89 protein-coding genes and 1 CRISPR repeat array (1 of these 90 running past the window's edge) are annotated in these 115,343 nt (G+C 37.4%); of the genes, 35 read left to right on the plus strand and 54 right to left on the minus strand.

The window, feature by feature from the left end:
• Nucleotides 1-171: 171 nt before the first annotated feature.
• The 4 genes from IM793_RS04775 to IM793_RS04790 all read left to right on the plus strand — a co-directional run bounded on the left by IM793_RS04775 (nucleotide 172) and on the right by IM793_RS04790 (nucleotide 4,141).
• Nucleotides 172-375, plus strand: coding sequence for a hypothetical protein (locus tag IM793_RS04775; protein WP_025143865.1), 204 nt, complete (start codon nucleotides 172-174; stop codon nucleotides 373-375).
• Between the two features lie 74 nt (nucleotides 376-449).
• A complete protein-coding gene (locus IM793_RS04780; RefSeq protein WP_193419977.1) occupies nucleotides 450-1,349 on the plus strand; it encodes an MBL fold metallo-hydrolase in 900 nt (299 codons plus the stop codon).
• Nucleotides 1,350-1,708: 359 nt separating this feature from the next.
• Complete coding sequence (locus tag IM793_RS04785; RefSeq protein WP_193419978.1) at nucleotides 1,709-3,034, plus strand: cytochrome ubiquinol oxidase subunit I; 1,326 nt, start codon at nucleotides 1,709-1,711, stop codon at nucleotides 3,032-3,034.
• A 102-nt stretch (nucleotides 3,035-3,136) separates the two neighbouring features.
• The gene (locus IM793_RS04790; RefSeq protein ID WP_193419979.1) at nucleotides 3,137-4,141 is read left to right on the plus strand and encodes a cytochrome d ubiquinol oxidase subunit II; all 1,005 of its coding nucleotides are present in this window, start codon (nucleotides 3,137-3,139) and stop codon (nucleotides 4,139-4,141) included.
• 149 nt (nucleotides 4,142-4,290) lie between these two features.
• Here IM793_RS04790 and IM793_RS04795 read toward each other — a convergent pair whose 3' ends face one another.
• A complete protein-coding gene (locus IM793_RS04795; RefSeq protein WP_193419980.1) occupies nucleotides 4,291-5,838 on the minus strand; it encodes a M20/M25/M40 family metallo-hydrolase in 1,548 nt (515 codons plus the stop codon).
• A 398-nt stretch (nucleotides 5,839-6,236) separates the two neighbouring features.
• Nucleotides 6,237-7,082 (minus strand): acetyl-CoA carboxylase, carboxyltransferase subunit beta, encoded by an 846-nt coding sequence (accD, locus tag IM793_RS04800; protein WP_121286775.1) that lies wholly within the window; start codon nucleotides 7,080-7,082, stop codon nucleotides 6,237-6,239.
• A gap of 310 nt (nucleotides 7,083-7,392) precedes the next feature.
• Here accD and fbaA point away from each other — a divergent pair, with 310 nt between their 5' ends.
• The 3 genes from fbaA to IM793_RS04815 all read left to right on the plus strand — a co-directional run bounded on the left by fbaA (nucleotide 7,393) and on the right by IM793_RS04815 (nucleotide 9,518).
• On the plus strand, nucleotides 7,393-8,472 hold the full coding sequence (gene fbaA, locus IM793_RS04805; RefSeq protein WP_132403889.1) for a class II fructose-bisphosphate aldolase: 1,080 nt from the start codon (nucleotides 7,393-7,395) through the stop codon (nucleotides 8,470-8,472).
• Nucleotides 8,473-8,614: 142 nt separating this feature from the next.
• Nucleotides 8,615-9,121, plus strand: a complete 507-nt coding sequence (locus IM793_RS04810) for a low affinity iron permease family protein (protein WP_193419981.1) — start codon at nucleotides 8,615-8,617, stop codon at nucleotides 9,119-9,121.
• Nucleotides 9,096-9,518, plus strand: a complete 423-nt coding sequence (locus IM793_RS04815; protein WP_193419982.1) for a GNAT family N-acetyltransferase — start codon at nucleotides 9,096-9,098, stop codon at nucleotides 9,516-9,518. The genes IM793_RS04810 and IM793_RS04815 overlap by 26 nt, the downstream gene beginning before the upstream one ends.
• 164 nt (nucleotides 9,519-9,682) lie before the next feature.
• Here the strand turns inward: IM793_RS04815 and IM793_RS04820 are convergent, their stop codons facing one another.
• From IM793_RS04820 to IM793_RS04850, 7 genes are all read right to left on the minus strand, one after another.
• Nucleotides 9,683-10,543: a hydroxymethylglutaryl-CoA lyase gene (locus IM793_RS04820; protein ID WP_193419983.1), complete on the minus strand. Its 861-nt coding sequence runs from the start codon at nucleotides 10,541-10,543 to the stop codon at nucleotides 9,683-9,685.
• 121 nt (nucleotides 10,544-10,664) lie between these two features.
• Nucleotides 10,665-11,999: an NAD(P)/FAD-dependent oxidoreductase gene (locus IM793_RS04825; protein WP_193419984.1), complete on the minus strand. Its 1,335-nt coding sequence runs from the start codon at nucleotides 11,997-11,999 to the stop codon at nucleotides 10,665-10,667.
• A gap of 373 nt (nucleotides 12,000-12,372) precedes the next feature.
• On the minus strand, nucleotides 12,373-15,354 hold the full coding sequence (gene secDF / locus IM793_RS04830; protein ID WP_193419985.1) for a protein translocase subunit SecDF: 2,982 nt from the start codon (nucleotides 15,352-15,354) through the stop codon (nucleotides 12,373-12,375).
• A gap of 597 nt (nucleotides 15,355-15,951) precedes the next feature.
• Nucleotides 15,952-16,443, minus strand: a complete 492-nt coding sequence (locus IM793_RS04835) for a dihydrofolate reductase (RefSeq protein WP_193419986.1) — start codon at nucleotides 16,441-16,443, stop codon at nucleotides 15,952-15,954.
• A gap of 25 nt (nucleotides 16,444-16,468) precedes the next feature.
• The gene (locus tag IM793_RS04840) at nucleotides 16,469-16,741 is read right to left on the minus strand and encodes a type II toxin-antitoxin system YafQ family toxin (protein WP_193419987.1); all 273 of its coding nucleotides are present in this window, start codon (nucleotides 16,739-16,741) and stop codon (nucleotides 16,469-16,471) included.
• Between the two features lie 5 nt (nucleotides 16,742-16,746).
• Nucleotides 16,747-16,950, minus strand: a complete 204-nt coding sequence (locus tag IM793_RS04845) for a hypothetical protein (protein WP_132403862.1) — start codon at nucleotides 16,948-16,950, stop codon at nucleotides 16,747-16,749.
• 20 nt (nucleotides 16,951-16,970) lie between these two features.
• Complete coding sequence (locus IM793_RS04850; RefSeq protein ID WP_193419988.1) at nucleotides 16,971-17,765, minus strand: thymidylate synthase; 795 nt, start codon at nucleotides 17,763-17,765, stop codon at nucleotides 16,971-16,973.
• Between the two features lie 210 nt (nucleotides 17,766-17,975).
• On the opposite strand from IM793_RS04850, the gene ispE reads away from it, so the two are divergent.
• The 7 genes from ispE (at nucleotide 17,976) to IM793_RS04885 (ending at nucleotide 23,468) form a co-directional block, all read left to right on the plus strand.
• Nucleotides 17,976-18,779, plus strand: a complete 804-nt coding sequence (gene ispE / locus IM793_RS04855) for a 4-(cytidine 5'-diphospho)-2-C-methyl-D-erythritol kinase (RefSeq protein WP_193419989.1) — start codon at nucleotides 17,976-17,978, stop codon at nucleotides 18,777-18,779.
• Between the two features lie 154 nt (nucleotides 18,780-18,933).
• A complete protein-coding gene (locus IM793_RS04860) occupies nucleotides 18,934-19,350 on the plus strand; it encodes an OsmC family protein (RefSeq protein WP_193419990.1) in 417 nt (138 codons plus the stop codon).
• 165 nt (nucleotides 19,351-19,515) lie between these two features.
• A complete protein-coding gene (locus IM793_RS04865) occupies nucleotides 19,516-20,682 on the plus strand; it encodes a PLP-dependent aspartate aminotransferase family protein (RefSeq protein ID WP_193419991.1) in 1,167 nt (388 codons plus the stop codon).
• Nucleotides 20,683-20,761: 79 nt separating this feature from the next.
• A complete protein-coding gene (locus IM793_RS04870) occupies nucleotides 20,762-21,523 on the plus strand; it encodes a hypothetical protein (RefSeq protein WP_193419992.1) in 762 nt (253 codons plus the stop codon).
• Between the two features lie 345 nt (nucleotides 21,524-21,868).
• Complete coding sequence (locus IM793_RS04875; RefSeq protein WP_370629763.1) at nucleotides 21,869-22,264, plus strand: DNA alkylation repair protein; 396 nt, start codon at nucleotides 21,869-21,871, stop codon at nucleotides 22,262-22,264.
• 118 nt (nucleotides 22,265-22,382) lie between these two features.
• On the plus strand, nucleotides 22,383-23,105 hold the full coding sequence (locus IM793_RS04880) for a pirin family protein (RefSeq protein WP_193419993.1): 723 nt from the start codon (nucleotides 22,383-22,385) through the stop codon (nucleotides 23,103-23,105).
• 66 nt (nucleotides 23,106-23,171) lie between these two features.
• Entirely contained in the window at nucleotides 23,172-23,468 is a 297-nt protein-coding gene (locus IM793_RS04885) for a hypothetical protein (protein WP_193419994.1), read from the plus strand.
• Between the two features lie 82 nt (nucleotides 23,469-23,550).
• Here the strand turns inward: IM793_RS04885 and IM793_RS04890 are convergent, their stop codons facing one another.
• The 6 genes from IM793_RS04890 to tgt form a co-directional block, all read right to left on the minus strand.
• A complete protein-coding gene (locus IM793_RS04890) occupies nucleotides 23,551-23,943 on the minus strand; it encodes a GxxExxY protein (RefSeq protein WP_193419995.1) in 393 nt (130 codons plus the stop codon).
• 154 nt (nucleotides 23,944-24,097) lie between these two features.
• Nucleotides 24,098-24,379: a lipopolysaccharide assembly protein LapA domain-containing protein gene (locus IM793_RS04895; RefSeq protein ID WP_193419996.1), complete on the minus strand. Its 282-nt coding sequence runs from the start codon at nucleotides 24,377-24,379 to the stop codon at nucleotides 24,098-24,100.
• A gap of 4 nt (nucleotides 24,380-24,383) precedes the next feature.
• Nucleotides 24,384-27,188 (minus strand): hypothetical protein, encoded by a 2,805-nt coding sequence (locus tag IM793_RS04900; protein ID WP_193419997.1) that lies wholly within the window; start codon nucleotides 27,186-27,188, stop codon nucleotides 24,384-24,386.
• Nucleotides 27,189-29,354: 2,166 nt separating this feature from the next.
• Nucleotides 29,355-30,233, minus strand: coding sequence for a DMT family transporter (locus tag IM793_RS04905; protein WP_193419998.1), 879 nt, complete (start codon nucleotides 30,231-30,233; stop codon nucleotides 29,355-29,357).
• 2 nt (nucleotides 30,234-30,235) lie between these two features.
• Nucleotides 30,236-31,339: an LptF/LptG family permease gene (locus IM793_RS04910; protein WP_121286730.1), complete on the minus strand. Its 1,104-nt coding sequence runs from the start codon at nucleotides 31,337-31,339 to the stop codon at nucleotides 30,236-30,238.
• Between the two features lies 1 nt (nucleotide 31,340).
• Nucleotides 31,341-32,471, minus strand: a complete 1,131-nt coding sequence (tgt, locus tag IM793_RS04915; protein ID WP_193419999.1) for a tRNA guanosine(34) transglycosylase Tgt — start codon at nucleotides 32,469-32,471, stop codon at nucleotides 31,341-31,343.
• Nucleotides 32,472-32,611: 140 nt separating this feature from the next.
• Here tgt and IM793_RS04920 point away from each other — a divergent pair, with 140 nt between their 5' ends.
• Nucleotides 32,612-33,829 carry a glycosyltransferase gene (locus tag IM793_RS04920; RefSeq protein ID WP_370629760.1) on the plus strand — a complete coding sequence of 406 codons (1,218 nt, stop codon included), beginning with the start codon at nucleotides 32,612-32,614 and terminating at the stop codon, nucleotides 33,827-33,829.
• A gap of 26 nt (nucleotides 33,830-33,855) precedes the next feature.
• Nucleotides 33,856-34,491, plus strand: coding sequence for a 16S rRNA (guanine(527)-N(7))-methyltransferase RsmG (gene rsmG / locus IM793_RS04925; protein WP_193420000.1), 636 nt, complete (start codon nucleotides 33,856-33,858; stop codon nucleotides 34,489-34,491).
• Between the two features lie 29 nt (nucleotides 34,492-34,520).
• On the opposite strand, the gene IM793_RS04930 is transcribed toward rsmG, so the two are convergent.
• The 6 genes from IM793_RS04930 to IM793_RS04955 form a co-directional block, all read right to left on the minus strand.
• Complete coding sequence (locus IM793_RS04930) at nucleotides 34,521-35,726, minus strand: M56 family metallopeptidase (protein WP_193420001.1); 1,206 nt, start codon at nucleotides 35,724-35,726, stop codon at nucleotides 34,521-34,523.
• Entirely contained in the window at nucleotides 35,723-36,094 is a 372-nt protein-coding gene (locus IM793_RS04935; protein ID WP_193420002.1) for a BlaI/MecI/CopY family transcriptional regulator, read from the minus strand. The genes IM793_RS04930 and IM793_RS04935 overlap by 4 nt, the downstream gene beginning before the upstream one ends.
• Before the next feature lie 178 nt (nucleotides 36,095-36,272).
• A complete protein-coding gene (locus IM793_RS04940; RefSeq protein WP_193420003.1) occupies nucleotides 36,273-37,250 on the minus strand; it encodes a M28 family peptidase in 978 nt (325 codons plus the stop codon).
• Nucleotides 37,251-37,401: 151 nt separating this feature from the next.
• Nucleotides 37,402-37,587: a hypothetical protein gene (locus IM793_RS04945; RefSeq protein ID WP_193420004.1), complete on the minus strand. Its 186-nt coding sequence runs from the start codon at nucleotides 37,585-37,587 to the stop codon at nucleotides 37,402-37,404.
• A 281-nt stretch (nucleotides 37,588-37,868) separates the two neighbouring features.
• Entirely contained in the window at nucleotides 37,869-41,408 is a 3,540-nt protein-coding gene (gene smc / locus IM793_RS04950; RefSeq protein WP_193420005.1) for a chromosome segregation protein SMC, read from the minus strand.
• A gap of 263 nt (nucleotides 41,409-41,671) precedes the next feature.
• Nucleotides 41,672-43,975, minus strand: coding sequence for an ATP-dependent helicase (locus tag IM793_RS04955; RefSeq protein WP_193420339.1), 2,304 nt, complete (start codon nucleotides 43,973-43,975; stop codon nucleotides 41,672-41,674).
• 1,202 nt (nucleotides 43,976-45,177) lie between these two features.
• Here IM793_RS04955 and IM793_RS04960 point away from each other — a divergent pair.
• Nucleotides 45,178-45,501, plus strand: coding sequence for a DUF493 family protein (locus IM793_RS04960; RefSeq protein ID WP_193420006.1), 324 nt, complete (start codon nucleotides 45,178-45,180; stop codon nucleotides 45,499-45,501).
• A gap of 342 nt (nucleotides 45,502-45,843) precedes the next feature.
• On the opposite strand, the gene IM793_RS04965 is transcribed toward IM793_RS04960, so the two are convergent.
• Entirely contained in the window at nucleotides 45,844-46,197 is a 354-nt protein-coding gene (locus tag IM793_RS04965; RefSeq protein ID WP_193420007.1) for a helix-turn-helix domain-containing protein, read from the minus strand.
• A gap of 81 nt (nucleotides 46,198-46,278) precedes the next feature.
• On the opposite strand from IM793_RS04965, the gene IM793_RS04970 reads away from it, so the two are divergent.
• On the plus strand, nucleotides 46,279-47,163 hold the full coding sequence (locus IM793_RS04970; protein WP_193420008.1) for an NmrA family NAD(P)-binding protein: 885 nt from the start codon (nucleotides 46,279-46,281) through the stop codon (nucleotides 47,161-47,163).
• A 46-nt stretch (nucleotides 47,164-47,209) separates the two neighbouring features.
• On the opposite strand, the gene IM793_RS04975 is transcribed toward IM793_RS04970, so the two are convergent.
• Genes IM793_RS04975 through IM793_RS04985 form a run of 3 tightly spaced genes read right to left on the minus strand, consistent with a single transcriptional unit; the run spans nucleotide 47,210 to nucleotide 50,299 of the window.
• A complete protein-coding gene (locus IM793_RS04975; RefSeq protein WP_193420009.1) occupies nucleotides 47,210-48,715 on the minus strand; it encodes a PH domain-containing protein in 1,506 nt (501 codons plus the stop codon).
• Nucleotides 48,715-49,263, minus strand: a complete 549-nt coding sequence (locus IM793_RS04980; RefSeq protein WP_193420010.1) for a PH domain-containing protein — start codon at nucleotides 49,261-49,263, stop codon at nucleotides 48,715-48,717. Before IM793_RS04980 ends, IM793_RS04975 begins: the two co-directional genes overlap by 1 nt.
• A 55-nt stretch (nucleotides 49,264-49,318) precedes the next feature.
• Complete coding sequence (locus IM793_RS04985; protein ID WP_193420011.1) at nucleotides 49,319-50,299, minus strand: SGNH/GDSL hydrolase family protein; 981 nt, start codon at nucleotides 50,297-50,299, stop codon at nucleotides 49,319-49,321.
• 289 nt (nucleotides 50,300-50,588) lie between these two features.
• Here IM793_RS04985 and IM793_RS04990 point away from each other — a divergent pair, with 289 nt between their 5' ends.
• Complete coding sequence (locus tag IM793_RS04990; protein ID WP_193420012.1) at nucleotides 50,589-51,959, plus strand: dipeptidase; 1,371 nt, start codon at nucleotides 50,589-50,591, stop codon at nucleotides 51,957-51,959.
• Between the two features lie 933 nt (nucleotides 51,960-52,892).
• On the plus strand, nucleotides 52,893-53,873 hold the full coding sequence (locus IM793_RS04995; protein ID WP_193420013.1) for a glycoside hydrolase family 43 protein: 981 nt from the start codon (nucleotides 52,893-52,895) through the stop codon (nucleotides 53,871-53,873).
• Between the two features lie 20 nt (nucleotides 53,874-53,893).
• Here the strand turns inward: IM793_RS04995 and IM793_RS05000 are convergent, their stop codons facing one another.
• Nucleotides 53,894-55,141: an MFS transporter gene (locus IM793_RS05000; protein WP_193420014.1), complete on the minus strand. Its 1,248-nt coding sequence runs from the start codon at nucleotides 55,139-55,141 to the stop codon at nucleotides 53,894-53,896.
• 1,451 nt (nucleotides 55,142-56,592) lie between these two features.
• Here IM793_RS05000 and IM793_RS05005 point away from each other — a divergent pair.
• Nucleotides 56,593-57,411 (plus strand): hypothetical protein, encoded by an 819-nt coding sequence (locus IM793_RS05005; protein WP_193420015.1) that lies wholly within the window; start codon nucleotides 56,593-56,595, stop codon nucleotides 57,409-57,411.
• Between the two features lie 4,345 nt (nucleotides 57,412-61,756).
• Nucleotides 61,757-63,244: a CRISPR direct-repeat array (repeat unit 46 nt; unit sequence GTTGTGATTTGCTTTCATTCTTTGAACTACTGATATTTACAACAAC).
• Between the two features lie 186 nt (nucleotides 63,245-63,430).
• Here IM793_RS05005 and cas2 read toward each other — a convergent pair.
• From cas2 to cas9, 4 genes are all read right to left on the minus strand, one after another.
• Nucleotides 63,431-63,760, minus strand: a complete 330-nt coding sequence (gene cas2 / locus IM793_RS05010) for a CRISPR-associated endonuclease Cas2 (RefSeq protein WP_193420016.1) — start codon at nucleotides 63,758-63,760, stop codon at nucleotides 63,431-63,433.
• A 3-nt stretch (nucleotides 63,761-63,763) separates the two neighbouring features.
• Nucleotides 63,764-64,792 carry a type II CRISPR-associated endonuclease Cas1 gene (gene cas1, locus IM793_RS05015; protein ID WP_193420017.1) on the minus strand — a complete coding sequence of 343 codons (1,029 nt, stop codon included), beginning with the start codon at nucleotides 64,790-64,792 and terminating at the stop codon, nucleotides 63,764-63,766.
• A 35-nt stretch (nucleotides 64,793-64,827) separates the two neighbouring features.
• Entirely contained in the window at nucleotides 64,828-65,343 is a 516-nt protein-coding gene (locus IM793_RS05020) for a DUF6155 family protein (RefSeq protein ID WP_193420018.1), read from the minus strand.
• A gap of 397 nt (nucleotides 65,344-65,740) precedes the next feature.
• Nucleotides 65,741-69,637 (minus strand): type II CRISPR RNA-guided endonuclease Cas9, encoded by a 3,897-nt coding sequence (cas9, locus tag IM793_RS05025; RefSeq protein WP_193420019.1) that lies wholly within the window; start codon nucleotides 69,635-69,637, stop codon nucleotides 65,741-65,743.
• A gap of 380 nt (nucleotides 69,638-70,017) precedes the next feature.
• On the opposite strand from cas9, the gene IM793_RS05030 reads away from it, so the two are divergent.
• Nucleotides 70,018-70,914: a glycoside hydrolase family 25 protein gene (locus IM793_RS05030; protein ID WP_193420020.1), complete on the plus strand. Its 897-nt coding sequence runs from the start codon at nucleotides 70,018-70,020 to the stop codon at nucleotides 70,912-70,914.
• Nucleotides 70,915-71,434: 520 nt separating this feature from the next.
• On the opposite strand, the gene IM793_RS05035 is transcribed toward IM793_RS05030, so the two are convergent.
• Both IM793_RS05035 and IM793_RS05040 read right to left on the minus strand, forming a co-directional pair.
• Nucleotides 71,435-72,532 carry a mandelate racemase/muconate lactonizing enzyme family protein gene (locus IM793_RS05035; RefSeq protein ID WP_193420021.1) on the minus strand — a complete coding sequence of 366 codons (1,098 nt, stop codon included), beginning with the start codon at nucleotides 72,530-72,532 and terminating at the stop codon, nucleotides 71,435-71,437.
• 46 nt (nucleotides 72,533-72,578) lie between these two features.
• Complete coding sequence (locus IM793_RS05040; RefSeq protein ID WP_193420022.1) at nucleotides 72,579-72,956, minus strand: DUF1016 N-terminal domain-containing protein; 378 nt, start codon at nucleotides 72,954-72,956, stop codon at nucleotides 72,579-72,581.
• 128 nt (nucleotides 72,957-73,084) lie between these two features.
• Between IM793_RS05040 and IM793_RS05045 the strand changes: the two genes are divergently transcribed.
• Nucleotides 73,085-75,094, plus strand: coding sequence for a thioredoxin domain-containing protein (locus IM793_RS05045; RefSeq protein WP_193420023.1), 2,010 nt, complete (start codon nucleotides 73,085-73,087; stop codon nucleotides 75,092-75,094).
• A 10-nt stretch (nucleotides 75,095-75,104) separates the two neighbouring features.
• Nucleotides 75,105-75,611: a peptidylprolyl isomerase gene (locus tag IM793_RS05050; RefSeq protein WP_055905862.1), complete on the plus strand. Its 507-nt coding sequence runs from the start codon at nucleotides 75,105-75,107 to the stop codon at nucleotides 75,609-75,611.
• Nucleotides 75,612-75,698: 87 nt separating this feature from the next.
• On the opposite strand, the gene IM793_RS05055 is transcribed toward IM793_RS05050, so the two are convergent.
• From IM793_RS05055 to IM793_RS05080, 6 genes are all read right to left on the minus strand, one after another.
• A complete protein-coding gene (locus tag IM793_RS05055; RefSeq protein ID WP_193420024.1) occupies nucleotides 75,699-76,319 on the minus strand; it encodes a Uma2 family endonuclease in 621 nt (206 codons plus the stop codon).
• Between the two features lie 11 nt (nucleotides 76,320-76,330).
• Nucleotides 76,331-76,960: a Uma2 family endonuclease gene (locus IM793_RS05060; RefSeq protein WP_193420025.1), complete on the minus strand. Its 630-nt coding sequence runs from the start codon at nucleotides 76,958-76,960 to the stop codon at nucleotides 76,331-76,333.
• A 40-nt stretch (nucleotides 76,961-77,000) separates the two neighbouring features.
• Nucleotides 77,001-78,215, minus strand: coding sequence for a hypothetical protein (locus IM793_RS05065; protein WP_193420026.1), 1,215 nt, complete (start codon nucleotides 78,213-78,215; stop codon nucleotides 77,001-77,003).
• Nucleotides 78,208-78,792 (minus strand): RNA polymerase sigma factor, encoded by a 585-nt coding sequence (locus tag IM793_RS05070; protein WP_193420027.1) that lies wholly within the window; start codon nucleotides 78,790-78,792, stop codon nucleotides 78,208-78,210. Before IM793_RS05070 ends, IM793_RS05065 begins: the two co-directional genes overlap by 8 nt.
• Before the next feature lie 120 nt (nucleotides 78,793-78,912).
• Complete coding sequence (locus IM793_RS05075; protein WP_193420028.1) at nucleotides 78,913-79,608, minus strand: DUF4397 domain-containing protein; 696 nt, start codon at nucleotides 79,606-79,608, stop codon at nucleotides 78,913-78,915.
• Nucleotides 79,609-79,774: 166 nt separating this feature from the next.
• Nucleotides 79,775-81,397, minus strand: a complete 1,623-nt coding sequence (locus IM793_RS05080; RefSeq protein WP_132401535.1) for an ABC-F family ATP-binding cassette domain-containing protein — start codon at nucleotides 81,395-81,397, stop codon at nucleotides 79,775-79,777.
• A gap of 937 nt (nucleotides 81,398-82,334) precedes the next feature.
• Here IM793_RS05080 and IM793_RS05085 point away from each other — a divergent pair.
• The 4 genes from IM793_RS05085 (at nucleotide 82,335) to IM793_RS05100 (ending at nucleotide 84,698) form a co-directional block, all read left to right on the plus strand.
• Nucleotides 82,335-82,895 (plus strand): hypothetical protein, encoded by a 561-nt coding sequence (locus tag IM793_RS05085; protein WP_193420029.1) that lies wholly within the window; start codon nucleotides 82,335-82,337, stop codon nucleotides 82,893-82,895.
• 211 nt (nucleotides 82,896-83,106) lie between these two features.
• A complete protein-coding gene (locus IM793_RS05090; protein WP_193420030.1) occupies nucleotides 83,107-83,682 on the plus strand; it encodes a nitroreductase in 576 nt (191 codons plus the stop codon).
• 179 nt (nucleotides 83,683-83,861) lie between these two features.
• On the plus strand, nucleotides 83,862-84,206 hold the full coding sequence (locus IM793_RS05095; protein WP_193420031.1) for a DUF1801 domain-containing protein: 345 nt from the start codon (nucleotides 83,862-83,864) through the stop codon (nucleotides 84,204-84,206).
• 39 nt (nucleotides 84,207-84,245) lie between these two features.
• A complete protein-coding gene (locus tag IM793_RS05100) occupies nucleotides 84,246-84,698 on the plus strand; it encodes a 3-oxoacyl-ACP synthase (RefSeq protein WP_193420032.1) in 453 nt (150 codons plus the stop codon).
• Between the two features lie 230 nt (nucleotides 84,699-84,928).
• On the opposite strand, the gene IM793_RS05105 is transcribed toward IM793_RS05100, so the two are convergent.
• From IM793_RS05105 to IM793_RS05115, 3 genes are all read right to left on the minus strand, one after another.
• Nucleotides 84,929-86,089: a DUF3298 and DUF4163 domain-containing protein gene (locus IM793_RS05105; RefSeq protein WP_193420033.1), complete on the minus strand. Its 1,161-nt coding sequence runs from the start codon at nucleotides 86,087-86,089 to the stop codon at nucleotides 84,929-84,931.
• Between the two features lie 91 nt (nucleotides 86,090-86,180).
• Nucleotides 86,181-87,044: a polysaccharide deacetylase family protein gene (locus IM793_RS05110; RefSeq protein WP_193420034.1), complete on the minus strand. Its 864-nt coding sequence runs from the start codon at nucleotides 87,042-87,044 to the stop codon at nucleotides 86,181-86,183.
• A 16-nt stretch (nucleotides 87,045-87,060) separates the two neighbouring features.
• Complete coding sequence (locus IM793_RS05115) at nucleotides 87,061-87,939, minus strand: polysaccharide deacetylase family protein (RefSeq protein WP_132401514.1); 879 nt, start codon at nucleotides 87,937-87,939, stop codon at nucleotides 87,061-87,063.
• A gap of 177 nt (nucleotides 87,940-88,116) precedes the next feature.
• Here IM793_RS05115 and IM793_RS05120 point away from each other — a divergent pair, with 177 nt between their 5' ends.
• Complete coding sequence (locus IM793_RS05120; protein WP_193420035.1) at nucleotides 88,117-90,624, plus strand: DPP IV N-terminal domain-containing protein; 2,508 nt, start codon at nucleotides 88,117-88,119, stop codon at nucleotides 90,622-90,624.
• A 608-nt stretch (nucleotides 90,625-91,232) separates the two neighbouring features.
• On the opposite strand, the gene IM793_RS05125 is transcribed toward IM793_RS05120, so the two are convergent.
• Nucleotides 91,233-92,069: a M57 family metalloprotease gene (locus tag IM793_RS05125; protein WP_193420036.1), complete on the minus strand. Its 837-nt coding sequence runs from the start codon at nucleotides 92,067-92,069 to the stop codon at nucleotides 91,233-91,235.
• 122 nt (nucleotides 92,070-92,191) lie between these two features.
• Here IM793_RS05125 and IM793_RS05130 point away from each other — a divergent pair, with 122 nt between their 5' ends.
• Both IM793_RS05130 and IM793_RS05135 read left to right on the plus strand, forming a co-directional pair.
• Nucleotides 92,192-95,017, plus strand: a complete 2,826-nt coding sequence (locus tag IM793_RS05130) for a S8 family peptidase (protein ID WP_193420037.1) — start codon at nucleotides 92,192-92,194, stop codon at nucleotides 95,015-95,017.
• A 235-nt stretch (nucleotides 95,018-95,252) separates the two neighbouring features.
• Entirely contained in the window at nucleotides 95,253-96,905 is a 1,653-nt protein-coding gene (locus tag IM793_RS05135) for a M28 family metallopeptidase (protein WP_193420038.1), read from the plus strand.
• Nucleotides 96,906-96,984: 79 nt separating this feature from the next.
• Here IM793_RS05135 and IM793_RS05140 read toward each other — a convergent pair whose 3' ends face one another.
• Complete coding sequence (locus IM793_RS05140) at nucleotides 96,985-97,587, minus strand: outer membrane beta-barrel protein (protein WP_193420039.1); 603 nt, start codon at nucleotides 97,585-97,587, stop codon at nucleotides 96,985-96,987.
• Between the two features lie 318 nt (nucleotides 97,588-97,905).
• Entirely contained in the window at nucleotides 97,906-98,463 is a 558-nt protein-coding gene (locus tag IM793_RS05145) for an NADPH-dependent FMN reductase (RefSeq protein ID WP_193420040.1), read from the minus strand.
• A 102-nt stretch (nucleotides 98,464-98,565) separates the two neighbouring features.
• Between IM793_RS05145 and IM793_RS05150 the strand changes: the two genes are divergently transcribed.
• Entirely contained in the window at nucleotides 98,566-99,768 is a 1,203-nt protein-coding gene (locus IM793_RS05150; RefSeq protein WP_193420041.1) for an MFS transporter, read from the plus strand.
• 205 nt (nucleotides 99,769-99,973) lie between these two features.
• Here the strand turns inward: IM793_RS05150 and IM793_RS05155 are convergent, their stop codons facing one another.
• From IM793_RS05155 to pyrE, 8 genes are all read right to left on the minus strand, one after another.
• The gene (locus IM793_RS05155; RefSeq protein WP_193420042.1) at nucleotides 99,974-100,624 is read right to left on the minus strand and encodes an outer membrane beta-barrel protein; all 651 of its coding nucleotides are present in this window, start codon (nucleotides 100,622-100,624) and stop codon (nucleotides 99,974-99,976) included.
• 164 nt (nucleotides 100,625-100,788) lie between these two features.
• A complete protein-coding gene (locus IM793_RS05160; protein WP_193420043.1) occupies nucleotides 100,789-101,418 on the minus strand; it encodes a hypothetical protein in 630 nt (209 codons plus the stop codon).
• An 11-nt stretch (nucleotides 101,419-101,429) separates the two neighbouring features.
• Nucleotides 101,430-102,083 carry an outer membrane beta-barrel protein gene (locus IM793_RS05165; RefSeq protein ID WP_193420044.1) on the minus strand — a complete coding sequence of 218 codons (654 nt, stop codon included), beginning with the start codon at nucleotides 102,081-102,083 and terminating at the stop codon, nucleotides 101,430-101,432.
• A 126-nt stretch (nucleotides 102,084-102,209) separates the two neighbouring features.
• Entirely contained in the window at nucleotides 102,210-104,504 is a 2,295-nt protein-coding gene (locus IM793_RS05170) for a M60 family metallopeptidase (protein ID WP_193420045.1), read from the minus strand.
• Nucleotides 104,505-104,671: 167 nt separating this feature from the next.
• Complete coding sequence (clpB, locus tag IM793_RS05175; protein ID WP_193420046.1) at nucleotides 104,672-107,272, minus strand: ATP-dependent chaperone ClpB; 2,601 nt, start codon at nucleotides 107,270-107,272, stop codon at nucleotides 104,672-104,674.
• A 643-nt stretch (nucleotides 107,273-107,915) separates the two neighbouring features.
• The gene (locus IM793_RS05180; protein ID WP_193420047.1) at nucleotides 107,916-110,591 is read right to left on the minus strand and encodes an alpha-L-rhamnosidase; all 2,676 of its coding nucleotides are present in this window, start codon (nucleotides 110,589-110,591) and stop codon (nucleotides 107,916-107,918) included.
• Nucleotides 110,592-110,733: 142 nt separating this feature from the next.
• Nucleotides 110,734-111,132 carry an SRPBCC family protein gene (locus tag IM793_RS05185; RefSeq protein WP_132401461.1) on the minus strand — a complete coding sequence of 133 codons (399 nt, stop codon included), beginning with the start codon at nucleotides 111,130-111,132 and terminating at the stop codon, nucleotides 110,734-110,736.
• A 34-nt stretch (nucleotides 111,133-111,166) separates the two neighbouring features.
• Nucleotides 111,167-111,832: an orotate phosphoribosyltransferase gene (pyrE, locus tag IM793_RS05190; RefSeq protein WP_121282983.1), complete on the minus strand. Its 666-nt coding sequence runs from the start codon at nucleotides 111,830-111,832 to the stop codon at nucleotides 111,167-111,169.
• 287 nt (nucleotides 111,833-112,119) lie between these two features.
• On the opposite strand from pyrE, the gene IM793_RS05195 reads away from it, so the two are divergent.
• Nucleotides 112,120-112,296 carry a hypothetical protein gene (locus IM793_RS05195; protein WP_162800095.1) on the plus strand — a complete coding sequence of 59 codons (177 nt, stop codon included), beginning with the start codon at nucleotides 112,120-112,122 and terminating at the stop codon, nucleotides 112,294-112,296.
• 8 nt (nucleotides 112,297-112,304) lie between these two features.
• Here IM793_RS05195 and IM793_RS05200 read toward each other — a convergent pair whose 3' ends face one another.
• Nucleotides 112,305-113,057 (minus strand): DeoR/GlpR family DNA-binding transcription regulator, encoded by a 753-nt coding sequence (locus tag IM793_RS05200; protein ID WP_193420048.1) that lies wholly within the window; start codon nucleotides 113,055-113,057, stop codon nucleotides 112,305-112,307.
• A gap of 54 nt (nucleotides 113,058-113,111) precedes the next feature.
• On the opposite strand from IM793_RS05200, the gene nudK reads away from it, so the two are divergent.
• Nucleotides 113,112-113,690 (plus strand): GDP-mannose pyrophosphatase NudK, encoded by a 579-nt coding sequence (nudK, locus tag IM793_RS05205; RefSeq protein WP_193420049.1) that lies wholly within the window; start codon nucleotides 113,112-113,114, stop codon nucleotides 113,688-113,690.
• Nucleotides 113,691-113,787: 97 nt separating this feature from the next.
• Nucleotides 113,788-114,831 carry an NAD(P)-dependent alcohol dehydrogenase gene (locus tag IM793_RS05210; protein ID WP_193420050.1) on the plus strand — a complete coding sequence of 348 codons (1,044 nt, stop codon included), beginning with the start codon at nucleotides 113,788-113,790 and terminating at the stop codon, nucleotides 114,829-114,831.
• An 89-nt stretch (nucleotides 114,832-114,920) separates the two neighbouring features.
• Here the strand turns inward: IM793_RS05210 and IM793_RS05215 are convergent, their stop codons facing one another.
• Nucleotides 114,921-115,343, minus strand: partial view of a hypothetical protein gene (locus tag IM793_RS05215; protein ID WP_193420051.1) — the final stretch only. The gene runs 444 nt beyond the window's last position; 423 of the gene's 867 nt are visible here — the last part of the coding sequence; its start codon lies off the right edge, out of view — the gene reads right to left on this strand; its stop codon occupies nucleotides 114,921-114,923.

Genomic DNA, 115,343 nt, shown 5'->3' on the forward strand with positions numbered 1-115,343 from the left:
TTTTTTTGCGTAGAGACAGGATTAATTGCGAGGCCTTAGCGAGACGCTAAGACTAGAAGTAGCCACAGAATATTGAAAGTAATCTGTGTGTATAAAACCCATTCCAAAGACAACTATTAAAAACAATCTTATTTTTAGGTTGTTCATATAGTATATCAATTTACAATTACTATGGAAACGAATAAAGAAAAAGGTAAAGTTGTTGAGAACGATTTACTGGATAAAACCGCAGAAGATATTAAAGAAGATAGAACTTTAGATGAAAATAAATCATCAAAAGTAACGACCAATCTGTTTAACAAAGATAAAGACCGTAAGAATAATTCCTTTGGTCCTGGGCACGAGCCAGGTACCACACCGGGTTCTGGTATATAATTTGTTATTTCAGAATCTAAATCATTAAATTTAAACCACAGCATTTGCTGTGGTTTTTTTAGCTTAATTGCAAAATGGAGAGAAGAAATTTTATCAAAAATTCGGCACTGGCAGTGGCCTTGCTATCAATTTATAAAACAGATGTTTTTGGGCAGCAAGAGTTGTTGCGTGCTTATAATTTTAAACCGCTCCGTAATGATGTAGGTATATTTACCGAACAGGGTGGAACTATTGGGTGGTTAAATTCGAGCAATGGTTTTGTAGTGGTAGATGCACAGTTCCCGACTACAGCACCTCATGTAATAGACGAATTAAAAAAACTGGGAGAAAAGCCTTTCAAATATTTGATCAACACGCATCACCATGGCGATCATACCGCTGGGAATATTTCTTTTAAAGGATTGGCTGAAAAAGTAGTCGCACACCAAAATTCATTGGTAAACCAAAAAAGAGGCGCAGAGAAAGCAAATAATTTAGATAAACAGCTTTTGCCTGATACCACTTTCGGTACAAAATGGAGCGCGAAAGTGGGCAACGAAAATATTAAAGCTTATTATTATGGTTCAGGGCATACCAATGGCGATGCTATTTACCATTTCGAAAATGCCAATATCGTGCATGTAGGTGATCTGGTTTTCAACCGTAAATTTCCATATATTGATAGAGAAAATGGCGCACACATTGGCAACTGGATCACTGCTTTAGATAAAATCCAGAACCAGTTTGATAATGATACCTTATTTATCTGGGGACATAGCCTTGATCCGGAAAAAGTAACCGGAAATAAAACTAATGTTAAAGCTTATCAAAATTACCTTCAAAACCTGTTAACTTTTGTGGGCGGCGAAATTAAAGCAGGTAAAAGCAAAGAAGATATTTTAAAAACGACTACGATCCCAAATGCACCCGAATGGAAGGGAGAAGGCATTGAAAGAAGTTTAACTGCTGCTTATGATGAGCTGAAAGGGGTGTAAATATTTATTCGTTAACCACCCCTGGCCCCTCCTAAATTAGGAGGGGAGCTGATATAACTTTAATAACAATTGCTTGGATTGATTGAAGGAGCTTAACCGCTGTTTATGATGAATTGAGGGGATTTAACTTCATATTTCATAAGAAAAGTTGTCATCTCGATCCGATAGCTATCGGAACCGCTCGACGATATCCGTCTGTGCTCATCTCTAAAAATTTATCGTTCCTTTAAGACAGCCCTCCAAATCTATTTTCAATTTATAAACGTTCTATATTTAAAATAATCCTTTCAACGTCATCGAATTACCATAGGCTTTAATCATTAACAACTATATTTGTTACAATTCAAAATCTACAGCCCATGGATGATTTTATAGCAGCCCGTTCCCAAATGGCCTTATCATTAGGCTTTCACATTATTTTTTCCTGTATCGGCATGGTGATGCCTTTCTTTATGGCCGTATCACATTACAAATGGCTTAAAACCAATGATGAGGTGTATAAAAACCTCACAAAAGCCTGGAGTAAAGGGGTTGCCATATTCTTCGCTACCGGTGCGGTATCAGGTACCATGTTATCGTTCGAATTGGGCTTGCTTTGGCCAAAATTCATGGATCATGCCGGACCCATCTTCGGAATGCCTTTTTCGTTGGAAGGAACAGCTTTTTTTATTGAAGCGATAGCCCTTGGCTTTTTTCTTTATGGCTGGAATAAATTAAATAAATGGTTCCATTGGTTTACAGGAATGGTAGTAGGGGTGAGTGGTTTGGCATCCGGAATACTCGTAGTGGCAGCCAATGCCTGGATGAATAGTCCGGCAGGTTTTGATTTTGTAAACGGACAATACCTCAACATCGATCCCATACAGGCCATGTTCAATAAAGCTTGGTTTAGTCAGGCTTTACACATGTGTTTGGCAGCATTTACCGCAACGGGTTTTGCTGTGGCAGGCGTACATGCTTTAATGATTCTAAGGAACAGAAATGCAGCGTTCCATTTAAAAGCTTTTAAAATAGCGGCAGTATTTGCCTGCATTGCTGCTTTATTACAGCCATTAAGCGGCGATATTTCTGCAAAAGACGTAGCCAAACGTCAGCCTGCAAAGCTAGCTGCAATGGAAGCATTGTATAAAACCGAAAAACCTGCTCCGCTTTTGATCGGTGGTATCGTAAACGAGAAAGATAAAACGGTAAAAGGGGCAATCAAAATTCCGGGCGCTTTAAGTTTTCTGGCACATGGCGATTTTAAAGCCGAAGTTAAGGGATTGGATCAGATCCCGGAAAATGAACATCCCCCAGTTGCTATAAGCCATTATGCTTTCCAGATTATGGTGGGGATAGGCACACTACTGCTTTTGATAGCCTTAACCTATTTTTTCATCCTTTTTAAAAAGAAACCTTTAACCGAAAAGCGTTGGCTGTTAAAACTGTTCGTCGTTGCTATTCCGCTTGGCTACCTCGCTTTAGAAGCCGGTTGGGTAGTTACTGAAGTTGGCAGGCAGCCCTGGATTATTTATGGCGTTATGCGTACTAAAGATGCGGTTACGCCCATGCCGGGTATTGCTTATTCATTTTATATCTTCTCGGCCATTTACATTTCTTTAAGCATTATTGTAACGTTTTTGCTTTACCGGCAGATTAAAATGGTACCTGTGCTGTATAATAAAACTGAAGAAAATAATCATTAACCACAGATGAAGAGGATAACCACAGATAAAGTTGTTTAATTGGATCTAAGCTTATCTAAAATTTGTATTTATCTGTGTAAATCTGTGGCAAAAAAATAAATGATGGAACAAATTGTAATTACATTTTTATGCATGGCCATTCTGCTCTACTTTTTATTGGGTGGGGCCGATTTTGGCGCGGGGATTATAGAACTCTTTACTTCAACAAAAAACAGGAGTAAAACCCGTAAAACCATGTACCAGGCTATTGGTCCGGTTTGGGAGGCCAACCACATGTGGCTGATCATTGCTATTGTGATCCTTTTTGTGGGTTTCCCACATATTTATACCACCATGTCGGTTTACCTGCATATCCCTTTGGCCATTATGCTCATTGGGATTATTGCCCGTGGTACTGCCTTTGTATTCCGCCATTATGATGCCGTAAAAGATGATATGCAGTGGTTCTACAACCGGATATTTCGGTATTCGAGTTTTGTAACGGCTTTGTTTCTGGGTATAATTGCCGGAAGCTTAATTTCGGGCCATATTGATACACAAGCGACTGATTTTTATACTGCCTATATATCAGGTTGGTTAAACTGGTTTTCAATTGCTGTAGGCTTCTTTACGGTGGCGCTTTGCGGTTTCCTGGCGGCTATTTATCTTATTGGTGAAACGGATGAATATCATGATAAACGCCGTTTTATAAAAAAGGCCGAATTTATGAATATCGCTGCGGTAGTTTTTGGGGCTATGGTATTTATTGCCGCACAGCGCGATAAAATTCCATTGATCGATTGGGTTTTTAAAAGTAATGTGGGTTTATCGGCCATTGTTCTGGCGAGTTTATCTCTTATTTTATTATGGTACCTGTTGATTAAAGGCAAAACCAAGATTTTACGCGTTTTAGCGGGCTTCCAGGTAACGATGATCCTTCTGGCGATTAGTTATGCCCACTTTCCAAATTTTATTCGTTTAAAAAGCGGAGATGCAATTTCGCTATTGGAAACAGCTGGACCAGAAAAAACCATTTACAGTTTAGGTTTAGCACTTTTATTGGGAAGTGTATTGATTTTACCTTTTTTAGGATATTTGTTTTATAAGTTTCAGAAGAAGGAAGAGTAATGCCACTTGTTGTCATGCTGAGGTACGAAGCATCTGCAACCAATGAAACAGATGCTTCGTACCTCAGCATGACAGCATATTTAGGGTTGCTGCAAGAAAAAAGAGCATCTGTTTCCAAATGCTCCTTTAAATTATATTCAATTCTTTATTTACAACCCACCTTTTCTGTTCGATTTAGTTTGTACCGGCCAGGTAGATGCTTTTCCGGTACGTTCGTTAACCGGTAAATCTGTTGCTTTTTCGGTTGAGGTTTTTTCAGGATCTTCTGAAGCCATATAAACCATGATGGCTGCTAAAATCACATTGCTTCTAATCTCGTCGAAAACCAACTTATCATAACTGTCGCGGTTGGTGTGCCAGGTGTATGTTCCATAATCCCAACTGGTAGAACTTAATGAATAACCCAACGCTCCGGCAGCTACAAATGAAGCAAAATCTGAACCTCCTGCGCCAGGTGTTCCTGGGAAACTGGTTTTGATCTGGTTTTTAATCGTATCAGGTACTGCGGCCAACCAACGGGTGATATAATCCTTTGATTTAGCAAATCCTTGTCCACCAATGTTAACCACGCGGCCTGTTCCGTTATCCTGGTTAAACAAGGCCTGTAGGTTGTTCACAATTTCCGGATGATCTTCTACAAAAGCTCTTGAACCATTTAAACCCTGCTCTTCACTTCCCCAATGGCCAACCAAAATGGTGCGTTTTGGGTTAGGATAAATTTTCTTTAGAATGCGCATGGCTTCCATCATTAAGATGGTGCCAGAACCATTATCGGTAGCGCCGCTTGCACCATCCCAGGAATCGAAGTGTGCTGAAAGCATCACATATTCATTTGGCTTTTGAGTACCTTTAATCTCAGCGATCGTATTAAAAGTGGGTACAGCTCCTAATTTTTTCGAATCTGCCTCGATTTTTAGCTTCGGTTTATCGCCATTTAAGGCCAAACGGTAAACTAAACCGTAATCTTCAACTGATAAATCCAGTGTTGGCACTTTTGTGGTATTTGCACCAAAAATTTTATCTACTCCAAAACCCTGCGACCAGTTATTGATTACCACGGCTACTGCACCTGCATTTTCTAAAGCTACGGGAAGAGTTTTGGCAGTTAGACCTGTTTTAGTGATGCTGGCTGTCCATGCTTTTACAGCCTCGGATTTTTCTTTTTTAAATTTTTCAAAAAGGTCTTTTGTGGCAAATTCTTCCCAGTTTTTTTCTGGTCGGCCAGAAAGTTGGTTCATGGAAATTAAAACAATTTTACCTTTTACATTGGGTAACCATTTCTGAAAAGATACCGAATCGGTTATTTCGGGTAAGATAATCGCTTCTGCATTAATCGCTTTACCATTGGTTGATGGGCTCCAGGCCAATTGTGTACCTTCTAAAGTGCGTACCCGTGGACTTACCAGATCGATATGGGTAATGCCTCTTTCCCAGCCTGCCCATTCGCCCCATTTTTCATTTTTGGCAGAGATGCCCCAGTCACTGTATTTTTTAATTGCCCAATCGTTGGCCTGTTTCATTTGTGGCGAACCAACCAAACGCGGACCAACAACATCAAGCAATTCGTGCGCGAGTTTCTCTAATTGAGAGTTTTCGTTTACTTCTTTAACAATATTGTCGATTACTTTCCTGTCTTGCGCAAAAACGCTTGCAGAGCCGCACAGTAATAGGGCAGAAAATAGTAGCTTTTTATTCATAATTAGTTAGGGTTGATTATTTGATGTACTAATTTATGAAATATGGAGTAAGGTTGGGAGATGTTAATGGAAATGTTGCAGGAGTTTGGTGTTAACACCCAGTATATTTTGACCACCTAAGGCACCTTAGTTCACCTAAGTAAGGAATAGCCTTTTCCTTTGTGTATTGGTGCCTTTGTGGTAAACTTACACTCGCTAGAAAAAACCCTCATAAGAACCACTGGCTATGCAAGTTAAACCTGATTGTCGCGGAAAGCCCGGAGTGTAGCGAGGACTTAAAGCAAAAAGCAGGACTGAATTCACCGATTTATTCAAGCCCTGCTTTTCTTATTATAAGTTTATTTGTTTACTGGGCAACTTGTACTCATGAACAAATGACCAATGAACTATTGAACCAACTAATTGTTCATCATTTTGATAAAAGCGCCCAATTTAGCTTTCATGGCTCTTCTATCTACAATAAAATCAAGGAAACCATGTTCCAGAACGAATTCTGAAGTTTGGAAACCTTTCGGTAAATCTTTTTTAATGGTTTCTTTAATTACTCTTGGACCGGCAAAACCGATCAAAGCGCCTGGTTCGGCAATGTTGATATCGCCGAGCATGGCATACGATGCCGTTACACCGCCCGTAGTTGGATCGGTTAATAAAGAGATATATGGAACTTTAGCCTGACCTAATAAAGCCAGTTTAGCTGAAGTTTTAGCCATTTGCATTAATGAAAATGCGGCTTCCATCATCCGTGCACCACCTGATTTTGAAATCATCAGGAATGGAACTTTATGTTTGATACTGTAATCAATTGAACGTGCAATTTTTTCGCCCACAACCGAACCCATTGAACCACCTATGAAAGCGAAATCCATACAGGCAATAACGAGATCCTGACCTTCGATTTTACCAACTCCTGCCCGGATAGCGTCTTTTAAGCCTGTTTTAGCCTGACTTTCCTTAATTCTATCGGTATAAGGTTTGTTATCGTTAAAGTTTAGAGGGTCGCCTGATGTTAAGTTAGGGAACAGCTCTTTAAATTCGTTATTATCAAATAAAACCTCGAAATATTCTTTTGAGCCCACTCTCAGATGGTAATTGCAGTAATGACAAACGTATTTGTTTTCCTGAAGTTCTGCCTGATGTAGCGGTTTCTTACAATTTGGACATTTATTCCACAAACCATCTGGTGCTTCTTTTTTCTCTTCTGTTGTGGTAATGATACCTTTATTCTCTCTTTTAAACCAAGCCATATAATTTTTTGAAGAATTGGATTGCAAAGAAACGAAAAATAAAATAAAGTCGGACCTTATTAGACTTAAAAATAGTCGATGGTTAATTGGTTGATGCTTAATAGCTAAGTAGCTGAAGTAATTGAAAACCTGTATTTGCCCATTGTGAACTTCGAATTGAAAACTGAAGTGTGTCTTTTTTACACTAAGGATAATGTGTTTTTTACACTAAATAGGCTTTATTTTGCTGTTAAGCAAATAATTCTGTTGTTACAAAAGCTTGGAATGTTATTTTTTTTTATAACTTCGGACTTAATAAAATTAACAAGAAATGAGTTTAAAAGGCTACAAAGGCGTAATTTACGGAGATGCCGTTCAAGAATTGTTTGAGCAGGCTAAAAAACATCAGTTTGCTTTACCAGCAGTAAACGTAACCGGTACCAATACGGTTAACGCGGTATTGGAAACTGCTAAGGCAGTAAATTCGCCTGTTATGATTCAATTGTCTAACGGAGGTGCACAGTTTTATGCTGGTAAATCATTAGATAATGAGAAATTACAAGCATGTATTTTAGGAGCTGTATCGGCTGCTAAACATGTACATTTATTGGCAGAGCATTATGGTGTTGCCGTGGTTTTACATACCGACCACGCCGCTAAAAAATTATTGCCTTGGATTGATGGACTTTTAGACCACGGTGAAAAATTCTTCGCTGAAACCGGAAAACCTTTGTTTTCATCTCACATGTTAGATTTATCGGAAGAATCTATTGAAGAAAACATGGAAATTTCTGCTAAATACTTAGCACGCATGGCTAAAATGAACATGACTATCGAAATCGAACTTGGTGTTACCGGTGGTGAAGAAGATGGTGTTGATAATAGCGATGTAGACAGCTCTAAATTATATACTCAGCCTAGTGAAGTGGCTTATGCTTACGAAGAATTAAGCAAAGTTTCTCCTCGTTTTACTGTTGCTGCTGCTTTTGGTAACGTACACGGTGTTTATAAACCAGGTAACGTAAAATTGCAACCGGTAATTTTGAAAAATTCTCAGGATTTCATCAAAGAAAAATTCAGCTTAACTGCAGAGAAACCGATCAATTTCGTATTCCACGGTGGTTCTGGTTCTACTCAGGAAGAAATCAGAGAAGCAATTTCTTATGGTGCAATTAAAATGAATATTGATACTGACATGCAATGGGCATTTTGGGAAGGTATTTTAGAATATTACAAAAAGAATGAAGCTTATCTTCAAGCCCAGATCGGTAACCCTGATGGCGATGATAAACCAAATAAAAAATACTATGATCCACGCGTATGGTTACGTAAAGGTGAAGAAACTTTTGTTAAGCGTTTAACTACTGCATTCGAAGATCTGAACTGTATCAACGTTAACGATAAGCTATAAGATTTGATTGGTTTTTGAAGATTGGATTACATTCAACGATTCAAAAAATCAATCATTCAATAATTAAACAAAAGCGCCATGGGTTTAAAAACTTATGGCGCTTTTGTTTGTTTTATGGTTATATTTAAGCAAACAAATTGTGATGGCAAAATCTAAAAACGAAACTAAAAAAAATAATTTTTTTGAGAAATTCGCTAATGCGGCAACCAAGTTTACCGGTAGTTCTGTTGCATTTATTGCGGCAACCGCTATTGTAATTATTTGGGCAGTAACCGGCCCTCTGTTTAATTATTCTGAAACCTGGCAGTTGGTGATTAATACAGGTACAACGATTATTACCTTTTTGATGGTTTTTTTGATCCAGAAAGCACAGAATAAAGATGGTAAAGCGATCCAGTTAAAATTAAATGAATTGATTGCTGCACAGCAGGGGGCAAGTAACCGGATGGTCGATATTGAAGACCTGAGTGAAAAAGAACTGGATCAGTTACATAAATTTTACGTTACGATTGCCACACTTGCGAAAAAAGAGGCCGATATTCATTGTTCACATTCGATAGATGTTGCAAAAGAATTAAATGAATTGAAATTAAAATCGAATAAACACTTTAAACACCACGATAATGAGTCTGCACGTTCAAAAAGTTAACCATCCCGAAGATTTAGATAAAGTATTTGCTATACGTAAAATTGTATTTGTAGATGAACAGAATTGTCCGCCGGAACTGGAGTGGGAGCATGAAGATGAGTCTATTCATTTTCTGGCCACAAATAACGGACAACCTTGCGGTGCCTGTAGATGGCGTAAAACCGACCTTGGGTATAAGCTTGAACGTTTTGCGGTTTTAAAAGATTTTAGAGGGCAGGGAGTTGGCCGGGCACTAATTGCTGAAGCATTATCTGATCTGCCGGAGGATGCACATTATATTTACCTGAATGCGCAATTAGATGCCATGAGTTTGTATGCTAAGTTTGGTTTTGTAGCTGAGGGTGAGCAATTTGAAGAAGCTGGTATTCAGCATTTTAAAATGGTGAAGAAGGTTTAAGGAATAGTTAGCCTAGAGACACCGGTTCCTAATATCGTCATTTCGACTGAAGCGCAGCGAAATGGAGAAATCTTTTGATATAGATTTAGCTTCGCTGAGCACTGCGTGGTTCTCGACTGCGTTTCACTCCGCTCGAAATGACGACCTCGGGAGTTAAAAGGAACCTACCCAAATATCTTCCCCGATAACGTCATTGCCTCATTCCATTTATCCATATCCAGATTTAAATTTTCTCCTTTAGTATGAAGAAAATTAATCACATCTTCAGTTGCGATGTTACCCGTAAGGTCATCAGCAGCCATTGGACAGCCACCAAAGCCCTTTAAAGCTGAATCTATACGCTTTATACCCGAATGATAAGCAGCTTGGATCTTTTCGAGCCGATCGGCAGGAGTGGAGTGCAAATGGATCCCAATTTCTGTATTGTTAAACCTTGAAATCAATTTAGGTAATATACTTTCAATTTTTTCTGGAGTGGAAACACCTACGGTATCGGCCAGCGATAAAATCTCTACCCCTTTATTCACGAGAACATCAGCCCATTTTTCTACAATTTCATAATTCCATTCATCACCATAAGGGTTTCCAAAACCCATCGAAAGATAAACCACCGCTTTTTTGTTGTTTTTAGCACAAAGGGAGAGCATTTCTTCGACCGTATCTAATGATTGTGATATGCTCGAATTGGTATTACGCTGCTGGAACGTCTCAGAGATCGAAAAAGGAAAGCCAAGGTAATTAACCGCTTTGTGTTTAACCGCATCTTCTACACCCCTTAAATTGGCTACAATTGCCAAAAGTCGGGTAGAGGTATTGTTTAAATCCAATTGTGCCAAAACTTCTGCTGTATCGGCCATTTGCGGAATGGCTTTAGGCGAAACAAAACTTCCAAAATCAAGGGTATCAAAACCCACCTGAAGCAAAAGATTTAAATATTCGGCTTTAAGCGCAGTAGGAACAAAATCATGAAGTCCCTGCATGGCATCGCGCGGGCATTCTACTAATTTGAATTTATTTTGACTCATGTTTTTGGTTTAACCGCAAAATGCGCAAAGTTTTTCGCAAAGAAAAGAAGAAAAAAGGAAACAATTTTTTTATTGTCAAAGTTGCCTTAAAGACTAAAGACTAAAGACTAAAGACTAAAGACTAAGACAGCTTGACTTCTTCTTTTACGGCTGGTACCTCGTCTCTATAATCCACACTTCGATCTTTCGCAAAGGTTCTGATAATTAAACGGGTTCCCCGATCGTAGCTGAAGTAACTCCAAACCCAGTTTACAAAAACAATAATTTTGTTTCTGAAGCCTACTAATGTCATTAAGTGAACAAACATCCAGGTAAACCATGCAAACACACCCTGGAAACGGATTTTGCCGATATCAACAACAGCTTTATTTCTGCCTACTGTGGCCATTGAGCCTTTGTCGAAATATTTAAATTTCTCCAGAGGTTTGTTTTCCTTGATGTTGATCAGGTTTTTGGCCAAGTGGTGTCCTTGCTGTATGGCTGCCGGTGCAACTCCCGGGTGACCATTAGGTGTTTCTTCGTCAATAATAGCAGCTACATCGCCAATGGCATAAATATTCTGATACCCTACTATTAAATTTTGGGTATCTGTTTTTAATCTGCCGCCTCTCACCACTTCAGCTTTATCTAAACCACCTAAAACCTCACCCTTAACGCCGGCACTCCAGATTACTGTTGAACTTAAAATTGGTGCTTTATCCTGCAAGGTGAGTATATGTCCGTCGTAACCCAGTACCCTGGTTTCATTCATAATCTGAACGCCCATATCGGAAAGGAAATCTTTGGCTTTTTTTTGTGCCTGTGGCGACATTACACCCAATAATTCAGGAGAATTTTCGATCAGGTAAATGTTAACCTTACTTAGATCCATTTCAGGATAATCGTTAGGAATTACATGTCTTTTAAGCTCTGCAATGGCACCGGAGGTTTCAACGCCTGTCGGACCACCGCCAACTACAACAAAGTTTAATAGGGCACTTTTTTTATCTGCATCTTTTTCGATCAGCGATTTTTCGAAATTCTGTAAAATCAAACTTCTTAAATCTAATGCTTCAGGAATTGATTTCATCGGCATCGAATTGGCTTCAATTTCTTTGTTGCCGAAAAAATTGCTGGTAGAACCTGTGGCGATAACCAGATAATCGTAATTGATTCTGCCTATGTCAGTTTGTAAACAGTTTTCGGCAGCATTTACTTCGGTAACTTTGGTCACGCGGAAAATCAGATTTTTTTGTCCTTTAAAAATCTTCCGTAAAGGAAAAGCAATCGAATCTGCTTCTAAACCTCCTGTAGCCACCTGATAAAGTAAGGGTTGGAAAGTATGGTAATTGTGCTTATCTAGCATCACTACCTGAAAAGGCTTGTTCTTTAAACGTTTAGCTAACTCAATCCCACCAAATCCGCCACCAACAATCACTACTCTAGGGTATTCGCTTTTTGGAAGTTGTAAATCCATTCTTTATCGGTTTATCTGTAGCAATGTAACAAAAAAATGGCCAAAAGGTTTAAAAGATCAGGTTTTGACAGTTATTCTGGCTTAAAAAAGAAGATATAACGCTGGTATGACGAAGCAGTATTTTGCAGGTTTAAAGTACTGACCCAGGTTAAATAAACCTGATGGCAGTGAGCATCCCGATCCTTCATCGGGATAAAACGGACAGCAGTATCGTCGAAACCGAAGAACCACAGGATTTGCTTTTCAAAATAAATGAAAAGCTTTGTGCATTTTGTCTTTTAAACCTCGCAGGTTTTTAAAACCTACGAGGTTTGGCACAAAAAAAAGCGCCCCGATAAATCGAAGCGCTTATATATTTTAAGATTTTAATCTCTTATTTTTTCTCAGCTGAGCTACCCAAATCGATTACGATAGGAGTAGAGATACATAATGATGAGTATGTACCAATGATACGGCCGATCAATAATGCGAAGATAAACCCACGGATGCTATCGCCACCGAAAATGAAGATTACCAATAACACGAAGAATACGGTTAATGAGGTTAAGATGGTACGACTTAATGTACTGTTCAACGCGAAGTTGATTAAGTTGTTACGCTCTTCACCGTGTAAATCTTCTTTACCAGATTCTTTTAATTTCTCACGGATACGGTCAAATACAACAACTGTCTCTGTCATGGTGTAACCCATTACAGTTAAAATTGCTGCGATGAAATCCTGACCAATTTCTAGTGAGAATGGCATAATACCATCTAAAATAGTGTAGAAAGATAATACCATTAAAACATCATGGAACAATGCAATTACAGCACCTAAACCATACTGCCATTTTTTGAATCGTACAACGATGTAGATAAACATGAATAAACATGAAATCAATACGGCATAGAAAGCACCGTTTACGATATCGCTTGCAATAATCGGCGTTACCTTTTGTGAGCTTACGATTTCATATTTGGATCCGGCTAAACCTTTATTTAACGCATCTTCTACAACTTTATCAGTTTTAATGTCCTGATCTTCGATGTGGAAAGTAGTGGTGATTTTTACCTGACTATCTTCGCCTGCAGTTTTAACCTCTGGAGTTTCGTTACCGAAAACCGGATTTAACTTAGCTTTTAAATCTTCAGTATTAACTGCTTTATCGAAGTGAACCAAATAAGTTCTACCCCCTTTAAAATCTACACCTAAGTTTAAACCGCCATTTTTGAAGTACATACCAATACCAGCAATAATAATGATGGTAGAGATAACGTAATAGATTTTACGACGGCCAACAAAGTTGAAGGCTAAGTTTTTAAATGCGTTACGGGTTAAGCTATTATCGAAACTTACATCGATTTTGCGGCTTAATAATGATTCGAAAACTACTCTCGAAATGGCTACAGCTGCAAATAATGATGAAAGGATACCGATACATAAGGTAGTTGCGAAACCTTGAACTGGCCCGCTACCAAAAACGTAAAGGATAGCACCTAAAATGAATAAGGTAACGTTTGAATCGATAATTGAAGGCATTGCATGTTTAAAACCTTCCTTAATTGCCGTAGCGGTGTTCTTGCCATGCGCAAGCTCTTCACGTACACGCTCAAAGATAAGGATGTTTGCATCTACCGATAAACCAATGGTTAATACGATACCAGCAATACCAGGTAATGTTAATACTGCGCCAAGTGATACCAGGATACCAATGATGAAGAATAAGTTGATTAACAACGCAAAGTTTGCAACCCAGCCTGCACGGTGATAATACAACGCCATGAAGATTAAGATTACGATAAAGGCAATTACGAAAGAGATTAAACCATCGTGAATAGCTTGTGCACCTAAAGTTGGACCAACTACGTAGCTACCTGCAATACGTGCAGGAGCAGGCAATTTACCAGCTTTTAAGATGTTTGATAAATCCTTAGTATCTGCCTGGGTAAAGTTACCCGTGATTGAGGAAACACCACCAGCAATTTCATTCTGAACAGTAGGAGCAGAATAAACCTGGTTATCCAATACAATGGCAATAGATTTTTTGTTGTTTGGATCAGCAGCCGCTTCAGCAGTAATTTTTTTCCATTTAGCAGAACCTTCGCTGGTCATGTACATGGTTACCTCTGGTTTACCTTTTTGGTCAAAATCTGCACGCGAATCGCTGATTGCCTCACCACCTAAATCTGGTTTACCATCGGCACTAACCACTTTGATTGCATATAATTCGAAAATTTTCGAACCTTCTCTAGGTTTAACACTCCACATAAATTTCATCGTAGATGGAATAGATGCAGCAACTTCAGGAAGTTTTAAATAAGCATTAACTTTAGCCGTATCTTTTTGTAACGACATACCAACAACTGCACCAGGCATTAATTGTTGTTGTCCGTTTTCGCCCTGGTAAATCGGTAAGTTAAGAACAGCATACAATGGGTTAGATTTCATCAATTCGGCTTTAACTGCGCTCGAATCTTTTTTACCTAAGCCAGCAAGCTTGCCACCTTTAGCTGTAGTGTCTTTAGCTGCAGCTTTTTCTAAACCAGCTAATTTACCACCAGCAGCCGGAGCAGCCGTTGTATCTTTAGCAGCTGGTGCATCAGTTTTTAATGTTGCCGCTAAAATTTTATTAATGTTTTCTAATAATGGTGCAACTTCTTGTACCTGGTAAACTTGCCAGAATTGTAATTCGGCAGAACCCTGTAAAAGTTTAGCAATACGCTCTTTATCTTGTACACCTGGCATTTCGATTAAGATACGGTTGCTACCTTCTTGTTTTTGCATGTTCGGACTAACTACTCCGAAACCATCAATACGTGAACGTAAAACTGTAAATGAACGATCAATAGCACTGGTTGCTTCTTTTTCTAAGAAAGATTCAACGTCGCTATTGCTTGCACTAGGTTTTAACTGAGATGCGTTATCCTGATTAGAGAAATAATCTGCAAGTTTTACTCCCGGGCTTAATTTTTCGAATTCATCAACAAAAATTTTGATGTAATCTTTACCACCGGCATTTAATTGAATCTGTGCATTCTGAACTGCTTTGTTGAAGTTCGCATCAGTAGGGTTACCTGCTAATGATTTTACCAACTCCGCCAACGATATTTCCATCGTTACGTTCATTCCGCCTTTTAAATCCAGACCCAAATTAATCTCTTTCGCTTTTACCTCTTGATAAGTAAATCCAACTAATGGATAAACTTTTACGGTACTCATCGAATCTAAGTAAGCCTTTTCTTTGGCTAAATCACCCTTCGCAGCGTTTTTTGCGTCTTTTTCTACCTTGGATGCTACCAAAGTAAAAGAAAGTGCGTACGCACAAACGATAGCCAATACTATCGCTATAAACTTAATAAAACCTTTTCCTTGCATTGTTTGTTTAAAATAATTTGTCTTTCGCTGTTTTTTAACAAGTCGGCAAATCTAATTAAATTTTTAAATTATAGAACCCCTTAATTGATAATTTATTAACATTAATTTTTATGGGGCAATAATCATTGGAGATTCATCAGGCAGAATTCATTTCGGAGGACTAAATTTAGAATGAAATAGATTTGGAAAGCAATTACAGCAGCTTTTGGGCTTTGTTTCATCCCACTACTGTTTCAATCTTTTTTCTGCTGTCATGCTGGGGCACGAAGCATCTTTTCATATATGTGTTCTTGGAAACAAAGACACATGATAGATCTTCTATTGAAAAGCAATACCTGTGTTTCTTTGGCTCTGATAGTCCCGCTGTCCGTTTTATTTCGCTGCGCTTCATGCTCACTGCCATCGGGTTTAGCTGACAGGGGTAGAAGCACTATTCAAGTAGAAATAGTAGTCGCCCCAGTTCAATTCACTACATGATTAATATTTGGCTTTATTCCTAACGAGATCGTCATGCTGAATTTATTTCAGAATCTTTCTTATAAGATAGACCCTGAAATGAATTCAGGGAGACGACCCTAAAAGAAGATATTTTAGTCGCTAAACCCTTTCTAAAACCTCAAAAGTATAATCGTACTTGTTTTTTTCGTCCGCCTTGTGGGGTTCGCTGCTAATCACTTTCCATTCTTTCCGGTCTACTTCCGGGAAAAAAGTATCCGCGTCAAAATTATGATGAATAGTGGTTAAATAAAGCGTCTGCGTTTTAGGTAATGCCTGTCTGTAAATCTCCGCTCCGCCAACAATGAATACTGGTTTTTCTTCTGTTTTGGTGATTGCTAAAGCTTCATCTAAGCTATTTACCACTTCAACGCCTTCAATTTTTAATTCAGTATCTCTTGTAATTACAATATTCCTGCGGTTCGGTAATGGTCTGCCTACAGAATCGAACGTTTTACGGCCCATTATAACCGTATGGCCAGAAGTCGTTTGTTTAAAAAACTTTAAATCGGCTGGCATGTGCCATAAAAGCTGGTTGTTTTTGCCAATTGCGAAGTTTTCGCCAATGGCTACGGCGATAGAAATATTATTCATTAGTAACGGTGAATTATGGAGTAGTTTAAAATAGATCAGAATGAGTTCCCAACCTATCCAGGTAGATTTCTCTTTTAGTATCGTCCTGAAGCCAGGTCATCAACCAATCCCCTTTTATATGGCACTCCCAAAAGCCATCATAATCCCAACTTAAAATATGTGGTTTGTATTTTGGAGGTAGTTTCCCATTTTCTCTTAAGGTTTTAAGAACTACCTCTAAAAGAGAAATATCGTAATTGCGTTTTATGCAACGTTTATAATCTTTTTTAAATTGATTTGAAAAAGATATATCGTACATAAATATTATGAGTTAAGCTTTTGCATCAAATCCAAATGACTAGATGATTTTGTCAATTCTTCACCTTTGCTTGTTTTTTTCATTGACGCAATTGTAGTTTTATTCGGTTTTTTCTCCGTATCAGTATTAATGATAACCCCCAACTCTTGTAAGAGCTGTTTAACTAAACTGCTTTTTTTTTCTGGTACACTGATTGAAAAAGTTTCCATATACAAATATACTAATTCTGTTAAACAGCAACAACACCTTTAATATGCGGATGCGCTTCGTAGTTCTCCAATGTAAAATCCTCAAATTTAAAATCAAAAATGCTTTTTACCTCTGGATTGATTTTCATGGTTGGAAGTGGTTTCGGTTCGCGACTTAATTGAAGATTGGCCTGTTCGATATGGTTATTGTATAAATGGGCATCGCCAAGGGTGTGGATAAAATCTCCGGCTTGTAAACCGCAAACCTGTGCCACCATCATAGTTAGTAATGCGTAAGATGCAATGTTGAAAGGAACACCCAAGAAAATATCGGCGCTTCGTTGATATAATTGGCAACTTAACTTCCCATCGGCCACGTAGAATTGAAAAAAGGCATGACAAGGGGGCAAGGCCATATTTTCGATTTCGGCAACATTCCACGCTGAAACAATAATTCTGCGCGAATCGGGATTGTTTTTGATCGTGTTGATCATATTGGTAATCTGATCAATATGCTGCCCGTCTGGTGTTGGCCAGCTTCTCCATTGCGAACCGTAAACCGGTCCGAGGTTGCCGTTTTCATCTGCCCATTCGTCCCAGATACGTACACCATTATCTTTCAGGTATTTGATATTTGTATCGCCGGTTAAAAACCAGATCAGCTCGTGAATAATAGATTTTAAGTGCAGCTTTTTTGTTGTAACCATTGGAAAACCTTCCTCAAGGTTAAAACGCATCTGATAACCAAAAACACTTATTGTTCCAGTACCGGTACGGTCGTGCTTTTGAGCGCCATGATTCAGCACATGCTGCATTAAATCTAAATATTGTTTCATACTGTTCTGATAATTTACAAATATCTAAAATTTATCAGGTGTTGTAAATCATTTTATTGTTTAATTGTTAACATCGGTTGGGTGTAATTCCGTTGTGTAGTTCCGGCGTGAAGCCGGGACCTACATAAAATTTGTATGTTTGCAACATGAGACGGTTGCTGGTTTCGGCACCATGGACTCAGGACTTAAGACTCACGACTAAGAACTAAAATGCTATCTTTTCCCAACGCAAAAATAAACTTAGGTTTAAATATCACCGAAAAACGATCTGATGGTTACCACAACCTTGAAACCGTTTTTTACCCGATCAATATTAAAGATGCGGTCGAAATTACTGATGCGGAGGCAACCTCTTGCAAAATTCACGGCATCGATATTCCCGGCGATCCTAACGATAACCTCTGTTTTAAAGCCTACCAATTGGTAAAAAAAGATTTTGATATCCCTGCACAGCAGATCAATTTGCTGAAAAATATTCCTGTGGGAGCGGGCTTGGGCGGTGGGTCAGCAGATTGTGCTTTTCTGATCAGACTGCTAAATGATAAATTCAGTTTGGAAATGTCTGTTGATAAAATGGAAGGTTATGCTCGTCAATTAGGTGCCGACTGTGCTTTCTTTATCGAAAACAGACCTGTTTACGCCTTTAATAAAGGAGACGAATTTGAAAAGTGCGAAGTAGATTTGTCAGCCTGGTTTAAAGTTTTGGTAAAACCGCCTGTACATGTAAGTACGGCCGATGCTTATGCGCATGTAAAACCGCAAAAACCTTTGCAATCGTTAAAAGAAATTATACATTTGTGTCCAACAACATGGAAAAATAAGGTTATCAACGATTTCGAACCATCGGTCTTCGCAAAGTATCCCCAAATTCGTCAAATAAAAACCAGTTTATACGATGCAGGCGCAACATTCGCTTTAATGAGTGGTAGCGGTTCGTCGGTTTTTGCAATTTTTAACCATCCGGTTAAATTGCCCGAACTGGAAAAAAATAACTTAGTATTTTATGGTATTTAAGCTGAGCGCATGGCGCATGGTGTTCGAAAAGCAAAATGTTAGGGTATTAAATAATAAATTTAAATTAAGGTAGAAGGTTGGAAGATAGAAGGTTTAAGGCGTTTGAAATGTCTCATATCTAATATCTCAAATCTGACATCTCGATACGATTAATATGAACATAAATCTGATCCGCAAGAGCGGTAAATTTAATTTTGAAGCAGAAAACGAGAGCGGTTTTACTGTAGAGTTGGATGCAAAAGCTGCCATTGGGGGTGAAGGAAAAGGTTTCAGACCGATGGAGATGTTACTGATTGGATTAGGCGGCTGCAGTGGTATTGATATGGTAAATGTATTAACCAAGCAGAAGGAACCACTAGGTGATATTAAAATCGCTATAAATGCTACCAGAAAAGAGGAAGAAATGCCACCGATTTTTGATGTAATCGATATTCACTTTGATTTATTTGGTGATTTAAGCACTCAAAAGGTAGAACGTGCACTACAAATGACCTTCGATAAATATTGCTCGGTATCGAATATTTTGGGCCGTTCAGCAACAATTAATTTTACTTACAAAATAAATAAATAACAAGGCTGGGAGGATAAAATAGAGAAGTATAAAGTAACAAGTAGCAAGTATCGAGAAGCAAATCTTAAAATTTATGATGACGACTTTATTCTCACACTACATCTTGATACTTGATACTCAAATCTTGATACCCATCCCTTGATACCCAAATCTTGATACTTAAAAATGAAATCCGAAAATTTTGAAACCATAGCTATACGCACGCAAACCGAACGCAGTTTACACAAAGAGCATTCATCACCAATTTACCTTACTTCGAGTTATAAGTTTGAAGATGCAGAAGAAATGCGTGCTTTGTTTGCGAATGAAAAGGAGGGAAATGTATACAGTCGTTATTCAAATCCAAATACATCCGAGTTCATCGAGAAAATGTGCCTTTTAGAAGGTGCCGAAGATGGTTTTGCTACTGCAACAGGTATGGCTGCGATTTTCACCACATTTGGTGCATTTTTGAAAAATGGCGACCACCTGGTATCAAGCCGTTCGGTTTTTGGTTCTACGCACCAATTATTAACTAATGTTTTTTCTAACTGGGGTGTAACTTTCGATTATGCCGATTTAGATAAACCGCAGGATTGGGAGGCTTTGATTAAGCCGAACACTAAAATGATTTTTGTAGAAACTCCATCTAATCCTGGTATTGATATTATTGATCTTGAATTTTTGGGCAATTTGGCTAAAAAACATAATATATTACTTGTTGTAGATAATTGCTTTGCTACACCATATCTGCAACAGCCGATTAAATATGGTGCGCATATTTCAATCCATTCAGCTACTAAATATATTGATGGGCAAGGGCGTGTTTTGGGTGGTGTAATTTTAGGGCCCAAAGATTTAATTGCAGATGTAATTGGTTTTGCCCGTCATAGTGGCCCGGCCTTATCGCCTTTTAACGCATGGATTTTATCTAAGAGTCTAGAAACCTTGGCCATCCGTATGGATCGTCATTGCGAAAATGCTTTAAAGGTTGCCGAATATTTAGAAAAACATCCGAAAATTAAACTGGTGAAATATCCGTTTTTACCATCACACCCTCAATACGATATTGCCAAAAAGCAAATGAAACAAGGTGGTGGCATTGTAACCATTGTGGTTGAAGGTGGTATAGATGCGGCACGTAAATTTATGGATGGTCTGCAAATGTTCTCTATTTCCGCAAATTTGGCTGATACGCGTTCTATTGCAACACACCCGGCTACGAGTACACACAGCAAACTTACCGAAGAGCAACGTAATGAAGTTGGGATTGAACAAGGTTCAATTCGTTTATCAATAGGTTTGGAGCATATCAACGATATTTTAGCTGATATTGAGCAGGCATTAGCTTAAAGTTTTTTTGATGGGGAAAATCATAAATATTTGTTCATGGTTTGTGTATCAACTGGATATTTTAATTTGAAATAACTTTATGAAAAGCTTTCTTCTACTATTATTGAGTACAGTTTTATTTTCTTGCAATCAAAATGATAAAAATGCTTCAGCCCTTAAGGAAAAAGAAGGGTTGAATCTGGAAAAAATTGATTTCAAAGAAAAACCAATTGAATTTTTAAAATCCAAAATAGACTCAAATGTGAATAATGATCCGGATTACCTTAAAAAAGGCTATTCAATGCCTTTCGACTATCCGGTTGCTTATAAGTTAGATGCCTGGAATGGCAAAGATTCATTTTATGGTAAAGCGTATTATAGTAAGATTATTGATAGTATTGCCTATTATCAGAACATATACTTTAATAGGATCGCTTTTTTAACACACAATAATAAAACTGTAGCGATTTTAGCCGATGCAGAAATTAAATCTGATACGGTTTACAACGAGTTTGTTAAGCAGTTAGAGAAACAATTTGGTAAGCCAACTTTTAGGCCACAAACTACTGAAGACGTTTTTTACGAGTGGTCTGCCAAAGACAGGCGTATACAAATCGATTATTCTAAAGGAGTTTCAATGGAAGCGATGTCTGGCAAGAAAACGGAGGTTAAGCAAACATTTAACATGCAAATGCTTGTTTTTAGTAGGGCTGAGGGGGCAAAAATTGATAGCATTCAGCAGAAAAATTATGCTAAAACAAAGGAATATAAAGTGATGCAGGGCGATTTCAAATTGTACAAAAATGATCCTCAAAAGAATATCGTTTTAATGGATAGCATCCTTAATGAAAAATTTAAGTAATAATTCTTTTTAATTTCATTGGTACTTTACCGATGATCGGGATTGGCGAATTGAAGATCAAACATGAATGACGTTTCTTTTATTCTTTCTGAACTAGAATCAATCAGCGAACCTGAATATTTAAAAAAGATGGCCGATTTAGGAATCGATATTTCAAAGGCTTTTGGTATCCGAGTGCCCAATATTCGTAAGCTGGGTAAACAGATCGGTAAAATCAGGAGCTGTCTTTACTGCTCTGGGAAACCGGATTTCACGAAGCCCGTCTTTTAGCTGCATTCATCGGCGATTATAAACAAGTAAAAGAGATGTAAATAAACGCCTGGGTGAAAGATTTCAGTTCATGGGATATGTGATCAGGCTTGTGAAAATCTTTTCGTTAAAACGCCTTATTTTAAGTCGAAGGTTTTTGAGTTTGCAGCGGCCGAAGCAGAATTTGGAAAACGTACCGGTTTTGTGTTAATGGCCGAGGCTGCCGTTCATCTTAAAAAAGAAGCGAACGAAACTTTTCTTGCTTTTCTTCCGATTATTGAAAGAGAAGCTTATGACAACCGGAATTTTGTTAAAAATTTCATTAACTGGGCGTTAAGGCAAATTGGCAAGCGTAATGCATTCCTGCATGGGCAGGCCATCCAAACTGCAAACAATATTCTGGCACAGAACAATAAAAAAGCAAATTGGGTAGCTTTAGATGCGCTGAGGAAATTAAACAGCAATGCTGTATTGGCGAAAGTTAATCCTTAGCCTTATCAAACGCTTGGCGCTCTCCGCCAATCGCTCCCCGCCCTCACTTCTTACCCTACATCAATGCACAGCAAGCAATACTGTATTAACTTTGTATCATAAATAAGAAAGGAAATTTATGTCACAGTTCATTTTGCACAAAGAAAACACCCGCGGTCATGCTAATCATGGCTGGTTAAATGCACATCACTCATTCAGTTTTGCAAACTACTACAATCCTGAAAGGATGCACTTCGGAGTTTTAAGGGTTTTAAATGATGACTTGATTGATGGTGGAATGGGCTTTGGCGCTCACCCACATGATAACATGGAAATTATTACCATTCCATTGGCTGGTGCAATTGCACACAAGGATAGTATGGGTAATTCGGCCACAATTAAAAATGGAGAAATCCAGGTAATGAGTGCCGGAACTGGTGTGAGCCATAGCGAGTTTAATGCAAATGCAGACGAGCAATTAAATTTATTGCAGATATGGTTGTTCCCTAACAAGAAAAACGTTACACCACGTTACGATCAGCAAACATTGGATGTTGCGGCGAGGCATAATAATTTTCAACAGATTTTATCGCCAAATGCGGATGATGCCGGTGTCTGGATTCACCAGGATGCCTGGTTCTCATTAGGTAAATTCGATGCCGGATTTGAAACTGAATACAAAATCAAAAAAGCAGGGAATGGTGTGTATGCTTTCATCATCAATGGAGAAGTAACCATAAACGGACAAGTGCTGAGCAAAAGAGATGGATTAGGTATCTGGGATACCGATAGCATTAGTTTTAAAGCCAATAATGCAGATGCAGAGGTTTTATTGATGGATGTTCCGATGGAATTAAACTAAACTAAAATAATTTAACCAAACCTCGCAGGGTACAAAAACCTGCGAGGTTTATTTATGTAAAGAACTATGCAAACTGCCATACTTTATATCGGAAGAGATACTGAAATTACGACGGTAATGAACCGCCTGTTGAATGCCAGGCCAGAGTGGAAAGGTATCTGTGTATGCACGGATGATGAAGCTATCGAGATTTGCCAAACACATGAAATAGATTTGGTGCTGCTGGGAAACGGTATTGATGCAATATGTGAAAAAGCATTGAGAGAAAAACTAACTGAGCTTAAACCAGAATTAAAAATTATCCAGCACTATGGCGGGGGAAGTGGGTTATTGTATGGGGAAATCATGACAGCGATGAGCTAGGATTTTTAAGATGATAGGATTTCAAGATCAGGGCTCATAGAATTTACTTCTTATCAGCACATAAATCTTTCCTTAAATCACATTAATCCTGGCTCTTGTTATCCGGATGCTTAGTATTATAAACTCTTTTAAAAGTTAGGCTCCTGCTTCCAAAATTGATCAATAATCCTACGGGAAGTTTATATGCTTCAAGATAGTTAATCGCTTGCGCAAGATGTGCATCATTTAATTCTGATACAGCTTTCAATTCTAACATAATCGTATTTTCAACAAAAAAATCTACCCTTCTATACCCAATTTTAATATCACGATAAAAAATATTCATCGTCATTTCTTCATTGTAGGATAATTTTTCTATCCGCATTTCGATACCCAAGGCTTTTTGATAAATCTTTTCTTGAAAACCTGAGCCTAGAAACGAATGAACTTTCATTGCACAGCCAATAATGCGGCCTGTTAAATCACCATATTTCATCATAATAAATAAAATTTTATGTAAGAAATAAGGATTCTCTTGTGAACTAAGATAAACTATATAATCCTAAAATACAATAACACTGAAACACTATGGTACTGAAATTCTGAAGCGCCATGATCCTGGAATCGAATAATCCTATTTAATCCTGGCTCTAACTAATGTAATCTCTGTCCTCGTCGCTTAAGGTATTTTTCTTTTCAATCGAAGGTTGATTTCTCTCAATCTCATCATCGTAACTGCTTACTGTTTTCCGCGGACGACCCACTACAAAGCCAATAATAAAACCAATGATAATGCAAACACCGATAACCAAAAGTTTAGATACCGGAACCGTGATAACCAAAAAATTGAAATCTACGGGTTCGGTATTTACCATCAAAAATATGGTCAGCAATGCGGTCAAAATAATAATCGAAATTGTTTTTGCGCTCATGGTTTTAAAAGCTATAATTAAATGAAAACTCTAATATCGGATTTTGATTGTAAATCTGGTTGACAAAAACCAATCTCGCTCCTAAATCTACAACAGGTTGATAGCGTAAAATGTTTACGCTCGTGTTCAATTCTACCCCATAAGTTTTCGGATCGTTAAATGTGGTGCCCTTGCCGATGTTCTCATAGTGGCAAAATAAACCTGCCCTGAAATTCCTTATGTAAGCCAGCGGACCCAACTCCCAATCGGGAAAGGCAAATGGAAAGCGGTAGTTGAAAAGTAAGCTGTTCTGCAGTTTGCTTTTTGCTAAGATGTTGTTATATCCATACACGGTTGCAATCTCTGTTGCATACTGGTTTACACCACTTGCTTTTTGATAATTGAAGCTAGCCAGGAAGGAATGATTTTTTGCAAAGCCTGGAAAGTAAAGGAAGCTTTCGAGCGCTAAAATTTCTCCCCCTAAATTTTTATCGAAAGGTTGGTGGTTGTAAGTTACCCTGAACACTTGCGCCCACTTGGGTGCAATATCTCTTTCAGTAGTGCGCACACTATGGTTGAAAGTAAAGTTGTATTCCATCGGAAATTTAAGCTCCTGTATAAAACCGGTTGGCATGTTTTCCGGCATGTACCTTTGCGTAAAACTCGTTGCCGCGTTTAGTGTAAAAGCATAGTTCTCATTACGCATATTAAACGATAGCGGAACCGATGCGTTAAGCTTGATATAGTTCTCTCTCCAATCGCCTTGTTGTATCGCATTTTTAGCTCTGTAGAACGTTCTTTTCGGGCGGTTGCGGTATAATACACTGAACACCGGATAGAGCGCTTTATAGCTAATGTCAGCTGTGTATTCGAAACGTTTTAAATCGCGGTGGTATTTTGCACCCGAATAAAAGTCCATAGTGTTAAGCAGGTTGTTCGATTGCAGTTCTAAACCAAAAATGTATTCGTTATCAATTACCGGAATAATGCTGTGGATGCTGAAAAGATTTAAAGCTTGGTGGTAACGTTTAGATTGGTAAATGCTATCCGGTATTTTGTCGAAAACATTCCCGACATTTTCCTGCTTTTCTGCAGCGGCCGAAAAATCTACAAAGTTATTTTCACCTACAGGTTTTTCGGTAATGCTGGTTTCAGCAATTTCATAACCGTTGATTTTGTAATCGTTAAAAATGATTTTTCCATCACTGGTTTCGGTAGGGTTAAAGGTGCCGTACTTAGATGCGCTGAGTGTCGTGATTTTTTTAGAAACAGGATCAATCCAATAAATATTATCGATGCCATTGAAGTGCGCATTGAAAGCAATTTTACCGTTAATAAAAACCGGGCGACTGAGCTGTTGTCTGCTGTTAGAAATCAATGCTGATTTTTTCTCTCCATCTATCAGCCACAAGCTTTTTCCTTTTTCAGTTACGCTGATATAAGCAATCTTATTTCCGGTTTTATCGAAAGCTGGTGTCTGCAGTATTTCATTGTCTGGATTTGGATAAGTCTTTAATGTTTTTCCTGAAGCGGCATCGATCTCTACCAAATTGAATTGGTTATTGAGTTCAACTTTGGCTGCAATAATTTTCTCTCCGTTTTCAGAAAGGCTAGGGGAGAAGAGCCTGCTTTTGCTGCTTAGCTTATTGAATTTTTTCGTCTTTAAATTATATGAACAGATTACGCTATAACTGCGCTGTTTGTATCTCGGATCGTAACGGATTTCATCCCAAACCAGTAAGTCATTTTTTAAGCTGAACCAGGGCTGTTCCTGGTAACCTATTCCGAATAATTTTTGCTCCGTTTTATCTTCGTTTATCAGGACAAAATAACGGGCATCTGCCTTGCTTTCTTTAAGTGCTAAAATCTGGTTTTTGTTGATCCTAACTGGTAAGAAATAATTCGTGGCCAACGATGTTTTTTTATTTAAACTTTCATAGTTTTCTGAAGCTGATTTTTCTTCCTGTATTTTCCATTTTCCAGCAAGCTTATTTTGGGTAGCTAGAAAATATTGTCGTGTATTTTCCCCGGTATATTTTTTTAAGCTTTTTGAAAAGGGGTAAGGCCTCATCGGTCTTTTTCTAATGTCGCCAAGTAAGCTATCGGAAATAAACTGACCGTATTTTTCTTTCATGTCTGCTACCATCAAATATCCGGTTTGGTAGTAGCCTGGCGTCACATCTTTGTTCGAACCAAAATAGGCTTTGCTGTAGCTGAATTTTTTGCCTTCCAAAATTGAGGTCCGGTAAGGCATGATCCAGTTTGGCTGTCGGCCCCTGCCCGAATAGGTCAGCGCCGTTTCGTTAACCACCGCATCGCCTTCGAAAAACCAGATAGGTATGCCTGCACCAAAGTAGGCAAAGTAAACAAGTTCTGGGAATGGGTGTGCTTGTGTTCCTGTCAATTTGTCAAACTGTGCGATGTGTCTAAGCTCATGTACAGCGAGGTTGTTCAGCCAATCCTGACTGTCGAAAAACTGGGGTGGTGTAGCATAAAATTCAGACTTCTTCGGACCCAGCTGAACAAAGCCGTTTGCAACCGTTCCGCGGTTCTGTAATAGGAGTGGGATAGTGGTTTTTTGTTGCCTCAAACCCAAGCCAATCTTGGTGTAGATATGGGGTAGGGTGTTGGCCATCCTTTGGGCTTCTTTCTCCAGTTCTTCAGGATAGATGATTTTAAAGCCTCCCGATGAAATGTAGTTCCATTTTACACTAAGTGGGTTTTGTGCAGTGCTGAAAATTTGCCCAAAAACGGATGGTGAAATAAAATTTAAAGTAATTGCACTTAAATACTTGATAATTAGTTTTTTGTTTGCTTTTTTTAAATTCATCTAAAATCTTTGCTAAAATATTTAGTTTTTTAAATTTTAAAGGTATTCTTAAACGTAAATTTTTAATTTATATTTATTATCATAAAATACTGATTTATAAATATTAATGAAATTTATGTAAATTCATTAAATGTTGATTTTATTGTGGTTTTTAACTTGATTTTACTTCAGATTTAGGCGCTTCATCATATTTTTTATCAATAGTAATTTATTGATTTAATTTACACTTATTAATCGATTTTCCTTGAAAATTTTTGCCGCTTTTTAAATTTTAGTATGAATTTTAGAATGAGGTTTCTGTCGTGAGAATTGAGCCTGAGTCTTGTTAATTTCTGAATCCTTCCTTATGATTTATAAGAGTTAAGAATTGCCCCGGTTTATTTGCTTATGTAGAGAATAACCATTATCGTAAAATTGATTTATTCCCAGTCTGAAATTAGATTTTTAGAGCCGTAGACTCTGGAGATTTATGCCGCTTAATGTATAAATTGATGCCGATTTAAAATTCGGTTTTATAGGGTAATGATTTTTTTTATGACAAAATGTCTTTAATTTTTATCGCGTAATTCAGACTGATTTTTCGTCATTAGGCCCGGATTTAACTTTCACAACTTGCGATTTCCAAATCCAGGTGGTTCCGGATGTTGTAGTTTAGCATTTAAAAACTCAGTTTATTATGGCTTGAACCAAGGTTTTAACACTAAAATTTTTGTCTGAATTTAACTTCAGGTATCCCGATTTGTATATTTTTTTAATGTTTTTGGGCCTTAAAACTCCGGGTTTTTGACTGGATAATGCGATTTCCTTGCGATATTCTCAGGTAAAGGGCTTTTGGATCTCTTTTTTTTGAAAAAATTATTTTTAAGCTAAAACTGCTTTATTTGTTGTTTAATGGCGCTTTTTGATTGGTTTTTGTATTATTTTTTTAGGACTGGGAATTGGTCAAATTTTAGGGATTTTTAAGCTATTTATGCTAAACTTGAGTACATGATGAGGTCTATTTTTCGATATGTTTTCTAATTATTATATTTTTAAAAGCTCAGTTTTTCAGTCGAAAAAGGATAGTTTTATATGATGCTGATAAGTTGATTGAAGACCTTAGCATTCGGGTATTTGCTTTAACTAGGCGTATTTAGTTTGGCGGGATTCAATAATGTTAATACCTTTTTGTTGGGAATAAAAATTGGATTTTGGGCTGGTTTTTACTCGATTTTATATTGGTATAGCTGGTGATTTTTGAAGCGATTTTTATGGGGTTTCAATCTTAATTAATTATGCTTTTTAAATACTTTTTGTGTTATATTTTATTCTGCTTTTTTGGGTATTTATAAGCTCTTTTATAACTCTCGTTTCGTACTTTTTTTTAATCTTAAACAGGTGTTTTTTCGATGTGATTTTTGTTTGAGTATTTGTTATTTTTGCTAGTCTATTATTGAGTGGTATTGTTGAGGTTTTATGATGCTTATCTGTTGGTTTGGGTATTGTTTTTGGATGTTAAGCTCTGCTGTCTTACACGCGTTAGCATAGGGTTTTATTTCGATTTTTTATGTACAAGTAAAATGCTGCATAATCGTTTGTATGATGGTGCTTATTTAGCTTTATGAGGTGCTTCTCTTTTGTATCAGTTACCTCATTTTGTTGGTGACAAATTCCAATCTGCATAGATGGATTAATGAAAAAATATCCAATTCATTTTGGCTTGCATTTAATGTTTTTAGTTTCGCTTATGTGGTTGTGATGTGGAGACTTGAGTATATAGGGGGTAAAGTAAAGTGGTATTAGATATTGCATGATATCGTCATTTCGAATGGCATGTAACGAAGTTGATAAAGCGATTAAATGAATCTATTTCCAGGTAATTTATATGCAGCAACGAGTCTATAAATAAAAATTCCTTAGGGTTATCGTCATTTCGAGCGGAGTGCAACGAAGTCGAGAAATCTGTCTAAATAGATCTCTCCATTTCGCTGCGCTACAGTCGAGATGACGACGATTCTATCGGATTCTGTTAATGGTAGTGGAGACAGATTAGTTAAGCTTCCGAATGCTTAATGAAGTAAAATTCGGCTTGATAGATCTCTCCACTTCACGTTGCTCCGGTAGAGATTACGGCCCGTTTTGATGAAAGGTGTAGGTAGTATTGTTGTGTAGTTTACCAAAAGGGTTCTACAGCTTATTCTTTCTCTTTTTGTAAATGGGATAGAGAAAAATCGAGCCTAAAATAATCGTTGCACCGATATAAAAACCACCAGTCATCTGTTCTTTATTCTGAAAGAAAATGAACGCCAATACAATGCCGTAAACAGGTTCAAGATTTGTAATTAAGGCTACCCTGAAAGCCGACAAAGTTCGCATTACCGCAACACCTGCAACATAGGCAACTGATGTGCAGAGCGTACCAAGAAGAATAAGATAGAACCAGTTTTTGGTACTTAAATTGAATGCTGTGTGCATTAGTGTTCCATCATATAACCGGTAAAGCGTGATCCAGAAAAGCGCACCCACAAGTTCATAAAAACTGATAATGGAAGGTTCACTTTTTTGTACTAACGTAGAATTTATGGTTGAAAAAAGACTGGATGCCACTGCTGCTAATAAACCAAAAATAATTCCTAAGGTATACTGACCTTCGAATTTAAAGATCATATATATGCCAAGAATGATCAATAAACCAATCAGAATATCGCCTATTTGTATTGGCTGTTTTTTGATCAGCGGCTCTAAAATCGCTGTAAATAAGGTGAACGAAGAAAGGCATACCAAGGTTACCGAAACTGTAGAAACCTTAATGGCATGAAAGAAAAAGATCCAGTGAATGGCTACAATTCCGCCGGTTAGAAAGAATTGAATAAACTGCTTTTTGGTTATTTTAATATTCTTTTTGGTGATTAAAAACCACGCTAAAAGTGTAGCTGCGGCAATCAATACCCGGTACCAAACCATGGGTACTGCATCGATAGAAATTAACTTGCCAAGCACGCCTGTAAAGCCCCAGACAAATACCGTAAGATGGAGGATAAGTAAATTCTTTTTGGTGCTGTCCATCGCTATTTTGGTGCTTTTCTTAATAGGTAAAAACCTAATAAGCCAAAGAATAATGTAGGCATAATAACAGCAGCAAAGGGAGGTAATCCGCCTTTAGTCGAAAACATCTGTGTGAACTGATTAAATACGATATAAGCGAAGCTAATAAAGATTCCTATACCTAATGATACACCGACCCCTCCGCGTACTTTGCGCGACGATAGTGCCACGCCAATCAGCGTTAGTACGAAAGCGGAAAGCGGGTGTAAGTAACGTTTGTATTTTTCAAACTGAAGGTCATTCATTACGCCTGTTCCGCGGATCTTTTCTTTCCTGATCTTATCAGAAAGCTCCTTCGTAGTTAAATTTTGCACCACATTATCATATGCTGAAAAATCATCAGGACGCATATCCAGAATAGTATCTTTAAGCTTTCCATTGCCATAAATCATGGTTTCTTTCAGACCGTCAATCTTCCGGATGGAGTAGTTACTCAACTGCCATTTGCGTTTAAGCGAATCCCATTTTATATTTTCTGCAACAATCTTTTTGGTCAGCACATCTCCGCTAAAATTATCCAGAGAAAACCGGTATCCTGAATTCGTTTTGTTGTCGAAATTATCAATATAGATATAGGTTTTGTCATCCAGTTTCATATGGATGTTTGATTTTGTGGAAGGATCATTACGTTTTACATACGTATTCTCGAAGCTATTTTTTAAAGTATTGGTATAAGGAAGGATGTACAGATTTGAAAGTAAGTTGGCTGAGAAAATAATCGTAGCCGATACCAGGTAAGGAAATAAAAAGCGGTTAAAACTCACCCCGCCACTTAAAATTGGTACAATTTCAGTCTGATCGGCCATTTTTGCGGTAAAGAAAATCACTGCAATAAAATTGATCAGGGGTGAAAGCATATTCACATAAAAAGGAATGGAACCTGCGTAATATTTGGAGAGGATTCCCCAAAAACTCAAGCCACTTTTCATAAAATCATCCATCTTTTCAGATAGGTCGAACACCACAATAATGATCACAAAAATGGCCAGGGTATAAATAAATGTACCCAGGTATTTCCCGATAATATACTGATCGATGATTTTTATTCTTCCTTTTAACAGACTCATTTTATAGTTTGTTGCCTAATACTTTAACCATTTTGTTTTTCCACTCGTAAAATTCACCAGCAATGATCTTTTCCCTGGCTTGTTTCACCAGCCAAAGATAGAAATGCAGATTATGCAAGGTAGCAATTTGAGCGCCAAGCATCTCCTTACTATGTACTAAATGTCTTAAATATGCTTTACTGGTTACTAAATCAGCATGAAGATCGCTCTCTGTATCCAATGGAGAAAAATCGTTCTCCCATTTTTTATTCCTGATGTTGATAATCCCATTTCTGGTAAAAAGCATACCATTTCTGGCATTTCTGGTTGGCATTACACAATCGAACATGTCGATACCCAGTGCAATATTCTCCAAAATATTGATCGGTGTGCCCACACCCATTAAATAACGTGGTTTTTCTTCTGGTAATATATTGCATACCACTTCTGTCATGGCATACATCTCTTCAGCCGGCTCACCAACAGATAAACCACCAATGGCATTGCCCTCACGGTTCATGCTGGCAATAAATTCTGCCGATTTTATACGCAAATCTTTATACACCGAACCTTGTACAATGGGGAATAACGTTTGGTCAAAACCATATTTAGGTTCTGTTGTATCAAAACGTTCGCAACAGCGTTTTAACCAACGGTGTGTCATTTTAATTGATTGCGCTGCATAAGTATAGTCGCATGGGTATGGCGTACACTCATCAAAGGCCATAATAATATCGGCACCTATGGTACGCTGAATATCCATCGCATATTCAGGAGTAAAAAGGTGTTTCGATCCATCAATATGGGAGTGGAAAGTAACACCTTCCTCCTTAATTTTACGAACTTTACTTAAAGAATACACCTGGTAGCCGCCACTATCTGTTAAAATTGGACGATCCCAGCCAATAAATTTATGTAATCCGCCAGCTTTTTCAAGAATGTCTAATCCTGGTCTTAAATATAAATGGTACGTATTGCCAAGAATGATTTTAGCATCAATATCGTCTTTCAGTTCGCGCTGATGCACGGCTTTTACCGTTCCGGCAGTACCCACAGGCATAAAAATAGGGGTTTGTATTTCGCCATGAGCAGTTGTTACTGTTCCGGCTCTGGCTTTAGATAGTGGATCGTTAGCCTGTAAACTAAATTTCATCTGTTTCTATTTATTTTTCTCCAATTATTAAGTGGAGTTTACCGCCATCAAAGTCCGTTTTATTAAACGAATTGCTATTTTGATGGCAGGCGGTTTATATGTGTTTTTTCTCGTCGAAAATCTGCCAAAAATAGCAAAAATTGAGGGCATATTTTTGTTTAATTTTTTATCCACATAAAAGTGATTTACAGATTAAAAATGAGAAATTTGCGCCTGTTTATTTTAACATCGTGATATTAACCCTGATTGAAATTATTCTGCTCTCGATATTGGCTTTTTGCCTTTTGGTGCAGCTTTACTATGTACTTTTTGTTCATTTAAAATTGGCTAATGTAGGTATCGAAGAGATTCCCTTGTCGGCTCAAAAACCGCTAAGTGTAATTGTTTGTGCCAGAAACGAAATTGTGAATTTAGAGCGGTATCTGCCTGTATTATTAAGTCAAAATTATCCGGAGTTCGAAATTGTGGTGGTTAATGATCGCTCCTGGGACGGTACAGAAGACTTTTTAGAACAATTAGAGAAGAAACACCGTAACCTGAAAGTAGTTAAGATTTTAGATAACGATAAATTTATTGCAGGTAAAAAATTTGCGGTAACCATGGGAATAAAGGCCGCTAAATATGATTGGTTAGTTTTTACTGATGCAGATTGCACACCAGCTTCCGAGTATTGGTTAATGGATATGCAGCAGCCTGCTGAAGAAAATACGGAAATCGTTTTGGGCTATTCTCCTTACATGAAAAAAAGAAGTCTTTTAAATGCACTGATCAGGTTTGAAACCTTTTTTACTGCTGTAAATTACTTGTCTTTCGCGTTAAAAGGTATGCCCTATATGGGCGTTGGACGCAATATGGCTTATAAAAAATCGCTTTTTTTCAAAAATAAAGGCTTTGCAGCACACATGCATATCCCATCTGGAGATGATGATTTATTTGTAAATGCACATGCCAATAAATACAATACCGAAATCCGTTTACACCGTGATAGTCATGTTTGGAGTGAACCTAATAATACCTGGCGAGGCTATCTGAGACAGAAAAAACGTCATTTTGGTGCCGGAAAGTTCTATAAATCAAAACATAAGTTTATTTTAAGCCTGCAGATTGTTTTCCAGTTTTTATTCTATGCTTTCTTTGCCGCATGTATGTTTTTTAGTCGCGAGGCGCAATATATCGCTTTAGGAATCCTCGGATTAAGCATCATCATCAGGTGTTTTATTTATCCAAAATTGCTGAAACGCTTAAACTATAGCGATTTGCGTTGGTGGTTCCCGATTTTAGATATACTTTTGTTTCTGTTTTTAACCCTAAACGGATTTTTAGCCTTATTTGGCAAGAAAAAAGTAAACTGGAAATAATTCAATAATCCTTTAGTAATTACAATATGCCTGATGTAAAGCCCGATATCGTTTTAAAATATTTCCCTGATTTAAGCGAAAAACAGATTGCCCAATTTTCACAACTGTTCGAATTATATAGCTTTTGGAATTCGCAAATCAATGTAATTTCGAGAAAAGATATTGAAGAATTATATGAGCGCCACGTATTACACTCGTTGGGGATAGCTAAAGTATGCAATTTTAAAGCTGGCGAATCAGTTTTAGATGTGGGTACTGGTGGTGGTTTTCCGGGCATCCCATTGGCGATTTTGTTTCCCGAAACGCAATTCTATCTGGTAGATTCTATTGGAAAAAAGATTAAAGTAGTAAAAGAAGTGGCTTCGGCATTAGGTTTGGAGAATTTAAGAGCCGACCATTTAAGAGCCGAGCAGATTAAAGAGAAATTTAACTTTGTCGTATCGAGAGCTGTTACGCGCTTAGGCGAATTTTATCCATGGATTCAGGGCAAATTTAAAAAAGACTCCTTAAATGCCATTCCGAATGGGATTTTGTATTTAAAAGGTGGCGATTTAGCTGAAGAGATCAAAGAATCAAAACTGAAAGCAGAGTTGTACCCACTTTCAGCTTATTTTGAGGAAGATTTTTTTGAGACTAAATATGTGGTTTACGTGCCACAGTAGTTATCTTGTACTTAAAATATTATCTTTTACTATTTACCACTACTTTTTTTAGTTTTTGGTTCAACTGGCGGTGGTGGTACTGGTAAGTTCTTTTTATCTTTTTTTACAATAGGTGAAGCGAAACGAATCTGATCAACTTTTGGAGCACCAGACTTTTTTGATTTTAAAGCACCTGGTTCAACTGGCGGTGGTGGTGGTAATCTTCTTGCTTCTTTTTTATGATTTGCAGCAATAGGAACTTCATTAATCGTTATTTCTTTAACTTTTTTGGATTTTGATTGATTAGGTTCTTTAGGCGGAGGCGGTGGTAACCTCTTCTTATCAGCTTTTTTCCTGGTCGTATCCTGAAGAACGATGGTTAAGCTTTCCTTTTTTTGCCCAAATTGGATGGTAGCATAATCTTTTGTAAATGCCATTGTAGAGAGGCATAACATAAATCCGGTTAACGGAAGGATAAATAACAATTTGAGCCTGGCCCATTTTGCAGATTTTTTTTGGTTTAACATACTTATTCTGTTTTTTAGTAATGATGAAGTGAAAAAATGGTTGCTAAGCGTAACTTCCTGGTTTCCATAAGAATTTTGGATCAGAAATAATGCGTATTCGTATTTGGCAATATCTGTCCTGGTGGTAGCGTCATCAGCAAGGTATTCGTGTATGAGCCTGATGTCATTCTTAATAAAATATATGATTGGATTGAACCAACTGGAGATCTGTACCAATTCGAATAATAAAATATCAAAACTATGCTTCTGCTTAATATGAACCATTTCGTGCTTTAATACCGTAGCCTTTTGGTTCATATCGGGATCAATAAAGAGTAGATTAAAGAATGAAAATGCCATTTTTGAGTTTTGGATTTCAATAAATGTGATACCATTTTCTTTATTCTTACGGGCATTTCGCATTAATTTTGCAATGTGCCTTAGTCCCCAAAAAACTTTTAGTATTAAAACTGTTGAAATCGCCAGATATAACAATAAAAGAATATTTTCCAGATTTAAAAATGATTTAGATTCTTCGATCTGGGGATATCCTGTATAGTTGAAAACCATTTCCTTTTTTAAAAATCCCAGCTGATAAAATGGAAGTATAAAAGCGAGTATCGAGCTGAAAATCAGATAATACCTGTTTAATCCGTAAAAGGTTTCCTTGTGGAGCAATAATCTATAAAATCCAAAAAATAGGATAAGGTATAGATTTGCTTCGAGTAAATAATATAACCAGCTCATCATTTGTTTTTTTTAAGTTTCTCTGCCAATTGAATAATTTCATTGAGTTCTTCGTTACTCATACTTTTTTCTTTCACCAGAAAAGAAACCAGACTCTCATAAGAGTTTTCAAAGTAATTGTTCATCACTTTATCTATTGCAAACTTTTTATAATCAGTTTCTTTAATAATAGGGAAGTAGATGTGTGTATTCCCGATGGCCTTATGGTCAACAAAACCTTTTCCTTCCAAAACTCTGATTACTGTAGAGACCGTGTTGTAAGCGGGCTTGGGTTCGTTCAATTTATCGATAACATCTTTTACCAGGGCTTCGCCCATTTCCCAAAGAATGAGCATTACCTGTTCTTCTGCTTTTGTGAGTTCTTTTATCATAGCAACTATTTTTATAGTTTGGTTAATTGAAGTTACTACTATAAAAATAGTTTGCAAACTATTTTTATAGTTTTTTGTGTAATTTACTGATATTCAGATGAATAATTTATTGTTGGAATGTAAAGGCATAAAAAAACCTGCCGGATAGGGCAGGTTTAGATCTATATCAATCAATTTATTAAAATTTTTCCAACTTTCTTGGATTGTCCATCATGATCATTTTATCCTTTAACAATTGTTGTAAGCCAGTTTGTGTGTCGATACTTTTTACCACATCCAGTACAGCACTTGCAGCATTACTGAAAAATGGTTTGGTGATGGTAGAATATTCATCTGTAGCTTTATGGTAATCTTTGTGATCTTCCACGCCAAAATATAAGAATGGAATATTTTTAGCATTAAATGCGCCTTGATCACTCTGGTTGGTCCAGTCGTCATGACCTTGTTTAGGATCGTCGTGGCCGAAAAGTAATTTGATATTGGTTTTAGTCGTATCTACATATTTCTTTAAATCAGGATATTTGAAAGTTCCACATACATAGAGCTCACCTTTATCACTATGACTGATCATATCCATGTTTAAATCAACAGCGATAGTATTAACAGGCACTGGTGGATTACCTACAAATGCTTTTGCACCCTGTAAACCCATTTCTTCCGCATCGAAAGCCGCGAAAATGATCGTATTATTCGGCTTGTTCTTAGCGAAATAAGCTGCAATTTTTAATAAGCCTGCAGTTCCTGATGCATTGTCATCAGCACCATTATAAACTTCATCTTTAATTACCCCTAAATGGTCGTAATGTGCCGAAACAACAATTACATTGTTTCCTTTACCAGGAATGTAGCCGATTAGATTTGTTCCATTCACTTTTGCGCCAGATCTTCCATTAAAGGTAAATTCCTGTGCATAGCTTACATGCTGTGGGTAGGATTTTAAACCCAGTTTCTGAAACCTTTCTATAATGTATGCCCTGGCCATTTCGGCCCCTTTTGTTCCGGTTTTTCTACCTTGATAAGCATCTGATGATAATACTTCTACATCTTTTAATAATTGGGTATCTAATTTGCCTGAATCTGTAGCTCCAGTTTTATTTTTTACTGATGAACAGCAGCTTAGCATCATTGCTAAAGGAAGGATATATAGGATTTTCATGACTTAGGGTTATAGTATGATAGAATCGTCATGCTGAATTTATTTCAGCATCTTTCCTGCAATATAGACCCTGAAATGAATTCAGGGTGACGGATCTAAATTTAAGTTTTAATTGGAAATCTTTTAATATAATTAATTGTCAAACGCAGGTTTAAAGATCGTTAAAATCATCAGGGATTGATATTTTACCTTTAAACGCACCAGGAATCCTTTTAGCAAGAAGTGGCTTATCTTCTGTTAAAAAGGTAACTATAACTTCCGTTTTGGTCTGTACAGGCGCTTTTTCTTTCAGCGTTATTTTTCCTTTTTCATAATATCCTTTAACTGCAGCTAACATATCTTTTATTGTTATTAACAAATATACATTTTTCGTTACGCTATTCAAACGCTGTTTGCTTTACTGTATTGCGTTTCTAAACCTGATGGGAACGGAATACTTTTTATTTGCGGCAGCCTTGAAAACGTTGTCATGCTGAGGTACGAAGTATCTTTCTCATAGGTTGAAGATGCTTCGTACCTCAGCATGACAAAAAATATAAAAATATCGAATGACGGAAACAATAGATTTGTTTGCTTTAGACTTATTAAGTTTTTTAAAACTTATAGGTTTGTAAGTGCTTACGCCGCCACTTCTCTTAAATCTACGGCAACCACCCTCGAAACGCCCTGCTCTACCATAGTTACCCCATAAATGATATCGGTACTGGCAATGGTACGTTTGTTATGTGATACGATGATAAACTGCGATTGATCTGAGAATTTTCGGATAATATTATTGAATTTATCAATGTTGGTATCATCCAATGGGGCATCAACCTCGTCGAAAATACAGAAAGGCGCAGGTTTTAACAGGTAAAGTGAAAACAATAGGGCAGTAGCTGTTAACGTTTTTTCTCCACCTGATAGTTGGTTAATAGATAATGGCCTTTTCCCTTTTGGACGGGCAATAATATCAATATCGGCCTCTAAAGGATTGTTGATATCTGATAAAATCAGGTCGCAGCTATCTTCTTCGTTAAATAAAGAGCGGAAAACCACAATAAAATGTTCGCGGGCCTGAGTAAAAGCCTGCATAAATTTATCTTTAGCCGTATCATCGATTTCTTTTATGGTTTGTAAAAGATCAGTTTTGGCGGCGTTGAGGTCTTTTTTCTGATTCTGGATAAAAGTATAACGCTCTTCCATTTCTTTAAAAGCTTCCATGGCCATAGAGTTGATGGCCCCAAACTCATCCAACTGACGCTTCATTTTTTCTACTTTCTGGCGCAGTTCGAACTCGCTTTCCAGCGCTTCAATTTCAGTCTCGGTTTCTAAAAGGTCGTTAATATCTATATTAAACTCGACAGCTAAACGTTCTTTTAAGGCATTTAAGTCGATTTTTAAAGCATTCTTTTTATCCTTGATTTCGGTTAATAAGAAATCAGTTTCTTCGCGGTTTTTGCGGATATTCGTCAGGTCGTTTTCTACCTCGTTAATGCTTCCTTTACTTGAAAAATATGCCTGCTCGGCTTCAGCAAGGCCTTTTTCCATTTCTTCCCGTTGTTGATACATCTCCAAAAGCGTATCGTCGTTAAGATCGGTATGCTGTAAGGTTGCCGTAATTTGGATTAGGGTTTCCTGTAATTCTTTGTCGTTTTGGGCAATGCGCTTATTTAAAGCTTCTTCCTGTACAAAACGGTAATCTAAATCTTTTTCTAAACCTGATAGTTTATTCTGTTGCTGGTGAAAACGGATGTTATCCTGGTTGTACTTACCCGCACTTTCATTTACCTGATCGGCAATTTCCTGATAATTAAGCTGTTGTTCTTGTAGGTTGATATGCGCTTCCTGCTGATTTTTTTGCAGTTGAACCAATGCGGGTAACTTCTCCGACAAGGCTTTTTCTATAGATACGATCTTTTGCGCGATATCCGTTTTGCGGTTTTCGCTAGTGGTGATAAACTCCTGATATTGATCGCGGCGGGTCTGCACAGAAATGTGTTCGTTGTTTAAACGGTTCATTTCCTGTTGTAAAGCATTAATCTGGTTAATTTTTGAAGCCTCTTTCAGGTTAAATATATTGTCTGTTTCGGCTTTTATAGCTGCATTATACTGATTAATCAGTGATTCTGAAGCTTTAATTTCTTTAGCCAGATTTTCTAAATTCTTCGCACGACCAATCCTTTTTCCTTCAAATAAACCCACCGATCCACCTGCCAAAGTAAATCTCGTTTGGGCATATTTTCCATTTTTGGCCAAAATGGTTAAACTCTCGGTTGGTGTGGCTTTAAATAAATTTTCCTGCTCGGCTATTGCGATATATACATTTTGTAAAAGCAGGTTGCAGAGGTGCTGGTATTTTTTGTCGACTTCGATTACCGATAAAGCTGAAACCAATCCTTCGTGAGTACCAATAAGCGGGTTTTTATCGGGAACATTTTCTAAAATAAAGAAATTCGCCCTTCCACGGCTGGCATCGGTTAAAAGATTAATGGCCTGAACGGCATCTGCATACTGATCAACAACATAGTGGTTCATTACCGGTTCGAGGTAATTTTCTATCGCGATGCGGTAATCTTCATTACAGAATAAAATATCAGAAAGGAGCAGGGCACTTTTGGCAAAAGCATTGTTTTTCTTTAAAAAACGGATCGATTCCGGGAAACCTTCCAAACTATCAACCAGCGATTTGGTCAGGTTATATTCGTTCTGTTTGGCATCTTTTTTACGGTTTTCGGCCGTAAGTTTTTCTTTGTTTAAACTGAGGTTAATTTCGGATGTAGCCAGTTTTTCTTTCAAAAGTTCTTCCGCTTCTGTTAAGTTTTTAATATTGGCCTGTTTTTCCCTTACCTGGATATCAAGTTCGGCTAATGCATGATCGAAAGCCTTTAACTCTAAGGTTTTGGTTTCGGTATCATCAACATTCCGGTTAGTTTCCTGTACCAGGGCATCTTTCTGGATATTCAGGATATCAATTTCTTTTTGCGATTGGTATACCTGGTTTTGTAGCTCGTTAACCGATTTGATCAGATTGTCAATCCTGTTTTTCTCGGTCTGTTGTTGCTCGCGTAAAGTATCAAGCGTAGATTTCAGTAGCTTTAAATCAGATCCCAGTCGGTTAAAAACCTCTGTTTCTGTTAAAACTTCTTCATTTAAACGTTTGATGTTGTATTTAATGTGGTTAACCTGGTTTTTATCTTTTTCGAGTTCGCCGGATAAACGTGTTTCTTTTTCCTGTAAAAAACGCATCTGCTCGTTCTTTACTTTTTTCTCGCTTTCGTAAGCGCGGATTTTAGAAACAACCTCATTTGTGGCCTTTTGTTGTACAGAAAGGTTTTTTTCCTGGTTGATACTACCTAGTTTAAGTTTTTGCAGTTCGGCTTCAACGGTATCTATTTTGGTACTGAGTTCTGTACGGTTCACCTGTTGACTTTGCTCCTGTGTTTCTAAAGCATTTAAGTCGGTACGGAAGAAGGCAATGCGATGTGTAGCCAACTGAATACTCAGTTCGCGGTATTGCTCTTTTAACTTATAATAACGTTCAGCTTTGCGTGCCTGATTTTCTAAGGTTTTAAGGTTTTTTTCGATTTCGAAAAGTAAATCTTCAACCCGCTCTAAATCGGCCTCTGTGTCTTTTAATTTGCTGAAAGTCTGTTTTTTGCGTAATTTGTATTTCGAGATTCCCGATGCTTCTTCAAATAAGGAACGGCGGCTATGTTCTTTATTGGTAATAATTTCATCAACCATTTTCAGCTCAATAATAGAATAACTATCAGAGCCGATCCCGGTATCCAGAAAAAGGTCGGTAATGTCTTTTAACCTGCATTGAACATCGTTTAAACGATATTCACTATCGCCATTTCTGTAGAGTTTACGTGTTACGGTAACCTGTGAATAAGCGGTAGGAAGAATGTTCTTGGTATTATCAAAGCTTAATGAAACCTCTGCAAGCTGTGCCTGTTTACGGTTTTTTGTTCCGTTGAAAATGATGTTCTCCATCTTTTCCGATCGCAAGGCTTTAGTGCTCTGTTCGCCCAAAACCCAGCGCATGGCATCGATTACATTAGATTTTCCGCAACCATTCGGACCAACGATAGCAGTAACACCCTCATTAAAATTGATGGTCACTTTATCGCCAAAGCTCTTAAAACCTTTAATTTCTAACCTGGTAAGTTGCATGGTTTGTCATCGGGAGAACCCAATCCAATATTAAGGATAATTTTGTGGTTTTTCAACTTTTTAACCATGGTGTTTTTAACCGCAAAGAGCGCAGAGAGAAAAGCGCAGAGAGCCTTGAGTTAGACATAATTTTCATTAGCATTCGTCATGCTCAACTTGATTCAGCAGCTATTATGTAAATCTATAAAGATCCTGATCCCGATGTAAAATCGGGACAGGATGACGATCTTCGTTGATTTACGTGGTTAAATGGAAATCTGCGTTTACTTCACAATCATCAGTTTTGCAAACTTAAGCAGCAACTGTTTATTGCCTAAGCCCTGGAAAAACACTGTTGCCTTAACATCTGGTAAGGTTCCCTCTAAGCTGATAATTTTTCCAAAACCGAATTTTTCGTGCTCAACTTCCATACCCCCCTGAAATTCATGTGGTTGTGATGGGGTGAAACCAGGTGTTGGCACGTGTGCTTTTGCCAGTAGTGATGTCGTTTTCGGACGTACAGGTGGGGCAGAAGTGGTTGCACCAGCAGCTGGTTTTGGTTTGCTGATAAAGTCGCGGGGTTGTGAAGTCCATGATTTCCTATCATCATCAAAGTTTCCGTCGAAAGTAGTTGATTTAGCAGGTTTAACATCCAACTCTAAAAACTTCGGACTAATTTCATTAATGAAACGGCTTGGTTCGCAGTTGGTTAACGTTCCCCAGCGGTAGCGGGAAGTGGCATAAGTGAGTGTCAGTTTTACTTCGGCACGGGTAATGGCAACATAAAACAAACGGCGCTCCTCTTCTAAATCAGTGCGGTTGGTTAACGACATTTGTGATGGAAACAGATTTTCTTCCAATCCAACAATAAAAACGTTTTTAAACTCCAATCCTTTGGCTGAGTGGATCGTCATTAAAGAAACGGTATCCTTATTTTTATCACCATCTTTATCATCATTGGTTAAAAGGGCAACATCCTGCATAAAAATATCAAGACCTTTTTCTTCAATGTCTTCTCGTTCTGCAAACTCCTTAATACCATTTAATAATTCCTGAATATTTTCGTATCTCGCACGCCCTTCCACACTATCATCAGTATATAGCTCTTTTAAAATACCGGCATGTTGGGCAATAAACAAAGCTGTATCATAGGCATCCAGCTTTTTCGCTTCTGCCTGGAAGCTTTGCACCATCATGGAAAAATCGTTCAGTTGATTGGCTAAACGCCCATCTACATATTCGTGCGCATTCGAAATTACATCCCACATGGTTTTTCCATGCTGATCTGCCGCAACAATAATTTTATCAATAGAAGTATCGCCAATACCACGTTTAGGATAATTGATTACACGTTTTATAGCCTCTTCATCCTTCGGATTAAAAGTTAAACGGAAATAAGCAATTAAATCTTTAATCTCTTTGCGTTGGTAAAAAGACTGACCGCCATAAATCCGGTAAGGAATATTCAGTTTACGTAAACCTTCCTCCATCGCCCTGCTTTGCGCATTTGTACGGTATAAAATGGCGAAATCGTTGTGCTGGTATCCTTTTGTACTGCGTTCCTGGATAATGGCTTCGGCAACTAATTTACCCTCTTCGTTATCGGTAAACGCACGCGAAACTTTAATTCTATCTCCTTCTGCATTTTCAGAAAATACATTCTTTTCGAGTTGATTTTTGTTGTTGGCAATAATACTGCTTGCAGCATCAACAATATTTTGGGTAGAACGGTAATTCTGTTCTAATTTATAAACCTTTAAATCAGGATAATCGCGTTCAAAATTTAAAATATTCTGGATGTTTGCTCCACGAAACGCATAAATACTCTGTGCATCATCACCTACCACACAAATATTCTGATAGGCAGCAGCCAGTTTTTTCACAATGGTATACTGCGAAAAGTTGGTATCCTGGTACTCATCCACCATCAGGTATCTGAATTTCTGCTGGTATTTATTTAAAACATCCGGGTGTTCTTTTAATAAAATATTGGTTTTGAACAACAAATCGTCGAAATCCATTGCGCCAGCCCTGAAACAGCGTTTAGCATAGGTTTCATAAATCTGGCCAATTAATGGGCGTTTATTCTGAATATCTTCAGCCTGTATCTGGTCGTTAGCCTGGTATTCGCCCCATGAAATTAAATTATTTTTAGCTGATGAAATTCTGTTAAAAACAAAGTTTGCTGCATATAATTTATCATCCAACTGCATTTCTTTCAAAATAGCTCGGATTACACTTTTACTATCGTCGGTATCGTAAATGGTAAAGTTGCTTGGATAACCGATTTTTTCGGCCTCCACACGTAAAATTTTCGCAAAAACAGAGTGAAATGTACCCATCCAAATGTTCTTCGCCTCTGCACCAACCACTTTACTGATACGCTCGCGCATATCTTTACTCGCTTTGTTGGTAAAGGTTAAAACCAGAATATTAAATGGATCGGTACCGGTTTGGATAAGATGGGCTACACGAAATGTAATTACCCTGGTTTTGCCCGAACCTGCACCTGCAACAATCATTACTGGTCCTTTTGTGTTCTCTACTGCTGCTCTCTGTTGTGGGTTTAATCCTGCTAAATAATCCAAATCGGCTCCTGTTTTTTTGAGGTTCAAAAATAACAATTCCTGTCGCTTTTTGCCAAAGTTGTTAGTAATTAGTTTAAAACCTAAAGTCATATTTTATCGTTCGTCATTCTGAACCCGTTTTATTAGCTGTTCTTGTTGTTTTTTAGGTCTAATAGCTAATCGTGGCCAGGATCTGGCAGTATTGACTTATATGTCCTTATCTATCTTATATGGTAAAATGAACCTTGTTTTTATTGGGGCTAATATGGCTATGGTAGATCTGCTCCTTTGGTTTTTTAGAAAAGCCAAACCTTTATTTCATTGGGTTGTGTAGCCCTTTGCTTTGCTCATACGCCTGCAGGCCTTAAGCACCAGGCCGGTATCTGCTTCGCCAAGGTTTATTTAAATTGAGTTTGTGCTGCTATTGAGGTTTTAAAACCAACAGCTTTATTTTACGCCCCTCATTCTGAACTCGTTTTATTAGCTGTTCTTATTGTTTTTTAGGTCTAATAGCTACTTCGTGGTCAGAATCTATCCGGTATTGGCTTATATGGCCCTTATCTATCTTATATGGTAAAATGCCCTTGTTTTTATTGGGGCTAATATGGCTATGGTAGATCTGCTCCTTTGGTTTTTTAGAAAAGCCAAACCTTTATTTCATTGGGTTGTGTAGCCCTTTGCTTTGCTCATACGCCTGCAGGCCTTAAGCACCAGGCCGGTATCTGCTTCGCCAAGGTTTATTTAAATTGAGTTTGTGCTGCTATTGAGGTTTTAAAACCAACAGCTTTATTTTACGCCCCTCATTCTGAACTCGTTTTATTAGCTGTTCTTATTGTTTTTTAGGTCTAATAGCTACTTCGTGGTCAGAATCTATCCGGTATTGGCTTATATGGCCCTTATCTATCTTATATGGTAAAATGCCCTTGTTTTTATTGGGGCTAATATGGCTATGGTAGATCTGCTCCTTTGGTTTTTTAGAAAAGCCAAACCTTTATTTCATTGGGTTGTGTAGCCCTTTGCTTTGCTCATACGCCTGCAGGCCTTACGCACCAGGCCGGTATCCGCTTCGCCAAGGTTTAGGTAAATTGGGTTTGTACTACTATTGAGGGTTTAAAACCAACAGTTTTTCACGCAAAATGGCGGGATTTTGAGTTAAATAAATGCAGGATGCTGTCAGAATTACACACTGATGTTTTAGGTATAGAATTTGATATAATCTGATAATGGAAGAGAAAAAAATAAATAAGGATATTGAGTTTTCCGATATCCCGGATGGGGATAACAAGGATATTTATGCCAACTTAAAAGAGAAACTGGAAAGTGTTGAAAAATTTCCGGGTGTTTACAATTTTAAATTTATCATTACAGGCGGTTTAGATAAAATACAGGATTTACGTGCCATTTTACCCAATGATGAGTTTATTGAGCAACCCTCAAAAACCGGTAAATATGTTTCGATTACGGTAAAAAAGACCATGCAGAATGCTGATGAGGTAATTGCTGTTTATAAGCAAGCCGCAAACATCAAGGGGATTATGATACTGTAGGCTATCCCGCACATTTAAAATGATTTCTTTTGGTTTTTAGAAAAGCTAGATCCGTATTTCATTTTTGAGGTTGTATTGTGCACTTACGCTGTTCGTAAACCTGATGGTAGCGGCAGCCCCGAAGCATGAGGGCTACAGCGAACAGCAGGACCGCAATCTCCAATGAAAAACCATCCTTTCATTTCCAATCAATAAAAGATATTATATCGCCTAATAATCAACTACACATAAAGCCATCATGCTAAACTTGTTTCATGATCTACCCTGTATTGGCTTATATGTATCTTAAATGGTAAAATGAGCCAAAGTTTTATTCAAACCCTTATTTTGTCTATAATGAGGTTAAACAGAGCCATTTTTAACGGCCCAATCTACCATCGAATCTAATACCTGAAACAGATCCTGTCCTGATTTTGTAAGGCTATACGTAACTACGGGCGGAATAACGGCTCGCGCATCCCGATGAACGAGGTCATCATTTTGCAACTGCTTTAAGTGTTGTATCAGCATTTTCTCTGTAATCTCTGGTATAGCACGTTTTAACTCGCTGTAACGTTTTGGCCCGCTCATTAAATGAAAAATAATGATGGGTTTCCAATAACCACCAATTTTTTCCATTACAAAAGTAACAGGGCAGCTGGTTAGCGCTACGCCTTTATTAAAATTACGGGTCGAACTTTCTTTAATGGCTGTCATAGTTACATACTTTGGGGTAAGTACTTGTATAAAAGTAAGCACAAATATAGCTTTGTATTCAATATTTAAAAACAAAAAATCATGAAAATAACATTAACAGGATCAACAGGTAATATTACAAAGCCGCTAGCCGAAATATTGGTAGCCAAAGGCCATGAAGTGAAAGTGATTAGCAGTAACGCTGACAGGGCAGAAGAAATTAAATCGCTTGGCGCTATACCCTTAATTGGTAGTGTAAGCGATATTAAATTTTTAACAAATGCATTTACCGGGGCTGACGCTATTTACACTATGGTTCCATCAGATTTTGCAGCACCAAAATTTAGGGCATATATTAAAGGTATCGGCGAAAATTATGCTGCTGCCATAAAAGAGTCGGGGGTTAAAAAAGTAGTGAATTTAAGTAGTGTAGGTGCAGATCTGTCTGATGGAACTGGCCCAATTGCCGGATTGCATGATGTGGAAAATATTTTTGAAACATTAAATGGGGTAGATGTAAAACATTTGCGTGCCGGTTATTTCTATATCAACTTTTTAGCCAACGTCGATATGGTTAAACATGCAAATATATTGGGATCTAATTTCGGTGCAGATGCCAAACTTGTTTTGGTGCATCCCCGCAACATTGCTGAAGTAGCTGCTGAAGTATTGGAAAGCAATTTTACAGGTAAAACCATACAATACGTAGCCAGTGATGATGAAAGTACGCCGGCTGATGTTGCAAAAGCTTTGGGCACTGCCGTGGGTAAGCCAGAATTACCTTGGATTGAATTTAACGATGAAGATGCATTTAACGGAATGGTAGGCGCAGGTTTGCCTGAAGAAATAGCCAAAAACTATGTAGAAATGGGCGATGCGATAAGAAGCAAAAAACTTTTTGTAGATTATTATAAAAACAGACCTGTTTTAGGTGGCATTAAACTTGAAGATTTTGCCAAAGATTTTGCTGCAGCATATCATAGCTAATTAAAGGATAACAGTTGTTCGGTTTAGCGGCCGGACAACTGTATGGCTACATCCAATTCTCATTTTTATGCTCTACCTGGTATAACCAATAATTTACGAGCTGCTTAATTTCGGTATAATTACCATATTTGAAGTGAATCTGACCTGCAGCGGTATGTAAAGTGAGGTGGCCAACATCCACTCCTTTGTGCCAGGGGTATTGAAAAGTAGTAATTGCCTGAATCTTATTTGGCACTACAATTTCATTCGAAATATCCCAAATTCCGCTGGTTTTGATGATGAAATCCTGACTTACTGAAATCCGGTGCCGGCGGTAGCTGATATAGATCATGAGCACACCTACAACGAAGTATGCAATTGCGATACCAATAAAAGGTTTCACCTCCGGGATATTAAAAGCCAGGATCAAAAAGATTGAAACGGGTAAAATCAGTTTGAAGAAAATTGGCAGGTTTAAAAAACGCCAGTCAGGAACAAATATTTTTCCCTTTAGTGGTGCCTTAGCCAATATCATTTTTAACAGTTCATCACGCTCAATAGGGTTACAGCCTGGTATTTCCAAGGTGTTCCCCTGCATTTCATGTCCTTTTTTACTTTGACCAAAATGAGCCTGCCTTAAACTCATATTCAGCATATTCATCTTTTTCTGGAAGTAATTCTGGCTGTATTTGGTAATCTGTACTTTATTTGGACTGATCAAAGTATTTTTCTTGGCAATTAATCCCGAAGAGAGCAGCAGGGCATCTTTATGCTGACTGATCTGGAGTTCGAAATATTTGTAGAAGGTTCTAACCAGATTGATAATCAGCAATACAATTAAAAGGCACGCAATTAAAATGAAAACCGTAACAATGGTCAACATTCCGGTTACCGTATTCTGAATTTCATCTCTGTTGATCTTAAAGGCATCCAGCAATTGCCGGCCTTCATAAATAACCGTGTAAAAAAAAGCAGCAAGTAAAGCTAAACTTTGTCCGTAGTTAGACGTTAAACCAACTTTAAATAGAGTAAAGCCACTGATCCTTAAAAATGGTGTTTCTTCAGTCAGATCATTTTTATGTATCGCTTCCGGTTGCAGTCCATCCACAGCCTTTCTGTTCAGTAGATGCGCCTGAAGGTTGTAAGCAGCGGTTTCATCTATGGCTTTTATACTTACTTCTTCTCCATGCGCACCCGCAGTGTCGATTTTTAAACCATAAACACCAATAATTTTCTGCAGAATATTCTGATTAATGTTAACCTGCTGTATTTTATCGAGTTGAATAATGACCTGATCGCGATTGAAGATGCCTTTATTCACCACAAACTCCTGCTTTTCTTTATCCAGAAAGAACGTGAATTTTAAATACCACAAATAAGAAAATACGAAGCTAATTAATGTAATAACCAAGATGCCCATTATCAGGTAGATAAAGGAGGTATTCGGCATTTTTACAAATGCTATAATAAATAAGAAAAAACTCGCCTTGCCAATCTTGAGCATGGTATGCGCACCCATTATAATGATGCCAAAGGCCGATTCGCGTTGTGGTTTGCTAAAATCGTTGTCCATTACGCTTCTGTTTCAGTGGTTGGGTTTTCGAGCAGGTCTAATTTTTTCAAAAGTAAGTCCCTGATGCTTTTTGCCTCCTCAATTGCTATACCCGAAATGTTGATATGTCCGCTTTGGCCGCCTGCAGTAAATAACTGCAGGGATCCTAATTTAAATATCCGCGAAAAAATACCTTCGTTTAATTCAATGTGCTGGATCCTGTTTAAAGGAACAATCGTGGTAGACTCGGCAATAATTCCACTCTTATAAATTACATCATGCGTACGTACCGCGTAACCACGTTTTTTAAAACTTAAACGGAAAAGCAGAAAAAAAACAACGGCCAGGATGAAATAAAGAGGGATAATCCAAACTGCATTTGGTCTTATTTCATCAACAAACAATAAAAGCGAACCAGCACTAATTCCCAATAGCACAAAAAAAATCACCAGGTTGATGCAGATAATTTTCCAATAACTGGAATGAGGTTGTTTTAGTGAAATTTCTTCATACTTCGGAAGATGATCAAGATCAACTGTTTCGTTTGCGAAAGATGTATCGGAGGACATAATTAAAATGTTAACACGTATTAATCAAATATCTGACTAATATTTAATGCTTTTGTTACCTCGCTACAATAAACTTTTTCGCAGCATTGTATTGACCGGAATCGGAAGAAATTTTGAAAAAATAAATGCCGGGAACAAAAGCAGAGGTGTTTATTTCTAAAGTGTGTTTTCCTACGTTAAGGTATTCGTTCACTACTGTTTTAACCAACCGGCCCATTAAATCGTAAATCTGCACATTAATCTTATCTGTTTCTGGCAAAACAACATCAATAAATGTTTGCATAGCAGCAGGATTCGGGTAATTCTGAGTAACGGTAAACTTTAGGAGTTTTTCGAAAATTGCTTTATTAATAGCGTCAAAAATAACATAGCTCACTAACCTGTAACCGCGTGCATTTGGATGAAATGCATCCTGGTAAAGTGTAAAATCGCGTCTCATGGCCGCATTTACATCAGCCATATATATTTTATACTCTGTTGCTAATTTTCTGTATGCTGCATTCAGGTTTCTGATGTTGGCATTTACAGCAACATAACCTTTATTGGTTCTGTCATCAACAAACTGAAGCGTACACAAAATCGGGATTAATTTCTGTTTAAGACTCGCCGCAATTAAAACCCGCATATTGGCAACGGTTTCGGCCACATTTCCTTTGCCTGCAGCTATGGCAACAGCATCATTAATCCCCATATCAATCACGATAAAACCTGTTCTATTGGCTATTGCTTTGTCAATCCGGAGTAACCCTTGAAAAGTAGTCTGGCCACCAATACCATGATTGGTTATATCCACGATTTTGTTCGTATAACAATTTATAAAATTGTTCTGAAGCATGGTTTGAAAACCAACACCATTAACACCTTCTATTGTGCTGGCTCCAAAAGTTACAATATTTATACTGTCTTTTGAATAATATTGGGCTGCTTCCGGGCAACTAACGCGGTTGGGGGGAGGTATTGTTCCTTGAGCGAATAAAGAAATGCGGACAACGAAAAGCAGCAGCAGAGATAAAAATACTTTTGCGCTAAACTTCATTGTTAAAATTCTTTCGTACAGGATTTAAGGACATCGTTTAATGGCGCAATTTACAAAAAAGTAAACATAAAAAACACCGTACTATTCTTTTTTACAAACATTAAATTATTTTTTGTAGCTATTAAAAGACGGTTTTTACGTTTTAAGATAACACCAATATTTCTGCATTTAAATAATTTAATGCAGAAATCATGTATAAGCAAAGTTTTATGCTTAACGAGGTGATAATTTAATCGTTTACTGCGCCTTTTATCTGGTAAAGCCTATATTTGTCCAAATTCATTTTGTTATGCAAGAGATTAAAAATTATGTAGAAACGCACAAACAACGTTTTTTAGATGAGTTGTTTGAGTTATTGCGTTTTCCATCGGTTAGTGCTGATCCGAAATACAAAGGCGATGTTTTAAAAACAGCTGATTATGTTGCACAGAAATTAAAAGATGCAGGAGCTGATCAGGTGGAAATTTGCCCAACTGCAGGATATCCTATTGTTTATGGCGAAAAAATTATAGATGCTTCTTTACCAACTGTTTTAATATACGGTCATTACGATGTTCAGCCTGCTGATCCCTTAGAACTTTGGCATACACCACCTTTTGAGCCTACGGTACGCGATGGCAAAATTTACGCCCGTGGTGCCTGTGATGATAAAGGACAATTTTATATGCACGTAAAAGCTTTCGAGTTGATGATGCAAACCAATACTTTGGCTTGTAATGTTAAATTCATGATCGAAGGTGAAGAGGAGGTAGGATCTGCCAACCTTGGCATTTTTGTAAATGCAAATACCGAGCGTTTAAAGGCCGATGTAGTTTTGATTTCTGATACTTCGATGATCAGTATGGAACATCCATCAATCGAAACTGGCTTACGTGGTTTAGCTTACATGGAAGTTGAAGTAGTTGGTCCGAATCGCGATTTACACTCAGGAGTTTATGGTGGGGCAGTGGCCAATCCGGCAACTATTCTTTGTAAAATGATTGCTTCATTACACGACGAAAATAACCACATTACTATCCCTGCTTTTTACGATAAAGTACTCGAATTAACTGACGAGGAGAAAAAAGCATTAAATTCTGCACCTTACAACGAAGCAGAATACAAAAAGGATTTAGATATAGAAGAAGTTTGGGGGGAGAAAGGTTATTCGACCCTGGAGCGTACAGGTACACGCCCAACTTTAGAAGTAAACGGAATTTGGAGTGGTTATATTGGCGAGGGTGCAAAAACCGTTTTACCTAGTAAAGCCAATGCAAAAATTTCTATGCGTTTGGTTCCACATCAAAGCTCAGAAGAAATTGCCGAGATTTTTACCAAACATTTCGAAAGCATTGCACCTAAAAATGTAAAAGTAAAAGTTACGCCTCACCACGGTGGCGAACCTGTAGTAACCCCAACTGATAGTATTGCATACCAGGCTGCCGAAAAAGCGATTGAAGATAGTTTTGGTAAAAAAGCTATTCCAACACGCGGTGGTGGCAGTATTCCTATCGTGGCCTTGTTTGAAGATGTACTGGGCATTAAATCGGTGCTTTTTGGCTTCGGTTTAGATAGCGATGCGCTGCACTCTCCAAATGAGAAATATGATATTTACAATTATTATAAAGGAATAGAAACTTTGCCGTTATTCCATAAATATTTCGCTGAATTGAGTAAATAAAGCAACAGATCGTCATTTCGAGCGGAGTGCAACGCAGTCGAGAAATCTATTTTTAGCCGATTTCTCTCCCGAAAGTTCGGGATTGCGCTTCGATTGAGATGACGATTTTTTTTTGAAAACAAGCGTTTAGTATTCCAAAGCGCCTGTAGTCCCGCCATCGCTTATAGTCCTCATTTCGCTGCGCTCCATTCCGGGCTATTTAGCTCTGTCGGGTTTATTTAACAGTGGCCTGTTTTCCAGAGCATAGCTTGTTCCTGCCATGGCATTAATTATGCATCTTACAGCTCCGGATAGTACGGTTTGCCGTGCCATCTAAACCTGACCGTAGTGAAAAACCCGCAGGCCGAAGCATGAGGACGAGGATTTGGAACGAAGGGCAGGGCTGCTTTAACCCAACTACTTCAAGTTTTGCTTTCCAAAACAACTCAATAAATTTAATTTTTATGGTCAGTTTGAGCGGAGTCGAAGACCTACCTAATTTATTAAGCAGGGATTTCTTTGCCATTTTGAAAATGAGCGTTCTGTGTTTCATAGGTACTTTCGTCCCGCCATCGCTTATAGTCCTCATTTCGCTGCGCTCCATTCCGGGCTATTTAGCTCTGTCGGGTTTATTTAACTGCGGTTCGTTCTTCAAAGCAAAGCCTGTTCCTACAGTCGTTATAAAACTTAGATAGTATTGCCAACCTTGCCACCTATACCCGATCAAAGTGTAAAACCCGCAGGCCGAAGCATGAGGGCGAGGATTTGAAACGAAGAGCGGGGCTTCCTTAAGTTATTGACTACAGATTTTGCTTTCCGAAACAGTACAAATCATTATTTAAGATTAAAATTGCCGCTGTTTTAGTAGCGTTCTTTGCGTCTTTTCTTTGCGCACTTTGCGGTTAAACCTAGCGCCAAATTTTTTTACCACAGATTTTTTTCTAAATTGGTACCATGAAACACCTCATCTCATCTCTTTTACTTTTATCCGGGCTCGCTTCTTTTGCTCAGGATACTAAAACGATTAATCAGTCTGGAAATCCAATATTTAAAGGTTGGTATGCAGATCCTGACGCTGCTATTTTCAATAATAAATACTGGGTTTATCCAACCTATTCGGCAAAGTATAAGGAACAGGTATTTTTGGATGCTTTTTCCTCAGATGATTTGGTGAAATGGAAAAAACACCCTCATATTTTAGATACGGCTGCTGTAAAATGGGCCAACAAAGCCATGTGGGCACCAGCCATTGTTCAAAAAGACAAGAAATACTATTTGTTTTTCGGCGCCAACGATATCCAGAGCGATAATGAAGTGGGTGGGATCGGTGTAGCCGTTGCCGATAAACCAGAGGGACCGTATAAAGACCACCTCGGAAAACCTTTGGTAGATAAATTTCATAACGGTGCGCAACCGATCGATCAGTTTGTGTTTAAAGATAAAGATGGCCAGTATTATTTAATTTATGGGGGCTGGAAACACTGTAATGTTGCTAAATTAAATAAAGATTTTACTGGCTTTTTACCTTTTGAAGATGGTACAATCTTTAAAGAAATAACCCCTGATAATTATGTAGAAGGCCCATATATGTTCATCAGAAATGGTAAATATTATTTTATGTGGAGCGAGGGTGGCTGGACTGGTCCAGACTATTCAGTAGCTTATGCAGTTGGCGATTCACCTTTCGGTCCGTTTAAAAGGGTAGGTAAAATTTTAAAGCAAGATGCAGCAATTGCAACCGGTGCGGGCCATCATTCCGTAATTATCAATGAGAAAAAAGGAGCCTATTATATTGTATATCACCGCAGGCCTTTAACCGAAACTGATGGTAATCATCGCGTTACCTGTATTGATGAAATGAAATTTGATGCAGCAGGTATGATTTTGCCCGTAAAAATTACCAACGAAGGGGTAAAAGCACAGAAAGTAAAATAAAGAATGTTCGGCTGGAGATTTTATTCAATTTCCAGCTGAGCTTCAGTTTTTTGTAAAACAGTTTTTGCCTGTCTTTTATCAAGTGTATTAAACCCCCAGGCACATAATAAAAGCATACAGGCCAGTCCGAACCAGAGCCAGTTGTAACCAAAATTTTTGGCAACAAAAAAGCCAAACAATGGTCCGATAACCTGGGCACATGACCAACTTAAAGTGTAGCCGGCCGCATATAGCCCTCTGTTATGTTCATTACTTCTGCTAATTACAATTGTATTAATGAATGGTAGTGAAAACATTTCTCCACCGGTGAATATGATAATGACAATAACTGCTGCAACCAGATGATAGCTAACCGGAGCACTCAGCAAGATATATGATATCGAAAATAATACGGCACCAATGATAATGAAAAACATCGGCGATCTTTTGGCTTCTATTTTATTAATCATAATCATCTCAAACAAGGCGATAACCGACCCGTTAATGCCGATAATGATGCCAATAGCAAATTCATTGATGTGCCATTGCTCTTTAAAAAATACCGGTACAACCCTGAACATCAGGAATGCGCAAGTGATAAAAACAGTGGTAAGCAAAATAAATTTTACGTAAAAAATATCTTTCCAGGGTTTCATGATAACCATGTTGATGGCATTTTCTTTTGCCTTCTGGATAAAACCCTTCACCTGTGGCAAAAACGACAGGATTAATACGCCAACAATAATGCTTACCCCACCTTCAACAATAAACAAAAGCTTATAATTAATTGAAGCAATAATTCCTGCCAAACTAATGCCTACAGACCAACCGATATTCACAGCCAGCCTGTTGAGCGAATAGGAGCGGGTAATGGTTCCTTCCTTTGCATAATGTGCCACCGCTGTAAAATTTGCAGGGCGAAATGCTTCTGAAAAAAAGCTGATGACAACTGCCAAAACGCAAAGTGTGGAGAAATGTGTAATGGTTGAGAAAAAGATGAAAAACAGTCCGCCGATAATCGATGATAAAATTTGCACCGGCCGAAAACCAATCATATCGGTCAGTTTTCCTCCTGTTGCAGAACCGAGAATTGAACCTACACCAAATAAGGTAATTATTAAACCAGCGTCCATTTCCGAGCGATGTAAACTTTGGGTAACGTATAAGCCCATAAAAGGAACAGCCATACTTCCACAACGATTAAACATCATTACAATGCTCAACAGCCAGGTTTCTTTGCTTAACCCGCTAAATGATGTTTTATAAGTGTTGAAAATAAGTTTGAACATGGTCTATTTAGATGCCGTAAAAATATCAAAAGCCAGGTATTATTTAATCATTTTAATTCAATATCTGCTATCCAACTGAAAAAAGTGGTAGGTTGAAAGGAGGTGTAATACGATCGTCATTCCCGCGCAGGCGGGAATCTTAAAGCGGTCGCTATTCTTGCCCTTTCGCTCGGGCTTGCCTCGGCTCACCGCCGCCGAGGGGCTCTTTCTTTTCTCTTGATAGAAAAGAAACAAAAGATCAAGGCTTGCATCCTTTCTTGAACTAAGCTATCGAAATTCTTACTGCGGCAATATGGAGGCCCCGATGAAGAATCGGGACTTTATATTGCCTTGGGCAGCGGTGTATTGTGGGCTTGTGCAAGAATTTCAATGCTTATTTCTACGAAAATCTGCTAGGCCGGATAGCATGGAGCAGAGACAGGCATCCGTAAATTGATCACTCTGAAACTATGAGGGGAACTCCCCTCCTGATTTAGGAGGGGCAGGGGTGGTTAGGAAATAATATTCAGGCTTGCATTGTTATTTTCTGTCATCCTGAGGTACGAAGGATCTTTTGATCTAAAGATTCTTCACTTCGTTCAGAATGACAATTAAAGGTTTTTCCCCTAGCTCGGGCTTGCCTCGGCTACCGATGAAAAATTGGTACAGGTCCACCGCCACCGAAGGGCTCTTACCTTTTTCTTGATAAAAAGGTAACCAAACCTGAGCGTAGCGAAAGCATGACTACCTTTAAAAACAACAACTAAGAAGGCATAAATCAAGGCTTGGATCTGATGTCGGATAAATTCGTCAAAGCTTTGAGGTCGTCAGCACAAGCCCCGATGAAAAATCGGGGAGGGCGTGCTGCCTCTGGGTAGTGGTAAGTTGAAAGGAGGTGCAAAAGCTTTAACGTTTTCTCCTTCCATCATATCCCAGGCCGGATAGCGTGAAGCATAGACAGGCATCCGTAAATTTATTCCTCTGAAACTATGAGGGGCACCCACTATCGTCATCTCGACCGTAGCGGAGAGATCTTTGGACTTTCTAATACGGTCGCCATTACCGCACAGGCGGGAACCATAAGACCTGAGCTCCTAAATATTCCGGTGTTTTGTAAGCTTGTCTTCATACCATTTTCCATACCCCAATACCGACATCGCTGTGGACCAAAATAACACTAAACTAGGTTTTTCTTTACCTTTTATTTAGCTATTGTTAACCCGCCAACCGAAAGCGATGCAGATCTGTGATATCGCTGACCTTCACCATAGCTCCATTTCAACCGAAGCAAAGCCGAAGTTATAGTTAAGTTGGTGTACAGTTGGGCATAAGCAAGCCTGGCCGGAAGGTGGCTTAAACGTGGGGTAAATGTGGCGTGAAGGTGGGGTTTGGAATATTTTTTTTGGGATTTTTAAATCAGATTGATTAAATTGGATGATCATCCCTTTTGTTTAACCTAATATACTAAAATTATGGCTAGCCAGAATGGAATTATTAAAATTAATGGACAACTGGGCGATCTTGTTTTTTACAAACGCGGAAATACGGATGTTGTCAGACAAAAAGCTGCCCACAAACAGCAAACGGAAGCAAGCAAAAAAAGCAGTCGAGATTTTGGCACGGCCAGCAGAAATGCCGCCTACATCCGGAAAGCATTTGCACCGCTGGTTAAACTTTATGCTTATGGCGATCTCCTGAATCGCCTGAACAAACGTTTTATCGAAATCTTTAAAACCATCCCGGCCGAACAGGCAGGAAATAAAAAATTAATTGACGGTAACATCACTTTGCTTAAAGGTTTCGAATTTAACAGCAGCAAAGCCCTGGAACAGTTGTGGCTTCGCGAAACGGTTTTGTGCATAGAACCCGATGGATTAGTAAAACTTATTCTGCCTAAGTGCGAACTCAAAACCCTCCTGAAACCGCATCCTAAGGCTACCGAAGCACGATTGCATGTGATGGGCTTTCATTTCGAACTGGATGATCAGGGCGGCTACGAAATTATGGAAGTAAATGACCTGGTGATACCCTTAAGCAACAGCCATTTTTCGAAAACAACCTTGACCTTACACCTGAATCACCAGGGCGATAAAGCGTTGATTTTCGCCATGGGCATTTCATTTTTTACGGATGCTGCCCGCTTTGCCGACCGGCGTTATTATGCAGGTAAAATTATTCAGGCCCTGCATGTAAAGGATGGTGTAATTGTCGATTTTGTGGCGCAACCTAAAGTGGAAAAGGAGATAATGGAGCAGGTGGATAAGTTAAGCTGGGTGGTAGAGGAAGGTTGAGTTGGAGTTCTGAATCACACATTTAAGCCATTCTTTTTATGTTTACGGTTAACCGTATAAAATTGTGTATCACATTAAATAGGTTTGGTACAATTAAATTTAAAACCAAATCTTATGGCCAGTTACCGATTAAATTTGAACCGACAAACCCAAAATTGTGCTGATGTCCGTGCCGCGTTGTGATTTGCTTGAATGCTGCCGAACTACTGATATTTACAACAACACTGCATTTTTGTTTGTTACTGGCTTGTCAGTTGTGATTTGCTTTCATTCTTTGAACTACTGATATTTACAACAACGCCATGTTGGAAAATACATTATCTACCTGGTTGTGATTTGCTTTCATTCTTTGAACTACTGATATTTACAACAACAACCTTGCAAACCAAGTAATACATTTCCGAGTTGTGATTTGCTTTCATTCTTTGAACTACTGATATTTACAACAACTGAAAAAGAGAGATTTTGTAATGCAGTTTGGTTGTGATTTGCTTTCATTCTTTGAACTACTGATATTTACAACAACGGGATAGCACAAACATTGCTCAAGTTATCCGTTGTGATTTGCTTTCATTCTTTGAACTACTGATATTTACAACAACAATATCATAGTCTAAATATTATGTTTGTATGTTGTGATTTGCTTTCATTCTTTGAACTACTGATATTTACAACAACCTTTTAGCGGCATAACAGTAAGAGTAGCCTGTTGTGATTTGCTTTCATTCTTTGAACTACTGATATTTACAACAACCGTCAGGCATTGCATCAAACTGCTCTGAGGGTTGTGATTTGCTTTCATTCTTTGAACTACTGATATTTACAACAACAAGTAGTAACTTTATCGAAAGCTTTCGTCAGTTGTGATTTGCTTTCATTCTTTGAACTACTGATATTTACAACAACATTACTTAATTCGTGTATCATGGTTGATCAGTTGTGATTTGCTTTCATTCTTTGAACTACTGATATTTACAACAACACAAAATAAACATGATGTATAAAACGCTAGTTGTGATTTGCTTTCATTCTTTGAGCTACTGATATTTACAACAACAATTAATAGAAATGTGGACTAAGATGTTGGTTGTGATTTGCTTTCATTCTTTGAACTACTGATATTTACAACAACTTTGAACGTGATAATTTATTGCAAAGCGTTGTTGTGATTTGCTTTCATTCTTTGAACTACTGATATTTACAACAACTTCGATATTGTAAATAATCTAAGCCGATTAGTTGTGATTTGCTTTCATTCTTTGAACTACTGATATTTACAACAACAATAGATAAACAAACAAATAATTATGTCAAGTTGTGATTTGCTTTCATTCTTTGAACTACTGATATTTACAACAACAAAAATTATCTGGTTTAATCAACGAATCAGTTGTGATTTGCTTTCATTCTTTGAACTACTGATATTTACAACAACTGAAACGCCTGAGATCGTAACAATAGAAAGTTGTGATTTGCTTTCATTCTTTGAACTACTGATATTTACAACAACCGACCCGAAAAAGGACATCTTCCTTAAGCAATTGTGATTTGCTTTCATTCTTTGAACTACTGATATTTACAACAACTAGTTCTCCCGCCTTGTGGATACAGGGCATGTTGTGATTTGCTTTCATTCTTTGAACTACTGATATTTACAACAACTGTACTTCATCGGCAGCATCATCCATTATAGTTGTGATTTGCTTTCATTCTTTGAACTACTGATATTTACAACAACTAAGGAAGCGCATAGCCTCCTGATCGTAGGGTTGTGATTTGCTTTCATTCTTTGAACTACTGATATTTACAACAACCTTATTTTTAACTCAAGATAAGTTTTACCGTTGTGATTTGCTTTCATTCTTTGAACTACTGATATTTACAACAACATCACCAGATAGACGTAAATGATTAACCAGTTGTGATTTGCTTTCATTCTTTGAACTACTGATATTTACAACAACAAAAATTCAGGTCAATATCATTTGCCGGAGTTGTGATTTGCTTTCATTCTTTGAACTACTGATATTTACAACAACTCACCCCTTTATCAGTAATTTGTGTTTACGGTTGTGATTTGCTTTCATTCTTTGAACTACTGATATTTACAACAACTGAAAAAGAGAGATTTTGTAATGCAGTTTGGTTGTGATTTGCTTTCATTCTTTGAACTACTGATATTTACAACAACTAAATATGTAAATACCGACAACGGTAGTTAGTTGTGATTTGCTTTCATTCTTTGAACTACTGATATTTACAACAACAGATCCCACAACTTGCCAGGCACATGACCAGTTGTGATTTGCTTTCATTCTTTGAACTACTGATATTTACAACAACCCTATCAAATTCTTGAGGCCAAGTGTTCCAGTTGTGATTTGCTTTCATTCTTTGAACTACTGATATTTACAACAACGATACTTGGCGAAATGGTAGCCATTGCCGGTTGTGATTTGCTTTCATTCTTTGAACTACTGATATTTACAACAACCTGGTGTAGCTGTTGCAACTGGTTTGGCTAGTTGTGATTTGCTTTCATTCTTTGAACTACTGATATTTACAACAACAAAATATATTCAAAACAAAATGTTGAATTAGTTGTGATTTGCTTTCATTCTTTGAACTACTGATATTTACAACAACAAGCCAGGTTAATACTTTCCGGCTTACTCAGTTGTGATTTGCTTTCATTCTTTGAACTACTGATATTTACAACAACAATTAGAAATTTTAAATAAACGTCGTAGCGGTTGTGATTTGCTTTCATTCTTTGAACTACTGATATTTACAACAACAAAAAAAATTCAAAGTATTAGTACAAGACCGTTGTGATTTGCTTTCATTCTTTGAACTACTGATATTTACAACAACTATTTAAACTAAAGTCAAAATGACAGAAGAGTTGTGATTTGCTTTCATTCTTTGAACTACTGATATTTACAACAACTTAAAATTTCTTAAAGTAGCAGTCCAAACAGTTGTGATTTGCTTTCATTCTTTGAACTACTGATATTTACAACAACAATCAGGTGTTGCGAAATTACCGTTAGGCTGTTGTGATTTGCTTTCATTCTTTGAACTACTGATATTTACAACAACGCTTTGCCGTAAGCTTTTTAACGGTTAATAGTTGTGATTTGCTTTCATTCTTTGAACTACTGATATTTACAACAACCTTTTGTCAAGTCTAAGTTTTCGTCGCTGAGTTGTGATTTGCTTTCATTCTTTGAACTACTGATATTTACAACAACCTACTCTCGATAATGCGGATATCACCATCAGTTGTGATTTGCTTTCATTCTTTGAACTACTGATATTTACAACAACATGTTGCTATAAATTTCTATGAGGAAAAGGGTTGTGATTTGCTTTCATTCTTTGAACTACTGATATTTACAACAACTTTTACCGGAATTAATTGTAAATAAACATTGTTGTGATTTGCTTTCATTCTTTGAACTACTGATATTTACAACAACATAAACCCTAAAATCTCAAGCAATGAGTAGTTGTGATTTGCTTTCATTCTTTGAACTACTGATATTTACAACAACACTTAGAAAATGAAGGTTTTGACATGTCATGTTGTGATTTGCTTTCATTCTTTGAACTACTGATATTTACAACAACAATATCCTAAAGCTAAAGTTATTGTTTGCTGTTGTGATTTGCTTTCATTCTTTGAACTACTGATATTTACAACAACAAATAGTAGTGTAAAAGCTACTATCATAAAGTTGTGATTTGCTTTCATTCTTTGAACTACTGATATTTACAACAACTAAGAATATAAAGGTGCATACTGTTAGTAGTTGTGATTTGCTTTCATTCTTTGAACTACTGATATTTACAACAACGTCATGTTACAACTAACAAACACAACAGAGTTGTGATTTGCTTTCATTCTTTGAACTACTGATATTTACAACAACATCCAGCAAAATTATAAAGCTGCTTTACAAGTTGTGATTTGCTTTCATTCTTTGAACTACTGATATTTACAACAACTAGAACTATTGAAAAAGTTAAGTCGGAAAAGTTGTGATTTGCTTTCATTCTTTGAACTACTGATATTTACAACAACAGGAACCTGTTCTTCATGAGGTTCTAGGCTGTTGTGATTTGCTTTCATTCTTTGAACTACTGATATTTACAACAACGTCGATGCAAATATTGTTGCTCCGGCACCAGTTGTGATTTGCTTTCATTCTTTGAACTACTGATATTTACAACAACTCCTGGGCTAATAAATCATTGTATAAATCAGTTGTGATTTGCTTTCATTCTTTGAACTACTGATATTTACAACAACACCGTTGCGGAGCGGGAAAACACCGAGGAGGTTGTGATTTGCTTTCATTCTTTGAACTACTGATATTTACAACAACATTTTGTTATCTCTTGCAAAGCCTAAACGAGTTGTGATTTGCTTTCATTCTTTGAACTACTGATATTTACAACAACAAAACCGGAGCATCATCAACAACGATATGAGTTGTGATTTGCTTTCATTCTTTGAACTACTGATATTTACAACAACTATTACTAAAAAGAAAGGGAATTAAGATGAGTTGTGATTTGCTTTCATTCTTTGAACTACTGATATTTACAACAACTTATTGCAACAGAATTAACAACCCAGAAGAGTTGTGATTTGCTTTCATTCTTTGAACTACTGATATTTACAACAACTGGCTTTGGATGAAAGCACAGCCCGGGAGAGTTGTGATTTGCTTTCATTCTTTGAACTACTGATATTTACAACAACTTCATCACCAGTACTGCTTTGCGGAACCCTGTTGTGATTTGCTTTCATTCTTTGAACTACTGATATTTACAACAACCAATTTTCGATGATTTCACGGTGTTGCCAGGTTGTGATTTGCTTTCATTCTTTGAACTACTGATATTTACAACAACGATGCCGGAACAGAAGATATGGCTTAATAAGTTGTGATTTGCTTTCATTCTTTGAACTACTGATATTTACAACAACACTTTTTCATGTCCCATTATACGTTGCAGAGTTGTGATTTGCTTTCATTCTTTGAACTACTGATATTTACAACAACTTTTTCCGCTTGACGGCTGCCCAGCTTGTAGTTGTGATTTGCTTTCATTCTTTGAACTACTGATATTTACAACAACTTTCCGGTGGTACAGCCATCACCCGACAGGGTTGTGATTTGCTTTCATTCTTTGAACTACTGATATTTACAACAACTTCTACCAGAATTTATAAGCCATACAACCAGTTGTGATTTGCTTTCATTCTTTGAACTACTGATATTTACAACAACATTTAGGCAATATATCTGTTGCGGTAGCCCGTTGTGATTTGCTTTCATTCTTTGAACTACTGATATTTACAACAACCCGATGCGCTTATTCAAAGTTCAAAAGATAGTTGTGATTTGCTTTCATTCTTTGAACTACTGATATTTACAACAACCTGAAGGTTACAAAAGTCTTGTGTCTGCAAGTTGTGATTTGCTTTCATTCTTTGAACTACTGATATTTACAACAACCTAAGCTTGAACAAACCGATAAAGATTTGGTTGTGATTTGCTTTCATTCTTTGAACTACTGATATTTACAACAACTGGTTATTTGCTGGGAAGCAATGCAAGCCAGTTGTGATTTGCTTTCATTCTTTGAACTACTGATATTTACAACAACTAAAACTTACTATAAACATCTTTACAGCCTGTTGTGATTTGCTTTCATTCTTTGAACTACTGATATTTACAACAACCGAGCGCGGAAGCTGCTTGCAGGATTACTGTTGTGATTTGCTTTCATTCTTTGAACTACTGATATTTACAACAACATACCTTAGTTCAATTAACTATCCATCAGTAGGTTAGTTTAAAAATTAGAATTAAAAAAATCCGGTTGCAAATGCTTCCGGATTTTTATTCTAAATAGTTTTTTTGATTGTATTTGTAATTTTAAGAGACATAATGCTCTTTGAGCACCCCGGAAACCTCGGGGCAAGTGCTATGAGAGTGGTGAATTAAAACAATTCGAGTTGCTGTGGTGTATCCGGTAGTTCTTTTTCTTTTTTACCGTAAAATAATTCCATCATACCGAATTGTTTATCAGTAACGGTCATAATACCAATATGTCCTTTTTCAGGCAATAGTCTTTTTACCCGGTTAATGTGGACGTCTGCATTTTCGCGACTGCTGCAATGCCTTAAATAGATAGAAAATTGAAACATCGCAAAGCCGTCTCGTAAAATTTCCTTACGAAATTTAGAAGCAACGCTGCGTTCTTTCTTTGTTTCTGTAGGTAAATCGAAAAAAACTAATATCCACAAAATCCGGTATTCATTTAAACGCATCTATTAAAAAGGCAATTCATCATGGTTTGCATCATTACCTGGTTCCGAAATTTCATTTGCTGTAATTGCAGGCGAATCGTCTTCAATATTAAATTTCGACAGCCTCCTTGCGTCAAAATTTCTCATGATTGGGTAGTTGATTCTTCGAATCGTGCCCTCGTAACATTTTGCCAGGGAAGAAGTAGTGCTTTGCAAGCCAACCATCAGCGGGCTTTTGTTTCTTTCAAACTGCACATCTACAGTGGCAATGCCCAACAACTGCGTTTTAATTGAAGTACCCAATTCTAAAAAGTTTTCGCCCCGATCGATTATCCCCAATACGATTTCATCTACATACGGCCGGTAAGGCTCCATGATGTCATCGGCCAGGCAATAGGCATTGTATTTGTTTCTATGGTGAATGCCAAGGGTAGGAAGCAGGCCCGAACAAACCAGGCCACGTGCCACTATGGCCCTTAAAATGGCATAACCATAGTTTAGTAAATTATTAGGCGGATCGCCCTCCCGTCCCCTGAAGAAATCTATTTTTTTTGGAAATACATTTTTCCAGTAATAGGCTGCGGCTCTGCCTTCATAATTATCCGGGTCGCCTGAACGAACTGATTTCGCCCAGTGTACCATATTTTCACAAGGTATATTCCGGTTGAATAATACCGCAGCCTGGTTTAAAATTTTAGCCTGGACGGTTTGCTGCCAGAGCTGCTTTTTTAAAGGTTGCGAAGCATCAATCTGGTACCGGAAACGCTCACTTTGTGTATTATGCCCGTCAATAGGTAACATCATACCCGTAGGATGCCGGCTTTGGTTACAGGTGATGATGGCTGCATTGTTTTCCAATAACGCGGCTATGCAGCCATGCGTGATGGTAATTTGTTGATGATCCAGAATAATAATGCCCACATCTTCAATCGGAATGGCTTTTTTAGATTCCTTTTCGCCTAGTGATTTTAAATGAGGTAAATCAATAGCGAGCTGATTTTGATGCAGACTCAAGTAGGCCGGATTAGAGAAGTGGAGCGTTCTTTTGATCATAATTTAATGGATGTAAACTATTTCATTAGATTGGTTTAATAATATTCATAGAAAGCATCAGCTATATCATCTGCGAAGCCATAACCACAGTTAGAAGCCCAATTTACGCACTGCTCAGCCCTGACCTTGAAATTATCTAATAACCCATGTTTAGCTAAAAAACCTAATGCAGCCCTGTAATTGTTATACGCTGAATTATAAAACTGTTCAGAAAAATCTCCATATAAGGCAGTAAGTTCACAGGCACTTTCTGGTAAATACAACATCACATCTGCTAAAGACTCTGGCGAAGGTTGCAGGTTTTTAAAATCGGAGATTGCCCGTTTTGCTACTGAAAATTTTTCAGTACTTTTTATCGGGTTTTCTACGTTAAACTCTTTGCGGATTATTTTTTTGTACTTTTTTGCCAATTCCTGCTCATCTTTTGGATTGAGGTAAAAGTTATAAAATTCTTTTACTGAATTGTTCTTATCATACAAGTCTAAAATATGGTCTACCAATTGCTCTTTGGTCAGTTTTGAGAGTTCTTTTTTAAGGGCTGGTTTTGACATCGTTTGTTCGGATAAATAATAGGAAATATTTATTTCGAGTTTATTATTCTTTAAACTTCATATTGCCCGTCCTTATTCTATCGATATTAAAGTGTCATATATATTTTGGTCGGGCAAGTGCTACTAAGTAGCTATTGGTATCTTTCTGCAAGTAAAATCATGTTGATTTGATTATTCTTATTATGTTATTTCGTTTTATAATTCTTAACTTTCATTGGTTAAATAGTAAGTTCTTAAAATTAAACCAACTGTATGTTTTATCCTTTCAATTGGCGATTGTTTAATGATGAAGTTTATTTGAGTTGAAGATTTTTATTGGTTTTTTTAGTTTGATAAATAGCTAATGGTTCATCAACTTTGTGCTCTTCATCAGGAGTGTTGTTTTTGTAGTGTTTTTTCATAAGCTATAAGGTTTAATTATTCCAATTTGGCTTACTTCTACTTTTATGGCTTTCAGTTGTTTGTGAGAGTTTTGCAAGAAATTATTTTTCACCGAGTTAGTGTATGCAATACTTTCATATTTTGCATTAGATGAAGAAATGTTGTGTTTAATGAAAAAGATGTCACCATATTCATAAATTTTACTAACAATTTTAGAACTTAACTGAGAGACCTTGTATAGGCGTTTCATTAAATCTTCTTTTTTATTCCATTCAATTTCTGACTCTTCATTTTCATACATTATTACAAAATCACCAGCTTTTAGATAAGGACACGATTTCATTAAAGGTAAATAGGTTCCATCTTCTTGCCGTTTTTCATCAGCAAACAATTTCTCTCCTTTCCTTCTTCTATCCACTGCTTTGAAGAATGATACTATTTCAAAATCTCTTTTGATCTTTATTTTTCCTTTTTTATCTACTTCTTTCTTCTCATATAAAGCCATTACGTAATTTCCATCTGCTTCCGAATATCTATTGGCATTTACTACGTTTTGTTCTTCATCTTTAGCAACAAGCTGAATTAGATTTCTTGAGTTTTTATTTGCTACTCTTATCTTCTTAATAACAGGTAAATTATTCCCTGCTTTACTTGTTGGGTTTTTTGGTAATCCGTTAGGATAATCGATTAAACTATAAATAACTAATGGGTCATTTAGAAGAGCATCTTCGCTAAACGCTTTTTCTCCTTTACCAAGATATTTCTCGAGGCGTAGTTCTAATATTTTTTTTATGTTCTTGTCAATAATTTTATCAAGGCTATTCTTATCCTTGAAGTTTTCCCCATTTACAATAACCCTTTTGACAAATACATCATTTTTGACAAAACCTTGATTTTCTGGATTCTTAAGCTTTCCATAAAAACTATCACCCACTAAACTCCCTCTGGGTGCAATAGTTCTTTGTTTAATAAAAGAATAATCATCCTTAGAGTGTTTCTTTTTATGAATTCGATTTTGCTTAGATGTTATTAATCTTTGCTCTGCTTTATGATAAATAAGTACAGATTTCAGCGCGTCTTTAATTTCTGAATATAAAATAGGCATATCAATCCTTTCTCTGGTTAAATCACCTTTTTCATCATAAAGACAAACGCCTTGTTTTTCTCTTAATTGATTTAATAAGCTTAATTGTTGGGTAATTCTTGGCGAGCACATAGCTATTACAATAGCATCTAGCAAATGATGTCTGTGATCCGACCTATCTTTCTTCCCTTTAGCGCCTCTAAAAGCATCAAATTTTTGAAGCTCTTGCCACCATTCATAAATAGGGTTTTTAGTTTCGGTTTCATATTCTGAAGTTATCTCAGGTGTTAAGTTTTTCCAATCTGTTTTTTGGATATCTGTACTTTTTGCTTTTCTCTTTTTATATTGTTCAAAATCTCTTCTATAGTTTGAAAATTCTCTTGTATATTCATCTACTTCAATTCCTGTCTCTTCTTTGTATCTAACTTTGTCTAGAAGAGTTCCTAAACGCCAGTCATTTTTTCTTAATTCGCTCGTAGCAAATCCATTAGTAAACTGTACATTTCTGCAAACTTCTTGAAGCTTTTTTCTAACATATACGGCAATGTATGATGAATTTCGGCCTTGTGCATTAGTGAAAGTTTGCTCTGGCTTAGCACTTAAAAATCTTTCTTCAGTTTTTTCCTTACTGTACAGTTTATTACCCTTTATTCTGTTTTGATAAATTTTAAATTCTGCTTCACCCTTACTTTTCATGTATTCATAAGCAGATCTGTTGGCTTTTTCTTTATTAATGTAACCAAAGGTTAACGTTTTATTAGTAAAGCTATCATCCAAACTCCAACTATAAGGGATAATGTGTTCAATTTCAATTTCTGGACTGAATAACTTGGATAGAGAGATTACTTTGCCAGAATAAGGACAAATTCTGTTACAGTCGAGCCAAAGTGTATGTTTTTCTCTATCTTTTCTTCCGATTAGGTTTTCAAAGTTTTTAAATTCGGCATCGTCTTTATCTGCTCCTAATTCAAGCCATAACTCGAATTTGTTGATAATACTATCATTCTTTTGGATGTATCTACTGAAATTTAGTTCACCTTTCTCTTTTTTTTCATTTAAGAATCTGGCATATTCTTCTCTTCTCTTTTCAGTATCTAAATTCTGTCTTCTAATACCTTCTCGTACTTTTTTTGGTTTTTTAAACTCCCTTGTACTTTCGATCCTAATAGTGAAATTTTCTTGCTCAATATCATGGAACCTTAAAATTGAATTAACTAATCTTATTGTTTCTCCCACAGCCTTTTCTACTACAGGGTTTCGCAATTCATTATTTGAAAGTTGCTTAATTCTTTTTTCAAGGATGATTGTCTCTTTATATTCATCAGATGCTTGGATATAATTTGAAAGTATCAATGCATCATGCTCATCTTTACCCTCTTTTAAAAACGGAATTATTTTTTCTAATACTTTGCTAGAATAGTTTGCGAAGCCTTCTTCAAGTCCCATTTCAACTAATTTTGTTGCCGCATCATTATTAAAACCCCATTTCCAAGTAAGGGTATCCTGTAGCCATTTATCATCTTTAGCCATATATAAGATATGCCAAAGTTTTTCCAATTTATCTTCTGCTACTAACTGATTGAACTTTTCTTCACCGCAAGCCGAATGGATGGCGTATAAAGTTTTATTCCCATGAAAACTTTTCTCTCCCTCATCAATAGCATAATTAAACTGAAAATTCTTTTTATTTGATATTTCCAGTACATCTAAAATATCTATATTCTTTGTTCCATCCTTTTTCTTATTTCCTTCCCTTAAATTAAGAGAAAGATTTATTTGTAGGTAGTCAAAAACTTTTTGCTTCCATTCTGGCAAAAGAGGTTGGGAATAAATATTATTTAATTTATCTGTGTATCGAATATCAGCTAATTGTTTCCAAACCCTAAATTCTTGATATAAAAGCGAACTTGCTGGAGCTGTTCTTTTATTTTTTTCAAATTGACATTTTCCTATAAATTTTTTCTGACTTTTTAGAGGTCTTTGAAAAAAAATGGTTTGTTGTTTAATTTTCCAGTAATAAGTTTCTTTGAATACTATAAGTTTATCTCTTTTCTGTTCTACAGGTAACTTTGAGATTTCATCATATTCTTGCTTACTTCCAGTTAGTTGAGGGTAATATTCTTTTTGTTTATCCCAAATTAAATCAAACTCCTTCTCATACATTTCTCTACCAACAAATCTTCCTTCTCTACGAATTCCTTTATTATTGTTGAGCGAAAAATCACCCTCACCGTCAATAGCTCTTTCATCAAAAGGCTCATCTATATTATGCCACTTTCCATCATTAAATAAGTTGGATGATTTCTCGTACATTTTGTGAAAATATTCACCAATAGTTTGGGCTTCATTTTTTATCATTGCTTCAGATAAACTACTTATATCTGCCTTTACAACACCCTCATCATCTTTAGTTTTAGATAATATTTTACTGTTACTTTTAAATCCTCTATGTTTATTAATTAACAAAAATATTCTACCAATTTCTTCTGTTGGGATTTGGGAATTTAAAGCATTGGCTCTTAGCTTATATAAGTTTGAAGCTTGGTAATTTTCCTTTACTTGAAATGTATTGGAAAATGTGGGAAGTATATTTAGAGTTGCAAGAAAATTTTTCAAGCTTTTTCTTCTAAGTTTATAGCGAAAGTTTGTTCTACTAGTTCTTCTATAAGTACCTCTTTGCATGTTTTTGGTAGTTTCAATACCATTTTTATCAACACTAGTACCTATTGGAAATATGATTACTCCTTTATCGAATATGTAATTATCCTTAAATAAAACCCAACCAATTGAATTGGTTCCAATATCAAGTCCTAAAATGAATTTTGCCATATTTTATAATTACGTTAATGTTTGTCGATCTTTTGTAGAGGAAAATATAATATTAATAGTTGTTTTTTAAATGTACGCAAGCTATAGTCTAATAATGAGATGAAATTAATTAAAATTTTATCTCATTAATTATGGTTTCCCGTATTCATAATTGAAAATTAAATTTTACCTTTGAATTAATGAAAGCTTATCACAATAAGGATTATTCCTTAGACTGAATTAAGTCTGCCTCTCAGTTCGGCTGGAGGCTTTTTTTATGCCTCAAATGTTTCATCAAAACACCTTAAAAATAGAAACTGAGTAAATAATACATTCAAGGCGGGGCAACTCGCCTTTTTTATTTCCATACATTTTCCTCAACTTAGCGGCATTAATAACCCATGCCTGCAGATAAAAGAACCCCAATAAATAAAAGTCCAGTCGCCAGAAAACCTGCTGTCAGGAAACCTGCAACCAGAAAACCCGCAACAGGCAGAAAAAAGAAAGCTGTGCTTTCCGTTCAGCTTAAACTGGTTATTGCAGGTTTGTTGTTGATTTTACTCTCTCCATTTTATTACGGCTATGTATTGAGAAGTTTTGTGGCTACCTGGCGTTGGGTTAAAGATTGGGGGCAAGACCCTAATTACAGAACTTACGAGAGTTTTAACATCAAGATCCCTAAAAAATATACGGTTCACGGAATTGATGTTTCCTATTATCAGGGTAAAATAAACTGGCAAAAAGTAAAGGAAATGAAGGAAGATGAGGTGAGTATCCGTTTTGCCTTTATCAAAGCCACAGAGGGATTAATGCTGGTTGATCCCTATTTTCAACGCAACTGGCGTGAGGCCCCAAAAGCAGGGATTATTTGCGGTGCATATCACTTTTTCAGACCAAAAAAGGACGGTAAAACACAGGCCAAATTTTTCTTACAAGTGGTAAATATTGAGAAGGGTGATTTACCACCAGTTGTGGATATTGAATCTTTAGATGGCGTTTCACCGCTAAAAATGAGGGCAGAACTTTCTGATTTTCTCAATTATGTAGAAATGAAAACCAAAGTAAGACCAATTGTTTATACGGGGCTTAAATTTTATGAAGATTATTTAGCCGATCATTTTGATGATTATCCTTTGTGGATTGCCCATTATTATCAACCAAAGTTAAGGATGGATAAAAGCCGCTGGAAATTTTGGCAGCATTCTGATAAAGCTAAAATTAATGGTATCGGCCATGTAGTCGATTTTAATGCTTTTAATGGTGATAGTTTGGCGTTGGATAGGTTGTTAGTTCATTAGTTATTGGTTCACTGGTCATTATTTATTAACGATAAGCCTAATTTTTTTCGCTCTATGCCGCGTGGCATCAAACTTTTGACGCATCAAAAGTATGCAAAAATGCTTCGTCAATCCAGCAATGGGCCTTTTGCACATAGCCGACGCACATCAAAAAAACAGCGGCACTTTGTTTTGTGTCGGGCTGTGGTAAGTGAGGGTTAGCAGGTACCTCGTGACACAAAACTCACTGCGTTTGAGGTTTGGTAGTGCTAATTGCACTGGTTTGCAACTGTTTTTTTGATTTCGCTGGCCCTTGGGATTGACAGGCGTACTTCGGTAAAACCTGCGTATTTTTAGAGCAAGCTAGCATAATGCCTAAAAACAAATGCCGGAGATATGTACATACGCTGGGAGCTTTAGGATAAGCGATCTGTTTAAGAGGTTCAGTACGTCGTTAATAAATAATGAATAGATATTGATTTGGAGTTTAATTTTTTTAATCGGTTAATCGACTCCAAACGCCAAACTCCAAACTATTATGCTAAACCGTCCAGCTTTCACATTTCTCTAAGAAAAACTCATCTGCTTCGGCGCCTATACCGATTTCTTCGGGAACATCAAGAAAATAACCGTTATAAGTTAAGCCACCAACCACTGGATCAACTAAATGCCCCAATAGCGCTGTATCTAAGTCAAAAAACTCAATATTAGGGCTGGCCAAGGCAAAATGCAGGTTGGCGCTTAAAGCAATCCGGGTTTCGAGCATGCTGCCAATCATACATTTTACACCATGTTTTAAGGCTTCTTCATGTATTTTTTGCGCTTCTAAAATCCCCCCGGATTTTGAAAATTTAATGTTTAAATAGGTTGTAGATTGACTGTTGATCAGTTTTCGGCCATCATGGTGGTTATAGCAGCTTTCATCGGCCATTAATTTAATTGGCGAATTTACATTCAGCTCCGGTAATTTATCATCATACCAGGTGCGCATGGGTTGTTCGCAGAACTCAATATTGTATTTTTCCAATTCGCCCAATGCAAATAAAGCATCGTCGAAACTCCAACCCTGATTGGCATCCAGGCGTAAGGTTAAATCTTCACCTACCGCTTCGCGGATGTGTTTTACCCTTTCTATATCATCATGCACTTTTTTACCTAGCTTAATTTTTAAGATACGGCAACCCTGGCTTTTATATTTCAAAGCTGTAGTGGCCATTCCCTCCGGTGTGTCGATACCAATGGTCATATCAGTTTCAATGGTGCGTTTGGTTCCACCTAGAAATTTATACAGGGGTAAGTTTGCATTTTTTGCTGCAATATCAAACAAAGCCATATCGAAAGCACTTTTAATGGTATTGTTATGATCTGCATAACCCAATAAATCGTTCATCCGTTCAGGAATCTCTAAAGGGTCTTTACCTTTTAAAATCGCGGCAAAATCTTTAGCCATGGCAATACAGGTTTCCTGTGTTTCACCAACAATCATCGGGAAAGCAGAGCATTCTCCAATGCCATGGATACCTGTATCCGTATAAATCCTGATCAACACATTTTGTGCAAAATGCATGGTTCCTGTTGCAATAACAAAAGGTTCCATCGGTATGCTAAATCGGTATATTTCGGTATGAGTGATTTTCATTTTTTTAGGGTTGAAGGTTGAAGGTGTAAGGTTGAGGGGGAAAGGTTTAGGGTGTAAGGTTGAAGGTATAGGGTATAAGGTTAGGGTTTACAAAACGGGATAAAAGCCGGTAACGAGTCCAACTTAATTCGGTACGCAATGCGTACCAAATTGGAAATGCAGAATAGAAAGATCGCATATTATTCAAATTTCTTTCATCAAAACCTTTCCCAAACTCAAATGTCAATTGATTTGAAAGATTTTTTAAAGTCTCTTTTCCGTATGCTGCACGTAATTTTACCTGCTGCTCATCCTCAATAATAAGTTTTCCAATTTGCCAGTAAGATTCAAGTAATGCAGAATTTGCCGCACGAAATACTTTCAAACGGGATTGGCTAATAATCTCTTTTATGGCATTAAATAACTGATTTCTGCTCAATTCCATTCATCGTATAGATTTCCAACTAAAGTATAAAAACAAAAACTAAATAGAAACAGGTTTGTAGATTATTAATAGATTTACGCCTCGAAATTAAAATTCCATTTTCCCGCTTACATTTTACATAACCTGTCATGTCCGAAACCAATAACTTAATCCACGCTTCATCACCATATTTATTACAGCATGCCCACAATCCTGTTAATTGGTATGAATGGGGGGCAGAAGCATTAGAAAAGGCCAAAGCAGAAAATAAGCTCATATTGGTGAGCATTGGCTATTCGGCCTGCCATTGGTGCCATGTAATGGAGCGCGAAAGTTTCGAAAACCATGAAGTTGCCGAAGTGATGAACCGGCATTTTGTATGCATTAAAGTTGATAGGGAAGAACGTCCGGATATTGATCAGATTTATATGTATGCCATTCAACTCATGACAGGTAGTGGCGGATGGCCTTTAAACTGCATCTGTTTGCCAGATCAGCGTCCGATTTATGGTGGCACTTATTTCCGAAAAAACGATTGGATCAATATTCTGGAGAATGTTGCCGCACTTTGGGCAAATGAACCTGATAAAGCCATTCAATATGCCGAAAGGTTAACTTCTGGGATCAAAGACAGTGAAAAGATAATCGCTACAGTAACTACAGAAGAATATGCCCATGAACACCTGACCGAAATTATCGATCCCTGGAAACGCCATTTCGATATTGGTTACGGAGGTTATAACCGTGCGCCGAAATTTCCCTTACCCAATAATTGGGTCTTTTTATTGCGTTATGGCTTTTTAAAAGATGATGAATCGGTTTTTACAGCTGTTTGTCATACGCTCGAAGAAATGAGCAGGGGAGGTATTTACGATCAGATTGGCGGTGGCTTTGCCCGTTATTCGGTTGATGATAAATGGCATGTGCCGCATTTTGAGAAGATGCTTTACGATAATGCACAATTGATCAGTTTGTATGCAGAAGCTTATCAGTGTACTAAGTTTGATTCTTTTAAACAGACCGTGGTAGAAACTGTAAATTGGGTTTCTGATGAGATGACTTCTGCAGATGGATTATTTTATTCGGCATTAGATGCGGATAGCGAGGGGATAGAAGGTAAGTTCTATGTTTGGGATAAAGCAGAATTCGATCAGGTTTTGGGTGAAGATGCCCAACTGATCGGCGCTTACTATAACATTACCGAAGAAGGTAATTGGGAAGAAGAACAAACCAATATTCTGCGCAAAACCATCAGCGATGACGATTTACTTGCAAAATTTGATACTACGGCGGAGGTGCTTTATGATAAGGTAAACTCAGCCAAGACAAAATTAATGGCTGTGCGGAGTAAAAGGATCAGGCCAGGTTTGGATGACAAATGTTTAACTGCCTGGAATGGAATGATGATTAAAGCGCTGGCCGATGCGGCTCAGGTTTTAAGTCACAATCAATATTATGAAAAGGCATCTGCTGCAGCTAATTTTATCTTAAATCACCTAAAATTGGAAAAAGGAGGTTTATACCGGAACTATAAAAACGGAAAGGCATCTATTACAGGTTTTTTAGATGATTACGCGTTTTTTATCGAAGCGTTAATTGCATTATACGAATATGATTTTGATGAAAAATGGCTGGTAGAAGCTAAATCGTTAACTGATTATGTAATCGCTAATTTTTATGATCCGGATTCACCAATGTTTTTTTATACCTCTGCAGAAAGTGAAGATTTAATTGCCCGCAAACATGAAGTGATGGACAATGTAATTCCTGCTTCGAACTCCGTAATGGCGCAAAACTTAAAAAAAATGGGATTGCTTTTTGATATTGAAAAATATAATGAAAAAGCTTCTGAAATGCTTGCTGCGGTTCATCCGAAGATTAAAAGTTATGGCTCTGCCTATTCAAATTGGGCCATTCAATTACTGAATGAAATTTATGGCATAAATGAAATTGCCATTACCGGTTTAGAAACGGATGTTGTTAAATTAGAATTAAGCAGGCATTATATTCCGAATAAAATTACATTGGGTGGAACAAAAAGTAACTTACCGCTGTTAAAAGGTAAGCAAAGCAATGAAACAAAAGTTTATATTTGCCGAAATAAAGTATGCCAGTTGCCGGTTAACACTGTTGAGGACGCATTAGAGTATTTACAATAAATTAATTTAAATGAATATTTCACCAAACTCTGTAGTAGCGTTAACTTACGAATTGCATACTACTAACGAAGAAGGACAACAAGTTTTTGTAGAAAAAGCTGATGAAGAAAATCCTTTAGTATTTTTATATGGCGTTGGCATGATGTTGCCTAAATTTGAAGAACACTTAACCGGTTTAAAAACTGGTGATGAATATGGCTTCGAACTATCTGCTGCAGATGGTTATGGTGATATCGATCCTGGAGCTTTCGCCGATCTTCCAAAAACAATGTTTACCGAAGCTGGTGGCGAATTGCCAAACGTTGGTGATGTGATTCCATTGCAGGATAACAACGGTAACCAGTTTAGAGCAGGTGTTACTGCTGTTCACGACGAAACCATTTCAGTAGATTTAAATCACCCAATGGCGGGTAAAAATTTAGTATTTAGTGGTGTGATTTTAAATGTACGCGAAGCTACTCAAGATGAGTTGGCTCATGGTCATGCTCACGGAGCTGATGGTCATTCAGGTCACTAGTTAATATAAAACGATTTTAAAGAAGTCAAGTTTAAATGGCAAAGCTGCTTATTTAAACTTGACTTCTTTCGTTTAAATATCATTGTTCTAATCCTGAAAAACCTCTTCTAAGATAAGTTTTAAGCCTGGTATAATCGTTGTTGTTACCTCTTCGCCCTCAGTGAGCAGTTTGGTAGGCTGAAACTTGCCTTTATCATCAAGGATATACCTGAAAAATGTTTTATCCGAAGGGCTAACGATCCAGTATTCTTTAACGCCCGCTTCTTCGTAAACTTCATATTTGTTAATCAGCTCTTTTTTGTTGTTGCCTGGGGATAAAATTTCGACAACGATATCTGGTGCGCCAATGCAGCCGCGCTTATCCAGTTTAGTCGGATCGCAAACGACCACAATATCGGGTTGCACAACGGTAAAAACTTCTTTGTCATTTACACTTTTCTTGGCTAAACGTACATCAAAAGGAGCAGAATAGACACGACAGGATTTTCCTTTTAATGCATTGTAAATTGGTCCAAAAATATTGGCTAAAATTCCCTGATGAATTCGAGAAGGAGCAGGGCTCATCTTGAACAAGTGTCCTTTAATAATTTCTAAGCGTTCCTCAAATTCGAAGCGCATATAATCTGCATAACTGTATGTAGCAGAAAAATCGACCTCGTTAAGCGTCTTAAATGTAGGTAGTTCATCTTCAGTAGGATATGGCTTCATGTTTTTTTGTTTTAATCCTGAAAAACCTCTTCTAAGATAAGTTTTAAGCCTGGTATAATCGTTGTGGTAACCTCTTCGCCCTCAGTGAGTAGTTTTGTCGGTTGAAACTTGCCTTTATCATCAAGGATATACCTGAAAAATGTTTTATCCGAAGAACTCACAATCCAGTATTCTTTAACACCTGCTTCTTCGTAAACTTCATATTTGTTGATCAGCTCTTTTTTGTTATTGCCTGGGGATAAAATTTCGACAATAATATCTGGTGCGCCAATGCATCCACGTTTATCGAGTTTAGTCGGATCGCAAACCACTACAATATCGGGTTGCACAACAGTGAAAACTTCTCTGTCATCCTGAGCTTTCTTGGCTAAACGCACATCAAATGGCGCTGAATACACTTCGCATTGATGGCCATTTAATGCATTATAGATAGGGTTAAAAATTCTTCCTGATATTTTTTGGCGAATCCTGGAAGGCGCAGGGCTCATTTCAAAAATGTAACCTTTAATAATCTCTAAGCGCACTTCAAATTCAAAGCGCATATAATCTGCATAACTGTAAACAGCAGAAAAATCTACCTCATTAAGGGTTTTAATTGGAGGTAGCTCATCTTCGGTAGGGTATGGCTTGATATTTTTCATATGAGGCATTTAACCAAATATACTAAATATCTTAGTTTTTTTAAAAATCAATTTTCAACCGCAGTCCGCCATTGGTAAGGTTAAGGTTTTCTTTAGAGAAAGTTTTCATGGGCAACCTTAAAAAAGGCTCGATAGCAATGTTATTCTTTTTGGATATTTTTTGTTTGTAGCCCAAAGAAAAATTGTAGAATCCGATATATTTATCAGGATCTAAATTTGCTTCAGGTTGAGGCTCAACAGTTTTTTCCTTCACAATTAAGGTTTTCGAATCAGCATAACCATTTACAGCCGGAGAAGAGAAACTCTGAACCTGGTTTATAATATAGCTGTTTTGCTGAGAATTATTTAAAACAGCAAGTGCAGAAACCCCGATATTGGTATAAAGTTTATCACTGATATTGTATTTTAATTCTAATGGAACATTAATTCCACGCACTTTGGCATCAACTGATGCCAGGTTTTTGCCTGATAAGGTTTGTGGGGCAGAGGCATCTAATGATTCTGTTGTACTAATAGAGGCATATGATACGCCAGAACTTATTGATAATTTGTTGGCGATGGCATATGACAAAGAAAATCCATAATTCATGGTTACTTTATTGTCATTACCCATAGCAGGGGCAACGTATACATCAGGCTGCCATTTAGAGTTACCACTTACTTTATCGACTGGTTTTTGTTGGTTTGCATAGCTATCCTGAGCAAGCAACTTTTCGAAATTTGTTTGTGTACCGGGTTGAGGTTTCTTGTTCTCCGTTAAAATATTAAACTGTTTGGATTTCAGGTTGGAAAGATTAACACCCGCAAGTTTACTATCTAAAATATTATTATTTACGGGAGTTAATTCTTCTACTGTATTAATAAGAGGATAACTGGTCTCCTGCGATAATAATGGTTTTAAGTTTTCCGTAATTTTTGTTGAACGATTGGTAGCTATATTATTTGCAGCAGTTGCATTGTTGTTTAATGATGTTGGATTGGTTTTAGTTTCAGTAACTACATTTGTATTTCCATCTGCTGCAGGGATTTGCTGCGCTTTAGGCTTAATTACCAAAACTTGTTTTTTCTGATCTATTTGTGCAAAAAATACACCTCCGAAGATTAAAATTAAGGCAGCAGCAACCCACAAAGGCCAGTAAGCAATGCCTCGTCTCTTGTTTTTTTTCTCCGAAAAGCGCTCCCATGCACCATTAGAATAAGCTTCCTCATGGTTTTGGAGTTGCGCAGTAATATGCTCAATTAATTCCTTATCCATTTTTTTCGTATGAATTGACCATGGTATTTAGGTAAAGGGTACGTAACTTATTTTTAGAACGTGTGAGGTAAACACGACTGGAACTTTCAGGAATGTTTAACATCTTCGAAATTTCATCGTGGGCAAAACCCTCAATTTCATATAAGTTAAATACCAGTCTCTGCGTATCTGGTAAATGATTTAGTAAATTCAAAATATCATTAACGTGTAGTTCCGAAGCAATCGAAACGTGGGTAGCCGGATGTTCGCTTTCTGCTAAATCATCAACATAAAACTGAACTTTAGCACTCCTGATCTTGTCTATCGCCGTACGCGAAGCAATCTGGGCAATCCAGCCTTTAAATGATCTTTGTAATTCTTCCGGATTCTTTGGTGCTTTGAAGCCGCCAACATGTTTGAAAATCTTGATAAAGCTATCATTTACAAGCTCTTCACTATCCGAAGTATTCTTGGTATACCTTAAAATTATGCCCATTAAATAGCCGTAAAATGATTTATACATCATTTCTTTACAGCTATTGTCGTTTTTTACACAGCCTTTTAAAATTTCCTCAAAACTGAGTATTTTTTTTATCACCCCCGTAAAGGACTATTTATTAAAGGTTTATCATGATTAATTATTGCAAATTTAAGAAAAATAACACCACCCAGTTTTTGGGTAGTGTCAATTTTCGTTTTCACAGGTAGAGTGAATATTTTATTTGTTTGTCATCACTGATAAGCCAACGCCCGTACTATCGGTTTTGCTTGATAAACCTTTAGCCCAGATGGTGTAAATTTTACCTTTTTCGATTTTAACCGCAGGCAAGCTGGCTTTAACAGTTCCGCCTTGTTTTAATTCAAAAGTGTAACTGTCATTTGGTGCAATATTGCTAAAAGTAGTAAACTCTTTAAATGCTTTTGCGGTAAATAATGGTGCATCTGTACCTGCAATGCCCAAATCAAATGGCGAAGAACCCGGACTTAAGTTTACAAAACGAACTTTAGCCTTATCGGTTTCAGGTGCTTTTAAATCGTCCTCAAGAATCAAAAGTTTTGTAGATTTTAAGGTATCTACTACGAAAACCGAATAAAATGATCCTGATTTTAAGGTAGCATTAGCATAGGTTAAATATTTTAAAGTATCCTTTTTTGAAACTCCTACCAATCTAATTCCCGGATAAGCAGCATAATAGCCAAGATCTTTAGTATAGGTAAAGCTGTTTATTTTTTGGTTATCCAATATAAAATCAAGCGCAGCCGTTCCTGGTGATGCATGAATAAAGCCAATACCGGCAGCTTCTATCGGATCATTGTTAAAATCCTTTTTGCAGGCAGTTATGGTTAAAGTTATAGCAAGGAGAGAGAGTATAATTTTTGTCGTAGTGCTAAAATTTTTCAAATCCGTTTTCATTTTAATGTTTTAAATCAATCTTTGAACAAAATTGGTTAATGGCCATTAACGCTTTTTCTTGTAAAACGATCAGTGGAATGAAAACGCTACACTAGTGCTGATTTTTTTTACAAAAGAAAAGCCGCATGGTGTTCATGCGGCTTTAAACAATATTTTAAGCGTAAAATTAAGCGTACATTTCTTCTCTTAATTTGGCAACATCGCTGCTGTTGATGTATTCATCATAAGTCATCAACTTATCAATAGTACCTTTTGGTGTAATTTCGATAATGCGGTTGGCAACGGTTTCCGTTAACTGGTGATCTCGTGAGGTAAATAATATGGCGCCTTTAAAATCTTTCATGCCGTTGTTCAGTGCCTCGATAGATTCAAGATCCAGGTGATTGGTTGGCTCATCAAACATTAACAAGTTAGCCTGTTGTAACATCATTCTGGAGAACATACAACGCATTTTCTCACCTCCTGAAAGCACTTTTACGTTTTTAAGTACTTCTTCACCTGAGAATAACATTCGTCCTAAAAAGCTGCGTACAAATTGTTCATCGGCATCGGTACCAGAGTACTCACGTAACCAATCTACCAGGTTTTCATCTTTACCCGCAAAATATTCAGAGTTATCATTCGGAATATCTGCTGTGCTAATGGTAACCCCCCATTTAAATTCGCCTCTATGGTCAGTATCTCTTCCTGTTAAAACATCATAAAATGCTGCAGTAGCCAAACTGTTTTGAGATATAACTGCAATTTTATCTCCTTTATTTACCATAAAGGTAACTTTGTCGAATAAAATGCCATCATTTCCATTTTTGCCCAAAGCATCAACCTGTAAAATCTGGTCTCCAGCCTCGCGACCGGTATTATTGAATATAATGGCCGGATATTTTCTGCTCGATGCTTTAATTTCGGTAATATCTATTTTATCTAAAGCTTTTTTACGGGATGTAGCCTGTTTTGATTTAGAGGCATTTGCACTAAACCTACGGATAAATTCCTGTAGCTCCTTTACCTTATCTTCCATTTTCTTATTCTGGTCGCTGCGTTGTTTTAATGCCAGCTGACTAGACTCATACCAGAAAGTATAGTTACCGGTGTAGATGCTCATTTTGGCAAAATCGATATCTACGATATGCGTACAAACCGCATCTAAAAAGTGCCTGTCGTGAGATACAACCAAAACGATGTTCTGATAATCAGCCAGGAAGTTTTCCAGCCAGGCAATGGTTTCGATATCCAAATCGTTGGTAGGCTCATCCAGTAATAAAATATCCGGATTGCCAAACAGGGCCTGCGCTAATAATACACGTACTTTTTGTGTATTATCCAGTTCCTTTAACAATTTGTAGTGATTATCTTCAGTTATGCCCAAATTGCTCAACATCGTTGCCGCGTTGCTTTCCATGTTCCAGCCATCCATTTCTGCAAAAAGATTTTCAAGCTCTCCGGCGCGTTCGCCATCCTTCTCAGAAAAATCTTCTTTCATATAAATGGCATCCTTTTCTTTCATGATAGCATAAAGTTCTTTATGGCCAATCATTACGGTTTCTAATACCGAAAACTCATCAAATTCGTAATGGTTTTGCTTTAAAACGGCCATTCTTTCACCTGGAGTAAAAGCCACGCTACCAGAGGTTTGATTCACTTCTCCTGATAAAATTTTAAGAAAAGTAGATTTACCTGCGCCATTAGCCCCAATTACACCATAGCAGTTGCCTTGGGTAAATTTTAGGTTAACATCTTCAAATAATGTGCGTTTGCCGTACCGTAACGATAAATTAGAAACTGAAATCATGCTATAATTGAAATAAGCCGCAAAGATAAGGAAAAAGGTTGAGGGTAGGAAAGTGTTTAATTGTTTGATTGTTTTATTGTTGAAAGGTTTGGAGGTTGGAATGTTGAAAGGTTTAAAGTTGAAATGTGTTTGAATGTTGAAAAGTTATAAAGTTTGAAGGATTGGGAAATGAAGGGTTCGGTACTTTGTCGCTCAGGCAGTCCCGTTATCCGCTTTACTGCGTTGCACTCCGTGTTCGCTACTACCGGGTTTATTTTACAAAGGGGAGAAGTTTTTGGCTAATGGTTTAAAATTTAGTTCCGGAAAATTAAAACTTAATAAGCAAATTAAATTAAGGAGTACGTCATTCTCGCGTAGGCCTATCGTGTGTACACACCTTTTTTAAGTATTTTTAGGCGTTTTGCTAACCAACTTTAATAAAGCACGGATTTTAACCAAGGACGCTGTCAATCCCAAGAGCCGGGGAAATCAAAAAAACAGGCGCACAACAGTAAAAAATGGCACTAACAAACCTGAAACGCAGTGGTTTTGTGTTCATAACCGATGATTTAATTTTAAAAAAATATTGAACACAAACCCCGCAGGGCTCAATCAGACCAAAGAAAACACACACACAACACCTGATTAAACGAAGTGTCGCTGTTTTTTTGATGCGCTTGAGATTGTGCAAAAGGCTCATTGCTGGATTGACAAAGCGCTTTGAGTACTTTGGCGCTCCAAAGTACTATGCCTCGCGGCATAGAGCGATAGAAGAATATTATAATTAATTTTGTCCACACGATGGAGCATACAAGGGAATCTTAATGCACGCAGCATAGGCATTAAGATTCCCAATCAAGTTGGGAATGACGACCTATTCAAAGTAATTTGTACAAAAATAAAATTTCTGATAAGACTTTGATCTGTTTATCTCCAGCAAAAGGCTTATTTTAGCCCTATGCAAAACGATCTCTTGCTCGAAACCATAAAAACCACACTTCAGAAAAGCAAAGTAGAAAAATTAGCGGCCATCGCGTCAGAAGACACCTTTTCGGTGAAAGATCTGATCGACTTAAGTTTTTATCATGATGAGCAGATTGGTTTCAGGGCTGCATGGATTTTAGAAAATGTATTTGCTAACTATCAGCAAAGGTTTTTACCCTATGCACTTTATTTTTTGGAGAAATTTCCACAACAAAACAATTTATCGGCATTGAGGCATTATGTTAAAATACTGGCCTTTATGACCAGGAAAAATGCTTCTATGGAAATCAAGGAGATTCTTGCTGATTATGAAACTGATCATCTGGTAGAGGTCGTTTTTGCATGGTTGATTGATGAGAAAATCCCTGTGGCCATTAAATCACATTGTTTAAACATTTTGGCTAATCTAAATACCAGGCACAAGTGGATTAAGGAAGAGTTATTGCAAACCATGGATTTTCTGGTAGACAAAGAAAGTATAGGCTTCTTTGCGAAAGTTAAACAGATCAGGAAGCAATTATCAGTTCGCGGTTGACAGTTATCAATTTGCAGTTAATTGTTTAAGCTTCAGTTAACGTAAAGTCAAATCTTTGGAATTTAAACCTTATACCTTTCTCCTTCCACCTCATATATCCTTCCGGCTTCTATCTTATTTTCAGTTAACATAGCGTCAAATATTTTAATTGATTGCAAAATTGTTTTTCTCTTTCAGCTTTAGTCTTTGAGCTTTTAGCTATTTTTACCAAATGAGTACAACATACGATATCGTTTCGAAAGTTATAAAAGAACGTCGCAGTATTTTTCCTGCCAGCTATATCAAAAAAGAAATTCCGGTTGAGGTAATTAAACAGATTTTAGAAACGGCCAATTATGCACCAACACATAAATTAACGCAGCCATGGCGTTTTGTGGTCATCAGAAAAGCTGGATTGGCAAAACTTGGCGAGGAACTTGGTAAACTATATAAAGAGTTGGTTTCCCCTCAACAATTTCTTCAGAAAAAGTACGATAGCTTTGGTGAGAAAACGAGTCAGGCTGATTGTATTATTGCTATCAATATGCAAGTGAGCGGTAAAATACCCGAATGGGAAGAGTTGGCTGCGGTTTCCTGCGCAGTTCAGAACATGGCTTTAACTGCAGAAAGTTTGCAGGTTGGGGCATACTGGAGTTCTCCTCCATTGATTGATAATTTGGGCGATTTCTTAAGTCTGGGTGAAAATGAGAAGTGCATCGGTTTATTTTACATGGGTTATCATAATGAAAAACCCTGGGCGCCGAACCGGACTTCGATGGAAGAAAAGGTAAGGTGGATAGAGGGGTAGGTGGGGCATTAGTTCATTAGTCAATGGTTCATTGGTAAATAGCGTTAATCGGTTAATGGTAGAAATCGGTTAATCGACTACGGACTAAAGACTTTGGACTATTAGTTCGATATAGATTTACATTTTTTACCATCAATTTTGCCCCGTCCATTTTCCATCATCCATCTTACATTCTCACTATGTTAAATCCTCTGGATCATTATTTCGAACAAAAAGATGAATCTGTAAAAAGTTGCCTTCAATATTTAAGGTCACTTTTAATGAGTTATGATGATATTACGGAACATTGGAAATATGGAATGCCTTTTTATTACCATAAAGGAAAAATGTTCTGTTATCTTTGGATCCATAAAAAACTCCATCAGCCTTACATTGGTTTGGTTGACGGACATAAAATTGAACACGAAGATCTGTTGCAGGAGAAAAGAGCCAGAATGAAAATTTTATTGATCAATCACCTCGAAGATATTCCCAAAAAGAAAATTGAATCCATTTTAAACCTGGCTTTTGACCTTCGCAAATAGGTGCATTATCCATCTTACATCTTCCATTATCCATCAGATATGTCTGCATTAAAATCTAAACTTTATCAGCTTTGCTTAACATTTATTCAAAACAGGATAGAAAACATTGAATATTCGCTACAACAGGCCCGACAAGCCTCAAACGATGACACAAAAAGCAGCGCAGGTGATAAATATGAAACCACACGAGAAATGATGCAGCAGGAAATGGATCGCAATAGTAAATTACTGTATGAAGCAGGGCAGCAAAAAATTGCTTTACAGCAGATTGAAAATGTAGAATCAGATCGATTGGTTAAAAATGGGAGTTTGGTACTCACTACCGAAGGTAATTTTTACATCTGCATTAGTGCAGGCGAATTAAATACCGATGGACAAAAATTCTTTGCTGTTTCTCAGGTTTCGCCAATTGGCAGGTTTTTGATCGGAAAAGCTATAAATGAAAGCTTTAAGTTTAATGGCAAAGATTATATTGTAAAAGAAATACTGTAAAATTTTTAGTTAGCAATTTGTAGTGAACAGCTCAATACTGAAGTGATAAGCGATTCTATATTTATCGCTGGGGCTGAAAATCTGCGTCATCTGCGGGAAACCTTTTTTCATATTTATTCCCGCAGATTTAAGGTGATTATCGCAGAATCAGTTTTCGGGTTGTAGTTTACAATTAACTGATCAACCAGTATCTAAATATCAACTGTAAACTGATCACTGCCAATTGGTAACTATTTAATTCCCATTCGCTGCACAAAAGCCGGCACCAGATAAGCCTTTATATCTGCATAAGGTAAAAAAACCACAATCTGTCCCTGGGCATAACTTGCTACTTCGTATGGGTTATACATAAAGGCGATGCCGTTCGCATTGAAATAAAAATTATTATTTGGCTTTATAAAATCATCAAAAAGCACAGTGCTTAAAGCATCTTTGGCTTTAATATTATATTCTTTGCGAAGATTGGTTTCTAAAATACCCTGTAAAGTATTCGAATCGATTTTAACAATGTCGCTCAATACCATTTGTTTTTTGTTCTTCACGTCCAAACAATACATTACACTACTATAATTACCATGTGCGCCGCCGGTATAAGCATCGGCCAGGAAATCAATTACCACATAACCATTATCATTATAATTAACCGATTGCTGACTGTTGTTGGTGTAATTCATCCAGGCCTCATAATCATCACCATTGCTATTTTGTTCGGCAACCTGCAATTTATAATCTTTAAAATAGTCTGCAGCAATGTTTTTAAAACCAATTGACCGTTCTACCTGCGCTTTTATTCCCAATATCTTTTTAAGTTCAGTATTTAACCAATTGCCATATTCATCTGAATTTTTACTTTCCAGGTATTCAAAGCTGATCTGCGCAGCTGGCGATTTGGCCTGTTTGGCAAAAGCTTTAACCGAATCTTCGTAAATGCCTGCATTGAACTGATAACTTCCTTCAGGATATTTTTCTTTCAGGGCAATTGGGTATTTTTTTGTTTCATCGCCACTTTCCCATGTGCCGTCAAAACCATTTCCATTCCATTTTAATTTTAAATGTGGTGATTTTGAATCCTGCGTAAAGTATGATTCATAAAAACTATACTCGGTAAGTACCATGCTGTCTTTCCCAATTAGCGTATCGGTTGAGAGGTTAAGCCATGAGCCATCGTAATAATAAAAACCGCTTACATCATCATCAACTTTTTGCAGATGCATCACTACCTTTTTGCCTGCAATGGTGCCTTCTAACCGCTTATAGAAACTATCGTTAAGCCCGGCTTTTACATTAACCGTACTATCTGTAGTTTCGCTGGTATTGGTTCCGTTTTTAGGACTGTTACAGGCTGATATTATCGCTAATCCAAAAAGGCAAAAAAGAAAAGAATACTTCATAAGGCAGAAAAATTAACTAAAATTGGAAGATTGTAACATTGGGATGTTTTATCATCCGATTGCGCCAACCTTCCAAATTTAAACCTCTTTACTAAGATTTTGTTTTATTAAAACTCTTATTGATGCTGTAATATAAGTTTTTTGCCGTGTATCTTCCCGGATCAATTATTCTTCTGATGGTGTAAAGCGGGAAGTTTTCATCTCTTGAAGTAGACAGAATAAATGAAGCCTTAAAGCCATGTTCCTTTAGTTTATGCAGAGTAGATGATTTGAAAACTCCGTAAGGAAAAGCAAAATATTCTATTTTTTTTCCAGTAATCTGCTCCAGTTTTTTTGTGGGTTCATCAATTTGAGTCGTCCAGTCGGCATCGGTAAACTGAGCAAAGTTTTTATGATCGTAAGTATGGCTGGCGATGGTATTTCCTTCGTCAGCTAATTGTTTAATCTGTTCTTTAGTCATGTAATTGATCCGCCCTTTTCTGCCGATCGATACTGTCATGATAAAATAAACACCTTTAAAACCGTACTTTTTCAATGTGGTGTTCCCAATGGTGAATTGGTCTTCATCCGTATCGTCAAAGGTGATCATAATTGGCTTTTCGGGTAATTTAGCACCGTAAACCAGGTAATTGTACAACTGATCGGGTAAAATAGAGTGGTAACCACTATCGGCCAGCATTTTCATGTGCTGCTTAAATTTATCAGGAGCAATAATATCATCATGTGCTCTTTTACTATCACTGGCAATATTATTCCTGATCTGGTGATAACACAGTACAGGGACCTCTCTTTTTGCCAAAATGGTTTTGTTATCGGCAGGTTTGGTATTTGCCGAATCTATTTTAACCTTTTCGGTAGGATTTGCAACTGCTGTTTTTTCTTTTGAAGCCTTAGAGGGCTGGCAAGAGGTTAAAAGTAGTATTGAAACTGAAGCATAGAGCAGGAAACCTTTCATAACGTACTGGTCTTAATTAAAAGCTATTTTTAATGCTGTTGCTCAATGTTTTTGGCGACCAGTAACCACTTGCAATAATCCGGCGGATGGTAAACAACGGGTCTTTTTCATCACGTTTAGTCGATAGTTGATAAGCCATTCTAAAACCACGTTTTTTAAGCTCGGGGATGCCTTCTGCATTCCATAAACCGAATGGATAAGCAAATTCAGTCATTTTTTTACCGGTAATTTCTTCCAGTTTTTTGGTTGGTTTGTCTAATTGTTCTTCCCAATCTTTACCGGCATATTTTTTAAAGTTTTTATGGTCGTAAGTATGGCTACCGATCACATTTCCTTCATCTGAAAGTTGTTTAATCTGCTCTTTCGTCATGTAGTCCACAAACTTGCCTTTTCTACCTATCGAAACGGTCATGATAAAATAAACCGCTTTATAGCCCAGTTTTTCTAAAGTTGGGCGTACAATGGTAAACTGGTCCATATCGGTATCATCAAAAGTTAACATAATCGGTTTGCTCGGTAGGGCAGCACCGGTGTTTAAGTACGCATAAAGCTGATCTGGTAAAATGGTGTGATAACCGCTATCGGCCAGCATTTTCATCTGATCTTTAAAGTTCTGGATTTCTACAATATAGTCTTTACCTACTTTACCATCAGTTGGTTTCCAGTTTCTTACCTGGTGATAACACAAAATTGGCACTTGTTTTCTGGCTAAAATGGTTTTAGCATCAGCAACTTTAATTTTCGAAACATCAACTGGTGTTCCGGTACTTGCTTCAGTTTTGGTATTTTTTTCGGCAGAATCTTTATTGGCAGAATTTTCTGTTTGAGATTTAGATTGGCAGCTGGCAAATAAGATTGCTCCGGCTGTTATTAAGGTTAAAAAGCTGTATTTCATTATTAGGATATATAACTACAAAACTATGAAATCCATTAATTATTTATCTATCAAAATAAATTGTGTTAATAATTAATTTCAGTTGTTGGAAATTATACTAACTATCGCATTTATTACACATCAGGGCCTGCTTAATATCCTTTAATTAAATAATTTAGCAGCTCAAACAAACTTTTGATGAATAAACTTTACAAACTCCTTCTCGGTGCGCAGTTTTTATCTTTAACTGTTGCTGCACAAAATAAAACCTTTACCATAACCGAAAATATTCAGCCACAACCTAAAGCAAATTATCAGCTTGCATCGCGTTTTTCGCCCAATAAGTTGAAAAAAATGGTTTATTCTACCGCAGTAGATCCACACTGGCTAAAATTGAGCAACCGCTTCTGGTATACTTTCGAAAGTCCAAAAGGGAAATTTTGGTACCTGGTAGATCCTGCGTCAAAAAGCAAAAAAATGATGTTTGATAATGCTAAACTGGCAGCAGATATTACCCTTATTGTTCGGGATCCATTTGATGCCGAACATTTACCCCTCGAAAACTTAAAATTTGCAGCCGATGAAAAAAGTATTTCTTTCGAAATCAAAAGCACGGTTGATGAGCTAAAACATGACAGAAAAGATAAAAAAGCTGCAGATTCTATGCAGAAAAAAATATTTTCTTTCAAATACGAATTGGCCAGTGCAAAATTATCTGAGGTGCTAAATTTCAGTAAACCAAAGCCTAAACCATCGTGGGGATCGGTAGCACCCGATTCTTCAGCCATCATCTTCTCCCGTAACTACAATCTGTATTGGATGGATAAAGACAACTACAAAAAAGCAGTTAAGAATGAAGATGATAGTACCATTGTAGAACATCAGCTCACTAAAGACGGGGTTAAATTCTATTCCTATGGAAGTGATGGCGATGGCGAGAACAATGTGGAGAACGAAAAAAACAATAAAAAACGTCGTGGCGCTTATGTACTCTGGTCGCCAAATTCGAAATATTTTGTGTTAGACAGAACCGATTCGCGCAAGGTTAAAGATCTTTGGGTAATTAATAGTGTTACACTTGGTCGTCCAACCCTGGAAACCTATAAATATCAAATGCCGGGAGAGGCCGAAGCCCCTCAGGATGAAATTTTACTCTTCGATTTTGCTGCAAAATCTTATAAAAAAATGAGTGTTGCCGCATTTAAAGATCAAAGTGTTTCGGTATGGGGCAAACCATCATTAAATAAAGACCGGGATAACGAATTTCGTCCGTCGATTTGGTTGGGTAACGATAGCAGGTTCTATTTTTCGCGTACCAGCCGCGATTTAAAACGTATCGACATCGGTACTGTTGATATTGCTACAGGTAAGGTTACGCCATTAATTGATGAACGCTTTAATACTTATGTTGAAGTTAACCGCCCGGGTTTGGTTAACGATGGTAAAGAATTAATTCACTGGAGTGAGCGCGACGGTTGGGCACATTTTTATCTTTTTGATGAAAACGGCAAACTGAAAAATCAGATTACCAAAGGTGCTTTTCACTGTGAAAGTATTGTAAATATTGATGAGAAAAAACGGATCCTTTATTTCACGGCAAATGGCAGGGAAGATAAAGAAGATCCTTACTACTTACATTTATACAGCATCAATTTCGATGGATCGAACATGAAATTGTTAAATGCCGGCGATTTTGATCATCTGGTAAATATGAATGATAACAATACTTTCTTTGTTGATAATTATTCTAGGGTAAATACAGCGCCAAAAGCCACACTTTACGATGGAACAGGCAAAAAAGTAATGGATCTTGAGACAACAGATCTTTCATTGCTGATGGCAGCGGGTTACAAATTCCCTGAGCCTTTTAAAGTAAAAGCAGATGATGGAATAACTGATTTGTACGGTGTTATGTATAAACCTTTTGATTTCGATCCCAATAAAAAGTACCCGATCATCGAATATGTTTACCCAGGGCCACAAACAGAAGCGGTAAACAAAGCTTTCAGCAAAAGCATGGACCGTACCGAGCGTTTAGCGCAATTTGGTTACATCGTGATTACGGTAGGTAACAGAGGCGGAAACCCTTCTCGTTCTAAATGGTACCATACTTATGGTTACGGCAATCTGCGTGACTATGGTTTAGCTGACAAAAAAACTGCTATTGAGCAGTTGGCAGCCAAATATTCTTACATAGACGAGTCGAAGGTGGGTATTACCGGTCACTCTGGTGGTGGTTTTATGTCTACAGCGGCCATGTTGGTTTATCCAGATTTCTTTAAAGCTGCGGTTTCGAACGCAGGAAACCATGATAATAGTATTTACAACCGTTGGTGGAGCGAGAAACACCATGGTGTAAAAGAAACCATTTCACTAAAAGGCGATACTTCATTTAAATACAGCATTGATAAAAATCCTGATCTGGCCAAAAACCTAAAAGGTCATTTGTTATTGATGCACGGCGATGTAGACAACAATGTGCACCCGGCAAACTCAATCCGTGTAGCCAATGCGCTAATGAAAGCGGGTAAACGTTTCGATTTCCTGATTATTCCAGGTCAGCGCCATGGTTTTGGAGATATGACAGAATATGCTTTCTGGAAACTGGCCGATCATTTTAACAAATATCTAATTGGCGATTTTTCTGACCCAAGTGATGTTGATCTGGTAGAAATGGACAGAGATATTGAGCAAAACGGAAAATAATTTCATTTAACCACAGATAAAAAGGATGCACACAGATTCAATCCATGTTTATTCAGTGTCTATCTGTGGTTAAATATTTTTACTGCAAGCCATCTGTTTTTTGGAAACAATTTTCCCGCCATGGTTTGTGTCCTCAAGAACCATTTTATAACGATAAGTCGTCATTGCGAAGCTAATTTTTGATTAGCTGTGGCAATTTACTCAGTAAGTATTTGTTTTACTGTTAGATAGTTTTTTGGAAAGCGGGGCAAGGTAGTTCTTCGGTTATTTCAGCCCTGCTATTGCCTATAGTCCCGATTTGAATTTTCTTAAATACAATATTTTGTTAAATCGGGAGCTATTTGGCGCTATCAGGTTTAATTATTTTAGGGTTGTGTTTCAAATCTAAACCTTTCGATTGCAAAGTTTTCCCTTTTCGCCATGGTTTGTGTCCTCACAAACCATTCTGTTTTTTATTTAACCACAGATAAAATGGATGAACATAGATTCAATCCGTGTTGATCTGTGTGCATCTGTGGTTAAATAGTAACTTGTTTAATAAGAGTCAAACAAAAAAGCCCCGAAATTTTCGGGGCTTCTGATCTGTTAAGGTAATCCGTTAATGGCTTTTATTTGTAAAGGTAATTTACAGCAATTACATCATTTGCATTGAAAGTGCGGTTGCCACCGTTAGAACAAGCTAACATGAATGAAGCTGCATCAGGATTAGAAGGCGTTCCTGGGATTCTTACAGCGCCAACATTCGATGCGCCTTCATTGCCTGCACCACTTGAACCACAGCTAAAAGCACGATTCATATAATCTGTATGACGGAAACCGATGCAATGGCCAACTTCATGCTGGATTACTGAAGCCAGGTACAGCAAATTAGGATTAGAACCATATGCAGCAGAATTGGTGTTCATTCTGATCTGGTTAAAAGGCTGACCTGATGAAGTAGGGAAACCAGCAGAACCTAATGTAATAAAACCACCGCTCGGACCTTCGTTAAAACCTACCACATTAATGTTTCCGGTTGTTCCGGCGTTAGCCCTGCGGAAAGTGATACGTAAACCCAAAGAGTTGTATCTCGAAATCATGGTGTTTACAGCATCGCTATATACCTGAGGCAAATTGGTTACCGATACTGTTATTACACGTGGCAACGATTTAACCAGGTTTGTGGTTCGGTACTGTTCAGTTTCGGCAATATTTAAATTTGCATCAGTAGAAGGTTCAGCTAAATTGTCATCAGTTAAAAGGATATCGCCTTCCACCAGATAACCTTCATCTATCTTACGGATATTGTCGGTACTGAAGCCTAAGGATTTGATCTGTGATAACTTGTCTGCTGAAATTTCAGTCTTGCCCACCACTGCATTTTCTGTATTATTACTCTTACAAGAGTATAGGTTTGTGAATAGAAGGCATGCTGCTGCAATCGATAAAAAATTAGTTGTTTTCATCTTAGTTAGAATTAAATTAGTTTAGGTTGAATTAGTTAGTTAATAATGTTTGTGGATTACCTTATAAATCCTAATTTAGGGAAGATAAACCATGTAAACAAAAATTTATAATAAAATAATATTTGAAAGTCATTAATGTATATTTAGTTTTAGTTTTTTGTCTGTCTGTTCTTGGTTTAAACGCACAGGTACAACCTGGCGGAATAGAGAAAAAAAATGAAAAATATATTTCAAAAACAGGAAATTCTGTAAAATTGGGCGCCGATCAGCCTGTTCTGGTCAGGTTCAACCGCACCTTAACAGCATCAGAAATTCAATTATTGAAACCCCAAAAAAGTCTTTCAGGCGATTATTTTATCGTCGAAAAATCGAATATTTCTAATTTTTCAAACCTTATAATTTACCAGGAACAAGCCAACGGACTTTGGAAGGTTAGTGATAGATTGATGAAGGTGCTGAATAAAAGCAATAAAAGGAACGATTCTATCCTGGTTCGACTAGCCTTCAAAAATATAAATGCGTTACCCAAGGCTGTTGCAGGTTTAAAGATAAAATCAACCGATACTGTAAATCACATCTGTACTGTTCACCTGTCATCAAGCGATTTAATGTTGTTGTTGGAGCTTAACGATATTTTATATGCCGATATTTTACCTGTTGCCAAAGAGGAGGAGGTTATAAATGGACTCGATCTGACTTTAAATCAAATTTCTAATGCCAGAAATCTTTTCCCTGGCATTGATGGTGCAGGTATAAATGTTTCTTTTAAAGAAGGGATGTACGATGCTACCGATCTTGATTTATTGGGCAAAACGGTTACCGGAGCTACCATTGGCAAAACGCCTACCACTCATGCTACCATTATGGCAACTTTAGCTTTAGGAAACGGTAATTCCTTTATCCGGGGTTTAGGTGCAGCACCAAAGGCCAAACTTGCCTATTCTGATTTTACTAATCTGATGCCCGACCTGATTACTGATTTAAATAAACTCCAGGTTCGCGTCCAAAATCATTCTTATGGTACCGATGTTGATAACGATTACGGAATAGAGGCTGCAGCATACGATAAACAGATCTTCGAAACGGATACCTTGATCCACGTTTTTTCTGCGGGAAATAAAGGAACAAGCACACCTTCAGTGGGGTTTTATCAGGGGATGACTGCCCGTGCCAATTTAACGGGTAATTTTAAGCAGGCGAAAAATCTATTGGTGATAGGAGGGATCAACAGAGAAAATATTTCTGAAAATCTGAGCAGTAAGGGGCCTGCATACGATGGTCGCGTAAAACCTGAACTTGTTGCTTTAGGTGAAGACGGAACATCAGGCGCTGCAGCAATTACAAGCGGGTCTATCTCTTTGCTCGAACAATTTTACCAGCAGAAATATAAAAAAGCACCTTCTGCATCACTCATTAGGGCAACAGTGATTAATGCTGCCGACGATTTAGGCACACCGCAGGTTGATTTTGTGTACGGCTATGGAAAACTCAATGTAGCTCAATCGTTAAAAACTTTAGATGAAAACAGGGCATCATTATACGAAGTGGCCAAAAATCAGGATTTGCTTATTCCCTTAACTATTCCGGCGAATGTAGCCGAAGTGAAACTGACTATTGCCTGGAACGATCCTCCTGCTGTTGTAAATGCAGCACAAAGTTTGGTTAATGGATTAGATTTAAGTCTAGAAACTCCCACGGGGAGCCAAATTCTGCCTTGGGTATTAAGCAGTTTTCCTCATTTAGATTCCCTTTCAAAACCGGCAGTGCGTAAGGCAGACCTAATCAATAATGTACAGCAAATTACCCTTGATAATCCATCAACAGGTGCTTATACTATTCATGTCAAAGGCAATAGGATCGAACAAGGTAATAACCAGCCCTTCGCATTGGCTTATCGTTATACGTTCAAAAACACTTTTTCCTTTATTAGTCCTGGAAAAAACGAATACTTTTTTGCCTATGAAGATAATTATATCCGTTGGGAAAATACCTATACAAGCCAAACGGGGAACTTGCTGGTGAGTTATGATGGAGGTATTACATGGAAATCAATTGCTTCGGGCGTCGATTTAAGTACAGGCTTTTACCATTGGAATCCACCAGATCTGTTTGTTAAAGCAATGATAAAAATGGAAGTGGAAGGAAATGTAATATTGAGCCAGCCCTTTGTTATTTCCAGTCCCAGGATATTAAGCGTTGGCTATTTTTGTAAAGATGGTTTGGTGCTTAGCTGGAACCCACAGCCTGGCGCAAAAGATTATACTTTGTATAATATTGCAGATAATATCCTTTCTCCGGTTTTAACGCTTGCTGATACCTTGGTTAAGCTTAATGCAAGCAAGATTAATAGCAAATATTTTGCTGTAGCGGCAAACGGTACAGATTTTACTGGCTTAAAAAGTTATACGATTGATTATACCCAGCAAGGAATTGCCTGTTATGTGAGAAATTTATTCGCATCAGTGGCCGATGATCAGCGGATAAGAATTGACCTGAGCATAGGCACTACTTTGGATTTAAAGAACATCATCTGGGAAAAACTGACAGGTCCAAATACTTTTAGTGTTTTAGCGCAGACGAAACCCATTTCAAATCAGCTTAATTATACCACTTTTGATGATAAGCCGAAAGCCGGAATCCAGTTTTATCGTGTTACTTTCGAAACGGCTAACGGTCAGATACAAAGCGATCTGGTATCGGTGGTTATCCTAAAGGAGAATGAGTTTTCCTTTTTCCCTAATCCTGTAGCTGATTATTTAACCATTTTGAGCGGATCATTTGAAGATTATACTCTGTCTATTTTTAACATATTAGGGCAGAAAGTTTTCGAAGAAAAAGCCACAAGTTCGAATAAATTTGCACTTAATGCTTTATCAACAGGTGTTTATGTAGGGGTGATTAATAAAAATGGGCAGCAATTGAAGAAATTTAAATTGATTAAGAAATAACTCTAACTATACAGTTTTGCGTAAATCTTTGTGGTTAACTGGAGGCATATGTTTGTTCCCGCAGATTTAAGATGATAAACGCTGAAATTTAGAATTAAGGATGCTTAAAGCTTAGTCTGCGTAAATCTGCTAGATCAGCGGGAGACCCACAAATTTGGGGTTATAAGCACAGAAACTCCTAATTTCTTTGTATTTTTCAGCAAATGTGATTAATATTTGAAAAAAATCCTTTAAAATGAAAAAACTCCTTCTACTTTCCAGTTGCGCAATTCTGTTCTTTAGTTCCTGCAAGCAAAGCGCAAAAAGCGCTGATGGTAATGCCGATTCTTTAGCCATAAAAGCCATTAATGACTCGAGTTTAACCCAATATTTATCTGTTATTGCTGCTGATAGTTTGGAGGGAAGAAAACCCTTTACCAATGGCGAAACCAAAACCATTAATTACCTCAAAACTCAGTTCGAAAAACTAGGCCTGCAGCCCGGCAATGGAGATAGTTTCTTTCAGGAGGTACCGATGGTAGAAATTAAATCAGTACCTGAAGATAAAATGGTATTGAAAGGGAAAAATGCTTCGCTAACATTAAATTATTTAACTGATTTCGTTGCTGGTACCCGTCGTGTGCAAGATGAAGTGAGCATGAATAACTCACAACTTGTTTTTGCAGGATATGGTATCGTAGCTCCGGAATTTGGCTGGAACGATTATGCGAACCTTGATGTAAAGGGAAAAACGGTAGTAGTGTTGATTAATGATCCTGGTTTTGCAGATGCTACTTTGTTTAAAGGTAAAAATATGACTTACTACGGCAGATGGACCTATAAATTTGAAGAAGCGGCCCGTCAGGGAGCAACAGGGATTATTATTGTTCATGATACCGAGCCAGCGGCTTATCCGTGGACAGTTGTCCGAAGTGGTTGGTCGAAATCTAAACTTACCCTGCAAAGCGAAGATAATGGAATGAGCAGAGCTGTGGTAGAAGGCTGGATTACTTTAGATAAGGCCAAACAACTATTCGCATTGGATGGAAAATCATTCGATCAATTGGCTTTAAGTGCCCGGAAAAAAGGTTTTAAGGCTGTTGATTTAAATATTACCACCTCACTAAAAGTTAAAAATACCATCAAGAAATCGGTTACTTATAACGTTCTGGCTAAAATACCGGGCGATAAACGTAAAGATGAAGCTCTTATTTATTCGGCACACTGGGATCATCTGGGTGTAGGAGAGAAAGTAAAAGGCGATTCTATTTATAACGGAGCGGTTGATAATGCAACAGGTGTAGCAGCTTTATTCGAAATTGCTTCGGCATTTAAAAAGTTACCCAAAGCACCTGGACGTACCATTTTGTTTATTTCTTATACAGCAGAAGAGCAAGGTCTTTTAGGATCTGAGTATTATGCCAAACATCCTGTTTTTCCATTAGATAAAACCGTTGCCAACATCAATATGGATATGATGGGCATAGCAGGTAAAACGAAAGATATTGTGGTGTATGGCTTTGGTCAGTCAGAACTGGAAGATTATGCTGCGGAAGCCGCTAAAAAGCAGGGGCGTGTAATCGTGCCAGATCCCGTTCCATCATCTGGTTTGTATTACCGATCCGATCATTTTAATTTGGCAAAGGTTGGTGTACCTTCATTATTTACCGGTTCGGGTGTAGATAACATCAAAAACGGCAGAACATGGGGATTAAAGCAGGTGGCCGATTTTACCAAATTCCGTTACCATTCGCCACAAGATAATTTCGATGCCAAAACATGGGATTTATCAGGCATTGTAGAAGATGTTCGAATGCTTTTTGATATGGGGTATCGCATCAGTAATGAAGCTTCGTATCCGAAATGGAAAGTCGGATCGGAATTTAAAACCATCAGAGAAAAGAAGTAAACAAAAAGCGTCCCGATGTTAAACCGGGACGCTCTTCGAAAAAAAGTCATTTTATTAAGTTCCCTTAAGGGAGAATTAATTAAAAGTAGAACTGTACACCTAATCTTGGAGAGAAAGTATCAGCGTTTAAACCGAAAGTGTTTGTTTTTAATTTAGCACCTGTACCTTCTGCTTTTAAAGTATAGTTTTCATAACTTAAACCTTTAACCGAAAGTTCGATACCGATTCTTTTTGTTGGGAAAAATGCAAATCCTGGAGCAAGTTCTACACCGATTTTAGTAGTAGTACCCAATTTAACAGCGTTATCGCCGTTAGCGTCAGTTGCTTTTAACTCGCCAAATGCCAATGGTACTGATAATTGTCCGAAGAATTTAAATTGATCTGATAAACCAACATAGTAACGGCCAAATGGAGCAACTTTAAAGGTACCTTCTTGAGTTTTGTCGCTTACTTTTTTATCGTATTCGTAACCAACACCCGTACCAATTGCAAAATTATCGCTGATAAAATAACCAACACTTGGTAATACGCTAAAGCTGAAATCTGCTTTTGGAGCGCCGTCAACTTTTGTCGAGTTTACACCTACGTTACCACCTAACATAAAATTTCCTTTTTCAGTTTGTGCTTGTGCACCATAAACTAAACCTGCTACTGCTACTAAAGATAATAATAGTTTTTTCATCTTTTTTATTATTTATTTGTGATTAAAATATAGTCAGTTTTACTTTTTTAATTTCTGACTATATTTGAATAAAAGTCAACACTTGTGCCAGAAAACTTTGTCTGCGTCATCAAAAAATCAGTTTTTGCTCAACTGCTTAATGCACAAACAGATGTAAATTTAATGTTAATTCAATATTATTTTCGCGTGACGAAAAATCAATCGATTGATTAATTTTTTAGGCATGACAAATTGACAATCTGACTTTTTTTGTATAAATGTCAGATTTTAGGGTAGCAGAAATGGCAGGTTTTTGGAAAAACCTTCGCGCTATTTTGATTAAACCTTACAGGCAGAAATTAAATTTTCTATTTTCTTTTTAATAATATCGATGCTCTTCTCATCTGTCAGATTTCCTTCAGCATCAAATTTATTTTGCGCCTGTGCGATTAAAACTTCTGGTTGTAAAACCGGATTCATATTCAGGAATGTAAAAACAGGCAAAAATGCCATTTGCATTCTAACGGTTCCCCACATGCCTTGGGTAGCACCCATTACCGCAACAGGTTTATGCATCAATGGCGAATCTTTGCCGCGGCTGGCCCAATCGATGGCATTTTTCAAACCACCAGGAATAGAATAATTATATTCTGGAGAAACAATGATAAAAGCATCTGCAGCAGCTAAAGCATCTCTGAATTTCTCCACGCTTGCCGGTCTTTCTCCAACTTCAGGCAAATCATGATCGGCATTATAAACGGGGATGTCATCATAGGCCACAATTTCAAATTCGATAACTTCGGGGATCAACCCGCCTGCCACTTTAAGTAACATCGCATTGTAAGATCCTTTTCTTAAGCTTCCGCATAAACCAACAATTTTTCTGTTCTTTTCCATAGCTATTAAACCAGAACTTTATCAAAATGTTTGGTTTTTGCAAGGACATATCGTGTAGTTTAAAAATTTATAATCACTATTTTTGGCGTTTAATGTACCATAATGACTGAGAATACGACTACCACTTCAATTATTGAAAAAACCGTTTTTCCGATCCTTTTTGCTTTAAGTTTTTCACATTTATTAAATGATACCATACAATCATTAATTCCTGCAATTTACCCGATCATCAAAACCAGTTATCGTTTAAGTTTTTCGCAGATCGGGCTAATTACTTTAACTTTTCAGTTAGCCGCATCGCTGTTACAGCCTTTTGTGGGTTTATATACGGATAAAAAGCCTCAACCATATTCGCTTGCAATAGGGATGGGATTTACCCTGATCGGTTTAGTTTCGCTTTCCCAATCAACTCATTTTTATACCATATTAATTTCAGTTTGTTTTATTGGGATAGGTTCTTCTATATTTCATCCGGAAGCCTCAAGGATGGCGCATGCCGCATCTGGAGGAAAGAGGGGATTGGCACAATCTGTTTTTCAGTTGGGAGGCAATGCTGGTAGTTCTTTAGGTCCACTATTGGCGGCCTGGATTATTGTACCATATGGGCAGTTCAGCGTGATCTGGTTTTCAGTAATTGCACTTTTGGCTATTGTTATTCTAACCTATGTTGGCAATTGGTACAAAGGATTTATGCTTTCGAGAAGTAAAAAGATCAATATTCAAACTGTTGTTAATCAATTTTCGAGAGGGAAGGTGATCTTTTCGGTGTGCATTTTACTCTTGTTAATTTTCTCGAAATATTTCTACATGGCGAGTTTAACCAATTATTTCACCTTTTATCTCATCGATAAATTTCATGTTTCGGTGCAAACCTCACAGATTTATTTATTTGTATTCTTATTCTCGGTAGCTGCCGGAACATTATTGGGTGGGCCAATAGGCGATAAAATAGGACGGAAATACGTAATCTGGGCATCTATATTGGGTACCGCTCCATTTGCATTATTATTACCACATGCCAGTTTGTTCTGGGTGGGTGTGCTTATTGTTCCTATTGGAATGATATTGGCATCAGCTTTCTCTGCAATTCTGGTTTACGCACAAGAATTAATTCCCGGAAAGGTAGGTTTAGTTGCGGGTTTGTTTTTTGGCTTTGCCTTTGGTATGGGTGGGATCGGATCGGCTTTGTTGGGTAAATTAGCAGACTCTACCAGTATCGAATATGTATTTAATATTTGTGCGTTTCTGCCTTTGATCGGTTTGTTAACCGGATTCTTGCCGAATATTGAAACGAAGAAGAAATAGAAATTAATATGGATAACAAGGAACTTTAGCAAATTAAAGTGCCACGAAAAATCGTCATTCCCAACTCGATTGGGAATCTTAATGCAATAAGCTTTAAGATTCCCGTCTGCGCGGGAATGACGAACCTTCTACTGAAATGTATCAATGGTAACCTATTAGGGAACAGCTATGATTTTATGTATAGCGTTCGACAGCCTCTATGCGTTTAGAAGTGGAAATTAAATCCTAGAAAAGGGTTAAAGGTATTAAAACCAAAGTCAAATGCTTCTGCTTTGTACCAGGTATTTGATGGCGATTGACCATCATCATCAATTTTATTATATGATAGCAGAGAAAAGCCAAGTTCTATACCAAGTTTTTTAGTAGGAAAAAATGCAAATCCTGGTCTTAAGGACGCATTGTATTGCGTAAATTTTGTATTAGGCGTAAGGTTGTAGTTATAAGGGCCACTGTAAGTTTCGTCAGTTTTTACAAACCCAATTGTTCCACTAAACTGGCCAAAGGCTTTAAGTTTATCAATAATATCTATATAATATCTTACCACAGGGCCAACTGAAAAACTTTTTTGTTTACTTGTTCTTGTGGTAGTTATGTTATAGTAGGAATCATAATTATTATTCAGATTTTTACTATAGCTGGCACCTGCTATTAGTCCAATAGCTAAATTTTTAGAAAAGAAGTGCGCATAACTTGGATTGATGCCATAAAAATTTCTTTTTTCGTAATTTGCCGATTCAGTTTTTGACGAAGAAATACTTAAACTACCTCCAATTAAGTTGTCTCCTTTTTCTGTTTGAGCATTGGCTCCCATAGTGATAGCGCATACCGCTACCAGCGTTAATAATTGTTTTTTCATTTTCATTTGTGTTTTTGTGTATCCAATGATAAAATAAAAAAATGAAATAAAACTATGTTGTTAGTTGTTTTTGTGCTAATGGTTTGATTATCAGTTTAAAAAAAAAAAGACACCGACCTTATTATTAGATCGGTGTTCGGTAATAAAAATGAATAGATCGTATTTTACTTTAAATTTGCATTCAGGATAAAGTAATAAAGTTCAGTAGGAGAGAAATTGAAGTCGCTACCTATTTCGCCTGTAATTGATTTGAGTTTTCCATTTTCTTCTGGAAAAATGCTTCTGTAGTATTCGATCTGGGCACCGCCAATTGATTTGATCTTCCCGTTTTCTTCAGGGAAAATGCTTCTGTAATATTCGATGGTAACATTACCAATTGATTTGATTTTTCCATCTTCCTCAGGGAAGATGCTTCTATAATATTCGATAGGCATATCTCCGATTGATTTGACTTTTCCATTTTCTTCAGGAAAAATGCTTCTGGAATATTCAATTTTTTTATCACCTATAGATTTAATTTTACCATTTTCCTCTGGAAAAATACTTTTGTAATATTCAAATTTCTTATCTCCAATGGATTTAATCTTTCCATTTTCTTCGGGGAAAATGCTTTTGTAGTATTCAAAATTGGTATTACCAATTGATTTGATCTTTCCGTTTTCTTCAGGGAAAATGCTTTTATAATATTTTAATTCTGTGTTTGCTGTAGTTTGTGCTTTTACACAAAATGCATAAGTTAAAAGTAGGGTTAAGCTTAAAACCTTTAAGTTTAGCTGGCTAAATATATTTTTCATTTTATTGAAGGTTAGAAGTGATAATTGAAAGTAAATGTTGGTGTGAAATTCTGCAGGGCGAGCCTTAGGTTATTGGTTTTATCATAGTTGTAAAGCGATTCTTCAGCATAGTAATTTTGATGGAAGAAAGCTACAACGGGCAATGAAAACTCCAATGCAGCATGTTTTGATAGAAAATAACTAAAGCCAGGACTTATACTTGCGCCCCATCCCTTTATTTTAGCATCTGTTCGGATCAGGTAACCTTCATCATCAATGCGGTTAAAAGTATTTACCTGTAGGAGTAGGTTTGCCTGCATGAAAAACTTAAAACGGTCTTTAACGTCGATGTATTTGCGTACGAAAGGTGAAAAACCAAAGCTAAATTCCTTTACTCCAAGCTGTTCTTCGTAATATCCGTATTCTTCATTCCATGCGATATAATTTTCACCCCTGAGTTTTGAAAGATTTAAGGGGATTTCCAAGCCTATGGCAAAATTGTCGGCTAAAAAATATCCTCCCCTGGGCGTTAAGGTAAAAGTGTTTAAGCTGGGTGATGAGCTGTTTTGTTTGGAAGTTCCAAAACTAAGGCTTCCGCCAACAAAGCCTGTTCCTTTTTCAGTTTGGGCATAGCTGCGCCAACTGACGGCGCATAGCAGCGCCATGATGATTAATTTAGGTTTCATTTTATTTGTGTTTTTGTGTGTAATCAATAATAATCATTATTGAAACAAAAAGCAAAAAAAGTAACTATCGTGTTAGTTACTTTTTAAATAAAAAATCCCGGAGATTTAGCTATGGGATAATATGCGTTAATGTGGAAGAAAAGCAACAAGCTCGGTTGGTAGCCAGGTTTTATAGTTGCGTGTATCGTTTTTTGCTTTTTCACTCACAGGTATTTTCCAGACTTCGAAAAAGGAAGATAAATTGGCATTAGTAGTTTTGCAGATGGTTGTATACCAGAGATCGATCCGTTGTTGGTTACTCAGCGGATGGTCGTAGTATTTTCTCGGGTCCATTTCCCGGTATATTTTATTGGCTTTGATAATAGACTCCCATCCAAAATGTTCAATAATTTGGATGTACATGCATAAAGCGGTAAAGGGACTCTTTCCCCATTTTTCAAAAGTAGGCTGGTTTTGAAGATAATTATGGATTTTCTCCTTTACTTTATCTCTGCTTGCAATTCCATCGTGATTATATAAGCCCTTTTTTAATACTTTATCATATACGTATATGGTGTAAAGATTGGTGGTTACTTCACTAACTTCATCCATATCAAGACCCCAAAATTGATGGCGATGGCCTAACTCGTGGAAATGGCCCCAGCTTCCTTTTTCTTTCAGTATTTTTTCGTTTAGCATCAATTCGCAACTTTCATCGTCGGGGGCCACAATTTTATCCCAAACCGTAAACATATAACCATAAGCAACCTGATTATCAATGACTATTCTTTCGGGATGTGTTCTGGTTTTACTAATAATGGCTAAATCGGCGTCTGCATCCATTATTTGATCCCATAATTTTAATAACGACTCAGGATTTTCTAAGTTTTTAATCCGGTAGGACGGAACGGTAAGAATAATGTTATTGGTAGCAAGTTCTGCCCATGGCGCAGGATTATTTTTGATCGTTTCCCATTCAGCAAGGGTATTTTTTCCTAACTTGTAATAAGGTGCTTTAACCACACCACTTGCGGTAATACCTATCGATTTAAGTGAGGAACTGTCTGGAATTCTAATGTACAACAATCCGCCATAAGGTGAAAAAATGATTGTCGTATCTTTTTCCAGTTCAAATGATATTGTTAGATCGAAACCTGATCTTACCAGATTATCCAAGTGTTTTAAATCGTCGTTATGGATCCCGATTTGAGCTTTTAAATATTGGTTTTTGTATTTAGGATTGACCACAATACTGACTTTCTCACCTGCTGGTACGTAAACCCCGGTACTATGCAGCCTGAAATAATCAGGATAGGGATCAGCTAACCCCTGTGAGCCAACTTTCACATCTATATTGATTTGCTCAACAGTTCGTTTTGCGTTTTGAGGCACTCTGCCTGGAAAAACCTTACTTTCTGGATAAACAAAATCTGTTGCTTTATCTACATTATGGATTTTGTCAAAAAGATATTTTGAAAATTGATAACCTGCTTTTTTTGCTGGTGTGGAAATATCAAGTGGATTTTTGAGCGTTGGAACAGCTAATGTATCACTAATTGCTAAAATGGATTTTAACTTTTTAATAATTTGACTGGTATCAGCATTGTTTGAAAAGGTAAGTTCAAAATTTGGCTCTATTCCATAAGCGTATTCTGTTGGATCAATGGCTTTAAAAGCAGGGTTTGCCAACTGCTTAAAGATAGATTTCACACTAAGATAAAAAGGAACATCTTTTAAATTTAAGGTGTCGTTAATGTGATTTGCCTGAATTAAAGTATAGGCATTAAATATCCCTGCCTTGCTTAGCAAACTGTTTATTTTAACAAGGTCGTTGAGGTAGGATTTAGTTTGGTCGCGATGTTTAAAAATACCCGGATAGGGGGAGCCATAAATGAGTTGACCGCCATCCCTTATATATTTTTCGATTTTTTGTTGTGCGGTTGTATCCTTAATATCTTCTGTTAAAAAATATAAACTGGTATTGGACTGAAATTTGGCGTTTTCAGCAATATAAACTCTCGCTTTATTGGCTTTTAAGAAACTAATTAAGGCAGGATCTGCAGATTTGGTTACAGCTATTTTAAGTTTTTTAGAATGAGTGCTTACATTTTTGAGTATGTTTTTTAATAATTTTTGGACATTTTGATCGCTCAATAATTTGCTTTCAAAATACTCGGATGAGCCTATGGCAAAAATCTGTCCTTTACCGAGGGTGCTAGTCATAATTATCGTTGCTAAAACATCAACCTGCGGGGCAAGCAAATGTGTGGCTACGATATTAGGTTCTTCATTAGTGCTAAAGAACGCAGAAACAAATTTGCCCGTATCAGGCATAGGTAGCGTATTGATGCCTTTTAAAAGTGCTGATTTTTGAAAATTTTGTGCGAAGGCATGACTGGTGAGGAATACCAGAATTAAAAGCAGATAGGTTTTTAGATTCATTTTTAAGAGCTTGTATATTACAATTTTAAGCATCTAAAATTGCTGTCACAACAGGGCGTATGTTAAAAAAAGCTAAAATATGCCTGTTCTTTTCCCTAGGCATTTAAAATTTATAACAAAAAAAATCCCGCCCCAATTTAATTGAGACGGGATTTGATCGGAATGTATTAATCAACGTTTTGGTTCAGGAACACAAAATTATGATCGAACATATCTAACTTAATTTTGCTGTCTTTATCTATCTTACCCGCTAATATCTCTTTCGACAACTCATTTAAGATTCTTTTTTGAATGACCCTTTTTAACGGTCTGGCACCAAACTGCGGATCGTAACCCAATTGTGCCAGCCAATCTAAAGCTTCATCACTGGCATCCATCTCTATACCCATTTCGGCCAATGTTTGCTGTACCTGTTTAAACTGTAAGCTTACAATATTTCTGATTTCGCTACGGTTTAACGGGGTAAACATAATCAGCTCATCAATCCTGTTCAAAAACTCCGGACGAATGGTCTGTTTCAATACCTCAAACAATTCGTTTTTGGTTTTGGCAACTACCTCATCGCGGTTTTCGTCGCTTAAATTTTTAAAGTTATCCTGAATTAAATGTGCACCAATGTTAGAGGTCATGATGATGATGGTATTTTTAAAATTCACCGTTCTTCCTTTATTATCGGTTAAACGGCCGTCATCCAATACCTGTAACAGGATATTAAATACATCAGGGTGTGCTTTTTCAATCTCATCAAGCAATACCACCGAGTAAGGTTTGCGTCTAACGGCCTCTGTTAACTGACCGCCTTCATCGTAACCAACATAGCCTGGAGGCGCTCCAATTAAACGCGAAACAGCATGGCGCTCCTGGTATTCACTCATATCGATACGGGTGAGTGCATTTTCATCGTTGAATAAAAATTCGGCAAGGGCTTTTGCAAGTTCCGTTTTACCAACACCAGTAGTACCTAAAAAGATGAAAGAGCCTATTGGTTTGCGTTTATCCTGTAAGCCTGCACGTGAGCGGCGGATGGCATCAGAAATGGCTTCAATTGCTTCGTCCTGACCAGCCACGCGCTGGTGTAACTCTTCTTCTAAGTGAAGCAATTTTTCCCGCTCACTGGCAATCAGTTTCGTAACCGGAATACCTGTCCAACGGCCAACCACACCTGCAATATCATCAGCCGTAACTTCTTCTTTCAGCATGCGGCTATCGCTTTGCTGGCTTTCTAAATCGGCTTTAAGTTTTTCAACTTTATCCTGGGCCTCTTTAATTTTTCCATAACGGATTTCGGCCACTTTGCCATAATCTCCGGCACGTTCTGCCTGTTCTGCTTCTAATTTATAGTGCTCAATTTGCTCTAATTCATTATTTACTGCATCTACCAGGTCTTTTTCACCTTGCCATTTGGCTTTAAATTCATCACGCTCTGCTGATAGATTGGCAATTTCTTCTGAAAGTTCTTTAACCTTCCTATCATCTTTTTCGCGTTTAATCGCTTCGCGTTCTATTTCTAAACGCATAATTTCACGGTCTAAAGCATCCACATGTTCAGGCACACTGTCCATCTCCATGCGCAATTTAGATGCAGCCTCATCCATTAAATCGATGGCTTTATCCGGTAAGAAACGATCAGAAATATACCGCTGACTCATTTCAACAGCCGCGATAATGGCTTCATCTTTAATCCTTACTTTATGGTGGGTTTCGTACCGTTCTTTTAATCCACGAAGGATAGAAATGGCATCCTGGGTGTCAGGTTCTTCAACCATTACTTTTTGGAAACGGCGCTCTAATGCTTTATCTTTTTCTAAATATTTCTGGTATTCATCTAAAGTTGTGGCACCAATGGCACGCAGTTCTCCACGGGCAAGGGCAGGTTTCAAAATATTCGCTGCATCCATTGCGCCTTCGCCGCCACCAGCCCCCACTAAGGTATGGATCTCATCAATAAACAGTACGATTTCACCGTCGCTTTGCGTAACTTCTTTAACTACAGCTTTTAAACGCTCTTCGAATTCGCCTTTATATTTTGCGCCGGCAATAAGCGAGCCCATATCAAGCGAATACACTACTTTGCTTTTTAAGTTTTCAGGTACATCACCTTTAATAATCCTGAAGGCAATTCCTTCGGCAATGGCTGTTTTACCCACACCTGGTTCACCAATTAAAATCGGGTTGTTTTTGGTCCTTCGTGATAAAATCTGGATCACCCGACGGATTTCTTCATCACGGCCAATCACCGGATCCAGTTTCCCGCTCTCGGCATACTCGTTTAAATTCCTTGCATATTTGCTCAGGGCCTGATAAGTTGCCTCGGCATTCTGATCAGTTACCCGGTTATCACCACGTAATTCTACAATGGCTTTTTTAAGGTCTTTTTCATTAACACCCTGTTCTTTTAATAATTTCGAAGTGCTATCGTTAACGGCTAAGATGCCTAATAATAAATGTTCTACAGAGACAAATTCATCTTTAAACTCTTTTAAAAATGTTTGCGCTTTCTGTAAAACGCTATTCGCATTTGATGACAGATAGACATTACTTCCACTCACTTTCGGGAATTTGCCAACCTCTGCATCTAAGTTTTGATTTAGTGAATTAAGGTTAACGTTCAGTTTCTTTAAAACATAAGAAACCACGTTTTCATCAACAGTAAGCAGACCTTTAAGCAGGTGTGCCGTTTCAATAGCCTGTTGCTGATTGCCCTGGGCTATTTCAGAAGCCTGTTGAATTGCTTCCTGGGCTTTTATGGTAAAATTGTTGAAGTTCATAGCTCTCTTAGGTCAAAACAAATGCCATAACAATTTTGGTTTTACAATCGGAAATTTTGGCGGTAAGATTTTATATTACGTGACTAAATTACTGATTTTTAGTGGTTTGTGCTGAAAATTTGTCGTGTTTTCGCTTGCTGTCATTCTGAGCGCAGTGAAGAATCTTTAATAGATTGGTTTGTAGTGAGAATTGCCAACTGCCAATTGATTTGGGCGTTACCCAAGCTGCGCAAGGGCCCGGGCTTTTCAGGGCTCCGCTTCGCTCCGGTACCGATGAAGGATCGGTACTAAACCCTTACAATCCCTAACGCGGAATCATTGGTGTCATTCTGAACGCAGTGAAGAATCTTTATCTACAATGTAAAGACTTGAAGCAATATTAATCGATGAATCAGTAATCTATCGCTTAAAGATCCTTCGTGCCTCAGGATGACAGAATCTATCAGTACGGCCGTCATTCTCGCGCAGGCGGGAATCTTAAAGCGCTTGCATTACGATTCCCAATCAAGTTGGGAATGACGATTCCTCGCAACCTATAATTCACTAAAAAATCTGTCATTCATATTGATTTTTATACAATATATTATCCCTCAGGATGACACATTAAAAGAATAAAACCATTAAGAACCACCGAGATCCGAAACTATTTTCGGGCTTTATGTTCAATGATGTACTTACCAGCCGCTAAATCTATTTTTCCAATGTTGTTTATCTTACCATTTACATAAATATCCATGCCACGCGTAAGCGGCAGGTTAATGGTTGCAGTAGAGTTGGCCGGAATGGTGATATCATACCTGATTCCGTTATCGATTTTTTTCCATGCACTAATAATTTTACCGTATGGACCAACATGACTAGCCTCAAAAGAATTCAGGCCTTCCATAACATGTGGATCCAATATTACATGTTTAAAGCCAGGCTGTTTTTCATCTGGCTTAATACCACCAGGTGATTTGTATAACCAGGCACCAATTTCTCCAAACATAATGTGGTTCATCGAAATGTCTGATTTTGCATCTATAGGCCAGTTCTCGTATAAAGTGGTGGCTCCATTTTCCATCCACCAGCCCCAGCTTGGATAGGTTTTTTGAGCCGCAACTTTATAGGCAATATCGCTGTAACCATTTTCGCTTAGCGCATTTAAAATGGCTTTCGTACCTAATAATCCAACATCCAGGTGGAAACCATCGGCTTCAACACGTTTCGCTAAATTTTCGGCAACCAAAGCAACAGATTCTTCAGGAACAATTTTCCAATATAACGGAACACTCATTTCGGTTTGGATACCCGTGTTGTAAATCCCTTTTTCTTTATTCAGGAATTTTGCATTAAAAGCATCCTTTATTTTTTTGGCAAGTGCTGTATATTTAACATGATCATCATTTTTACCTAAAATTTTGGCGGCTTTAGCCAAAATCACTACATCTGCATAATAATAACAGGTGGAAGTAAGTTCTACTGGGGATTTAGATTTCACCGGTATCCAATCGCCCAAACCCCAGGTAGTTAAACCTGTTGGGTAGGTTTCGTCAATATGGTTCACGTATTTTCTGATATTTTCGTAACAATCGGCAAGTAGTTTTTTATCACCATAAAAAAGGTAAACATTCCATGGAATAATGGCAATGGTACTGGTCCAGTCTGGTCCGTTGCCCCATTCGTAACCCCAGCCATCTGTAGGGATTATAGAAGGTAATACGCCATTTGGTTGTTGCTCATCTCTATGATCGGCAAGCCATTTTTCGTAAATGGTAATGCCATCAAAGCCATAAAGCCCAGTTTCTATCGCAATCTGGGCATCGCCCGTCCATCCATTTTTTTCTCTCTGTGGACAATCTGTGGGGTAGCCAAAAAGATTTGATAGATAAGAATTGTTGGTGGCGTAATATATTTTATTAATGATTGGTTCTGAAGATTTAACATCACCAACAACCGGTACATCACTGTGCATAAAATAACCTGTGAGATTTTCTTTTTTCAATTCAATGGGAGCAGAGCTGGTTACTTCTACATATTGAAAACCCTTATAGTTAAAATGCGGCATAAAACTTTGTGCACCTTTTCCGTTTAAAATCAGGATATCTGTTTGGAAAGGATCAGTATCATCAGTCGGACGGTAATGCGCATCAATATTGGAAATATCTACATGTCCGTTGGCATATAAACGTTCCCCATGTTTTAATTTCATAACAGTCCCTGCCGCACCGCTTACGGTTATTTTACTTACGCCAGAAATATTCCTCCCCAGATCGAACAGATAAGTGGTATCATTAAACTTTCTTAGACTTTTGCTGGCTATTTCTTCAACATTGCGGATAGGGTGCATGGCCTGTGCAACAACGTTTTTAGATGGTGCTGAACGATAGATCACATTTTTCCAACCTGTATCATCAAAATCGGCGGTGTTCCATCCTGGTTTTTCTAAACGCGCGTCGTAATGCTCGGCGGTATAAATACTATTAAAAATAATCGGACTTAAAGTTGTTTTCCATTCTTTACCCGATTTAATGATTTCCGTTGTGCCATCTTCGTAAGTAATACGTACATCAAGACAAAAAGCTGGCCTGTTGCGCCAAGGGGCGCGGTCGAAATCCCATACTGCGGTTGACTGGTGATTGTACCATCCATTGCCCAGCAGGATGCCAATCGCATTTTTGCCTTTGCTAATGGCGTTCGTTACATCGTAGGTAACATATAATGTACGCCTATCAAAACGGGTATACATTGGGTCCATACGGTGATTGCCTATTTTTTTGCCATTTATAGAAAGCTCGTATAAGCCAGCAGCAGCAATGTAAGCTCTGGCTGACTTGATTTTTTTAATTGTGGTAAAGGTATTCCGGAAATAGGGTGCAGGCTTAAGTTTTGTATTTTCGTTATCCGAAATCCACGAGCCACGCCAGTTTTCCATTTTCATCATTCCCGTTTCAAAACTGGCTATATATACTTTGTTTGATTTTCTTTGACTTCCATCTGCAATATCAATCTTCCAATAATATTTAGTAAAAGGTTTTAGTGACTGACCCGAATAAATAACCAGATTATCATCTGATTTAACCCAGCCTGTATTCCAAAGTTTTGCCTTGGCATTAACAAGCGTGGCCGAATCGGTATCTAAAAGAATGCGGTAGGCTGTTTGTTTGGCTCCCTGGCTGGCATCGTTCATTTGCCATGTAAAACGCGGATTTGGATTGTCCAAGCCGATCGGGTTTGCCAGATATTCGGTTTTTAAAGCGGTAAGCGATTGAGCAAATGTTTTGGAAAAAGGGGCAAGGGCAAAAACTAAAGCAGTTACCAGTAGAAATCTGAGGTTCATAGTTTAAAGGTTATTCAAAAACTAAGGTATTAAAATAATGTGCTGATAGGAGAACGCAATGGAATTTTTACGCATAAAAAAAGACGAGGTTCAACTCGTCTCATTTATCTGTGTAAACACGTAAATCTGTGGTAATCAAATACTATCCTAAGATTTCTTTCAATTTTTCCGTTTGGTGATCGGCCAGTTTTTGTAGTGGACCAGATGCCAGCATTTTCATCATCATGTTCAAATCTGCTGAGATAATGTGTTTAGCCGTCGTTGTTCCGTTTCCGTTATCTGCTACAGTCCACTTTAATTCTACATCAAAAGGTGCTTTTTCACTCGGAATCGCTATTATTTCCTGGTTTTCAATCCGGCTCGAAATTTTGATGGCCAATTTTGCCATATTCTGGATGGTAAACCGTGCATCATCTTCAGTAGATTCCCAGTTGTAAATGTTTTCCGGCATCAATTGCTGATGATTATTCATATTGGATAGAAAAGTATAAACCTCAGCAACTGGTTTATTAACTTCTACTGTGCTTTCGATAACAGTCATTATATATTTGTATAGATTTTTTTTTGCTCGAAAATTAGGACTCTGAACTCAAAACTCGGCCTTGTCCCCATTCTGAAGGATTTAAACGCCATTTGCTTAATAATTCCATATCACTCTTGGCAATAATGCTGTGTTCGGCAGCATAATCGATTAAAGCGCCATAGCTTGATAAGGTTAGGTAACGACATTTTGCTGCTGCGAAATTTTCATCTGCTTTTTCGAAACCGTAAGTAAAAATTGCTGCTAAACCAGCAACCGATAAACCAGCAGCTCTCAGTGCTTCAACAGCCTGTAAACTACTTTTTCCGGTCGAAATTAAATCTTCGATAACCACCACACGTTGGCCTTCTACCACTTCTCCTTCAATTAAACTTCCGGTTCCATGTTCTTTAGCTTTTGCTCTTACATAGATAAATGGTAAACCCAACTCTTGAGCCACTAAAACACCTTGAGGAATTCCAGCTGTTGCAACACCTGCAATAACATCTACCGAACCAAACTCTTCTTGTATGGCCTGTGCAAGTTTCTGACGGATGTAAGTTCTAACCTGAGGGTGGGAAAGGGTAATTCTGTTGTCGCAATAAATCGGCGATTTCCAACCAGATGCCCAGGTAAAAGGATTATTTGGTTGTAATTTGATTGCTTTTATCTGTAATAAAAATTCCGCTACCTTTAATTCAATATCACTTTTATTATACATGGCTCAAAATTACAGATTTATTTGTGTTTGTCATAACGTTTATTAAGTCACTTTGTTTTTAGTGAGGGAAGAATATCTGGATTTGAATTAATAACGACTTCCTAATGCTACAAATATTGGAAATTTTGATGGATGGTAAAAGCTATTTATTGTCACTTCCTGTAAATCAGTACGATAAAGAATACCGAGGTTTTAAAATAGACTATAAATAAGTTATGATTAGTTTAAAGCTGTGTAGCGTGTAACAATTGATAAAGTTGGCCGTCCTAATTTATATATCCTAATCTATGATAGTTTTAAAATCCGATTATTTCTCCTCGCACGAGCGCCTTACTCGTTTTATTAACGAAAACCACATTAAACGCGAAGATATTTTAGCAATTACGCAGGCTCCAAGTTTCTTTACCATCTTTTTTTATGCTGATGATGCTGTTGAAGAAATTACGCACGGAATGTTCTCCTAATAAAAATCCTAAGCGTTTACCGAAAATACTGATATCCCTTTAACCCCGAATTCGTTTACTTCAGGCCCATTGTAGTCGGTAACTAAAATATTTACTAGCGATAAATCATTAAATTTTAAATAAGATGTTTTTCCTATTTTGCTGGAATCACAAAGCAGATAAACGCAATCGCTTTGCGATGCCATAGCCAAAGTATTCGAAGCTTCGTGCTCACTACCTGCATACAATCCTTCAGCAGTAATCCCATCTACACCTAAAAAGGCTTTAGAAGCATGGTATCTGGCAATATGTTCCTGTGCCATAGTTCCATGAACGGCTTGTCTTGCTGCATCAACCTCACCTCCAATAAGGTTTACGGTAACCGCGCTGTGCTGCAGCTCATTTACTACCGGTAGCGAATTGGTAATTACCTTTATTTTTTTGTTTTTGATAAACTGGCATAACCTAAAGGCAGTGCTTCCGCAATCGATAAATATAACATCACTATCCATAATTTCTGCTGCAGCCCTTCTACAGATCGCATCTTTGGCTTTTAAATTTACTGCCGCTTTATTCGCAAATGAAACCGGCTTAATCACTTCACTTATTTTCATAGCACCACCATGTGTACGGTAGAGGAGTCCGTTGGCAGCCATAGTGGTCAGGTCTCTTCTTACAGTAACTTCAGAAACACCAATTTTAGTGCTTAACTGCCGGATCTCAACTTCGCCAAAAGCTTCTAAAAGTTCAAGAATTTTATACGCTCTTTTTTGAAATGTCATATATAATGATTTAATTCGATCAAATTTAATCATAATCAGTCAAAAATAATCATCATGAAAAATATAAATATCCTCAATACCCAAATATTATCCGATAATTGGTACACACTCAAAAAAGTAACTTTTGAGATGAGTGGGATGGATGGTGCTAAATCTGTTTTAGAACGTGAAACTTATGATAGGGGGAACGGCGCCACAATCTTATTGTATAATAAAGAAGCTAAAACGGTTGTACTTACCCGTCAGTTTAGGATGCCCACATTTATTAATGGTAATGATACAGGTTACCTGATTGAGTGCTGTGCCGGACTATTAGATCAGGATAATGCGGAAGATTGTATCAAACGGGAAACGGAAGAAGAAACCGGATTTAGAATCGATAAAGTAGAGAAAGTTTTCGAAGCCTATATGTCACCCGGCTCTGTTACCGAGCTATTATACTTTTTTGTTGCAGCATATTCAAACGAGATGAAATTGCACGATGGAGGAGGACTGCAGGAAGAAAATGAAGATATAGAGGTTTTAGAAATACCCTTCGAAAAGGCGCTTGAAATGATGAAATCTGGTGAGATAAAGGATGGTAAAACGATTATGCTCCTTCAATATGCTCAATTAAATGAATTGATGCGATAATGCATTGTTTGAATTTTGCAATGATTTATTTGAATTGTATAACTGTTCATAACAAACTGCTGTTTACATTTGTTATGTCTAATTAATTTAAATTTTTATGATAGCAACAAAAGGATATGCGGCACAAAATGCCGAAACTGATCTCGCACCGTGGAATTTTGAGCGCCGGGAAGTAGGGCCTCATGATGTTCAGTTCGAAATACTTTTCTGCGGGGTTTGCCACTCAGATCTGCACCAGATTAAAAACGATTGGTTCCCGGGAATATTCCCAATGGTTCCTGGTCACGAAATTGTAGGCAGGGTGGTAAAGGTTGGAGATCACGTGAAGAAATTTAAGGTGGGCGATCTTGCCGGTACAGGATGTATGGTAGATTCTTGTCAGGTTTGCGAAAACTGTAAGCAGGATTTAGAACAATATTGTTTAGAAGGAAATACCCAAACATACAATGGTTTGGAAAGAGATGGTAAAACACCAACTTATGGTGGATATTCTGATACAATTGTCGTAAGAGAAGAATTTGTACTTCATGTATCAGACAAATTAAATCTTGCTGCGGTAGCGCCACTTTTATGCGCAGGTATTACTACTTATTCGCCGTTAAGACACTGGAAAGTAGGGAAAGGGCATAAACTGGCTGTATTGGGTTTAGGTGGTTTAGGCCACATGGCGGTGAAATTTGGTGTGGCTTTTGGTGCTGAAGTAACAGTATTAAGTACTTCGCCTAAAAAAGAAGAAGATGCTAAAAAATTAGGCGCGCACCATTTTGTGGTAACTACCGATCCTGAGCAGGTTAAAGCAGCTAAAGGTACATTCGATTTTATTTTGGATACTGTATCTGCTGAGCATGATTTTAACATGTACCTTTCTTTATTAAGGACAAATGGTACACATATCTGTGTGGGGGTTCCACCAAAACCGGCAGAAATTGCAGCTTTCAGCTTACTGGGTGGTAGAAAAAGCCTGGCAGGATCAGGTATTGGCGGTATTGCTGAAACTCAGGAAATGTTAGATTTCTGTGCGGAGAACAACATCGTTTCAGATATCGAAATGATCGATATGAAAGATATTCAAACTGCCTACGATAGAATGCAAAAAGGTGATGTACGTTACAGGTTTGTGATTGATATGGCTACATTGTAGACTAAATATCAGATAATACTTAATAATAGGGGTTAGAGACTGGAAGTAAAGGTCTTTAATCCCTATTTGTTTATCAGGTAAATCAACTCCTAGGCTACGTAATTTTGTTTTACAAATTCTGATATAGAGCTGTTATGATCAGATTCTACTTTGGAAATTTGTTTTTTGTTGTTTAAAAGCAAATTTTGGAGCGTACTTAATGAATCTTGAAGGTAGGAGATGGACAACGTGCGTGAAATCCTGCTTCTGATCTTTTCCGCGAGAAATAATTCAACCAGGATCAGTGTGATTAAAAAGATATAATGGGTGAAGATCAGGTTATTGGTATTTTTGCTCAGAGGCGGCAATCCTAATGATACAAAGACAATATCTATTATTAAAGGAATGCCAATAATGGCGACAATTGATATCGCACCTGCTTTTAGTGTAATGCGTTTTTCAGCCTGTTTTATCTGTTCGTTTAAAGCCGAAAGTTTGCTGTTAAGGGGAGTATTCCTGTTATTTTGTTGCTG

The organism is Pedobacter sp. MR2016-19, from assembly GCF_014947265.1.
Classification (GTDB): Bacteria; Bacteroidota; Bacteroidia; order Sphingobacteriales; family Sphingobacteriaceae; genus Pedobacter.

Excerpts from the sequence above, each read along its gene's own strand:
- IM793_RS04775 (WP_025143865.1), top strand. The coding sequence starts at position 172 with ATGGAAACGAATAAAGAAAAAGGTAAAGTTGTTGAGAACGATTTACTG.
- IM793_RS04780 (WP_193419977.1), top strand. The coding sequence starts at position 450 with ATGGAGAGAAGAAATTTTATCAAAAATTCGGCACTGGCAGTGGCCTTG.
- IM793_RS04785 (WP_193419978.1), top strand. The coding sequence starts at position 1,709 with ATGGATGATTTTATAGCAGCCCGTTCCCAAATGGCCTTATCATTAGGC.
- IM793_RS04790 (WP_193419979.1), top strand. The coding sequence starts at position 3,137 with ATGGAACAAATTGTAATTACATTTTTATGCATGGCCATTCTGCTCTAC.
- IM793_RS04795 (WP_193419980.1), bottom strand. The coding sequence starts at position 5,838 with ATGAATAAAAAGCTACTATTTTCTGCCCTATTACTGTGCGGCTCTGCA.
- accD (WP_121286775.1), bottom strand. The coding sequence starts at position 7,082 with ATGGCTTGGTTTAAAAGAGAGAATAAAGGTATCATTACCACAACAGAA.
- fbaA (WP_132403889.1), top strand. The coding sequence starts at position 7,393 with ATGAGTTTAAAAGGCTACAAAGGCGTAATTTACGGAGATGCCGTTCAA.
- IM793_RS04810 (WP_193419981.1), top strand. The coding sequence starts at position 8,615 with ATGGCAAAATCTAAAAACGAAACTAAAAAAAATAATTTTTTTGAGAAA.
- IM793_RS04815 (WP_193419982.1), top strand. The coding sequence starts at position 9,096 with ATGAGTCTGCACGTTCAAAAAGTTAACCATCCCGAAGATTTAGATAAA.
- IM793_RS04820 (WP_193419983.1), bottom strand. The coding sequence starts at position 10,543 with ATGAGTCAAAATAAATTCAAATTAGTAGAATGCCCGCGCGATGCCATG.
- IM793_RS04825 (WP_193419984.1), bottom strand. The coding sequence starts at position 11,999 with ATGGATTTACAACTTCCAAAAAGCGAATACCCTAGAGTAGTGATTGTT.
- secDF (WP_193419985.1), bottom strand. The coding sequence starts at position 15,354 with ATGCAAGGAAAAGGTTTTATTAAGTTTATAGCGATAGTATTGGCTATC.
- IM793_RS04835 (WP_193419986.1), bottom strand. The coding sequence starts at position 16,443 with ATGAATAATATTTCTATCGCCGTAGCCATTGGCGAAAACTTCGCAATT.
- IM793_RS04840 (WP_193419987.1), bottom strand. The coding sequence starts at position 16,741 with ATGTACGATATATCTTTTTCAAATCAATTTAAAAAAGATTATAAACGT.
- IM793_RS04845 (WP_132403862.1), bottom strand. The coding sequence starts at position 16,950 with ATGGAAACTTTTTCAATCAGTGTACCAGAAAAAAAAAGCAGTTTAGTT.
- IM793_RS04850 (WP_193419988.1), bottom strand. The coding sequence starts at position 17,765 with ATGAAACAATATTTAGATTTAATGCAGCATGTGCTGAATCATGGCGCT.
- ispE (WP_193419989.1), top strand. The coding sequence starts at position 17,976 with ATGCTATCTTTTCCCAACGCAAAAATAAACTTAGGTTTAAATATCACC.
- IM793_RS04860 (WP_193419990.1), top strand. The coding sequence starts at position 18,934 with ATGAACATAAATCTGATCCGCAAGAGCGGTAAATTTAATTTTGAAGCA.
- IM793_RS04865 (WP_193419991.1), top strand. The coding sequence starts at position 19,516 with ATGAAATCCGAAAATTTTGAAACCATAGCTATACGCACGCAAACCGAA.
- IM793_RS04870 (WP_193419992.1), top strand. The coding sequence starts at position 20,762 with ATGAAAAGCTTTCTTCTACTATTATTGAGTACAGTTTTATTTTCTTGC.
- IM793_RS04880 (WP_193419993.1), top strand. The coding sequence starts at position 22,383 with ATGTCACAGTTCATTTTGCACAAAGAAAACACCCGCGGTCATGCTAAT.
- IM793_RS04885 (WP_193419994.1), top strand. The coding sequence starts at position 23,172 with ATGCAAACTGCCATACTTTATATCGGAAGAGATACTGAAATTACGACG.
- IM793_RS04890 (WP_193419995.1), bottom strand. The coding sequence starts at position 23,943 with ATGAAATATGGTGATTTAACAGGCCGCATTATTGGCTGTGCAATGAAA.
- IM793_RS04895 (WP_193419996.1), bottom strand. The coding sequence starts at position 24,379 with ATGAGCGCAAAAACAATTTCGATTATTATTTTGACCGCATTGCTGACC.
- IM793_RS04900 (WP_193419997.1), bottom strand. The coding sequence starts at position 27,188 with ATGAATTTAAAAAAAGCAAACAAAAAACTAATTATCAAGTATTTAAGT.
- IM793_RS04905 (WP_193419998.1), bottom strand. The coding sequence starts at position 30,233 with ATGGACAGCACCAAAAAGAATTTACTTATCCTCCATCTTACGGTATTT.
- IM793_RS04910 (WP_121286730.1), bottom strand. The coding sequence starts at position 31,339 with ATGAGTCTGTTAAAAGGAAGAATAAAAATCATCGATCAGTATATTATC.
- tgt (WP_193419999.1), bottom strand. The coding sequence starts at position 32,471 with ATGAAATTTAGTTTACAGGCTAACGATCCACTATCTAAAGCCAGAGCC.
- rsmG (WP_193420000.1), top strand. The coding sequence starts at position 33,856 with ATGCCTGATGTAAAGCCCGATATCGTTTTAAAATATTTCCCTGATTTA.
- IM793_RS04930 (WP_193420001.1), bottom strand. The coding sequence starts at position 35,726 with ATGATGAGCTGGTTATATTATTTACTCGAAGCAAATCTATACCTTATC.
- IM793_RS04935 (WP_193420002.1), bottom strand. The coding sequence starts at position 36,094 with ATGATAAAAGAACTCACAAAAGCAGAAGAACAGGTAATGCTCATTCTT.
- IM793_RS04940 (WP_193420003.1), bottom strand. The coding sequence starts at position 37,250 with ATGAAAATCCTATATATCCTTCCTTTAGCAATGATGCTAAGCTGCTGT.
- IM793_RS04945 (WP_193420004.1), bottom strand. The coding sequence starts at position 37,587 with ATGTTAGCTGCAGTTAAAGGATATTATGAAAAAGGAAAAATAACGCTG.
- smc (WP_193420005.1), bottom strand. The coding sequence starts at position 41,408 with ATGCAACTTACCAGGTTAGAAATTAAAGGTTTTAAGAGCTTTGGCGAT.
- IM793_RS04960 (WP_193420006.1), top strand. The coding sequence starts at position 45,178 with ATGGAAGAGAAAAAAATAAATAAGGATATTGAGTTTTCCGATATCCCG.
- IM793_RS04965 (WP_193420007.1), bottom strand. The coding sequence starts at position 46,197 with ATGACAGCCATTAAAGAAAGTTCGACCCGTAATTTTAATAAAGGCGTA.
- IM793_RS04970 (WP_193420008.1), top strand. The coding sequence starts at position 46,279 with ATGAAAATAACATTAACAGGATCAACAGGTAATATTACAAAGCCGCTA.
- IM793_RS04975 (WP_193420009.1), bottom strand. The coding sequence starts at position 48,715 with ATGGACAACGATTTTAGCAAACCACAACGCGAATCGGCCTTTGGCATC.
- IM793_RS04980 (WP_193420010.1), bottom strand. The coding sequence starts at position 49,263 with ATGTCCTCCGATACATCTTTCGCAAACGAAACAGTTGATCTTGATCAT.
- IM793_RS04985 (WP_193420011.1), bottom strand. The coding sequence starts at position 50,299 with ATGAAGTTTAGCGCAAAAGTATTTTTATCTCTGCTGCTGCTTTTCGTT.
- IM793_RS04990 (WP_193420012.1), top strand. The coding sequence starts at position 50,589 with ATGCAAGAGATTAAAAATTATGTAGAAACGCACAAACAACGTTTTTTA.
- IM793_RS04995 (WP_193420013.1), top strand. The coding sequence starts at position 52,893 with ATGAAACACCTCATCTCATCTCTTTTACTTTTATCCGGGCTCGCTTCT.
- IM793_RS05000 (WP_193420014.1), bottom strand. The coding sequence starts at position 55,141 with ATGTTCAAACTTATTTTCAACACTTATAAAACATCATTTAGCGGGTTA.
- IM793_RS05005 (WP_193420015.1), top strand. The coding sequence starts at position 56,593 with ATGGCTAGCCAGAATGGAATTATTAAAATTAATGGACAACTGGGCGAT.
- cas2 (WP_193420016.1), bottom strand. The coding sequence starts at position 63,760 with ATGCGTTTAAATGAATACCGGATTTTGTGGATATTAGTTTTTTTCGAT.
- cas1 (WP_193420017.1), bottom strand. The coding sequence starts at position 64,792 with ATGATCAAAAGAACGCTCCACTTCTCTAATCCGGCCTACTTGAGTCTG.
- IM793_RS05020 (WP_193420018.1), bottom strand. The coding sequence starts at position 65,343 with ATGTCAAAACCAGCCCTTAAAAAAGAACTCTCAAAACTGACCAAAGAG.
- cas9 (WP_193420019.1), bottom strand. The coding sequence starts at position 69,637 with ATGGCAAAATTCATTTTAGGACTTGATATTGGAACCAATTCAATTGGT.
- IM793_RS05030 (WP_193420020.1), top strand. The coding sequence starts at position 70,018 with ATGCCTGCAGATAAAAGAACCCCAATAAATAAAAGTCCAGTCGCCAGA.
- IM793_RS05035 (WP_193420021.1), bottom strand. The coding sequence starts at position 72,532 with ATGAAAATCACTCATACCGAAATATACCGATTTAGCATACCGATGGAA.
- IM793_RS05040 (WP_193420022.1), bottom strand. The coding sequence starts at position 72,956 with ATGGAATTGAGCAGAAATCAGTTATTTAATGCCATAAAAGAGATTATT.
- IM793_RS05045 (WP_193420023.1), top strand. The coding sequence starts at position 73,085 with ATGTCCGAAACCAATAACTTAATCCACGCTTCATCACCATATTTATTA.
- IM793_RS05050 (WP_055905862.1), top strand. The coding sequence starts at position 75,105 with ATGAATATTTCACCAAACTCTGTAGTAGCGTTAACTTACGAATTGCAT.
- IM793_RS05055 (WP_193420024.1), bottom strand. The coding sequence starts at position 76,319 with ATGAAGCCATATCCTACTGAAGATGAACTACCTACATTTAAGACGCTT.
- IM793_RS05060 (WP_193420025.1), bottom strand. The coding sequence starts at position 76,960 with ATGAAAAATATCAAGCCATACCCTACCGAAGATGAGCTACCTCCAATT.
- IM793_RS05065 (WP_193420026.1), bottom strand. The coding sequence starts at position 78,215 with ATGGATAAGGAATTAATTGAGCATATTACTGCGCAACTCCAAAACCAT.
- IM793_RS05075 (WP_193420028.1), bottom strand. The coding sequence starts at position 79,608 with ATGAAAACGGATTTGAAAAATTTTAGCACTACGACAAAAATTATACTC.
- IM793_RS05080 (WP_132401535.1), bottom strand. The coding sequence starts at position 81,397 with ATGATTTCAGTTTCTAATTTATCGTTACGGTACGGCAAACGCACATTA.
- IM793_RS05085 (WP_193420029.1), top strand. The coding sequence starts at position 82,335 with ATGCAAAACGATCTCTTGCTCGAAACCATAAAAACCACACTTCAGAAA.
- IM793_RS05090 (WP_193420030.1), top strand. The coding sequence starts at position 83,107 with ATGAGTACAACATACGATATCGTTTCGAAAGTTATAAAAGAACGTCGC.
- IM793_RS05095 (WP_193420031.1), top strand. The coding sequence starts at position 83,862 with ATGTTAAATCCTCTGGATCATTATTTCGAACAAAAAGATGAATCTGTA.
- IM793_RS05100 (WP_193420032.1), top strand. The coding sequence starts at position 84,246 with ATGTCTGCATTAAAATCTAAACTTTATCAGCTTTGCTTAACATTTATT.
- IM793_RS05105 (WP_193420033.1), bottom strand. The coding sequence starts at position 86,089 with ATGAAGTATTCTTTTCTTTTTTGCCTTTTTGGATTAGCGATAATATCA.
- IM793_RS05110 (WP_193420034.1), bottom strand. The coding sequence starts at position 87,044 with ATGAAAGGTTTCCTGCTCTATGCTTCAGTTTCAATACTACTTTTAACC.
- IM793_RS05115 (WP_132401514.1), bottom strand. The coding sequence starts at position 87,939 with ATGAAATACAGCTTTTTAACCTTAATAACAGCCGGAGCAATCTTATTT.
- IM793_RS05120 (WP_193420035.1), top strand. The coding sequence starts at position 88,117 with ATGAATAAACTTTACAAACTCCTTCTCGGTGCGCAGTTTTTATCTTTA.
- IM793_RS05125 (WP_193420036.1), bottom strand. The coding sequence starts at position 92,069 with ATGAAAACAACTAATTTTTTATCGATTGCAGCAGCATGCCTTCTATTC.
- IM793_RS05135 (WP_193420038.1), top strand. The coding sequence starts at position 95,253 with ATGAAAAAACTCCTTCTACTTTCCAGTTGCGCAATTCTGTTCTTTAGT.
- IM793_RS05140 (WP_193420039.1), bottom strand. The coding sequence starts at position 97,587 with ATGAAAAAACTATTATTATCTTTAGTAGCAGTAGCAGGTTTAGTTTAT.
- IM793_RS05145 (WP_193420040.1), bottom strand. The coding sequence starts at position 98,463 with ATGGAAAAGAACAGAAAAATTGTTGGTTTATGCGGAAGCTTAAGAAAA.
- IM793_RS05150 (WP_193420041.1), top strand. The coding sequence starts at position 98,566 with ATGACTGAGAATACGACTACCACTTCAATTATTGAAAAAACCGTTTTT.
- IM793_RS05155 (WP_193420042.1), bottom strand. The coding sequence starts at position 100,624 with ATGAAAAAACAATTATTAACGCTGGTAGCGGTATGCGCTATCACTATG.
- IM793_RS05160 (WP_193420043.1), bottom strand. The coding sequence starts at position 101,418 with ATGAAAAATATATTTAGCCAGCTAAACTTAAAGGTTTTAAGCTTAACC.
- IM793_RS05165 (WP_193420044.1), bottom strand. The coding sequence starts at position 102,083 with ATGAAACCTAAATTAATCATCATGGCGCTGCTATGCGCCGTCAGTTGG.
- IM793_RS05170 (WP_193420045.1), bottom strand. The coding sequence starts at position 104,504 with ATGAATCTAAAAACCTATCTGCTTTTAATTCTGGTATTCCTCACCAGT.
- clpB (WP_193420046.1), bottom strand. The coding sequence starts at position 107,272 with ATGAACTTCAACAATTTTACCATAAAAGCCCAGGAAGCAATTCAACAG.
- IM793_RS05180 (WP_193420047.1), bottom strand. The coding sequence starts at position 110,591 with ATGAACCTCAGATTTCTACTGGTAACTGCTTTAGTTTTTGCCCTTGCC.
- IM793_RS05185 (WP_132401461.1), bottom strand. The coding sequence starts at position 111,132 with ATGACTGTTATCGAAAGCACAGTAGAAGTTAATAAACCAGTTGCTGAG.
- pyrE (WP_121282983.1), bottom strand. The coding sequence starts at position 111,832 with ATGTATAATAAAAGTGATATTGAATTAAAGGTAGCGGAATTTTTATTA.
- IM793_RS05195 (WP_162800095.1), top strand. The coding sequence starts at position 112,120 with ATGATAGTTTTAAAATCCGATTATTTCTCCTCGCACGAGCGCCTTACT.
- IM793_RS05200 (WP_193420048.1), bottom strand. The coding sequence starts at position 113,057 with ATGACATTTCAAAAAAGAGCGTATAAAATTCTTGAACTTTTAGAAGCT.
- nudK (WP_193420049.1), top strand. The coding sequence starts at position 113,112 with ATGAAAAATATAAATATCCTCAATACCCAAATATTATCCGATAATTGG.
- IM793_RS05210 (WP_193420050.1), top strand. The coding sequence starts at position 113,788 with ATGATAGCAACAAAAGGATATGCGGCACAAAATGCCGAAACTGATCTC.